Genomic DNA, 112,520 nt, shown 5'->3' on the forward strand with positions numbered 1-112,520 from the left:
GCCGAACGGGCCGGGGCGGATCGCCGCCTCGGTCAAGGTCTGCCCGCCGCTGGCATAGCGCCGTTTTTCTGCATGCAGCACGCCCACCGGCGCATCGTCCTTGAACACCTGCAGGTTGGCGCGGTCGGAGACGTAATTGGGCCCGCGCAGTTCTTCCACGGTGTCGAAGTGCAGCGCGTAGCGGCCGATTTGCACCTGCTGGCCCGGCGCCAGCGCGACTTCGCGTTGCAGGCTTAGCGACTCCACCAGCAAGGCACCGGCAAGAAACACCGCAACGCCAAGATGCGCCAGCACCATGCCCAGCATTTCGGCAGTGAACTTGCGCCCCTTGGCCGCGCGGCGGGTCCACAGAAAGCGCGCCGTGCCAAGCATCACCCACGCCGCGCCGGCCACGCCGATGGCGGCTTTGAGCTGGCCTTGCGGCGCCATAAACCAGGCCAGCACGCCTGCGGCAAGCGCCAGGCCTGCCCACGGTGCCAGCATCGCCAGCGGCCGCGATGCCTGCTCGCGCTGCCAGCGGGTGAGCGGGCCGAACGGCAGCAACGCCACCAGGGGGGCCATCAACACCACAAACAAGGTGCCGAAGTAGGGCGGGCCCACCGACAGCTTGCCCAGGCCCAGCGCATCGGCCAGCAACGGATACAGCGTGCCCAGCAGCACCATCGCGCAGGCGCAGGTGAGCAGCAGGTTGTTCAACAGCAGCAAGGTTTCGCGCGAGCTGCCGGCAAACGCGCGGCTCGGGTCGTTGCTGGCGGACATGCCCGGCGCGCGCAGAACGTACAGCAGCAATGCGCCACCGACCACGATCAGCAGAAACACCAGGATGAACAGCCCGCGCGACGGGTCGGCAGCGAACGAATGCACGCTGGTCAGCACGCCCGAGCGCACCAGAAAGGTCCCCAGCAGCGACAACGCAAACGCCGCAATCGCCAGCAGCAAGGTCCAGCTGGCAAAGCTGCCGCGTTTTTCGGTGACCGCTTGCGAATGCAGCAACGCGGTGCCGACCAGCCACGGCATGAAACTGGCGTTCTCCACCGGGTCCCAGAACCACCAACCGCCCCAGCCGAGTTCGTAATACGCCCACCAGCTGCCCAGTGCGATGCCCACGGTGAGCATCGACCACGCCACATTCGTCCACGGCCGCGTCCAGCGCAGCCAACGCGCATCCATGCGGCCTTCCAGCAGCGCGGCGATGGCGAAGGCGAACGGCACCGCAAAGCCGACGTAGCCGCAGTACAGCATCGGCGGATGGATGATCAGCCCCGGGTCCTGCAGCAAGGGATTGAGGTCGGCGCCTTCCAGCGGCACCGGCAGCAGCCGCGCGAACGGATTGGAGGTGAACAACAAAAACGCCAGGAAGCCGATGCTGATCAGTGCCATCACCCCCAGCACGCGTGCGATCACCTGCGCCGGCAACTGCCGCGACCACAGCGCCACCGCGCCGGTCCACAGCGCCAGCACCAGCGTCCACAGCAGCAGCGAGCCTTCGTGCGCGCCCCACACCGCCGAGTAGCGGTAGATCACCGGCAACAGGCTGTTGGAATTTTCGGCGACATAGCGCACCGAAAAGTCCTGCACCAAGAACGCATGCGTCAGCAGCGCGAAGGCCGCGGCGATCAGGCCCAGCTGCACCAATGCTGCCGGGCGCGCCACCGCCATCCAGCTGCTGCGCCCGCGTTGCGCGCCAGCCAGCGGCAATGCGGCCTGCACCAGCGCGACCAGCAGGGCCAGGACCAGCAGAAAGGTGCCGAGCTCAGGAAGCATGGGGAACTCGGGATTGGGAGCAGAGACGCATAGACCGCTGCCGCGAACCGGCAATCAAGAAGCGGAGCAGGCCTGACACAGGGGCGTTACCGGAACAGGTGTTTCCTGTCGTGGTGTCATGTTCGTTGTTGGAACACGCAGCTCCTGTCGCGGTGCCAGGTTGCTTGGTCTGCGCGGCCGCGCGGCGGCGTGCTGCCTGGCGGAACTTAAGCGACAGCATCAAAGACGGGTAAGCCGTCAACGCGGCACGATCCGCGCCGATGTCAGGGCTCTCACTTATCTGCGCTTGCCGGTGACCCGGTCTGCCGCCACTGCTTCCTACCGTCACTGCGTCACCTTGCCTGGGGCCACCTGGTGCTTGCGATGCGCGCTGCCCATCTTGTCGGCCACTTCCTTCGGCATATAGGTTTCATCGTGCTTGGCCAGCACGTCTTCGGCCACGAACACGCCTTGCTGCATACGACCGGTGGCGACCACGGCCTGACCCTCGCGGAACAGGTCCGGCAAGATGCGGTCATAACGCACCGCCAGCTGCGCATCGCCGTCGGTGACGCGGAACTGCGCTTCCAGCGAACCGGAGGCACGTTTGAACGAGCCTTTTTCGACCATGCCGCCGAGCCGGAACCTGGCGTGGTCGCCGGCATCGCCGCGCAATACCTCCGACGGCGTGTACAGATACGCCACGTTGCGCTGCAAGGCCATCGCCACCAGCGTGGTCGCCAGCCCGGCGGCCAGCACCAGCGCCAGCACCAGCCACAGCCGGCGGCGACGTTGCGGGTTCATCGGGTCAGCTCCGCATCGCTGGGCACCGTGCGTTTGCGCTCACGCAGGCGGCGCGCCTGCGCGATCTTTAAGGCACGACGCACCTGCCAGCGGCCGGCGATCAGGTCCCACAGCAGCACAAGTACAAACACCGCGTAGGCGGCGATCATGTAAGGCAGATAGCTCATGCCGCGCCCTCGGCATCGCGCACGATCCAGGCCTTGCCGGCCTCGCGGCGCAGGTTGTCGGCGCGCGCGCGGGTCAGCAGCGACCCGGCGAACCAGAACTTGGTGCCGATCACCATCAACCACAGCGGCAGCAGCATGCTGGCATCGATCGTCGAAGGGCCAAGCAGACGAATGCTCTGACCCTGATGCAGCGAGTTCCACCACACCACCGAATAGCGGATCACCGGCAGCAGCGCCACACCGACGATCGCCAGCAACGCGGCCGCACGTGCCGCCTGGCGACGGTCGTCGATGGCGTGATACAGGCCGATCACACCCAGATACAAGAACAGCAGAATCAGTTCGGTGGTCAGGCGCGGGTCCCAGTCCCACCAGGCGCCCCACATCGGCTTGCCCCAGATGCTGCCGGTGAGCAACGTGATCACGGTGAATGCCGCGCCGATCGGGGCGCATGCCATCGCCAGGATCTCGCACACCTTGATGCGCCAGATCAGCGCGATCGCCGCATACACCGCCATCAGCCCGAACACGAACAAGCTCATCCACGCGCTCGGCACATGGATGTAGAGAATGCGGAAGCTGTCGCCTTGCTGGTAGTCGGCCGGCACCGCAAACAGCGCCTGCCACATGCCTGCGCCCAGCAGCAATGCCGCCAGCGCGTAGCACCACGGCGCCCAGCGCGCGGTAAATCGGTCGAAGATCGGAGGTGAGGCGACTTGGTGGAACCAGCGGACGACGACGTTCATGCGATGGCGATGGCTCTTGGCGTGGCGATGGCTTTTTGCATGGAGACAGCTTTCGGTACGACACCGCCGAACGACTTACGGTGTCCCATCAATGGCGCATCTGCAACATCGATCAGCTGAGCGAAATCCGGATCGCCGCCGCTGCCGCCAACGGTGCCAGCACAATGCCGATCACCAATCCGGCGCCCAACAACAACAACGCACCCACCGCATCCTGTCCTTGCCCGCTGGCCGCAACGCTGCCGGCGCCGAACACCAGCACCGGCACATACAGCGGCAACGCCAGCAACGCCACGAGAATACCAGAGCGTTTCATCGTCACCGTCAGTGCCGCAACCACTGCGCCGAGCAGACTCAATAACGGTGTGCCCAATGCCAACGATGCCAGCAGCACCGGCAATTGGTCATGCGGCAGGTGCAGCAATTCGCCCAGCAACGGCGTTACTGCGATCAACGGCAAGGCGCTGGTCGCCCAATGCAGCAGCACGCGCACGGCGATCAACCACGCTAACGGCACCGGTGCCAGCAACCATTGCTCCATCGAACCGTCTTCTACGTCGCTGCGGAACAGCGCGTCCAGCGACAGCAGGCCGGCCAGCAGCACCGACAGCCACAGCACCGCCGGCGCCGCCTGCGCCAGCAGGTCCGGGCGGCCACCCAGGCCCAGCGCAAACAACACCACGATCAGCAGCGCGAACAAGGCCGGCTGCAGCGCGTCGCTGCGACGGCGCCACAGCAATTGCAGATCGCGACGCAGCAGCGCGCGCGCGGCCTGCAGCAAGGATGGTTGTGGCGACGGCGGCGTGCTCATGCTGCGGCCTCCAGGGTGAGCATTCGGGTGCGCACCGGCGGGGCCGCATAGGCGCCATGCGTGGTGACCAGCGCCGCGCCGCCACCGCGCAGATGCGCGGAGATCATCCGGTTGACCAAGGTGATGCCGTCCAGATCGAGGTTGGCGTAGGGCTCGTCCAGCAGCCACAACGGCGCAGGCGACAACCATAGCCGCGCCAGTGCCAGCCGTTTGCGTTGCCCGGCCGACAACTGCCGCACCAGGGCATCTTCGTAGCCGGCCAGTCCCACGATGGCCAACGCGCTGCCGGGCATCTGCTTGGCCCGCCGGCCATGCAGGCCACACAGAAAGTGCAGGTTTTCCAGGGTGCTCAGATCGGCTTTCAGGCCGGGCAGGTGTCCCAGGTAGGCCATGAAGCGACTGCGGTCGCTGCGCCGGGCGGTCTTGCCGTCGATCTGGATTTCGCCGTGCTCCACATGCAGCAGGCCGGCCAGCACCCGCAGCAAGGTGGTCTTGCCGGCGCCGTTGTCGCCCTGCACCAGCAGGGCTTCGCCGGCATCGACATGGAAATCCAGCGGGCCGAAGACCGGCTCCTCATTGCGGCTGAAGGCCAGCGCGCGCGCCGCCAGTAGCGGGGGCGCAGTGTGCAGCGGTTCGATCATCGGCGCAGCGGGCTCCCGTCGCAGGACGGCATGGGGAAGGGCGGGACAGGGCGCGCATTGTAGCGACGATGGCCGCGGCACGGGCGCACCGCAGCGGCGCGATGTGTCCGGGAACGCTGTTTTGCGGTGAGCCTGGCGCAACCGCGCGGCCGCTTTGCGTACACTCGCGGTCCCCCGTTTCTTGTTCCGGACAGGCACGATGCCCCTCACGACCAAGCTGCCCAAGGTGGGCACCACCATCTTCACCGTCATGTCGCAGCTGGCGGCCGAACACGGCGCGGTCAACCTGGGACAGGGCTTTCCCGATTTCCCGGTGCCGCAGCGCCTGGTCGATGAGCTGGCAGCGGCCATGCGCGCCGGCCACAACCAGTACCCGCCGATGACCGGTGTTGCGTCACTGCGGCAAGCCATCGCCGGCAAGGCGCAGCGCTGCTACGGCGCACAGGTCGACGCTGACACCGAAATCACCGTCACCAGCGGCGCCACCGAGGCGATCTTCAATGCCATTCACGCCGTGGTGCGGGCCGGTGAAGAAGTCATCGTGCTGGACCCGGCCTACGACTGCTATGAGCCGGCGATCGATCTGGCTGGAGCGCGCGCGGTGCATGTGGCGCTGCACCCGCAGACCTTTGCGGTCGATTGGCAGGCGCTGCTCGCGGCGATCACGCCGAAGACGCGACTGCTGATGATCAACTCGCCGCACAACCCGTCCGGCGCGATGCTCTCGGCCGAGGACACGCAGACGCTGACCGAACTGCTGCGCGGCACCGAAATCTTCTTGCTGTCCGACGAAGTCTACGAGCACATCGTGTTCGATGGCCGCCGCCACGAATCGGTGTTGCGCTGGCCGGAACTGCGCGAGCGCGCGTTCGTGATTTCCAGTTTCGGCAAGACCTACCACTGCACCGGCTGGAAGATCGGCTATGCCATCGCACCGCCGGCGCTCACCGCCGAATTCCGCAAGGTGCATCAGTACAACACCTTCACCAGCTTCGGCCCGGCGCAGCACGCGTTCGCCGCGATGATCCGCGATGAGCCCGAGCACGACGAGCAGCTTGGCGCGTTCTATCAAGCCAAGCGCGACCGCTTCCGCGAACAGCTGTTGACCACGCGCCTGATACCGCTGCCGGTGCCCGGCGGCTATTTCCAGCTGGTGGACTACTCGGCCATCAGCGATCTGCCCGATACCGAATTTGTGAAGTGGCTGACGATCGAAAAGGGCGTGGCCGCGATTCCGCTCTCGCCGTTCTACGAACAGGTACCGGCCGGTCAGCGACTGGCACGACTGTGCTTTGCCAAGAACGACGCGACATTGGATGCGGCGATCGAACGTTTGCAGAAGCTCTGAGGGCCGGGAATGGGGAATCGTAAGAGCGTTACTGGACGCCTTCTCGATTCCTGCCGGCCCGGGAGAGGGAATCGTGAGCGCGTCGCGGGTGTCCTTCTCGCCCCTCCGACGTTGTCACCCACATAGCGCACAGACACCACCACACCCGCTCTACCCATTCTCGATTCCCGACTCCCCATTCCCGAGCCACCTATGCACGACCTGCGCATCTCCCTGATCCAAGGCGATACCCGTTGGCATGATCCGGCCGGCAATCGCGATTATTACGCTGCATTGCTGCAGCCATTGGCAGGGCAGACCGATCTGGTGATCCTGCCGGAGACCTTCACCAGCGGGTTCTCCAACGAGGCCATCGACAAGGCCGAAGGCATGGATGGGCCGACCGTGGAGTGGGTGCGTGCTCAGTCGGCGCGGCTGGGTGCTGCGGTCACCGGGAGCGTGCAATTACGCACGCCCGAAGGCGTGTTCAACCGGCTGCTGTGGGCCACACCGGATGGGGCGCTGCAGTATTACGACAAGCGTCATCTGTTCCGCTTCGGCAACGAGCATCTGCGCTACGCGGCCGGGCGCGATCGCCTGTGCGTGGACTGGAAGGGTTGGCGGATCAATCCGCAGGTGTGCTACGACCTGCGCTTTCCGGTGTTCTGCCGCAACCGCTTCGATGTCGAGCGGCCGGGCCAGCTGGATTTCGATCTGCAATTGTTCGTCGCCAACTGGCCGTCTGCGCGCGCGTATGCATGGAAGACGCTGCTGCGCGCACGCGCGATCGAAAACCTGTGCTTTGTGGCAGCGGTCAACCGCGTCGGTGTGGATGGCAATCAGCTGCATTACGCCGGCGACAGCGCAGTGATCGATTTCCTCGGCCAGCCGCAGGTGGAAATCCGCGAGCAGCCGCAGGTGGTCACCACCACCCTCAGTGCCGCCGCACTCGCCGAGCACCGCGCCCGCTTCCCGGCAATGCTGGATGCGGATACGTTTGTGATCAGGGATTAGAGATTAGGGATTGATGCAAGCAGCCAAGGCACAGCCGTCCGCTCGCCTGCCGTTGCCAATCCCCAATCCCGACTCCCCAATCCCGGCTACTCAGCCAGCCGGATTTCGTAAAGCTGCGGCCAACGCTTGCCGGTGACGAATAGCCGATCGTGTTCGGCGTCGTAGGCGATGCCGTTGAGCACATCGTTGCTGGGGTCGGTCAAGGTGTCGGCATCCGGAACCAGCGCCTTCAAGTCGATCCAGCCGATCACCTTGCCGCTGGCCGGGTCGATCCGTGCGATGCGGGTGGTGAGCCAGACATTGGCCCACAACTCGCCCTTGACCCATTCCAGTTCGTTGAGATTGTCCAACGGCTTGCCACCGGCGGTGACCTTGATGGTGCCGGTCTGCTGCAGCGTTTGCGGGTCCAGCCGGCGGATGCGGGCAGTGCCATCGCTCATGTACAGGTTGCGGTTGTCGCTGGTCAGCGCCCAGCCTTCGCCGGCGTACGCGAAGTGCGAGCGCGGTGTCAGCGTGGCCAGGTCGTAGACGAAGCCCCGTTGGTTACGCCAGGTCAACTGAATCAGCCGGTCGCCCCAGGCCACGATGCCTTCGCCGTAGTAGGGCGTTGGCGTATCGGCCTGCTGCAGCACGCGGCCGGTTTCCAGCTCGACCTTGCGCACGCTGGAGTGGCCCAGCTCGCCGGTGCTCTCGTACAGATGCCCGTTGAGATAGAACAGGCCTTCGGTAAAGGCGGCGGTGTCGTGCGGATAACGATTGACGACGGTATAGCCCCGGGTCGGAATCGTCTCGCCGCAATGCGCGAGCGACGGCAGCAACAGGGCGGCGAAGAGCAGTCTGTGGGCGATGCGTGACATGCGCGGATGATCCCACGGCGCGGCCGCTTCTGCAGCGCCGTTCCTTGCGAGGCCCCGAGATAATCATTCGCTGAACGCGCGTTGGAGAGGTGCCGCCACCTTGTCGCGGCTGCCACATCGGCGCTGCTAGTCTCCGGCCACGTCCACCACCGGCAACGCACACATGATCAAGTCACTGTCTCTTTTTGCACTGCTTGGCGCGGCAACGCTGGCGCCGCAGGCACAAGCCGCCGGCAACATCGATTGCCAGCTGAAGTTCAACCTGTCCGGCTGGTCGGTGTTCTACAAGACCGCCAGCGGCACCGGCACCATTACCTGCGATAACGGGGCTGTCATTCCTGTCAAGATTTCCAGCAAGGGCGGCGGTCTGACGGTGGGCAAGTCCAAGATCACCGGTGGCCGCGGCTCATTCTCCGGTGCCTACAGTCTGAATGACCTGTTCGGCACCTATGCCTCTGCCGAAGCGCATGCGGGCGTGGTCAAGTCCAGCACCGCGCAGGTGGTCACCAAGGGCGATATCTCGCTCGCGCTCGCCGGTACTGGCGAAGGCGTCGACCTGGGCGTTGCGGTCGGCAACTTCGTGATCGAACGCCGCAAGTAATACGTGGGAGTTCTGGCAGCAGGTAGCGACGCCGCATGCGGTTTGCATGGTTGCGTTGCCGCCGATGTCAGCTGCGGGCAGCGGTTGGCCAATGAGATCGACCAGGTTGCACCGACCCATCTATCGAAGCGGCAACCACGTCGACCCCAATAAAAAACGGCCCCTCGCGGGGCCGTTTTTTTTAGTGCATGCAGCGAGGATCAGCGGCCGCGATTGCCGCCGCCAGGTGGACGACGGTTGCCACCACCGGGCGGACGACCGCCCGGGCCACGCGGTGCGCCACCGGGACCACCCGGTCCGCGAGCGCCGCCACCCGGACCGCCGGGGCCGCGATTGCCGGCCGCAGGTCCGCGGTTACCGCCCGGGCCCGCCGGACGGCCGCCGCTCGGGCGGCTGGCAGGACGCGCGGCGCCATACGGGCTGGAACCCGGATTGGCATGATCGGACGGGAAGCTCGGCGCATTGCCCGGGTGACCATAGGGATGCTTGCGCTGCCCCTGGCCTTGACCCTGCGATTGACCTTGTCCACCGCCGCCAGCAGCGCCACGGCCCTGACCCTGACCGCCGGCACCAGGACGCGCGCCGCCCGGACCCTTCTTGGCGTAGGGGCGGGCCTGGCCGGTGCCAGGACCGCTGGGGCCGGCGTTGCGGTGGCCGCTCGGGCCGGTGCTCACGCCATCGGGCACATACCAGCTACGGAACGCGGCCGGGTTGCCATCCGGCAGTGCGCGGTCGCCCTTGCCGGGTGCGCGCGGCTTGAACGGGCGCTGCTGCGACTGCCGCGCGGCTGCTTCACCGCTGACGGTGAGACCACCCTTGAAACCGCCGGGCTTGCCGCGACCGCGGCCGCCGCGATCGTCACGCGGGTTGTCGAAACGGCGCAGCTCGCGGCCTTCATCGGCGCCGGAGGTCTGCCCATTGACGTAGGCATTGCTGCGGCCATCGCGCGAGACGTGCACGGTCGATTTGGCAGCGCGACGCTGGCCGATCACCGGCTGCAGGGTCAGTGCCGACGGCGCGCCTTCTTCCAGCTTGAGCTCGGCGCGCAGGGCGTCGACCTTTTCCTGCACCACTTCCACCGACTGCCCACGCAGCAGTTCGCGCGGCAGCGAGATCTTGCCGTAGCGGCTGCGCTTGAGGCGACTGACCTGGCAGCCCTGCGATTCCCACAGACGGCGCACTTCACGGTTGCGGCCTTCCTTGACCACCACGCGGAACCAGTCGTGCGAATCGGTGCCGCCGATACGGTCGATCTCGTCAAACTTGGCGCCGCCGTCTTCCAGCAGCACACCGCGCGACAGGCGCTCGATGATGGCGTCGGAGACGTTTTCTTCGCCTTCCGGGGCACGCACGCGGACCACGTATTCGCGTTCGACCTCGTAGGAGGGGTGCATCATCGCGTTGGCCAACTCACCGTCGGTGGTCAGCAGCAGCAGGCCGGTGGTGTTGATGTCCAGGCGGCCGATGGCGATCCAGCGCGAGCCCTTCAATGCCGGCAGCGACTCGAACACGGTCGGGCGGCCTTCGGGATCTTCGCGCGTGGTCACTTCGCCTTCGGGCTTGTTATAGATCAGCACGCGCGAGGGCTCGGTCAGCGCGCTGGCCACGAAACTGCGGCCGTCCAGCTCGATCTTGTCGCCGCTGCGCACCGACATGCCGGTCTGCGCGACGGCGCCATTGACCTTGATCAGGCCATCGGCAATGCGCTGCTCGAGCGCGCGGCGCGAGCCCAGGCCGGCCTGGGCCAGCACCTTGTGCAGGCGCTCTTCCAGCTTCGGCGCTTCGGGCGCGCTGTCGCGCTTGAGGGAAAGCTTGTTCAACGACAGCTTGCGGGGGGTGTCACTCATGTGTCTGGCTCCGGCCGACGCGTTGTGGGTCGGCCTCTGGGTCGGAATCGGCTTCGTCAACAGCCACGGTCGTCGTCGCGACGGCGTTGTCTTCGTCTTCGTTCACTGCATCCGCGCGCGTGCCCGGCGCGGTGTCGGGGTCGCCCTCGCGGGCGCTGTCTGGGTCTGGCGTGTGTTGCGTGTGCTGCGCCGAGGAGGCCTCGGGGTGGTGCGGTGTGTCGTCGCTCGGCGCGTCGGCGGTGTCGTCTGCCGTGCCGGCGTCGGCTGCTTCTGTATCGGCGTCGTCGTCGGCGCTGGATGTCTGGTCGTCGTCGGTGCTGTCGCTGCCGACATCGCCATCAACATCGGTGCCGGCATCGATGTCGTTATCTGTTTCGATCGAACGATGCGAATCCACTGCAACGTCCGAGTCGCTTTCGCTGTCGGTCGGCGCACTAGCGCTTGCGTCAACGGCGGTTTCGGCTTCCGCATCGGACGCAGTGGCAAGCGCCGTCTCCGTCTCCGACGCATCCGATGCATGCTCAGCGGCAGCGGCATCGGTGTTGCCACCATCCGCGTCGGACGCCCCTGCATCGGCCTGGCCTTGCGCCGCATCCATCGCTGCTGAGGCCGGCACCACGCCATCCAGCTGACCATCGCGGTCCAGCGGCAGCTGCGGTTCCAGCTCGGCAATGTCCTTCAACTCAGACAATGGCGGCAGCTCGTCCAATCGCTTGAGCCCGAAGTAATCCAGAAAGCCCTTGGTGGTGCCGAACAGGGCCGGCTTGCCGGGCACGTCGCGGTGGCCGACCACGCGGATCCACTCGCGTTCTTCCAGGGCCTGGATGATGTTGCTGCTGACCGCCACCCCGCGCACCTGTTCGATCTCGCCACGCGTGATCGGCTGGCGGTAGGCGATCAGCGCTAAGGTTTCCAGGGTGGCGCGGGTGTACTTGGTGCGGCGCTCGGTCCATAGACGGGCGACCCAGCCGTGCACATCGGCCTTGACCTGGAAACGGAAACCCGAGGCCACCTCGACCAGCTCCACGCCGCGCTCGGCGCAGCCCTCGCGCAGCAGTTCCAGCGCGCGCTCGACGCTGCCGGGCGGTGCCGGCTCTTCTTCCGGAAACAGGCCCTGCAGCTGCGCCAGCGTCAGCGGCTGGCTGCTTGCCAACAGGGCGGCTTCGATAATGCGGGTGATCAGCGCTTGATCCATTCGGTGATCGGCTTCAGATAGGTTCGTTGGCAGCGTCGCTGTCATCGAATTCGCTGGAGAATTGCAACGGCGCATTGGTGTTGCCCAACGCCAGCGACTTCACGTAGATCGGCGCCAGCGGCGCCTCCTGCACGATGTCCAGCAACTGCTCCTTGGCCAATTCGAGCAGCGCCAGGAAGGTGACCAGCACGCCGAGCTTGCCTTCTTCGGCAGTGAACAGCGATTCGAAGCGGTAGAACTTGCCGTCGTCCAGGCGGCTCAGCACATCGCCCATGCGCTGGCGCACACTCAGCGCCTCGCGCTTGATCGCATGGCCGGTAAACAGCTCGGCGCGCTTGAGCACGTCGTACAGCGCCATCAGCATTTCTTTCAGCTCCACCGGCGGCGGCAGCTTGACCGGTGCACGCTCGGGCAGATGCGCCTGCACCGGCGCGCTGTCGCGGCCCATGCGGGGCAGGGTGTCCAGGTCTTCGGCGGCCTGCTTGAAGCGCTCGTATTCCTGCAGACGGCGCACCAGCTCTGCGCGCGGGTCGTCCTCTTCGCCTTCCTGGCTGGGTGGGCGCGGCAACAGCATGCGCGACTTGATCTCGGCCAGGATCGCGGCCATCACCAGATATTCGGCCGCCAGTTCGAAACGCAGTTCCTGCATCACATTGATGTAGTCCACGTATTGCCGGGTGATCTCGGCGACCGGGATATCCAGGATGTCCAGGTTCTGACGGCGGATCAGGTAGAGCAGCAAATCCAGCGGACCTTCGAACGCATCCAGAATCACTTCCAGCGCATCCGGCGGGATATACAGATCCTGCGGGATCTGCAGTACCGGTTGCCCATGCACGACCGCCAGCGGCATTTCCTGCTGCTGTGGGTGAGCGCTTGCGGCTGGCGGAGTCGCGGCGTGCGCGAGTTCGGAATTCATCAGGTCGACATCGGGTCTTACGGTCGCCGGCCGCGGTCTGAGCCGCGCCTGCAGGGCTTTGCCTTGAGTTATTGCGATCAATGTCGTGCCTGTTTCGGCACGATCCCACAAATTCACATACGCCGATCCACATACCATCAGGCGCCGCGTGGCATGCGGCGACGGAACAGCGAGGAGGTCGTCTACGCGAGCCGGCGGTGGGCAGCGAATCGGTCGTCGAATGAGGCGTGGGGCCTGGGCCGACGGGCCGCTGCGTCCGGTTGCGTGTGCAGTAAGCGTCAAGGGTAATGCGTGCGCGGGGGCGGTGTCCAGCGCTGACGCGGCTAGAATCCCTGCGACGATCTTCAAGTTCTGGATGAGGTGGCATGTGTGGTACGTAATCGAAGGGTATGACGGGGTCGACGCGCTGGCCGCGCGTCAGCAGGCGCGACCGGCGCATCTGGCGCGTCTGCAGGCGCTGGCCGCGGCGGGGCGGTTGCTGGTAGCGGGCCCGTGCCCGGCCATCGATGCGGAAGATCCGGGTCCGGCCGGTTTCAGCGGCAGCGTGGTGATCGCCGAGTTCGATGCGTTGGAAGACGCGCGCGCCTGGGCCAATGCCGATCCCTATGTGGCTGCGGGCGTCTACGTGCGCACGGAGGTCCGGCCGTTCCGCCGGGTACTGCCATGAGTACTCCCATGAGCCGGGTCGAGCGGATTCGCCAGGCATTGCAATCGGCGTTGGCACCTACCGAGCTGGAGGTGGTGGACGACAGCCACCGTCATGCCGGCCACGCTGGCGCGCGCGATGGGCGCGGACATTTCAATGTGCGTGTGGTCAGCGCGGTGTTCGCCGGCAAGCCGCCACTGGCCCGTCACCGTGCGGTCTACGCGGCGGTTGGAGAGATGATGCAGACCGACATCCATGCCTTGTCGATCGAGGCGATCGCGCCGGGCGAGGCGGGGTAAAGCGAACCCGCTGGACCAAACCACCGTCGCAGGAGCGCACCCGGGTGCGACGGGCATTGTCGATAACGCCCGCCGCGCCCGGGTGCGCTCCTACGTCGGTAGGGCCTGCGTGCCCACCGATGCAGCAACCCAACCAGCCCAAACGTGATCGACGTTCTGCTTCGTTTGTGGACACGTGGGTGCCGATTTGTTGCGTCGCAGCACATTTATTCACACCTCCATCACTTGCAGGCGCTTGATCTGTAAGCGTTTTCACAGGTGTGAAGATAGGGGTTTACGCCCGCTTATGAAAACGCTTACAGTCCGCGCCAGTTTTGGGAAGTCGGTCGCGGAGGGCGACACGAATGGCCAAGGGTGCGGTCACCATCAAAGATGTCGCTCGGGAAGCACAGGTCTCTGTCGCTACCGTGTCGCGTGCGCTCAACGGGCACGACAACGTTGCCGGGCCGGTGCGCCGGCAGGTCATGGAAGTGGCCGAGCGGCTGCGTTACAGCCCGCATGCGGCAGCCCGCAGCCTGAGCAGCCGGCGGTCCCATACCCTGGGCGTGGTGCTGCCCGATCTGTATGGCGAATTCTTTTCCGAGTTGATCCGCGGCATCGACGGCGCGGCGCGCGCTGCCGGCCAGCACTTGCTGGTGTCCAGCTATCACGGCGACCCGGAAGCCCAGGGCAGGGCGCTGCGGTCGATGCGTGGACGCGTCGATGGCTTGCTGGTGCTCTCTCCCTACGCCGAGCAGCCGGGCTTTCTCACCGATAACCTGCCGCCGTCGCTGCCGACGGTGCTGATCAATGCGCATCTGCCCGGCGCCGGTTATCCGGTGCTGAGCATCGATGACCATGCCGGCGCCATGGCCATGACCGAGCATCTACTGCGCGCCGGCCACCGGCGCATCGCTTTCATCGGCGGGCCCGCGCTCAATTTCGATGCGCGCGAACGCCTGCGCGGTTTCCGCGACGCGATTGCCGGGTTCGGCGACCAGGCGCAGGGCATGGAATATGCCGGCGACTTCGATGAAGCCTCCGGCCATCGCGCCGGACTGGCGATGCTGGCCGCCGGCACCTTGCCCGATGCGGTATTTGCCGCCAACGACATGACCGCGCTCGGTTGCCTGTACGCGTTTGCGCAGGCCGATGTGTCGGTACCCGGCGATGTGGCATTGGCCGGATTCGACGACATCCCGCTGGCACGCTTCGTCCATCCGGCGCTGACCACGATGCGGGTCAGCATTGCGCGCCTGGGCGAGCAGGCGATGACCCGATTGATGCGGCTGGTGGAACTGCCCGGCCATGACGACGGTATCCGCCAACTGCTCACGCCCGAGCTGGTGATACGCGCTTCCTGCGGTGCCCGCGAGCCCGGCCCCTGACTTTCGCGGACGTTCTGTCCGCTCCCGCTGCTCCCCCGCAGCGGTCGTTCCTGCTGGTTTGCAACACCACAACAACAATTTGTACCGATCCCTGGAGGGACCAATGCGCCACCACCACCCCCATTCCGCACGCCCGGCGCGCAAGCTGCTCAGCTGTGCCCTGGCCAGCTGCCTGCTCCTGGGCGCCGCGCCTGCATTTGCGCAGAGCACTGCCGCGACCATCCGCGGCCAGGTCACCGTCGACTCGGCGCCTGCGGCGCAGGCCCAGGTGACCGCGACCAATCTCGCAACCGGCCTGACCCGTAGCGTGCAGGTCAACAATGGCGGTTACTCGGTCGGCGGTTTGCCGCCGGGCTCGTACCGCATCGACGTCACCGCCAATGGTCAGACCAGCTCGCAGAACGTGACCGTGCAGGTCGGCCAGACGGCAACCTTGAACCTGGGCGTTGGCGGCGAGCAGGCCACGGCCGAAGGTGGTAACGCCACCACGCTGGACGCGGTGCAGGTCAAGGCACCGCCGGTACTGGTGGAGACGCGCACCTCCGAAAACGCCACCTACATTTCCAACGTCCAGATCCAGAACCTGCCGCGTGCCACGCGCAACTTCCTGGAACTGGCCGATACCGTGCCGAACGTGCAGTTCACCCGCGACGCCAATGGCACCACCAAGGTGCGCTCGGGCGCCACCTCGGCCGAAGGCACCAACGTTTACATCGACGGCGTGAGCCAGAAGAACTACGTGCTGACCGGTGGCGTCAGCGGCCAGGATTCCAGCCGCGGCAACCCGTTTCCGCAGTCGGCGATCGGCGAGTACAAGGTCATCACCTCCAACTACAAGGCCGAGTTCGATCAGGTCAGCGGCGCGGCCATCGTGGCTTCGTCCAAGTCCGGCACCAACGATTTCCACGGCAGCTTCTTCTGGGACACCAGCAATGACGGCTGGCGCGAAGAAAGCCCGCTGGAGAAGAAGGCCGGCGTGCGCGACGACTTTGAAGAAACCCAGTACGGCGCCACCTTCAGCGGCCCGATCCTCAAGGACAAGGCGCATTTCTTCATCGCCTATGAAGCCAAGGAATACACCACCCCCAACGTGGTGATCCCCGGCTCGATCTATTCCGACCGCATCGACCAGTTGCCGGCGCAGCTGCAGCCGCTGGTGGCCACCTACAGCACCCCGTTCAAGGAAGACCTGTACTTCGGCAAGATCGACTGGACCATCGGCGACAACAACCTGTTCGAGCTGACCGGCAAGTACCGCAAGGAAGACGAGCTCAACGACGTCGGCCGCACCTCGACCTACGAGCACGGCAGCATCAATGGCCAGGAAGAAAAGCGCGCCAACCTGCGCTGGCAGTACAGCGGCGCCAACTTCCTCAACGAAGCCAATCTGAGCTACGAGAGCGCGTTCTGGAACCAGGCGCCGCTCAACAATGGCAGCGGCTACGTGCTGAGTTATGCGCCGGTTCGCGGCATCGAAGACGAAGTGCTGTCAGCCGGTGCCGGCGGTAGCTTCCAGCGCAAAGGCCAGAAGGGCTGGACCTTCCAGGACGATCTGACCTTGAACAGCCTGGAATGGCACGGCGCGCACACCGTCAAGATGGGCGTGAAGTTCAAGAGCATCGATCTGGATTCGACCCAGTTCAACCCGGCCAATCCGCAGTACTACTACAACATCCTCACCGATGTCGAAACGCCGTACCGCGTGCGCTTCGGCGCGCCGTTGACCGAAGGTGGCGGCTCGGTGGTGTCCAAGAACAAGCAGTACGGCATCTACCTGCAGGACGACTGGGAGGTCAACGAGCACTGGACCCTCAACCTGGGCGTGCGCTACGACTACGAAGAAACCCCGGCGTTCCTGGACTTCGTCACGCCGTCCGATGTGGTCGGTGCGTTGCAGAACTGGCCGAACCTGCAGAACGCCAACTACAACATCAACAACTTCATCAGCACCGGCAACAACCGCAAGGCGTTCAAGAATGCCTGGCAGCCGCGTCTGGGTGCCTCCTACGACCTGTTCGGCGACCAGGCCCACGTGATCTACGGCGGTGCCGGCCGTGCCTACGACCGCAACATCTTCGATTACCTGGCACTGGAGCAGCTCAACAACTCCTTCAAGTCGTACAGCTATTACTTCACCAGCGCCAACAACCCGGCCTGCCTGGGCGACCCGTGCACGGCATGGAATCCGTCCTTTGCGACTCAGGAAGGGCTCGATGCACTGGCGGCGACCAGCGCTGGCGGCGGTGGGCGTGAAATCTATCTGATCGACAACAACATCAAGACCCCGTACTCCGATCAATTCAGCATCGGCATGCGCAACATGGTGCCGTTATGGGGCCAGGACTGGTTCACCGATGTGACCCTGAGCCGCATCGAGAGCCACGACGGCTTTGCGTTCGTGCGCGGCAACCGTCTGCCTGATGGGTCGTTCTTCCAGCCGGGCACCACCTCGGGCGCGCCCACCGACGGACCGGATGGCTATAGCGCTATCGTGCTCGGCACCAATGGTGTGGAAACCCGCAACAACCAGCTCGCGTTGCAGATCGAAAAGCCCTTCGACGAAGAATCCGGTTGGGGCCTGACCGTGGCCTACACCTATTCCGACGCCAAGGAAAACCGTCAGTTCGGCGAGCACTACGCGCTGGACCGCGAGCGCGTCGAAGACTATGGCTGGCGTGAAGCCGGCGGTATTGCGAAGAACCGCCTGGTGGTCACCGGCATCTACGAGTTGCCCTATGAGGTCAAGCTGTCCGGCAAGCTGTCGCTGGCCAGCCAGACCGCGCGCTACGGCCAGAATTGCCTTGCCGGCAACGACCAGTGCGACATCATCCAGTTCAAGCCGGATGGCACGTTGGGCTACAAGGAGTTCAGCATTGCCGCCAACAAAGAATGGGATACCGGTGCAGGTGTCAAATTCAACGTGCGTGCGGATATCCTCAACGTGTTCAATTGGGTGAACTACGCCAACTTTAACGGCGATACCGGGACACTGTCGGACTTGAATACGGCTTACGGCACACCGACCGGTGTGCTGGCGTCGCCGATGCGTACCTTCCGTCTGGCCTTCGGCCTGAACTGGTGAGGTGCTCGACCGCCCTGGCATGAGGCCAGGGCGGTCGAACTCGGCGCTTGGATAGGGTAGGTTGGCGTGCGAGATGTAATCGATTACACAAGTGGGGGGCGGATGGACAGGGGCAACACGTCGCGTTGGTTGACGATTCCACTCTTGCTGGGCGCGCTGGTGCTGGCGTCCTGCAAACAGGCCGAGGAGCCGAAGGTGGTCGAACAGAAGGCACCGGTGAAAGTGATATTGATCGAGGCGCAGTTGCCTCCCAAGCCGGTCAAGCCACCGCTGCCGCCGCTGTTTTCGGACATCGAACGCCGCACCTTCCAGTTTTTCTGGGATACCACCAATGAACTCAACGGATTGTCTCCGGACCGGTTTCCGTCGCGTCCGTTTGCCAGCATCGCCTCGGTCGGGTTTGCGCTGACCGCGTATCCGATCGGCATCGAGAACGGCTGGGTCAGTCGCAATCAGGCGATCGATCGCACCCTGACCACACTGAAATTCTTCCGCGATGCGCCGATGGGGCCGCAGCGGACCGGTAGGGCCGGCTACAAGGGCTTCTACTATCATTTTCTGGATATGCAGCAGGGCAACCGTTACGACAGCTGGGTCGAGCTGTCGAGCGTGGACACCGCGTTGCTGATGATGGGCGTGTTGTTTACCCAGTCGTATTACGACGGCGACGACCCGCGCGAGAAAGAAATCCGCCAGATCGCCGACACGCTGTACAAGCGCGTGGACTGGCGCTGGCTGCAGCAGCGTGCGCCGCTGATCTCGATGGGCTGGTTCCCGGAGAGCGGCTTCATCGATCACGACTGGATGGGCTACAACGAGGCGATGATGCTGTACATCCTCGCGCTCGGCTCGCCCACCCACGGCGTCGATCCGGAGGCGTGGACCAGCTGGACACGCACCTACAACAACGACTGGGGCGTCTACCAGGGCCAGGAATACCTGTCCTTCGGCCCGCTGTTCGGCCACCAATACAGCCATGTCTGGATCGACTTCCGCGATATCCAGGACCAGTACATGCGCGAACGCGGCATCGACTACTTCCTCAATAGTCGCCGCGCCACCCTGGCGCAGCGCGACTACGCCATCGACAACCCGATGAAGTGGAAGGACTACGGCGAAAACGTCTGGGGCCTGACCGCCGGCGACGGCCCGCAGAACACCAGCCAGGAATACCGCGGCGAGCAGCGCCAGTTCCGCCACTACTCCTCGCGCGGCGCCGGCCTGCGCGAGAACTTCGACGACGGCACCATCGCACCAACTGCGGCTATCTCCTCGATCGTGTTCGCCCCGGAAGTGGTGATCCCGGCTACCGAAGAGATGCACAAGCGCTACGGCGACTTCCTTTATTCCAGCTATGGTTTTCTGGATTCGTTCAACCCCAGCTTCAACTACGACATCCCGCTCAAGACCGGGCGCATGGTGCCGGACCGCGGCTGGGTGGCTAGCGATTACATCGCCATCGATCAGGGCCCGATCCTGGCGATGATCTCCAACTACCAGAACGAATTCGTCTGGACGGTGATGAAAAAGAACGCCTACATCCGCGCCGGTCTGGAACGCGCCGGATTCACCGGTGGCTGGCTCACGCCCGAGGGTGAGCCGCAGCCGCTGCCGCAGAAGGACGAGCAAAAGGCCGCTGCACGCTCGCTGGGCATGGCCGAGTCGCGTGCCGCTGCCGCCCAGGCCCAGCAAGATCCCTCGCAACGCCAAAAACCCGAGTAATCCGTGCGCCTTTTGAAACTGTTGATGTTGGCCGCCGCCCTGTGTGCAGGTGCGGCGGGATGCAACCGCTCCGATCCCGCCAAGACCACCGTGCGCTTCTGGGCCATGGGCAAGGAGGCCGAAGTGGTGGCCGAGCTGGTGGCCGACTTCGAGAAGCAGAACCCGGACATCCAGGTCGATGTGCAGAACATCCCGATGACCGCGGCGCACGAAAAACTGCTCACCGCCTTCGCGGCCGACGGCTTGCCGGACGTGTGCCAGCTCGGCAACACCTGGCTGCCGGAATTTGCGTTGCTGGACACGCTTGAACCGATGCAACCCTACGTGGCGCGCTCGAAGATCGTCGACCCGGTGGACTACTTCCCCGGCGTGTGGGACACCAACGTGGTCGATAACACCTTGTACGGGGTGCCGTGGTATGTGGACACGCGGCTGCTGTTCTACCGCAAGGATCTGCTGCGCGAGGCCGGTTACAGCGAAATGCCAAAGACCTGGGCCGAGATGGAACAGGTGATGGCCGCGATCAAGCGCAAGGTCGGCCCCGACCGTTACGCCATCCTGATGCCGCTCAACGAGTTCGAGCAGCAGCTCTCGTTCGCGCTGCAGCAGGACGACCGTCTGCTGCGCGACCACGACAATTACGGCAACTTTCGCGGCGAAGGGTTCCGCAAGGCGCTGGCGTTCTACGACGGCATGTACCAGAAAGGCTGGGCGCCGAAGGTGTCGGAAACCCAGGTTTCCAACGTCTGGTACGAATTCTTCAACGGCTACTACGCGTTCTATCTGTCCGGGCCCTGGAACGTGCGCGAGTTCAAGCTGCGCCAGCCGCCGGGCATGGAAGGCAAGTGGGGGACCGCCGCATTACCCGGGCCTAATGGTTTGGGCGCGGGCATCGCTGGCGGTTCCAGCCTGGTGATCTTCAAATCGTCCCAGCACAAGGACGCGGCCTGGAAGCTGATCGAATACCTGTCCCAGCCCACGGTGCAGGCGCGCTTCCACGCCATCATCGGCGACCTGCCGCCCCGGCGCAGTACCTGGAAACTGCCGTCGCTGGCCAACGACGAACTGGCGCATGCCTTCGGCGACCAGCTGGAACGGGTCAAGGCCACGCCCAAGGTGCTGGAGTGGGAGCGCATCGTGCAGGAAATGCGCCTGGTGACCGAGCGCGTGGTGCGTGGCGGTCAATCGCACGAGGCGGCCGTGCAGGAACTGGATAAACGCGTGGACGACATCCTGGCCAAGCGCCGCTGGATCTTTGAACAGGAAGGCGGGCATGTTGGGCCGGCCGGCACGTCGGGTGCGCCCGCTACCCGGCCCACGCCGGGCGCAGCAGCGGCTGCAGCCAGCGGCAAGGGAGCGGCACGATGATGAAGCGCAATTCCGTCGCCGGCTGGGTGTTCGCCGCGCCGTCGATCATGGTGCTGGGCATGTTCTTCGGCGTGCCGGTGTTCGCCGCGCTGGTGCTCAGCGTCACCGACTTCGACCTGTACGCGCTAGCCGACAGCAGCCACCTGCGCTTCGTCGGCCTGGGCAATTACATCGAGCTGCTGCAGACGCCGCTGTTCTGGAAGTCGTTGTGGAACACCACCTACTTCGTGCTGCTGGGCGTGCCGATGTCGATCGGCGTGTCGCTCGGCGCAGCGTTGCTGCTCAATGCCAAGGCCTCGCGCTTCAAGGCGGTGTTCCGCACCGCACTGTTCGCCCCGGTAGTGACCACGCTGGTGGCGGTGGCGGTGATCTGGCGCTACCTGTTCCATATCAAATATGGCCTGGTGAACTTCGGGTTGAGCCATCTGGGCATCGCCCCGATCGACTGGCTGGGCGATCCGCGCTGGGCGATGCCCACCATCATGCTGTTCGCGGTGTGGAAGAACTTCGGCTACAACATGGTGATCTTCCTGGCTGGCTTGCAGGCGATTCCGCAGGACCTGTATGAGGCCGCGCGCATCGATGGCGCCTCGCGCTGGAAGCAGTTCCTGCATATCACCTTGCCGATGCTCGGCCCGGTGCTGATGGTGGTCGGGGTGATCACCATCTCCGGCTACTTCCAGCTGTTTGCCGAACCGTACGTGATGACCCGCGGCGACCCACTGCAGAGCACCGTCAGCGTGCTGTATTTCATGTTCGAAGAAGGCTTCAAATGGTGGAACCTCGGCCGCGCGTCGGCAGTGGCGTTCCTGTTGTTCCTGATCATCCTGGCGGTGACCACCGTGATGCTGCGCTTCGGCCGCAAGAGGGACCTGATATGAGTCGTGATGTCGGCGAGTCGCGCTGGAACGCCGTCCTGATCAATGGCGGCTTGCTGGTGCTGGCCTTGATCAGCCTGGCGCCGTTGCTGTGGATGCTGTCGGTGTCGTTCATGCCCACCGGCGAGGCCAGCCGGTTCCCGCCGCCGATGCTGCCGTCGGCGTTCACCCTGGCCAACTACCACGAGCTGTTCGCGCGCACCGGCATGGCGCGTAACTTCGCCAACAGCCTGCTGGTATCCGGGCTGATCACGCTGGGCTCGTTGCTGATCAACACCATGGCCGGCTATGCCTTCGCCAAGCTGCAGTTCGTCGGCCGCGAGCGCATCTTCAAGATCCTGATGGCCGCGCTGGTGATTCCCGCGCAGGTGGCGATGCTGCCGCTATTTCTGTTGATGAAGCAGCTGCATCTGGTCAACAACATCGGCGGAGTGGTGGTGCCGGCGCTGGCCACGGTGTTCGGTATTTTTCTGGTGCGCCAGTACGCACGCAGCATTCCCGATGAGTTGATCGAAGCCGCACGCATCGATGGCGCCAGCGAGATGCGGATCTTCTTCCAGATCGTGCTGCCGATGCTCAAGCCGGTGCTGGTCACCTTGACCATCTTCACCTTCATGGGCTCATGGAACGACTTCATGTGGCCGCTGATCGTGCTCACCGATCAGGAGCAATACACCTTGCCGGTGGCGCTGGCGGCGCTGTCGCGCGAGCACATCATGGACGTGGAACTGATGATGGCCGGCGCAGTGGTGACGGTGATTCCGGTGCTGCTATTGTTCCTGGCGCTGCAGCGTTACTACATTCAAGGTCTTCTGCTGGGGAGTGTGAAGGGGTGAAGCCGATGATCCGGGCAGTGCTTGCCATGGCCGCTGTTGCCAGTGGTGCGGGTGTGGCGCAGGCGCAGGAGCGCGTGCTCGACGGCTTCAACGACATCGGCGCCTGGCGCCTGGTGGTGTCCAACCAGGTCAGCGGTTCGCTGCGCCCGGTGGCGACGCCCTCCGGTGGGCATGCGCTGTGCCTGGATTACAACTTCAACGGCGTCTCCGGCTACGTGGGCATCCGCCGCGCGCTGCCGCTCGAATACCCCGAGAACTACCGCATCGGGTTTTCGCTACGCGGCGAATCGCCGTCCAACGATCTGCAGCTCAAGCTGATCGATGCCAGCGGCGACAACGTGTGGTGGGTCAACCGGCCGGGCTTCAATTTCCCGAAGAACTGGACCACCTTCAACTACCGCAAGCGCAACATCGAAAAGGCCTGGGGTCCGGGTACGGACAAGCAGCTGCGCAGCAGCGCGGATGTCGAGTTCACCATCTACAACAAGGTCGGTGGCAAGGGCTCGGTGTGCTTCGACCGCCTGACGCTCACCCCATTGCCGCCGGAAGACACCTCGCCGCTCAAGGCCGAGGCCATCACCGACACTGCGCCGGCGTTGGAGCAACGTCTGGCCGATGGCAAGCCCGACACCTTCTGGCTCAGCGGCGCGGTCAAGCAACAGACCGTCACGCTGGATCTGGGCAAGGTGCGCGAATTCGGTGGCGCGGTGGTGCAGTGGGTTCCCGGCCTGCAGGCTTCGCAATACGCGGTGCGTGCATCGGCCGATGGCCGCAGCTGGCGTGATCTGCGCACGGTCACCGCCGGTGCCGGCGGCACCGACTGGCTGGCGTTGCCCGATACCGAAGCACGCTATCTGCGTTTCGATCTGAAGGACGGCCCAAACTGGCGCTACGGCATCAAAGAGGTGCAGTTGCAGCCGCTGGCGTTTGCGGCAACGCCCAACGACTTCATCAAATCGCTGGCCGGCCAGTTGCCGCGTGGCAGCTATCCGCGCGGGTTTTCCGGCGAGCAGCCGTATTGGACCATCCTCGGTCTGGACGGCGGCACCGAGCAGGGCCTGATCGGCGAAGACGGTGCGGTGGAAGTGGGCAAGGGCGGTTTCAGCATCGAGCCGTTCGTGGTCACCGGTGGCAAGGTGCTGCACTGGTCCGACGTCAGCAGCGAGCAGAGCCTGCAGGACGATTACCTGCCGATTCCCAGCGTCGACTGGCACCACGACCTGATGAATCTGCGTGTCACCGCGTTTGTGCAGGGCACACCGGATCAGGCGCAACTGGTCGCGCGTTATCAGCTGCACAACACCGGCAAGGAGTCACGTGAGTTCACCCTGGCCCTGGCGGTGCGTCCGTTCCAGGTCAACCCGCCGTCGCAGTTCCTCAACACCCTGGGCGGCGTCAGCCGGATCGAGCAACTGGCGGTGGATGGCGCGCAGGTGAGCGTCAATGGCAAGCCGCGCGTCTTCGCCGCGCAACGGCCCGATGCCAGCTTCGCCAGCGCCTTCGACAGCGGTATGGATGTCACCCATCTCACCGCCGCCACGCCGCCTACGATCACCCAGGTCAAGGACGAAACCGGCCTGGCGTCGGGCGTGCTGCTGTATCGCTGGAAGCTGGAACCCGGCCAGAAGCGCGAAGTGGCGCTGGTGATCCCGCAGACCGGCGCGGCGCAACTGCCCGCCGGCTTCGATGCCGACGCCGCGCAGCAGCAGGTGGCCCAGCAGTGGCGCGGCAAGCTCGATCGTGTGCGCATCAGCGTGCCGGCCGAAGGCAAGCCGGTGGTCGATACGTTGCGCACGGCGCTGGCGCACATGCTGATTTCGCGCATCGGCCCACGCCTGCAGCCGGGAACGCGCTCCTATTCGCGCAGCTGGATCCGCGATGGCGCAATGATTTCCGAAGGCCTGCTGCGGCTCGGCCGCGAAGACGTGGTGCGCGACTACGTGGATTGGTTTGCGCCGTATCAATTTGCCGACGGCATGGTGCCGTGCTGCGTGGACGACCGCGGCAGCGACCCGGTGCCTGAAAACGACAGTCACGGCGAACTGATCTACAACGTCGCCGAGTACTACCGCTACACCGGCGACAGGCCGTTCCTGGAAAAGATGTGGCCGCACGTGACCGGCGCCTTCGACTACATGGAAAAACTGCGCGCCAGCGAGCGCACCGAAGACAACTTCATGCGTAACCCGGCGTTCTACGGAATGATGCCGGTGTCGATCAGCCACGAAGGCTATTCGGCCAAACCGGTGCATTCGTACTGGGACAACTTCTGGGCGCTGCGCGGCTACAAGGACGCCACGATGCTGGCCGGCGTGCTGGACAAGCCGGAGGAGGTCACCCGTTTCAGCGCTGCACGTGACGAATTCAGCGGCGACCTGATCGCCTCGCTGGGTGCGGCGGTGCGCGAGCACAAGCTCGATTTCCTGCCCGGTTCGGCCGAACTCGGCGATTTCGACGCGACCTCCACCACCATCGCGCTGACACCGGGCGGCGAGCAGCAGCGCCTGCCGCAGGAGCTGCTGACCAATACCTTCGAACGCTATTGGAAAGAGTTCTCCGATCGCCGCGACGGCAAGCGCGAGTGGAAGGACTACACCCCGTACGAATGGCGCAACGTCGCCGCGTTCGTGCGGCTGGGCTGGCGCGAGCGTGCTTGGGATGCCACCGCATTCTTCTTCAAGGATCGCGCGCCGCAGCCCTGGAATCAGTGGGCCGAGGTGGTCTCGCGCACGCCGCGTACACCGTTCTTCGTCGGCGATCTGCCGCACGCCTGGGTCGCATCGGACTTTGTGCGTTCGGTGCTGGACATGTTCGCCTACACCCGCGAGTCCGACCAAAGCATCGTGATCGCCGCTGGCACGCCGACCCGCTGGTTCGAAGGCAAGGGCATCGGCATTGCCGAATTGCGCACGCCGTATGGCCGCCTCAACTACACGCTGCAGCGCACCGAAAAACAGCTATCGCTGCAACTGCAACCCGGCCTGTTGCTGCCGCCGGGCGGCGTGGTGTTTGTCTGGCCGTATCAGGGCGAACCCGGCAAGGCGAGCGTCAACGGCGAAACGGTGGAGTGGCAGAACGGTGAGCTGCGTATCCAGCAGATGCCGGCCACCGTGCAGATCGATGTGCCCAGCGCGGTGCGGCGGGCCGAGCGCGCCACGCAATGACGGCGATGCCTTGGCCGGTACGGGCAGGGCAACACTGGCGCCGCGCTGGCCGGTGTGCAGCCGTTGTCGCACTGGCGCTGTGCTGCGCGCACGTGCAGGCAGGCCAGCCTGGTCAGGCTGGGCCGTTACGTGCTGCAGCGCAGTCCAGGCAGGACGGCGCTGCAGCGGTCAATGACCCGGCAGGGCAGGCAACCCCAGCTCCGTCTGCCCGCGGCCTGACCCTGGTTACGCTCAACCTGCATCATGACCGAGAAGACTGGCCGGCCCGCCGCGCCTATATCGCCAAGGAGCTCAAGCAACTGGCACCGGATGTCATTGCGTTGCAGGAGGTCATCGAGCGCCGCGGTAGCGTGGAAAACCAATCCGCTTGGTTGGCGCGCAAGCTGGGCTACGAGGTGATCTTCGCCTCGGTGGATCCTCCCGGTGCCGCCAAGCGCTATGGCAATGCGTTACTGAGCCGGCGCAAGGTGCTGGCGCGCCATGAGCGCCTGCTGCAACCGCTGGACGACTACCGCGTTGCGGCGCATCTGCAGGTGGATATCGATGGCCAGCCGGTCAATGTCTACGTGACCCACCTCAACGAACGCGCCGATGCGCGCGGCACCACAACGCGCACGCGCCAGGTCGGCGACCTGCTGGAGTTCATTGCCTCCACCAGCGCGCAGGCACCGGTGGTGATCGCCGGCGATTTCAACATCGCCGCCGACGCGCTGGATCTGGAGGCGCTACGCAAAGGTTATGGCGACAGCTATGGCAGCGTGCACCGCAACAGCGATGCCACGGTCAGTACCTTGAATTTGCATGTCTTCGACACGCCGGCGCGCATCGACCACGTGTTCTTCCAGCAGAACCGCCTGCTCGCCCGCGAAGCCCGGATTCTGTTCGACACCCCATATGCCGAAGGGCGCTGGGCATCGGATCACTATGGCGTGTGGGTGCGTTTGCAACTCGCACCGGATCAGTCAGCCGCTCCGTAACGCCAACCACGTAGGAGCGCATCCGGGCGCGACGTGTTTTACCGATAACGCCTATCGCGCCCAGGTGCGCTCCTACGAAGCGACTGTAACCGTATCTCGGCGACTGCCTCTCAATCACCCATGCAGGCGATTGAAGATCTGCACGCCTGCCAGCCACACTCCGGCCATGCTGCCGAAGTTGGTCAACAGAAACGTCAGCACCACGCGCGACACGCGATTGCGATACCAACCGCGCAGGGTCTGCGCATCGTCGCGCAGCGACAGGAAATCGCCATAGGCCGGCTTGCGCATATGCACTTCGACCAGCGCGGCGAAGGCACCGGTCGGTACGCTCAGGCGGAACGGTTTGAACGGGGCGACCACTGCAGCGGTCAGGATGCTCAACGGGTGGCTGCCGGCCAGCAGGCAGCCCAGTGCGGCCAGCCCGCCGGTGTACATCGCCCACTGCAGCAACAGGTCGGCGCCCATGCTCAGGCCGCCGCGCCAGAACCCGATGCCGATCCCGGTAATGATCACTGCCAGGATGCCCAGCGTGATCCAGGGAACGCGCTTGCGCTGCTGCACATATTCCAGCGACTCGCGCAGCGGGCCGGGCGCATCGGTGTCCTGTTCGAGGTGCCACGCAAGCCCGGCCAGATGTCCGGCGCCGACGACCGCCAGAACTTCCTGCTGCCCGGCACCGGCTTCTTCGCGCAAGCGCGTGGCCATGTAGCGATCGCGCTCGGCTATCACCGTGTCGTAGAGCTCGGGGCTCTCGCTGGCGAAATCGCCGAAGCTCGCCTCCAGCATGTCGCCTTGCTTGAGCTTTTCGATCTCCTCTTCGCCCACCTCGTCGGCGGCGAACAGGCCGCTGAGCAGACCGCCGGCAAGTTTCATCTTGCCGAAGAATCCCAGCCGCCCGGAAGCACGCTTGAAGGTCAGCCCGACTTCGCGGTCGATCAGATAGACCGGCAGTCCCTGCGCACGCGCCAGATTCACCGCTTCTTTCAACTCCGCGCCCGGCTCGATGCCCAACTGCTTGGCCAGGCGGCGCTGGTAGGCTGCCAGTGCCAGATTGGCGGCGAACAAGGCCACGCGCCCCTTGCGGATCACCTGCACCAGATCCAGACGGGCGAGGGCATCGGGGTCGCTGAGCGCCTGCAGCCGCTGCGCGTCCAGTTCTACCGCCACCGCGTCGTAGCGGCCGCTGCCGATCGCCCGCTGCACCGCGGCGACGCTGGCCAGCGAGACATGGGCAGTTCCCAGCAAGGTGTAGCGCACGCCATCGCGTTCGACGATGCGGTGCGGCTGGCCGGACAGCGCATCGTCCAGAACGTGGGTGGTCTGCTCAGTCATGGGGTCATTCATCAGAGGGAGGGGCGGTGTTACCGGAGCCGAGTTGGCGCTGCATCTGCACGCCGTCCAACCAGCGACCCTGCTTGCGGCCGATACCGGTGAAGACTCCGACCGTGCGAAATCCAAAACGTTCATGCAGCCGCAGCGATGCCTGGTTGCTGGCATCGCCGATCACCGCAATCATTTGCCGATCACCGCGCTGCTCGCAGCGCGCGATCAGCTCGCCCAACAGGGCCTTGCCGATCCCGCGGCCCTGCATGTCGGCGGCAAGATAGATCGAATTCTCCACCGTCCAGCGGTAGCCCGCACGTGCGCGATAGGCACTGGCATAGGCATAGCCGGCGACAGCGCCGGCATGTTCTGCCACCAGATACGGGTAGCCGGCATCCACGATCGCGCGCATGCGGGCGTGCATGTCCGCGCTCGACGGCGCGCTGTATTCGTAGGTATTGAACCCGGCGATCTGCTCCGCATAAATCGCGGTGATCGCCGGGATGTCCGTATCGCGGACTGCACGCAGCTCGACGGCCATGCGATCAGTCGATGTAACGCTTGAGCAGGTCGCCGTACGCATCGATGCGACGGTCGCGCAGGAACGGCCAGATGCGCCGCACATGTTCGCTGCGCTGCAGGTCGACATCGCAGATCAGCACGGTCGGCTCCTGGCCGGCTTCGGCGATGAACTCGCCCTGCGGCCCCAGTACATGGCTGTTGCCCCAGAACTGGATGCCGGACGCGCCCAGCGGCGAGGGTTCATGCCCGACGCGGTTGCACGACAGCACCGGCACGCCATTGGCGACCGCATGCCCACGATGGCTCAGGATCCACGCATCGCGCTGACGCTCCTGCTCGGGTTGCTGATCGTCCGGGTCCCAGCCGATCGCGGTGGGGTAGAGCAGCAGTTCCGCACCGGCCAAGGCCATCAAGCGTGCCGCTTCCGGGTACCACTGATCCCAGCACACCAGCACGCCCAGGCGGCCCACCGAGGTATCGATCGGCGTAAAGCCCAGATCGCCCGGCGTGAAATAGAACTTCTCGTAGAAGCCCGGGTCGTCGGGGATGTGCATCTTGCGGTACTTGCCGAGCAGGCGGCCGTCCTTTTCGAACACCACCGCAGTGTTGTGATACAGGCCGGCGGCGCGGCGCTCGAACAACGAGGCGACCAGCACCACACCATGTTGCTTGGCCAGCGCACTCAGGCGCTCGGTGCTCGGGCCGGGGATCGGCTCGGCCAGATCGAATTCGTCCACCGACTCGTGCTGACAGAAATACGCGCCGTTATGCAGCTCCTGCAGCAGCACCAACTTGGCGCCCTGTGCGGCGGCTTCGGCCACGCGCGATTCGATGATGGCCAGATTGGCCTCGGCGTCGCCGTGGTTGCGCTCTTGAATCAGCGCGACGGAAAGAAGGTGACGGGACATGGCATCTCATCCTGCAAAGGTGCGCACTAAGGTAGCGCGCCATGGCATAACACCGGCCTGCCGGCCGGAACAAGAAACGACGCGCCACGTACGTAGTCGCGTCGAACGCACTGGTCAGGCGGCGAGCAGGCCGGCCGGCAACTGCATGGTCAGGCAATGCAGGCTGCCGTTCTGCCAGATCAACGCACGGCAGGGCACCGGCACGATTTCGTGCTGCGGAAACGCTTCGGCCAGCACCGCCTGCGCGGTCGCATCGGCCGGATCGCCATACGCCGGCATCAGCACCGCGCCATTGACGATCAGGAAGTTGGCATACGACGCAGCCAGGCGACGGCCCTGATCCAGGATCGGCTCGGCCCACGGCAGCACGAACAAACGGTACGGCTGCCCGTCGGCGGTGCGCAGCGCGGCCAGCTCGTTGCCCATCGCCTGCAGTTCGGCGTAATGCGAATCGCCGGGCACATCGCAGCCCTGGTAGACGATCGCGTGCGGGCCGGCAAAGCGCGCCAGCGTGTCGATATGCGCGTCGGTGTCGTCGCCTTCGAGGTAGCCATGGTCCAGCCACAGCACGCGATCCTGCGACAGCCACGCAGCAAGATCGCTGCTCAGCGACTCGCGCGTGCGCTGCGGATGCCGTTCGTGCAGGCAGGTCCAGGTCGTCAGCAGCGTGCCGGCACCATCGGTTTCGATCGCACCGCCTTCCAGCGCAAAATCCACCGTCTGCACCGGGGCGGGCAAGAAGATCTGCGCCGCATCCAGCGAACTCACCAATTGGTCGTCCAGGCTGGCCTCGAACTTGCCGCCCCACCCGGTGAAGCGGAAATCCATCAGGCGGAAACCGTCATCCTGGCGCAGCGTGATCGGACCGGAATCGCGCAACCAGGTGTCGTTGTAGGCGGCGATCACAAAGCGCACGCGCGTCATGTCCACGCGCGCCGAACGCAGCCGCGCTTCGGCATAGATCTGCAGATCGTCATCGGCGACGCAGACGACCACCGGCTCGAAGCGGGAGATCGCGGTAATCAGCGCGATGTAGGTCTCTTCCACATCGGCCAGGCGCTCGGCCCAATCGGTGCCGGCATGCGGCCACGCAAGCAACACGGCGGATTGAGGTTCCCATTCGGCGGGAAAACGAAGACGGTCGGTCATGCGAGGCAATACTCATCTTGGTGTCCGGGCAGTGGCCCGGACGTTTATCGATACCCCGCACCCGAGTGCAGGCTCTTGCGATCCTGGCGCACGTTGCCGCGCCAGGCTTGATGCAGATTCGCAGCAACGCATGCCCGAGTGCTAATGGACCAGATACATGGTGCTGCGATGCGTTGGGCCAGACGTGCAGCGAACGATGTCTGCACGCGCTGGCCGGGGTGATGTCGCGTCTTACTGGATCGGCGGTTTCGGCCCGATCTCGTTGGCATCGGCCTGATTGGCCACCACGTCGATCACCTTGCTCTTTTCGAAGTACACGGTGAATGCCGGATACACCCAGCGGTGGATGGTCGGCCACTGGCGCTTCTGGCCACCGCGCGGGTCGAGCTTCTCCTGCGGCGCACCGTAGCGGCCTTCGACCTGACTCATGCTGTCGCCACGCAAGGGCAGGGCGGCGGCGGGTTTTTGCTGCGCACGATCGACCAACAGCGTTTCGGCCGATGCGGCGGCACTGATCCCCATCAGCGCGATTGTCAGCACGATCGGCGGCATCACAAACAAACGGTTGCGCATGTCATCTACTCCCCAGTGGACAAGATTCGGATGGTGATTACAGCAAAAAACCAGGACAAACGTTGGCGCGATGCTTGCCACTCGGGCGGTGACGTCGACGCGTGGCAGTAGATGCCTTGCTCAGCACGCCAAGGATGGAGCCGCATCAAGCGTCGGCCAAGAAAAAACCGCCCGAAGGCGGCTTTCTCGGGTCTTGCACGCGCCGCGAAGGCTCAGCGCTGACGCGCCTTGAAACGCGGGTTCGACTTGCAGATCACGAAGACCTTGCCGCGGCGGCGGACCACCTTGCAGTCGCGGTGACGGGTCTTCGCAGACTTCAGGGAGGACAGGACTTTCATGGCACACCTCGGCGTAAACGGTTGGATTCGATGGAAGAGTGCGCGCGATCGAGGCTGCACCCGCAATTAAGCCGGCAATTCTAACCGGCTTTTCGTCGTGCTTTCAAGTGGTTGCATCCGAATCGCTGCGAGCGGCGCTACACTAGTGCCTGATGACCTACCGGAAACCTGAATGACCGACCTTTCGCCCGTCCTCACCATCGATGGCCCCTCCGGCGCCGGCAAGGGCACAGTGAGCCGCATCGTGGCTGCCCGGCTGGGCTGGCACTACCTCGATTCGGGCGCACTGTATCGCGCGGTGGGTGTGGCGGCGAGCTGGGCCGATCTGGACGTGTCCGACCCGGCTGCGCTGGTGCGTTGCACCTTCGATACCAAGGTCGAGTTCGACGACGCGGGCGAAGCGGGCTTGCGGGTCCTGGTCAACGGCGTGGATGCGACCGGCGAATTGCGTCTGGAGACCACTGGCGCCCTGGCCTCGGCGATTGCGGCGATTCCCGAGGTACGCGGTGCCCTCAAGGAACGCCAACGCGCATTCAGGCGCGCACCCGGCCTGGTCGCCGATGGGCGCGACATGGGCACGGTGATCTTCCCGGATGCCGCATTTAAGGTTTTCCTGACCGCCAGTGCCGAAGAACGTGCGGGCCGTCGTCATAAACAGTTGATGGAAAAGGGTGTTTCGGTTATCTTTGACGACCTGCTGCGCGAGATCATGGCCCGAGATGCCAGGGATGCCCAGCGGGTGGTGGCGCCATTACGGCCGGCCGAAGACGCCGTGCTCATCGATACCAGCGGAATAGGGATCGAGGATGTCGTCCAGCGTGTGGTCGGGATGTTAGCTGTCCACACGTCGTCGTAAGCGTTCCGCAAGCGGGCATGTCCCGCCGACCGTAAGGCGTTCCACAGCTCCGTCGCGCATCCTGTGTGGCGGTTCTACTACTTCTAAACCGACTCGTTGTTGGGGTCGACCAACAGGCTGGGCGGTCCGTATCTGTCGCAACCCGACGATCAACGCCCGTGTGTTCAACTGAGTAAAATCCAAATGACAGAATCTTTTGCTGAACTGTTCGAAGCCAGTCAAGCCAATCTGGCCAAGCTGAAGCCGGGCTCGATCGTCACCGGTACCGTCGTGGAAGTGCGCGGCGATGTGGTGGTGATCAACGCAGGCCTGAAGTCCGAAGGCATCGTGCCGATCGAGCAGTTCCGTAACGACGCTGGCGAGATCGATGTGGGCGTGGGCGACCAGGTCAAGGTTGCGCTGGACTCCATCGAAAACGGCTTCGGCGAGACCGTGTTGTCGCGCGAGAAAGCCAAGCGCGCGATGGTGTGGGACGAGCTGGAAGAAGCGTTGGAAAAGAACGAAACCATCACCGGCCGCATCAGCGGTAAGGTCAAGGGTGGTTTCACCGTGGACATCAAGGATGTTCGCGCGTTCCTGCCTGGTTCGCTGGTGGATGTGCGCCCTGTGCGCGACCCGGCCTACCTGGAAGGCAAGGAGCTTGAGTTCAAGCTGATCAAGCTGGATCGCAAGCGCAACAACGTCGTGGTGTCGCGTCGTGCAGTGGTCGAGAGCGAGCACTCGGAAGAGCGCGAGCAGCTGATGGACAAGCTGCAGGAAGGCGCGATCCTGAAGGGTGTCGTCAAGAACCTGACCGATTACGGCGCATTCGTGGACCTGGGCGGTATCGACGGCCTGCTGCACATCACCGACATGGCCTGGAAGCGCGTGCGCCATCCGTCCGAAGTCGTGAACGTCGGCGACGAGCTGGACGTGCGCGTGCTGAAGTTCGATCGCGAGCGTAACCGCGTCAGCCTCGGCCTGAAGCAGCTGGGCGAAGATCCGTGGGACAACATCGCGCGTCGTTACCCGGCCAACAGCCGCGTGTTCGGCAAGGTCTCCAACGTCACCGATTACGGCGCATTTGTCGAAATCGAGCCGGGCGTCGAAGGTCTGGTGCACGTCTCCGAGATGGATTGGACCAACAAGAACGTCAACCCGTCCAAGGTTGTGCAGGTTGGTGACGAAGTCGAAGTGATGGTGCTGGATGTGGACGAGGAGCGTCGCCGCATCTCGTTGGGCATGAAGCAGGTTGCCGCCAATCCGTGGGAAACCTTCGCTGCGACTCACAAGAAGAACGACAAGGTGTCCGGTCAGATCAAGTCGATCACCGACTTCGGCATCTTCATCGGTCTGGACGGCGGCATCGACGGTCTGGTGCACCTGTCCGACATCAGCTGGAACACCACCGGCGAAGATGTCGTGCGCAACTACAAGAAGGGCGACACGCTGGAAGCCGTCGTGCTGGCAGTGGACCCGGAGCGCGAGCGCATCAGCCTGGGCGTCAAGCAGCTGGAGCAGGACCCGTTCGGTCAGTACATGGCGTCCAACCCGAAGGGTACGAAGGTCGAAGGCGTTGTGCGTGAAGTGGATGCCAAGGGCGCCACGATCGACCTCGCCGACGGTATCGAAGGCTACGTTGCTGCACGCGACATCGCCAACGAACGCGTCGACGACGCGACTCAGCACCTGAAGGTCGGCGACAAGATCGAAGCTAAGTTTGTGGGCATGGACCGTAAGGGCCGCACCCTGCAGCTGTCGATCAAGGCCAAAGACGATGCCGAAATGCGCGAGACGCTGGAGGAATATCAGTCCTCCGCTGCGTCGGGCGGCATGACTCAGCTGGGCGCGCTGCTGCGTGCACAGTTGAACAGCAACAAGTCCGAGTAAGCGCGTAGCGCTCTCGCGAGCGTGATGGATCGGCCCGGGCTTGCCCGGGCCGATTCCGATGTGTCAGTCGAAAAAAGCAAGTTCCCATGACCAAGTCCGAATTGATTGAAATCCTGGCGCGACGCCAAGCGCATCTGAAGTCGGACGACGTGGATCTGGCGGTGAAGTCACTGCTGGAAATGATGGGGCAGGCGCTCTCCGATGGTGATCGGATCGAAATCCGCGGGTTTGGCAGTTTTTCGCTGCATTACCGTCCGCCACGTCTGGGGCGCAATCCCAAGACCGGCGAATCGGTTGCGCTGCCGGGCAAGCATGTTCCGCATTTCAAGCCGGGCAAGGAATTGCGTGAGCGTGTCAGCTCCGTGGTCCCGGTCGATCTGGCCGATTCCGCAGACTGAGGCGGCTCTACCGCTGCGTTTATGTCGGCTCGGTTAAGCTAGGCGCCTTCCCGACGGAGTCGCGCGATGAAGGTGTTTCGCTTGCTGGTGATGCTGGCTTTCTTGTTGGTCGGCCTGGTTATCGGTGCGGTCAATTCCCAGAACATCACTCTCGATTTCCTGTTTTCTAGTGTGCACACGAGTTCCGGGGTGGCGATCATCGTCGCGCTGCTGGTCGGTGTGTTGATCGGTGCCGGCATGGTGCTGGTCAGTGTGGTCATTCCTCTCTATTCCAAGCTGCGCCAGGCCAACAAGGCTGTTGCGGTCAGCCGCGCCGACGCCAGGCCCATCCCGCCTGCCGCAGTCGAGCCGCGCCCTCTCGATGGACTCTAAGCACGTATGGACTTCCTGACCGAGTGGTTCTGGTTTTTCCTGTTTTTACCGCTGGCGGCGCTCAGTGGCTGGATCGTCGGCCGCCGTGGGGGGCAGCGTCATGGCGACACTCAGGTCAGCCGACTGTCCAGCACCTATTTTCGTGGTCTGAACTATCTGCTCAACGAGCAGCCGGACAAGGCGATCGAGCTGTTTTTGCATATTGCCGAGCTGGATAAGGAAACCTTCGAGACGCAGGTCGCACTGGGTCACCTGTTTCGCCGCCGCGGGGAGGTCGATCGCGCCATCCGCCTGCATCAGGGCCTGGTGCAGCGCGCCGACCTGACCGATCAACAGCGGGTCCAGGCCTTGCTGGCGCTGGGCGAGGACTACATGAAGTCCGGTCTGCTGGATCGCGCCGAAACGGTCTTTACCGAGCTTGCGCAGCTGGATCAACGCGCGCCGCAGGCGCTGCGTCACCTGATCGGCATCTATCAGGCCGAGCGCGATTGGGAAAAGGCGATCGACAACGCCACCCGCTACGAAGAAGTCACCGGCGAGCCGATGGGCAAGCTGATCTCGCAGTTCGAATGCGAGCTGGCCGATCGATATCGCGGACTGGGCAAGGTCGACGAAGCCTTGCAGGCGATCGCGCGTGCGTATCAGGCCGACGGCACGTCGGTCCGCGCCGGCATTCTGGAGGGGCGCATCGAAGCCGAGCGCGGCCATAACGAGGCCGCCGTGCGTGCCTTCGAGCGCGCCGCACGGCACGACCCGGAGTATCTGCCGGAAATCATTCCTGCCCTGATGGCCGCCTATCGGAGCGTCGGCGACATTGCCGGCGCACGTAATTTCCTGTCGGAGATGACCGAGCACTACCGCGGTATCGCACCGGTGCTGGCGCTGACCCAGTTGATGGAGGCGCAGGATGGGGTTGCGCCCGCGCTGGCTTATCTCGGTCGTCAGCTCAAGGACCGGCCATCGGTGCGCGGCGAGTCGGCGTTGATCGACCTGACGCTTGCCGAAGGCAGCGACCCGGTTGGCACCTTGAACGATCTCAAGCACATCACCGACCAGCTATTGGTGCGTAACCCCAGCTACCGTTGCACTCGTTGTGGGTTCGGCGCAAAAACCCACCATTGGCAATGCCCGAGCTGCAAGGAGTGGGGCACCGTCAAACCGCTGTTGAACTACGCGGTGGTGTAAGGCGTGTTTCTGTCTGTTCGGCACACGGCGTTTAGAGCGACTGCCAAAACGACTAAGCAGTCGCCAGGCGAGCGCGGCCGGTGCCCGGAATCAGCATGTACCACTCGTGCACTCGGGTTCCTGCGCGCCGTCCACATTCGTCTGTCAGCCGCCTGCGAGGTCTTGTTAGCCGCTGTTGGTTTGATCGACTCGCGCATCGCGCGCCGTCGTAGCTTGCGTCGGCGCCAATCATGTGCCGTGGCAATCCGCTGGCTGGCAGCTGCGCAGATGTCACCTGCACCACTGCGCCGTGTGCTGCCCGATGCCTCCGATCTGGGTCGGGTCCGCTTGCAGCTTTGGCCATTTCTTCTGCGCGGTTCTCTTATGCGTGATTCGAAAAAGCGCACGTCATATGCCCGTGGTCCTGAGAGCGGTGATACGCGCTGATGCCTCAGATCTGGCTCTGGTGCGCCTTGCACGTAATCGTTGCGGCGCTTGGAACGTGGCTGCTGCGACGGTATGCGTTGCATCGTCGCCTGCTCGATGAACCCGGCGAGCGGCGTAGCCACGTGGTTGCCACTCCGCGTGGTGGCGGCATGGCGATCGTTGCCGCGATCCTGCTGGGTTGCGCTGCGGCCAGCCTGCTGTGGCCAGCGGCACGCATGGTGGTCGGCTGGTTCGCGGTCGGGTTGTTCCTGGTGGCCGGCGTCGGTTGGTGGGACGACCATCGGCCGTTGTCGGCCAGGCTGCGGTTTGCGATCCATCTGGCCGCATCCGTATCGCTTGGATTGCTGGTCACGTACTGCACGGGCAATGCATGGGATGGCGTGCTCAGCGCCGTCGCGTCGGTGGTGCTGATCAATGTGTGGAACTTCATGGACGGCATCAACGGACTAGCCGCCAGCCAGGCCGCGCTGGCCGCACTGGCATTTGCGGCGGTGGCTCCGGCAGCCTGGTCGCTGGCTGGTCTGGCGGTAGCGGCAGCATGTCTGGGGTTTCTTCCGTTCAACTTCCCGCGTGCGCGCATCTTCCTCGGCGACGGTGGCAGCGGTGCGCTGGGGTATGTTCTGGCCGCGTTGCTTGCGCTGAACGTCGCAGGCGGGCAGGTCAGCTGGTGGATCGGTTGGTTGCCGCTGACTGCCTTCCTTGTGGACGCCGGCTTCACGCTACTGTCTCGCATGCTCGCCGGGCAGCGCTGGTGGGAGCCGCACGCGCAACACGTGTATCAACGCCTGGCGCGCCGGCTTGGAACGCATGTTCCGGTAACCGCTGTTTATTTCGCTTTCAGCGTCGCTGCCGTCTGCTTGTATGTGTTACTTCGTCATGATGTGTTTGGTCAGCAAGTCTGGGCAGCCGTGGTGTGGGGCCTGGGCGCTAGTGCCAGTTGGTATTTTCTGCGCGATGGATTGCGCAATTCCTGAGTAATGGATTCTTATGATTTCCTGGCGTGACCGTTTGACCAAGGCGCTGCCGCAAGTTGCAGTGGTAGTACACGACCTTCTGATGGTCTGGGTGTGCTGGCAACTGTTGCATGCGGGTCGCTACTCGATGCTGCGCGAAGCACCGGACCTTCCTCTTTGGGATTGGCGCACCGCCGTGGTCCTGGTGGCACAGGGGCTGGTGTTCTGGAAGATGGGTTTGTACCGCGGGCTTTGGCGCTTTGCATCGGTGCCTGACCTCTGGAACATCTTCAAGTCGAGCTTCCTCGGCTTGGTGGCGATCGTGCTGGCGTTGTCGTACGACCGCCTGGACGGCGTGCCGCTCTCGGTACTGGTGGTCTATCCGTTCGCGCTGTCGGCGCTGCTCGGGACGCCGCGTCTGCTGTATCGCGCCTGGAAGGATTATCAAATCGCACATTCCGGGGATGCGGCGCAACGCGTGCTGATCCTGGGCGCCGGACGCGCTGCTGAAGGTCTGGTGCGCGATCTTCGCCGCACCGGTACCTTCGTGCCGGTCGGCTTTCTGGACGATGCCAACAACCTGCACGGCGCCAAGATCCAGGGCCTTAACGTGCTGGGCAATCTGGATCAGGCCGCTTCGATTGCCAAGGAAACCGCCGCCAAGCTGCTGGTGATCGCGATTCCCTCGCTCGATGCCTCCGGCATGCAGCGGGTGGTGGCGATCTGCGAGAGCACCGGCCTGCCGTTCCGGATGGTGCCCAAGCTGATCAATGTGCTGGAAGGCCGTTCGCTGCCGGGCGAATTGAAGGAGGTTGCCATCGAGGACCTGCTCAATCGCAAGCCAGTGACGCCGGACTGGCGATTGATCCGCGACTGGCTGACCAACAAGACCGTGATGGTGACCGGTGCCGGCGGTTCGATCGGTTCGGAAGTCTGCCGCCAGTGTGCGCGTCACGGTGCGCGTCGCATCGTGCTGCTGGAAATCGATGAGTTGGCGTTGCTGACCATCGATTCGGATCTGCGTCGCTTGTTCCCGGATATCGAAGTGGTGCGGGTGCTTGGCGATTGCGGCGACCCGGCCGTGGTGGCGCATGCATTGAGCACCGCCGCCCCGGATGCGGTGTTCCATGCCGCCGCGTACAAGCAGGTGCCGTTGCTGGAAGAACAGCTGCGCGAGGCCGTACGCAACAATGTGCTGGCGACCGAGAACGTGGCGCGCGCCTGTCAGCGCGCACGCATCGAAACCTTCGTGTTTATTTCTACCGACAAGGCGGTCGAGCCGGTCAACGTTCTAGGCGCAAGCAAGCGCTACGCGGAGATGATCTGCCAGAGTCTTGATGCGCGCGATGCGCCAACGCGCTTCATCACCGTGCGCTTCGGCAACGTGCTGGATTCGGCTGGCAGCGTGGTGCCGTTGTTTCGCGAGCAAATCCGCCAGGGTGGCCCGGTTACGGTGACGCACCCGGACGTGACGCGCTACTTCATGACCATTCCCGAGGCGTGCCAATTGGTGATCCAGGCAGCTGCCTCGGCGTCGCATGGCGCGATCTATACGCTGGACATGGGCGAACCGGTGCCGATCCGTCTGCTTGCCGAGCAGATGATCCGTCTTGCCGGCAAGCAGCCGGGCAAGGATGTGGCGATTCTCTACACCGGATTACGTCCTGGCGAAAAACTGCATGAAACGCTGTTCTATTCCGACGAAGACTATCGCCCCACCGCGCATCCCAAGATTCTGGAAGCCGGCGTGCGCGAGTTCTCGCACGAGCAGGTGTTGCAGCTGGTGACGCGTTTGCGCGAGGCGGTTAATCGCTATGACATCAAGGCAATGGAGACTGTGCTGGGCAGCCTGATGCCGGATTTTGCGGCTGCTCGACGGAAAGTCGACGCGCGATCTGATACGGTCGTTCCATTCCCCGCACGTGAGGTCAGAAGACTGTAATGAGCCAGCGTATTCGCAAGGCCGTATTCCCCGTCGCAGGTCTTGGGACCCGCTTTCTTCCGGCCACCAAGACGGTGCCGAAGGAAATGCTGCCAATCATCGACAAACCATTGATCCAGTACGCTGTCGACGAGGCCATCCAGGCCGGTTGCGATACGCTGATCTTTGTCACCAATCGGTACAAGCATTCGATCGCCGACTACTTCGACAAGGCCTACGAGCTGGAGCAGAAGCTCGAGCGTGCAGGCAAGCTGGAGCAGCTGGAACTGGTACGTCATGCGTTGCCGGAGGGCGTTCGCGCCATTTTTGTGACGCAGGCCGAGGCGCTGGGTCTGGGCCATGCGGTGTTGTGTGCGAAGGCAGTGGTCGGCGATGAGCCGTTCGCCGTGTTGCTGGCGGACGATCTGATGTGGAACCGCGGCGATGCCGCGCTGACCCAGATGGCCGATGTGGCCGAAGCATCCGGCGGCAGCGTCATCGCCGTGGAAGATGTGCCGCACGACAAGACTGCCAGCTACGGCATTGTCTCCACCGATACATTCGACGGCCGCAAGGGCCGCATCAATGCGATCGTCGAAAAGCCCAAGCCGGAAGTGGCGCCGAGCAACCTGGCCGTGGTCGGCCGCTATGTGCTCAGCCCGAAGATTTTTGAGTTGCTGGAAGCGACCGGTGCAGGCGCCGGCGGCGAGATCCAGCTGACCGATGCGATTGCCGAGCTGTTGAAGAAAGAGCAGGTCGATGCATTCCGTTTCGAGGGCCGTCGTTTCGATTGCGGCGCGCACATCGGCTTGATCGAAGCGACCGTGCACTTTGCGCTCCAGCACGAGAAGCACGGTGAACCGGCGAAGGAAATTCTGCGTAACGCATTGGCCCAGGCCGACGCGCGCGACTGATCGCTTAGCCACTGTTTCATCGCGAACGACGCCATCCGGCGTCGTTTGTCGTTTATGAGTCCCGATCAAAGTGCGAGGGTTCTGTGGAAACGATGGCGCCTAAGCTGCTCAGCGCAACAAGCAAGCAGATGCAAGGCGTCGCTGCGCGCGTGTCGTTAGAATCCGGGTATGAGCCAGCCTGCGCATTCCAGTGAACTGATCAACGTGGTGGCTCTGCTGGGCGCTGCGGTGGTTGCTATCCCATTGTTTCGACGGCTGGGCCTGGGCTCGGTGCTCGGCTACCTGGCAGCGGGGCTGGCGATCGGGCCATTCGGACTGGGCCTGTTCGACGACCCGCAGGCAATCCTGCATATCGCCGAATTGGGCGTGGTGATGTTCCTGTTCGTGATCGGCCTGGAGATGCGGCCTTCGCATCTGTGGAGCCTGCGCAAGGAAATCTTTGGCCTGGGCACCGTGCAGATCTGCGTGTGCGCACTGGTGCTGACCGGGATCGGCATGTTGCTGGGCTTTGCGCCACCGGTGGCCTTCGTGGCTGCGTCCGGTTTTGTGCTGACCTCGACCGCGGTGGTGATGCAGTTGCTGGCCGAACGCGGCGATGTGGCTTTGCCCTCGGGGCAGAAGATCGTCGCGATCCTGTTGTTCGAAGATCTGCTGATCGTCCCGTTGCTGGCGATCGTGGCCTGGATGGGTTCCAGTGGCGATCCGCAGGCCGCGTCGCAGCGCTGGCATGACGTCGGGATCGGCCTGGCCTGCATCGTCGGCCTGCTGGTGGCCGGGCGCTGGTTGCTCAATCCTCTTTTCCGGATTCTTGCCGCGTCCAAGGCGCGCGAAGTGATGACGGCGGCAGCGCTGTTGGTCGTGTTGGGCGCAGCACTGCTGATGCAGGTGGGCGGGCTATCGATGGCGATGGGGGCGTTCCTGGCCGGGGTGCTGCTGTCCGAATCCACCTTCCGGCATCAGATCGAAGCCGATATCGAGCCGTTCCGCGGCATCTTGCTGGGCTTGTTCTTCCTGGGCGTGGGCATGAGCCTGGACCTGCGCGTGGTTGCGGCCGACTGGCGGCTCATCCTTGTCGGCGTGTTGGCGCTGATGGTGGGCAAAGCGGTCTGTATCTATGCGGTGGCGCGGGTGATGCGCAGCGATCATCGTCAGGCACTGGACCGTGGTGTGCTGATGGCGCAGGGCGGCGAGTTCGCCTTCGTGCTGTTTGCGGCGGCCGCGGCATCGGGCGTGATCGAGGCGCAGGTCAATGCCACCCTCACCGCCATCGTGGTGCTGTCGATGGCGCTGACGCCGTTGTTTGTGCTGTTGCAGCGACGATTGACCCCGCCGGTGGCGATATCGCTGGACGGTGTTGAAGCCGCCAACGGTCAGACCGGCAGCGTGCTGGTGATCGGCTTCGGACGCTTCGGCCAAGTGGCCAGCCAATCGCTGCTGGCGCGCGACGTGGACGTGACCATCATCGATAACGACATCGAGATGATCCAGAGCGCTGAAGAGTTCGGTTTCAAGATCTATTACGGCGACGGGACCCGGCTGGACGTGTTGCATGCTTCCGGTGCGCATACTGCGCAGGCGATCGCGGTGTGCATCGACAATCGCGAGGCAGCCAACCGCATCGTCGAGCTGGCGACGCGCGAGTTCCCGCATGCGCGCCTGCTGGTGCGCTCGTTCGATCGTGAGCATTCGCTGCAGCTGATCGCCGCCGGTGTGGATTACCAGATTCGCGAAACCTTCGAGTCGGCGGTGACCTTCGGCCAGATGGCGCTGGTCGAGTTGGGCGTGGACGAGGATGAGGCCGGCATGATTGGCCGCGAGATCCGCCGCCGCGATGCGGAGCGGCTGGAGCTGGAAATCGCTGCGGGGAATGTGCGTGCCGGGGCAGGGTTGATGTTCGGCAACATCACGCCGACGGTGCCCAAGCCCACGCCGTTTACGCCGCCGCGCCGGGAGAGCCGGTCGCTTAACCGCGATGCGTTGGCGCAAGCCGGTGAAGAGGCTGCGGCAGAGACCAAGAACGGCTGACAACACGTCGTGATCGTCAGGTGGGCGAGGGGGCTGCGCAGGAACCCAATGTGCGGGTGCGTGCAGCTGGCTTGCGGCAGTGCAGTCTTTTAGCTCCTGTTGCCGTCAGCTGGGTGCTCAGGTCGCGTCGTCGAGCGCGCGATGCCCTCACCGCTTGCGGGACACGCTGTGAATCCATCCATGGACGCTCCGTGGCGGCATCCATGCCGCCACAGGGTCCCGCAAGCGGCGAGGGCACTGCGCCAGGACGCTGGTCGGTGACCAGGTAAACAGCTGGCCGTACTGCACTGCACTTGGCGATGAGAGGTCTGTAAGTAAACGGCGGAGCTCGTGCCTTGCTTGCAACCGTGTACACCGACCCTCTCCACTGGCCGTTGTCCGCCTGCCGACGCGGGACCTTATGCGGCCTGGATGCCGCATAGCCAGGACGTTGGTCGGTGACCAAGTGAACAGCTGGCCGTACTGCACTTCACTTTCGTTGCGAAGTCGCTCGGTATTGCGACGCTGCGGTTTGCGTGGCGGACGCGGTGGCCTTCGCGCGCGTAGCGGATCGCCAGCGCCAGGTTCTGCGCCATCGGCTTGCGCCCGAAGCGCTCATGCAGCGCGAACCAGCCATCCACTGCGCCCGGTACCGACACCGGCAGCGGCCCGGTCGGCGGAATGTCTTTCAGCCCGCGCCGCTGATAAAAGGTCAGCAACTAAACGGCGGGACTGGTGCCTTGCTTGCAACCATGCACACCGACCCTCTCGACTGGCCGTTGTCCGCCTACCGCCGCGGGACCTTATGCGGCATGGATGCCGCATAAGAGCCCCCATGGACGGATTCACGGCGTGTCCCGCGGCGGTAGGCGGGCAAGGGCCCTGCAGTCGGCTCGCAGATCATGTGCTCTGCAATGGGTTTACCCATTGCGCCCAACTCTCTCAAGCAGCCAAAGTTTCTGGGTCTTGAGGCCATCAACAAGACATCGCTAGCAAGAAGCAGTCCGGTGGAACGGTGCACTCAATACCAGCGTGGACTCCTGCCACAGCCGTGAACCGCATCGAGGAGCAGCGATTGCCCGCCGAATGGCCACGCAGATGTCAGCTAGGCAAAGTGGACGCACAGCAATCGCAACAGCCGCGCGTCCTGACCAACAATCAGCCGTGTTTGCGCTGGGCCGCAGCGAATGCTTCGAGTTGTTCGGGAGTCGCGTCTTTCTGATGTTGCTGCTTCCACTGCGCGAACGGCATGCCGTAGACCGCTTCGCGTGCCTGGTCCTTGCTCATCGGCTGGCCTTGCGCCTCGGCCGCTTCGCGGTACCAGTCGCCCAGGCAGTTGCGGCAGAAGCCGGCCAGGATCATCAGGTCGATGTTCTGCACATCGGTGCGCTCCTGATTGAGATGCTGCAGCAGGCGGCGGAATGCGGCTGCTTCGATGGCGGTGGTGGTCGAATCGGTGGGCGGGGTGGTGTCGGTCATGACGGAATCGGGGACAATAGACGGCCTTCGACTCTACACCTCACGCCCCATGACCGCTTCCGCGCCAGCTGCCTCCGCTCCGGCCCGCCTTCTCGATGGTCGCCGCATTGCCGAGGATCTGCTCGACGGGCTGAAGTTGCGCGTTGATGCGCGCGTGGCCGCGGGCAAGGCGCGGCCCGGGTTGGCGGTGGTGCTGGTCGGCGGCGACCCGGCATCCTCGGTGTATGTGCGCAACAAGCGACGCGCGGCGGAAAAAGTGGGCATCGAAGCGTTCGATTACGACTTGCCGCACGGCACCAGTGAGGCCGAGTTGGCGGCGTTGATCGATGAGCTCAACACCGATCCCAAGATCCACGGCATCTTGATCCAGCTGCCGTTGCCGGGGATTCCCGATGCCAACCGGCTGATCCAGCGCATCGATCCGCGCAAGGATGTGGATGGCTTCCATCCGCAGAATGTGGGGCATCTGGCACTGCGCGAATTCGGCCTGCGCCCGTGCACGCCGCGCGGCATCGTGACCTTGCTCGGGCATACCGATCAACCGGTGCGCGGGCGCAACGCCACGATTGTGGGTGTGAGCAATCACGTCGGCCGGCCGATGGGGTTGGAACTGTTGATCGCCGGTTGCACAGTCACCAGTTGCCACAAGTTCACCCCGGCCGATGTGCTGGAGGCCAGCGTGCGCAATGCCGACATCCTGGTGGTGGCGGTGGGCCGCCCCGGGCTGATTCCCGGCGAATGGGTCAAGCCAGGCGCAGTGGTGATCGATGTGGGCATCAACCGGCTGGAAGACGGGCGCCTGGTGGGCGATGTCGGCTTCGATGCCGCCGTACAGCGCGCAGCCTGGATCACGCCGGTGCCGGGCGGGGTGGGGCCGATGACCGTGGCCACGCTGATGCAGAACACCCTGGAAGCGGCCGACGCCGCTGGTTGAGCGATCGGTGTAACGCAGCATTGCGGCTGCGTGGTGTCTTCGTGAAGGCTTTCAGGGTAAAATGCCGCGCTTCCCCAAACTCGGGTCCGCCGATGCTCCGCATCCAGGCTGAAGCTCTCACCTACGACGACGTCTCGCTCGTCCCCGCTCATTCGATCGTCCTGCCCAAGGATGTCAGCCTGGAAACCCGGCTGACCCGCGATCTGCGTCTGAAGTTGCCGATTCTGTCGGCCGCGATGGACACGGTGACCGAGCACCGCCTGGCGGTGGCCATGGCGCAGCTGGGCGGCATCGGCATCATCCACAAGAACCTGACCCCTGCCCAGCAGGCGGCCGAAGTGGCCAAGGTCAAGAAGTTCGAGTCCGGCGTGATCACCGAGCCGTTTACGGTGAGCCCGGACACCACGATCGGCGAAGTGATTGCGCTGACGCGTGCACGCAACATCTCCGGCGTGCCGGTGGTGGACGGCAGCGAACTGGTCGGCATCGTCACCAGTCGTGACATGCGTTTCGAAAAGAAGCTCGACGATCCGGTCCGCCACATCATGACCAAGAAGGATCGCCTGATCACCGTGCGCGAAGGCGCCAGCGATGAGGAAGTGCTCGAGCTGCTGCATCGCAACCGCATCGAAAAGATCCTGGTGGTTAACGACAGCTTCGAGCTGCGCGGCCTGATCACGGTCAAGGACATCCAGAAGAAGACCGACAACCCCAACGCCGCCAAGGATTCGTCCACGCGGCTGTTGGTCGGTGCGGCAGTCGGTGTGGGCGGCGATACCGAACAGCGTATCGAGTTGCTGGCGGCTGCCGGCGTTGACGTGGTCATCGTCGATACTGCGCACGGCCATTCGCAAGGCGTGATCGACCGTGTGGCCTGGGTCAAGAAGACTTATCCGCACCTGCAGGTGATCGGCGGCAACATCGTCACCGGCGATGCAGCGCTGGCGCTGATGGATGCCGGCGCCGATGCGGTCAAGGTTGGCGTAGGTCCGGGTTCGATCTGCACCACGCGCGTGGTTGCAGGTGTGGGCGTGCCGCAGATCACCGCGGTGGACATGGTCGCCGAAGCCTTGCAGGACCGCATTCCTTTGATCGCCGACGGCGGCATCCGCTATTCCGGCGACATTGGCAAGGCGCTGGTGGCGGGTGCGTCCACGGTGATGGTCGGCGGTCTGCTGGCCGGCACCGAAGAAGCGCCTGGCGAAGTCGAGTTGTTCCAGGGCCGCAGCTACAAGAGCTACCGCGGCATGGGCAGCCTGGGCGCGATGGAGAAGGGGTCCAAGGACCGCTATTTCCAGGATTCCAGCGACGCCGACAAGCTGGTGCCGGAAGGTATCGAAGGCCGTGTGCCGTATCGCGGCTCGGTCGGCGGCATCATTCATCAGCTCATCGGTGGCCTGCGCGCGACCATGGGCTATGTGGGCTGCGCCACGATCGAAGAGATGCGCACCAAGCCGAAGTTCGTCAAGATCACCGGCGCCGGCCAGCGTGAGAGCCACGTCCACGACGTGCAGATCACCAAGGAACCGCCGAACTATCGGGCGGGGTAATTCGAATGTGGAAGGCATCGCTCGCCTATCTTGCGGTCATCTCGGCAATGACCGTGGTGGCGCTGGGATTGCTGGCGGTGTCTTCAGTGTTGTATCGCTGGACGTTCTTCGCGTTGATGTATCTGTTGGTGGCATCGGCCCCGGTGCTGTTGGCATTTGGCGCCACCGTACACCTGCAGCGCGTGGTGGTGCGCGTCGCGTCGGCAACACTGCTGGCCAGTGCGCTCTACGGCTTGCTCTACCTGCTGATGGGAACGCTTTTGTTGTGGCCGGGAGTGCTCTGCGCTCCGCTGCTTATTCTTTTCCTGGAGTGGCGCCGAGCGCGCCGCCTTCGCCCTGCGAGTAACGATGTCCAGCCTGCATAACGACAAGATCCTCATCCTCGATTTCGGCGCGCAGTACACGCAGTTGATCGCGCGGCGCATCCGCGAAATCGGCGTGTACTGCGAGATCTGGGCCTGGGATCATGATCCGTCCGAGATTGCCGGGTTTGGGGCCAAGGGCATCATTCTGTCTGGTGGCCCGGAATCGACCACCTTGCCGGGTGCGCCGGTGGCGCCGCAGGAAGTGTTCGACAGCGGCTTGCCGGTGTTCGGTATCTGCTACGGCATGCAGACGTTGGCTGCGCAGCTGGGCGGCGCCACCGAAGCTGCCGACCAACGCGAATTCGGCCATGCCGAGGTGGATGTCGTCGCGGCCGATGCACTGTTTTCCGGCTTGACCGACCATGCCGGTGCCTCGCGCTTGAACGTGTGGATGAGCCACGGCGATCACGTGTCGCAGGTGCCGCCGGGCTTCACCATTACTGCCGTGACCGACCGCATTCCGGTGGCCGCCATGTCCAACGAGGACAAGCGCTGGTACGGCGTGCAGTTCCATCCGGAAGTGACGCACACGCTGCAGGGCCAGACCTTGCTGCGCCGCTTTGTGGTCGATGTCTGCGGCTGCCAGACCCTGTGGACGGCGGCCAACATCATCGACGACCAGATTGCGCGCGTGCGCGAACAGGTGGGCGATGACGAAGTGATTCTCGGCTTGTCCGGCGGTGTGGATTCGTCGGTGGTCGCGGCGCTGTTGCATAAGGCGATCGGCGACAAGCTGACCTGCGTGTTCGTCGATACCGGCCTGCTGCGTTGGCAGGAAGGCGACCAGGTGATGGCGATGTTTGCTGAACACATGGGCGTCAAGGTGATTCGCGTCAATGCGGCGGACCGCTATTTCGCCAAGCTCGAAGGCGTGAGCGACCCGGAAGCCAAGCGCAAGATCATCGGCAACCTGTTCGTGGATATCTTCGACGAAGAGTCCAACAAACTGGCCAATGCCAAGTGGTTGGCGCAGGGCACGATCTATCCGGACGTGATCGAGTCGGCCGGTAGCAAGACCGGCAAGGCGCACGTGATCAAGAGCCACCACAATGTGGGCGGCCTGCCGGAACACATGAAGCTTGGCCTGGTCGAACCGCTGCGCGAACTGTTCAAGGACGAAGTGCGTCGCCTCGGCGTCGAACTCGGCCTGCCGCGCAGCATGGTCTATCGCCATCCGTTCCCGGGCCCGGGCCTGGGCGTGCGCATCCTGGGCGAAGTGAAGCGCGAATACGCCGAACTGTTGGCCAAGGCCGATGCGATCTTCATCGACGAGCTGCGCAAGGCCGATCTGTACGACAAGACCAGCCAGGCATTTGCGGTGTTTTTGCCGGTGAAATCTGTCGGCGTGGTAGGCGATGCGCGTGCGTACGAATGGGTGATCGCACTGCGCGCGGTGGAGACCATCGACTTCATGACCGCGCATTGGGCGCACCTGCCGTACGACTTCCTTGGCACGGTGAGCAACCGCATCATCAACGAACTGCGCGGCGTCTCGCGCGTGGTCTACGACATCTCCGGCAAGCCGCCGGCGACGATCGAGTGGGAGTGAGTGGACCTCCGGTACTGCCGGGCACCCACTAGCAATAAATGTCTTGAAGCCCGCTTAACTGCGGGCTTTTTGCTTTTTGAGTCTGGCAATTTTGGGCAGCCTTGTGCATTGCCAAGCAAGGGTTTTGTGGCATGGGACGAGGCATTGAAGGCGAAAGCCCGTGACAAGGCCCGTAGTAAGGGAGCTGACACTTCCGCACCAACAAAAAAGCCGCGCAGTGCGCGGCTTGATGCTGTAGCACGCTGAAGATGACCTTCAACGCACCTTTGCTAATGCCGTACGTGCGTCGGCCATGAACTTCTGCGCTTCCTGCGGTGTGGCCAGGTTGGCGCCGAGCTGGCTGAGCACCTGCTCGATATCGCTGGACGCGTCCCAGGCTTCGTCGCAGAGCATGCCGGCGATGGGGCCGAGGTAGTTCAGCGCGACTTTTTCCAAGGCATCGCGTACGCGATCGTCCGGCGCGCCGGCACTGGCGTTGCCTGACGGCGCGGGTGCTGGCGCGGCGGCTGCGACCGGTGAAGCCGCCACCGGCGCGGGTGCCACGGCGGCGCGCGCCGGGGCAGGTGCGCCGCCCAGATCCTGTTCGAAGCCGCCCATCAACCACTGGCGCGAGTCTTCGCTCAGCAACGACGGCTTGCCCATGCCGGCACCGGGGTCCACCTGGAAGCGGGCCTTCGCGGCACCGACCATGGTGAGGCGTTGCACCGCCTCATCATTGCGCAGCATGCGAAAGACCACTTCTTCGATCTGTCCGGCGTTGAGGCGGACGATGCAGGAATGGTTTTCTTCGGTGACGACAAACAGAAAGCCGGACGCCTTCTTCAATGCCAACGCCCTGAGCTCGCGCAGGACATCGATCAGCGGACGGAATTCATTGGACATGGCGTCTTCCTTGCATCATCTGGTACGAAATCGGGTGAAGCGGCTCAGCGTTTGCTGAGGCGCTCCATGGCCAACCGGACACTGTTGGACAGGCGGGAGATGGCGCGCGCCAGGGTACCAATTTCATCCTTGAGGTTGACCTCTTCGATGGTGTGGTTCCACTTGCCCAGGCTCAGTTCTTCGGCCACGGTGGTCAGATGCTGGATGGGGCGCAACACGCGGCTCCAGATCAGCGCCCACTGCAGGCCAAGCAACAGTGCGCAAACCAACAGGCCGATGCCGGCGATCCACAGCGACTGACGCACGATCACGCCATTGACGTCGCTCTTGGGATACGCCGAGACCAGGGTGAAGCCCCAATCCGGCACTTCCTGCTTGGTCACGACCCAGTCGTCCGGGCTTTCCTTGACGATGCGCTCGATGGTGGCGGTGTCGGTGGTGGCACCGGTGGTGGACTGAAAGCGCAGTTTGTTCTTGCTGTCGAACACGGCGATGAAGCCGGAATCGAGCACGCGACGGCTGCTGACCACGTTTTCCAGGGCCTGGGTGTCGGCCTTGTAGCCGACGTACCAGGCGCCGATGACGCGCTTGTCGTTGCCGGCAAAGATCGGCTCGTAGCCGGTGACGTACGGGTTGCCGAGGATGTCGACCACGCCGTAGAAGCTTTCGCCGTTACGCAGCTTGGCCGCGGCCTGGCCATTGGGATCGAGCACGGTGCCGATGGCGCGGCTGCCGTCTTCCTTCTTGACGTTGGTGGAGATACGCACGAACTCATCGCCGGTGCGCGAGAACAGCGTCGCGGTGCCTTCGTGGATCGCGGTGACGTCGTCCAGCATGGTGAAGGAGTTCGCCTGCGGGCGCTGGCCCAGCAGCAGGTCGCTGGCGCTGCGGTCGGCGACGCGAATGTCGCTGCCCATGCTCGGAGCGCCCTGCGCATTGGCTTCCTTGCGCAGCTGGCGCATCGAGGAATTGACGCGGTCGAGCATCATCGAGCGGGTGACCGCGAACAAGGTCTGCAAGGACACCGACTGGCGCTCGATCGCGTCGCCGGCTTCGAACTTGACCCGGTTCGCTTCGGTAATGGCCAGAATGACCGTGAGTGCCACCACCACAACCAGCACCAAGGCCAGCACCGGCAACAGCAGGCGCACCCGCAAAGAGTGACGAAGCATCGCAATTCCCCTGAACGCGTTTAAATGATTGAATCGAGTGCCGCCGCAGCGCAGTGCAGCGGTCGGACCTAGCCGTTATCGGCTGCCAGACAAGATGCTGAAGCGGCCCCCATGCCGCTTGGCGGTGCATAAGATAGCTCAAGCCGATCGATTTGAGAGTGCGCGTCGATCGCGTCGTGCGCCTTGCGTTCAAGAATGGTGGACTGGGTTGCAATGTGGCTGCTGGTGGGTGCGGTGGGCGGTTTGGGGTGGCTGTCCTTGGGGCAATCGACCACAGACGCGTCTTTGCAGGACCCGGTTGCCGCTGTTACCGAGCCGCGGCAGCCGGAGGACGCGCAGTTTGCAGAGCAACCACCCGGATGTGCCATCCGCTTGGCCATGGGCATGGCCAGCGGCCAGCCACTCAGGTTTCCAGCGACAGGATCCCGCGGCGCAAGGCAACGGTGACCGCATGAGTGCGATCGCGCACGCCGAGCTTGGCCAGGATGTTCTTCATGTGTGCCTTGACCGTCTCTTCGGAAATGCTCAAGGCGTTGCCGATCTGTTTGTTGGAACATCCGGTCGCGACCAGACTCAGCACTTCGGTCTCGCGGGCGGAGAGGGCATCGTCGAGCACGTGGGCGGCGATGTTTTCGGCCACCGACGCCGGAACATGCCGGCGCTGGCCTCGCCGCACGTCGCGGATGGTGTCGACCAGCTCGCGGCGCAGTGCGCTCTTGAGCAGGTAGCCGCAGGCGCCGGCCTGCAATGCGCGCACCGCACGCACATCGCCGGTATAGGTGGTCAGCACGATGACCTTGGCGGCGGGGTCGACGCGGCGGATACGCTGGATGGCTTCGACGCCATCCACGCGCGGCATCTGCAGATCCATCAGCACCACGTCCGGACGCAGGCTGGCGTAGCAGGCCACTGCCTGCTCGCCGTCTTCGGCTTCGCCGACCACGCGCATGTCGTGTTCGGCGGTCAGCATGGCGCTGAGACCGTCGCGCAGCAGCGGATGATCGTCTACCACCAGTACGTCGGTCGGTTTGATCATCTCAGCCATTGGAGCTCTCCGTGGATTGTGCAGGTCGAAATGGCCACCACCAGCGCGGTGGCGTTGCATAGGCGGTACGGGCGGGAAGCATGATCTGGATTTCGGTGCCGCTGCCCGGACGCGACCACAACTGCATCTTGGCGCCGATGCGTTGCGCGCGTTCCTGCATGCCGGTCAGCCCCCAGTGCCCGGTGCGCGTTTGGCCATGCAGCACGTCCGGGTCCAGGCCGCAGCCATCGTCGCGGATGCGCAGCACGAAGTCACGTGAACCGTAACGCAGTTCCAGCGTGATCTGCGCGGCGTCGGCGTGGCGATCGGCATTGGCCAATGCTTCGCGGCCAAGCTGGAACAGTTCGTCGGCCACCATCGGGCGCAGCGCCACCGGGCGACCCTCCACCGAGACCTGCAGCTCGGCCGCAGGCGGGGGCATGGTGGCATCGCGCGAGCGCTGCAATGCGGCGGCCAGATCCTGGCGCAGCGAATAACTGTCGCGCAGCCCGTTGACGCGGTCGCGGCCTTCGATAAGTGCGTTCTCGGCCAGATCGACTGCCTGCTCCAGTTCCAGCCGGCGCGGGTCGTTGCCGGGCAACGAGCGACTGGCGGCATGCAGCCGCAGGATCAGCCCCTGGGTGCCTTGTAACAAGGTGTCGTGCAACTCGCGGGCGATGCGTTCGCGTTCGCGGTAACGCTCTTCCAGCCGCGCGCGCAGGCGTCCGGCAACGTGCCGGGTGCGCATGCGCCAGCTGATCGCAAGCGTCAGCAGCAAGGCCAGCGCGACGCACACCTTGAACTGCCAGGTCTGCACGAAGGCCGCCTCGATCACGAAGTCCAGCGTGTCTCCGCGCTCGTTCCACACGCCATCGTTGTTGGCGGCGGCAATGCGGAAGCGGTAACGGCCGGGCGTGAGGTTTGTATAGAACGCCTCGTTACGATTGCCGGCGTCCTGCCACTGCGCGTCCACGCCTTCCAGCCGGTAGCGAAAGCGCACGCGCTCGGGGCGGGTGAGGCTGACTGCGTCGTAGCCGATGCGCAGGCGGTGGGTCCATTGGGGCAGCCGCAGTCCATCCGTGCGCGGATAGGGGCGGTCGTTGGCAACCACTTCGGTGATGAAGACCTCCGGCGCGGTGGGGTTGCGGTAGGTCTGTTCGGGGTCCAGCCAGGCCAGGCCCTGATTGGTGGTGAACCACAGCAGGCCGTCGTCGGCAGCGATGGCCGTGGGGACCGGCGTGGCCTGCTGGGCGACACCGGGTAGCCCGTCCATGATGTCGTACAGGCGCAGGACCGGGCTGACCACGCCCGATTGCACGCTGCTCAGCAGCGCGCGTTGACTGATCTGCACAACGCCGCGGTTGCCGTTCAACCACAAGGTGCCGTGGCGGTCCTGCACGATGCCGGTGATGCCTTGCAGGAGCGGATTGGTCTGATCGGGCACCTGCCGGAAACGGCCATCGGCGCCCAGCGCTGCCAGCCCGGTTTCGCCGGCGACCAGGGTGAGCGAGGGGCGTTGCCAGATGGCGGTGATCGGCCCCACCGACAGGCCATCTTCGGCGCTGTAGTGCGTCAACTGCCTGCTCCGCAGCAAGCGCACATCGCCCTTGATGGTGCCCACCCAGATGCCGCCATCCTGCGTGTTGGCGAGCACCGTGCACGGGGTGTCCTGCAGATTGGCCAGTGGCTGCCAGGCGCTGCCATCGAATGCGTAGGGGCCGCTCGCATCGGGGCAGACCCAGGGATGGTTGCGGCTGTCGACGACGAAGGCGCGGATGGCGCCGGTCGTCAGGCCGAGCGGCAGCGTTACGGGCTGCGCGCGGCCGGCCTGCAGACGCAGCAGGGCGTGCTCGCCAAGCACCCAGCCGTTGGTGGTCGCTGGCACATCCAGGATGTGGGTGGACGCACCATGCTGCAGGCCTGCGACGCGATCGCGGCTCAACGCCAGCAGCCGGCCATCGCGCAGGCTGGCCAGGAGCGGGCGTGCAGACGTGTCGGGTGAGGGATTGAAGGTCGCCACGGCCATTGCCTGGCCCGGCAGCAACGGCGCCAGCGGCAGCAACGCGCGATGCCGGAAGCGGTTGAGGCCAAGATTGGTGCCGGCCCACAAATTGCCTTCGCGGTCTTCGAGCAACGGGCCGGCGGTGGCCGAGGTCAGCCCCTGCACCGGTCCGAAGCGCTCCAGCACCGGCGTGGGCGAAGTGGGCAAGGCAATCCGGAACAGACCATGCGCCGCGTAGTCGCTGCCCCACAGCGCGCCATCGCGCATGAAGCGGATGCGCCGCGCGAATAACCCGGGAAATTGCGGCCGGGCACGCGCCGCTGCGGGCAACACATTGCCCTGCGCATCGGTCAACGCAAACACACCGCGGTACGGGTCTGCGACCCAGATCGCACCGTCCGGGCTCTCGGCCATGGTGACGTAGACACCCACCTGCTGACCGCTGGGTTCGAACCGCTTGCCGCCAGACCGCAACGACAGAATCTGCGTACCGTCGCTGACCCATAGCGTGCCGCGCACATCGCGCAGCAACCAATGCGCGCGTTCGGCGGTGTACCCCCAGTCGGCACCGGCACGCTGCCAACGCTGGCCATCGAACCAGCACAAACCGCCATCGATGGCCGCCCACCAGCGTCCACTGCCATCGTGCTCGATGCGGAACACCATGCCGTCGGGCACGTCCTTGCCCGGGCGGAAGTGCGTGAGGTGACCGTCCGCGAGACGATCGATGCCGGCGTTGAAGTAGCCGATCCAGGCAGTGTCGTCCGGCGCCAGCGCCAGCGCGGTCATGTTGTGCGACGCGTAGGCCTCGCCATCCGGCGGTGCCTGCCGCGCGAAGTGGTCGCCATCGAACTGAAACAGACCGAAGCCGGTCGCCAACCACAACGGCCCGGCGTCGGCTTGCTGGATATCCCAGATGTCGGCCGGTGCGCCGCGTTCGGTGCTCCAGGCGGTGTGGTGGAATTGCAGCAGCCCCGCACGGGTGGCGGCGATGCCTTCGGCGCGCACGGGCGGGCATGCCCACCAGCAACTGCACATCACAACGATCACCGCCGCGCACAGGCGAAACAGCAGGGGGGATCGGATGACGGGCTCATGCGGCATCGCAGCATTGTCGGGCGAGATCGGGGGAAGCACCACCACCTCTTTCGGGGGGGGGGACGTGGGAAAGCAAATCGGGTAAGGCTGGAGTACGCAAGGACTGGCGCATCGCGTCGGGCGCGTGCCGTCGCGACGCAGTGTGCGCTGCGTGGCGTCCCTAATGTTGGTGGCAGCATTCGATCGGCGCAGGAACGTTGCTTGTGTAGGGCGTGGTGTTGCGCGGTGGGGTTCGCTTGGCCCGCTGCGGTGTCGATGCCGACCTGGACACTGCAACGCACACAGCAGAAGGGATGCGCGCTATCGCTTGCTGTGTTGGCGTGCACGCGTGGTGCATGTCGCATCGATGCAGGCGTGAGGTCCGGTGCCAGGTTGTCGCAGCGGCATGTGACTCACCCTAAAGAGTGAGCGATCCGCCTCACCATCAGGGGTGGGGCGATACGGATGTTCGCCGCACCATGGCGACATTCCCCGCCGGAGACGCCACATGGCAAGTCTGATTGCCGCTGGTCGCCCCGATCTGCAGGCAGGCAATGTGCGAGTACTGCATGCCCCACGCGCACGTGCTGTTGCAAGAGCGCTGCAGTACATCGACACACATCTGTATGAGCCCATCGGCGTGACGCAACTGGCCGGCGCCGCCTGCATGAGCCGTTTCCATTTCGCACGCGTGTTTCGCGACGCGATTGGCGCCAGCCCGATGGAGTATCTGCGGCGGCGTCGGCTCGAACGCGCACAGGCGATGCTGCGCGAAGGCCGCCACACCATCAGCCAGATCGCCACTGATCTGTGCTTCTTCGATCAAAGCCATTTCGTGCGCAGCTTCCGCAACGCCACAGGGTGCACGCCGGCACGCTTTGCCGCCCAAGTGGCGAACGTTACCTGCACCGCGACACCCGCACCGCGTGCACATCGGCACAACGCTCATTCCTCTTCAACACCCATGGAGCATCACGCATGACCACTGCCACTGCCGTCCCCGGTAAATCCCTGTTGTCGCCCGCCGATCACGCGCTGATCCTGATCGACCATCAATCGCAGATGGCGTTCGCCACGCACACCATCGACATCTCGGCGCTGCGCAACAACGTGTCGTTGATTGCCAAGGGTGCCAAAGGCTTCAAGGTGCCGGTGATTCTGACCACCGTTGCAGAAAAGTCGTTCTCCGGTCCGCTGTTTCCCGAGTTGCCGGAGATCTTTGCCGGCGAGCCGGTGTTCGACCGCACCAGCATGAATGCCTGGGAAGACCAGGGCGTGATCGATCGCATCAACGCCATCGGCAAGCAGCGTCTGGTGATTGCCGGGCTGTGGACCAGCGTGTGCATCGTCGGCCCGACGCTGTCGGCGATCGAGCAGGGGTTTGAGGTGTACGTCATCACCGACGCCTGCGGCGATGTCAGCGACGAAGCGCACGAGCGTGCAGTGACACGCATGGTGCAGGCCGGCGCCGCGCCCATCACCAGCGTGCAGTACCTGCTGGAATTGCAGCGCGATTGGGCGCGTAGCGACACCTACGACCTCACCACCGGCATCGCACGTGCGCATGCAGGCGGCTACGGCATCGGCATTCAATACGCCAAGACCATGTTCGGCGCGCAGGAAGGCGGGCATTGAACGCATCGGCACCACGCGGCAATGCCGGCCTTGCGTCGGCGTTGTTGATGCTGCGCATTGTCGGCGGCGGCTTCCTGTTGCCGCATGGCCTGGGCAAGTTGCTGGGATGGTTCGGTGGTCCGGGGCTGCCCGGTTTTGCCGCTGAATTGCAGCAATTCGGCTTTCCGTCTGCAGCGCCGTTGCCGTTGCTGCTGGCCTTGGTGCAGACGCTTTCCGGATTGGCGGTGTTGCTGGGTCTATGGACGCGTGCCAGTGCCGCGCTGGCAGCGGTGTTCATCGCTACCACCGTGGTGGTGGCCGTGCCCAAGGGCTGGTTCTGGATGCACGGTGGCATGGAGTACCCGCTGATGTGGTTGCTGGTGTTACTGGCCCTGGTCGCTGCCGGCGGTGGCGCGTGGTCGCTGGATGGGCTGCGCAAGCGTGGTGCCGCATGAGCAGCGCACCCAATGATCACGATGCCGGGCGGCGCCTGTGGATGCAGGGCGCTGCGGCCGGTCTTGCGTTGGGCGCCTTGCCCGGCGCTTCGTCTGCTTCAAGGAAATCTCCGATGGTCGATCTTGTCGTTCGCAATGCGCGCATTACCACGCTGGATCCTCGTCAGCCCAGCGCCACTGCCATTGCAATGGCCGATGGGCGCATCGTGGCGGTGGGCGACGACGCGCAGATCATGGCGCTGGCAAACGGCGCCCGCAGCATCGACGCACAAGGCCGACGCCTGCTGCCCGGACTCAATGACAGCCACACCCATCTGATCCGCGGCGGACTCAACTACAACCTGGAACTGCGCTGGGATGGCGTCCGTTCGCTTGCCGATGCCATGGCGATGTTGAAGGCGCAGGTCGACCGCACGCCAGCGCCGCAATGGGTGCGGGTGGTCGGTGGCTTCACCGCGCATCAGTTCGTCGAAAAGCGCCTGCCGACCCTGGACGAAATCAACGCCATCGCACCGGATACGCCGGTGTTTTTGCTGCATCTCTACGACCGTGCCTTGCTCAACCGCGCGGCCTTGCGCGCCTGCGGCTACGACAAGGCTACTCCCGATCCGCCAGGCGGGCGCATCGAGCGCGACAAGTTGGGCAATCCCACCGGCTTGCTGCTGGCCAAACCCAATGCCCTGATTCTCTACGCCAGCCTGGCCAAGGGCCCGCGCCTGCCGCTGGAGTACCAGGCCAATTCCACGCGTCATTTCATGCGCGAACTCAACCGGCTGGGCATCACTTCGGTGATCGATGCCGGCGGTGGTTTCCAGAATTATCCGGAGGACTACCAGGTCATCGAGCAGCTACATGCGGCCGACCAATTGAGCGTGCGCATTGCCTATAACCTGTTCACCCAGAACAAGGGCAAGGAAGTCGACGACTTCCGCGGCTGGACCGAGATGCTGCCGGTACGCAAGGGCGACGATCTGCTGCGGCACAACGGCGCCGGCGAAATGCTGGTGTTTTCCGCAGCGGATTTCGAGCAGTTCAGCGAGCCGCGCCCGGAGCTGCCGCCGGAGCTGGAGCCCGAGCTGGAGCAGGTGGTGCGGCTGCTGGTCGAAAAACGCTGGCCGTTCCGTATCCATGCCACCTATGACGAAAGCATCGAACGCATTCTCGATGTCTACGAAAAGGTCAACGCCGACATTCCATTCGATGGCCTGCATTGGTTCATCGATCACGCCGAGACCATCACGCCGCGCAATATCGATCGCATTCGTGCATTGAACGGCGGCATCGCCGTGCAACATCGCATGGCGTATCAGGGCGAAGCGTTTGTCGAACGCTACGGCGTGCAGGCTGCGCGGCACACACCGCCGGTACGTCGCATGCTGGCCGCCGGCGTGCCGGTGGGCGCCGGCACCGATGCGACGCGTGTGGCCAGTTACAACCCGTGGGTGGCGTTGTCGTGGTTGGTCACCGGACGCACGGTGGGCGGCCTGGCCCTGTACGGCGAAGAGAACCTGCTCGACCGTGAGCAGGCGTTGCGGCTGTGGACGCAGGGCAGCGCATGGTTCTCTGGCGACGAGAGCAACAAGGGCACGCTGGCGGCGGGGCAGCTGGCCGATTTCATCGTGCTGTCGGATGACTACTTCCGTGTGGATGATGCCGCCATTGCCGACATCACCAGCGTGCTGACTGTGTTGGGTGGGCGCGTGGTGCATGGCGATGGCGACTTTGCCGCGCTGGCGCCGACCTTGCCGCCGGCCATGCCGGACTGGTCGCCGGTCAATCGGTTCGGTGGCTATCACGTGGGCGGTGCGGTCAGCGGCCTTGCCAGTGCCGCGCATGTGCACACGCACGGCCACGGGTGTCGCGCGCACGGGCCGCATGGACATGCAGCGCAGCATGCTGCGCCCAGCGATGATCTGCGCGGCTTCTGGGGCGCATTGGGTTGCGCGTGTTTCGCGTTCTGAAATCGGCACTGTCTCGATGCGCCTGCCGGCGCCTCTCATACCGTCACCTTGTTTGTTTCACCCCGTCAACTGGAGCCTTGCCGCGATGACTTCTTCTGCCGCACCCGCCGATGGCGGTGCCTGGGCGCCGCTGCGCGAGCCGATCTTTCGTGCGTTATGGCTGGCCATTTTAGGCAGCAACATCGGCACCTGGATCAACGATGTCGCCGCGTCCTGGGTGATGGCCGAACAGACCGGCTCGCCGTTGATGGTGGCGGCCGTGCAATCGGCCACCACCTTGCCGGTGGTGTTGTTCGCGCTGGTGGCCGGCACGCTGGCCGACATCGTCGACCGCCGTCGCTACCTGATGCTCACCCAGGGCTGGATGTTGCTGGTGGCCGGCGTCTTGGCTTTGCTGTCGCATCTGCAGTTGCTTACCCCGTGGGTGTTGGTGGCATTGACCTTTGCGATGGGCATGGGCGCAGCGATGGCAATGCCCGCGCAGGCGGCGATCGTGTCGGAGCTGGTGCCGCGGCCGATGCTGGCCTCTGCGGTGGCGCTCAATTCGATCGGCATGAACATCGCCCGCTCGATTGGCCCGGCGGTGGGCGGCCTGATCGTGGCGCAATTCGGTCCGCCTTGGGCATTTCTGCTCAATGGCGTGACCTTCGGATTGATGCTGGTGGTGTTGTGGCGTTGGCGCCGCGACGCGCATGCCTCTGCATTGCCACCGGAGAGCTTCGGCGCGGGCTTGCGTGCCGGTCTGCGCTATGCCGCGCGCGCCGGGCGCCTGCAGGCGGTACTGATCAAGGCCGCTGGGTTCTTCCTGTTCGCCAGTGCGTTGACCGCATTGCTGCCTTTGGTGGTGCGTCGCGACATGCAGTTGGGTGCCGGCAGTTATGGCGTGTTGTTGGGCTGTATCGGCATCGGTGCGATCAGTGGCGCCTTGCTGCTGCCACGCCTGCGTGCGCGTTACGACCGTGACCTGCTGGTGTTTGTGGCCACCCTGGTGTGTGCAGCATCGTTGCTGGGGCTGGCGTTGTCGCGTCAGATCGGTGTGCTGTGCGTGGTGATGGTGGTCAACGGCCTGGCGTGGATCACGGTGCTGTCGTCCTTGCAGATCGCCGCGCAAACGGCGGTGCCTGCCTGGGTGCGCGCACGTGCATTGTCGCTGTACATCGTGGTGTTTTCTGCGGGTATGGCGTCGGGTTCGCTGGTCTGGGGCGCGCTGGCACAGCGCACCTCGATCGCGACCGCCCTGCAGATCGCTGCCGCTGGTGCGGTGATCGCGGCGTTGCTGGTCAAGCGTGCGCGCATTGCCGGCACCGAGCAGCTGGACCTTGCCCCCGGCGGGCATTGGCCTGCACCGGCGCAATCGGATGCGGTCGAACACGATCGCGGCCCGGTGCTGGTGACGGTCGAGTACCGCATCGCCGCCGACGCACGCGTCACCTTTTTGCAGTTGATGACGCAGCTGGGCAACGCACGGCGTCGTGATGGCGCGGTGGTCTGGGGCATTGCCGAAGACGCCGCCACGCCCGGCGTGCAACTGGAATATTTCATCGTCGCTTCGTGGCTGGAACATCTGCGCCAGCACGAGCGCGTCACCGGCGACGACCGCCAGTTGCAGGAGCAGATCCGCGCACTGCATCAAGGCGAACGCGCACCCGTGGTCCGTCACTTCGTCGGCGGCGGCGGTGTTGCGTTACCGCCGCATGCGCATTCGGATATCTGAGCACTTCCACGCGACACGCATAATCGGCCTGGCACTGACACGGCCAGTGATTTGGGCTGCGAGCGGCGGGAATTCCGTCGCCCGCAGCCATCGCGTTTGTGGGCACCTTGCTGGTGCTGGCAATGAACTGGGATTACGCATTGCTGGAGCATTTTCTGGCCAAGCGGACTACGTGCAATCTCATTCCGTGCAGCGGCCCCATTTGCAGCAAGGTCGGGTAGGGCAGAGCGATGCAAAAGTCTTGCACTGGTCGGCGTATCGCTTGCGCTGCTGATCAGCATTGGATGCCGATTGCTTGACCTATAGTTGCCGGCACTGCCACGCCGGACCGGCGCGTTGCTGGTGGTTGCGATGATTGGCGGTTTCATTCTGTCCAGCTGGGTGTTGCGCCAAATCGTGACTTGCGCGTCCACGCATAAGCGTGGTCGGTTGACCTTTGTTGCGCTCACGGTGGGAAGGTGACGCGTTGCCACCTCGCTTGCTGGCTCGGCATCTTTTCGAGCGCAGCACAGGTCCTCGGCTCGCCTGTGATCCATCCACCATGCGCGGTGTTGCCATGCACTCCCTAAAGAATAGCAACAGGCCTATCGACACAAACGCGGCTGCCCTCATCACCACGCATCCATGCGTACCAAAACAAAAGGCCGACTCTCCCGAGCCGGCCTTTGTCTTAAGCATTGAAGCAAGAATCAGCTCTTGGCGAAGGCCAGCAGATCCTTGTTGAACTGATCGGCGTGGGTGATGGTCAACCCGTGCGGTGCGCCGGCGTAGATCTTCAGTTCGGCGTTCTTGATGATCTTGGCCGACAACTTGCCTGACGCATCGATCGGCACGATCTGGTCGTCGTCGCCATGCACCACCAGCGCCGGCACATCGATCTTCTTCAGGTCGGCGGTGTAATCGACCTCGGAAAATTCCTTGATGCAGTCGTACTGACCCTTGTGTCCGCCCAGCATGCCCTGCAGCCAGAACGAATCGCGCATGCCTTGGGTGACCTTGTTGCCATCACGGTTGGCACCGAAGAACGGCGTGGTCAGGTCCTGATAGAACTGCGAGCGGTCCTTGGCAACGCCGTCGCGGATACCGTCGAACACGCTCATCGGAAGGCCACCGGGATTGGTCGGACTCTTGACCATCTGCGGCGGCACCGCGCCGACCAACACCACCTTGGCCACGCGCTTGCTGCCATGGCGGCCAACGTAGTGCGCCACTTCGCCACCGCCGGTGGAATGGCCGACCAGGATCGCGTCCTTCAGGTCCAGCGCGTCGATCACGGCGGCCAGATCGTCGGCGTAGGTGTCCATATCGTTACCGTCCCAGGTCTGCGACGAGCGGCCATGGCTGCGGCGGTCGTGCGCGATCACGCGATACCCGTGCTGACCCATGAACAGCATCTGCGGGTCCCAGGCATCGGCGCTGAGCGGCCAGCCATGTGCAAAGACGACCGGCTGGCCCTTGCCCCAATCCTTGTAGAAAATGTTGGCGCCGTCGGGGCGTTTGACGAAATTGGACATCGAGTTGACTCCGTGAGTGGACGAGTGGGGCGGGGTGGCAGCGGGGGCGCGTGCGGGAGCTGCGGCGGTGGCGAACGCGGGCAACGACAACGCTGCCACGGCGACTGTGCCGGTGATGAGAAAGCTGCGGCGTCCGGCGTCGGCCGGATGCGCCTCGAACGGATCCATGGAACCTCCTGTGGGCGAGGGGCATGCAGCCCGGCGGTCGCTCGATGCGGTGCGCATCATGCTGGCGCGTGGCCGCGCCGCGCAGCGCGAGGCAGGCCACGGGCGTGCCGGTGCATGCGAGCAGTAGACCGCCTGCGTCGCAGTGCAGATTGCATCTGCGTGCGCTCTATAAAAGTTATCGGCAACGCTGCGGATCAGATTGTTTGTTGTAGCCGATCCAACGTTGTGGATCGGCCCGCACTACAAGCGCAATCTTGGCGAATCGCGGCGCTGCGCGACGCGTCCGCGTGCATCGATATCGGGCTCTGCAACGCACGATGACACCCCAGCGCATCGACGCCCGGCTCTGCAACGTGCGACAGGCCTGCATCCCATCCAGCGGGCGTGTTGCGCCCGAAGCTCAATGCAGCGCGGTGTCCCACAGCAGCTTGCCGTTCAATACAACGATCACCGCCGCAATCACCCAGGCTGTACGCACCAACCAGGCCGGCGCCACCAGCGCGCCCATCAATGTTCGGTCCGAGACAAAGCGCACCAACGGGATCACCGCAAACGGCAATTGCATCGACAGCACCACCTGGCTCAGCACCAACAGCCGCGCGGTGCCGGCCTCGCCATATAACCAGGTCACCACGACGACGGGCACGATGGCGATGCCGCGGGTGAGCAAGCGGCGCAGCCACGGCGGCAAGCGCAATTGCAGGAAGCCTTCCATCACGATCTGCCCGGCCAACGTCGCGGTGACCGTCGAGTTGACGCCCGAAGCAAGCAGGGCGGCCGCAAACAAGGTCGAGGCCAACCCCACGCCGAGCATCGGCGCGAGCAAGGCATGCGCCTGTTCGATTTCCTGTACATCGGTGCGGCCCTGCGCATGAAACACCGCAGCAGCCAGGATCAGGATCGAGGCGTTGATAAACAACGCGAACATCAGCGCCACCGTGCTGTCGGTGACGGCCCAGCGCAGTGCCGAGCGGCGTCCCGCGTCATCGCGCGGGTAGGCGCGCGTCTGCACGATCGACGAATGCAGATACAGGTTATGCGGCATCACCGTGGCGCCGATGATGCCGATGGCCAGATACAGCGCCTGCGGGTCGGTGACCACTTGCGCACGCGGAATGAAGCCGCCCAGCACTGCGGCGATCGGCGGTGCCGCCAAGGCGATCTGGATACCGAAGCAGACGAAGATGATTAGCAGCAACGCCATCACAAATGCTTCCAGCGCCCGGAAGCCGCGATTCATCAGCAACAGCACCAGCACCACATCGATCGCGGTGATGATCGCGCCCACGGTGAGCGGAATGCCGAACAACAACTTCAATGCGATCGCGGTGCCGATCACTTCGGCAAGATCGCAGGCGATGATCGCCAGCTCGCACAGTCCCCACAGCGCCAGGTTCACGCCACGTGGGTAGCGCGCACGGCAGGCCTGCGCCAGATCCAGCCCGGTGGCGATACCCAGCCGCGCCGACAGACTCTGCAACACGATCGCCATGACGTTGGACAGCAGGATCACCGACAGCAGCAGATAGCCGAACTGCGAGCCGCCGGCCAGATCGGTGGCCCAGTTGCCCGGATCCATGTAGCCCACCGACACCATGTAGCCCGGGCCCAAAAAGGCCAGCAGCCGGAACCACCAATGGCCGTTCTTGGGCACAGCAACGCTGGCGTGATGATCGCCAAGCCCACCGTTGGTAGAGGCGGGCGAACGTGCGGAGGCAACGGTGTCGACGGACATGCAGGGCGGCGGGTTGGGGGCGTCGGATGGATGATATAGCAAGTGCTATGCTATTGAGCATTGGCAAACTCAATCGTATTGATCGGCTGCGTGCTTCACACTACGCACCCCGGCACCTATGCCGGATGCGACGACGAGGATGCGGGTGGGCAAGAGCGAAAAGCTGGAGGCGGCCACGCCGTCCCTGATCGATGCGCAGGTGCATATGGAGAGCTTCCGCCAGGTGCGCGAAGCGCGCCGCGCCGAGCTGGTTGAGGACTATGTGGAGCTGATCTCCGATCTACTGGTCGATGGCGGCGAGGCGCGGCAGGTCGATATCGCAGCGCGCCTGGGCGTGGCTCAGCCCACCGTGGCCAAGATGCTCAAGCGCCTGGTCCGCGACGGCTGGGTCGTGCAGCGCCCGTACCGCGGTGTGTTCCTGACCCCGGCCGGGGAGGCGTTGGCGGCTTCCAGCCGGCAGCGGCATCAGATCGTCGAGCGCTTCCTGCTCGCACTCGGCATCGACGAAGCCACCGCGCGTCGCGATGCGGAAGGCATCGAACACCATGTCAGCGAGGCGACCGTTGCCGCATTCGCCGCGTTTCTCGACCGCCAGGGCGGCAAGGCGAAGTGAGTGTGCCGGCCGCGATGTCGATCGATTCACCGCAGGCGGTCATCGATACGCAGTGGATGCAGCATGCGTTGCGTCTGGCCGAGCGTGCCGAGCGCGACTATGACGAAATCCCGGTTGGTGCGGTGTTGATCGATGCCGATGGCAACGTATTGGGCGAGGGCTGGAACTACAACATCGCCAGTCACGATCCCAGCGCACATGCCGAGATCATGGCCATGCGCGAAGGCGGATGCCGTCTGGCCAATCACCGCCTGATCGGTTGCACCCTGTACGTCACCCTGGAGCCGTGCGCGATGTGTGCCATGGCCATGATCCACGCGCGCATCGCGCGCGTGGTGTTCGCCGCCAGCGACCCCAAGACCGGCGCCTGCGGCAGTGTCTTCGACCTGTTGGCCGACCCGCGTCATAACCATCGCGTGCAGGTGTCAGGCGGCGTGTTGGCGGCAGAGTCAAGCCTGCGGCTGACCAATTATTTTCGCGCCAAGCGTGGCAAGCCGCCGCTCGTACCCTGAGCGGCATGGCCGCGGTATGATGCGCGCCCTTTCAGTACCCCGGCCGGCAACGGCCTCCACAGGACGGTGATATGGCAGACAACGTTGCGGGCAACGACCGACTGATCTGGATCGATCTGGAAATGACCGGCCTGGATACCGATCGCGATTCGATCATCGAGATCGCCACCATCGTGACCGATGCGCAGTTGAACGTGCTGGCCGAAGGACCGGAACTGGCCATCGCCCATCCGCTGGCAACGCTGGAAGCGATGGATGAGTGGAACCGCAACCAGCACCGTCGTTCGGGCCTGTGGCAGCGTGTGCTCGACAGCCAGGTCACCCACGCACAGGCCGAAGCGCAGACGGTAGCCTTTTTGGGCGAATGGATCCGCGCCGGCGCCTCGCCGATGTGCGGCAACTCGATCTGCCAGGATCGCCGCTTCCTGCACCGCCAGATGTCGCGCCTGGAACGTTATTTCCACTACCGCAACCTCGACGTGTCCACCATCAAGGAACTGGCGCGCCGCTGGGCACCGACGGTGGCCAACGGATTTGCCAAGAACTCGGCACACACCGCGCTTAGCGATGTGCGCGATTCCATCGACGAACTGCGCCACTATCGGCAGTTCATGGGTGCGCTCGGCGGTGATACCGAGGCTGGCACGCAGGGCTGATCTGGCCGATGGGCGGCATGCGTTTTGGCAGGCTGCGCGTCGAGCGCGCCAACGCCAGGGCAACCGGTCGCAATCGCAGTAAAATCGCAGCAGCCAGTGACAAACATAAAAGGCCGCATCTTTCGATGCGGCCTTTTGCTTTTTACAGATGACGCAGACGTTCAGCGCGCCAACGGCGGGCCCTTGGTCAGGTCGCCATCGTCGGCGATGCCCTTGTGCAACAGATCCGAGATCGGCTTGCCATCGGCATCGTGGTGATACACATGCAGGTCGCGCTGCGGGTACGGAATGTTGAGCCCGTTTTCCAGCAGCTGGTTGCGGATCTGCTCCAGCGTGCTGCTCTTGGCCGCACCAAAATTGCCATTGGTGGCGTAAGCAAACAGCATCAGATCGACCGTGCTCTCGCCCAGGTTGGTCACCTGCACGAACGGTGCGGGTGAATCCAGGACGTTCGGATTGTCCTTGGCGATCTGCAGCAACAACTGCTGCGCTTTTTTCAGATCATCTTGATAACCCACGCCCACTGTCACTTCCAGGCGGCGGTTGGGCAGGGTGCTGTAGTTGATGATGGGCGCCGTGGTGATGGTGCTGTTGGGCAGGGTGATCATGCGCTCGTCGAAGGTCCGCAGACGGGTCTGGAAGATCCGGATCTCATCGACAATGCCTTCCTGGCCCGCGATCGCCACATGGTCGCCATCGCGCATCGGCCGCAGCACGATCAGCATGACGCCGGCGGCGATGTTGGACAGCGAGTCCTTCAACGCCAGACCGACTGCCAGGCCCGCCGCACCGAGCACCGCAATCAACGAGGTCGGCGGTACGCCGATCTGGCTCAACGCGCTGACGAACACCAACACCAGCAGCAATGCATACATCACATTGCGCAGGAAGTTGGTCAACGTGATTTCGATACGTGCACGGGTCAATGCACGATGCAGCCACTGGCTGAGCTGCTTGGCCAACCACATGCCGACCACCACGATCAGCAGCGCCACCCCCCAGTTCAACGCGTATTGCGCCCACGGGATCTTTGCCCAGTTGAACGCCGGCTCTGCAGTTGCCGTCGCCGCCGGTTTGGCAGCAGCTGCTCCCGCAGCTGCCGCCATCACTGCACCCAACAGTCCCATCAGCTCTCGCTCTTGAGCTTGGCCAGACGCAGCCAGGTATCGACCACGGTGTCAGGATTCAACGACACCGACTCGATGCCTTCCTGCATCAACCACTCGGACAGTTCCGGGTGATCCGACGGCCCCTGGCCGCAGATGCCCACGTACTTGCCCTTGGCGCGCGCCGACTTGATCGCCATCGACAGCAGCTTCTTGACCGCCGGGTTCCGCTCATCGAACAGATGCGCCACGATCGACGAATCGCGGTCCAGGCCCAAGGTCAGCTGGGTCAGGTCGTTGGAGCCGATCGAGAAGCCGTCGAAGATCTCCAGGAATTCATCGGCCAGCAGCGCGTTGGACGGCAGCTCGCACATCATGATGATCTTCAGCCCGTTCTCGCCCTGCTTGAGTCCGTTCTGCTCCAGCACTTCGATCACCTTGCGGCCTTCTTCCAGCGTCCGCACGAACGGGATCATCACCCAGAGATTGTCCAGGCCCATCTCGTTGCGCACCTTCAACACCGCCTTGCACTCCAGCGAGAACGCCTTGGTAAAGGACGGGTCGACATACCGGCTGGCGCCGCGGAAGCCGATCATCGGGTTCTCTTCGTGCGGCTCGTAACGCGAGCCGCCGATCAGGTTGGCGTACTCGTTGGACTTGAAGTCCGACAACCGCACGATCACCGTGTGCGGCGCCACCGAGGCGGTCAGCGTGGCAATGCCTTCGGCCAGACGGTTGATGTAGAAGCTCACCGGATCGCCGTAGCCAGCAATCTTGGCGTCGATCTTCTTGCGGACGTCGGCGTCCTGCTTGTCGTATTCCAGCAGCGCGTTCGGATGGATGCCGATGTGCGCGGCGATGATCATCTCCAGGCGCGCCAGGCCGATGCCGGCATTGGGCAGCTGGCCGAAGTCGAAGGCGCGCTCCGGGTTTGCCACGTTCATCATGATCTTGAGCGGGGCCGGCGGCATGTTGCCCAGGTCGGTGGTGGTGCGCTCGAACGGCAGCAGGCCGTCGTAGATGAAGCCGGTATCGCCTTCGGCGCAGCTGACCGTCACTTCCTGACCGTCGCTGATCATATCGGTGGCGTTGCCCGAGCCGACCACGGCCGGCACCCCGAGTTCGCGCGCGATGATCGCCGCATGGCAGGTACGTCCGCCACGGTTGGTGACGATCGCCGATGCACGCTTCATCACCGGCTCCCAATCGGGGTCGGTCATGTCAGCGATCAACACGTCGCCCGCCTGCACGCGGTTCATGTCTTCCAGCGAGCGCACCACGCGCGCGACGCCGCTACCGATCTTGGCGCCGACCGCGCGACCTTCGACCAGAATCTTGGCGCCCTTGGCGTCCAGCGAGAACCGCTCGATCTGGGTGGCGTGGCTGCGCGACTTCACCGTTTCCGGGCGCGCCTGCACGATGAACAGCTTGCCGCTCACGCCGTCCTTGGCCCACTCGATGTCCATCGGGCGGCCGTAATGCTTTTCGATCACCAGCGCCTGCTTGGAAAGCTCCTGCACATCTTCGTCGCTGATCGAGAAGGTGTTGCGCAGTTCCACCGGGGTGTCTTCGGTACGCACGCGCTCGCCGGGCACATCCGAATACACCATGCGGATCGCCTTGCTGCCGAGCGAGCGACGCAGGATCGCCGGCTTGCCTGCCGTGAGCGTGGGCTTGTAGACGTAGAACTCGTCGGGATTGACCGCGCCCTGCACGACCATTTCGCCCAGGCCGAAGCTGGACGTGACGAACACCACATCGCGGAAGCCGGACTCGGTGTCCAGCGTGAACAACACGCCGGCCGCGCCGACGCCCGAGCGCACCATCAGCTGCACGCCGGCCGACAGGAACACGTCTTCGTGCTTGAAGCCATGGTGCACGCGGTACGCAATCGCGCGGTCGTTGTAGAGGCTGGCGAACACTTCCTTGACCTTGTGCACGACATCGTCGGCGCCGGTCACGTTGAGGAAGGTTTCCTGCTGGCCTGCGAAGGAGGCGTCCGGGAGATCTTCCGCCGTTGCAGAAGAGCGCACTGCTACGGCGACTTCGCCGCCGCCGTTTTCTGCGCACAGCTGTTCGTAGGCGGTGCGGATGTCGCGGTCCAGTTCCGGCTGCAGCGGCGCATCGATCACCCAGCCGCGAATTTCCTTGCCGGCCACAGTGAGCGCGGTAACGTCTTCGACGTCCAGCGTTGCAAGCTTGTCGAAAATCCGCTTGGACAAATCGTTATGCGCGATGAAGTCCTTGAACGCTTCTGAAGTGGTCGCATATCCACCCGGAACCGAAACGCCCAACCCGGCCAAGTTGCCGATCATCTCGCCGAGCGAGGAATTTTTACCGCCTACGCGGGCCAGATCGGCCAGGCGTAGCTCATGCAACCACAGGATGTTCTCGTTCAAGCGCGATGCTCCGTAAGGCCATCGCCCGAGCGGGCTGAATGGCCGCGACCGTAGGAAGAAGCCGCTATGATGCAGTGCACAGCGGAACCTGCACAAGCATGAACCCGTAAGTTTTGGACACTAGTTCAAAGAGGTGGTCTTGATGTCAACAATCCGGCCGGTGTTTTACGTCTCCGATGGAACCGGTATCACCGCTGAAACGATTGGGCATAGCCTGCTCACCCAGTTCAGCGGGTTCAACTTCGTCACCGACCGCATGTCGTTCATTGATGATGCAGAAAAAGCGCGCGATGCCGCGATGCGGGTGCGCGCTGCCGGCGAGCGTTACCAGGTGCGCCCGGTGGTGGTCAATTCATGCGTCGATCCACAGCTGAGCATGATCCTGGCCGAAAGCGGTGCCTTGATGCTGGATGTGTTCGCGCCCTTCATCGAACCGCTGGAGCGCGAGCTCAACGCGCCGCGCCACTCGCGCGTGGGCCGCGCGCACGGCATGGTCGATTTCGACACCTATCACCGCCGCATCAATGCGATGAACTTCGCGCTGAGTCACGACGACGGCATTGCGCTCAACTATGACGAGGCCGACGTGATCCTGGTGGCGGTGTCGCGCGCGGGCAAGACGCCCACCTGCATCTACCTGGCCTTGCATTACGGCATCCGCGCCGCCAACTATCCGTTGACCGAAGAAGATCTGGAAAGCGAACGACTGCCGCCGCGGTTGCGTAATTACCGCAACAAGTTGTTCGGCCTGACCATCGACCCGGAACGGTTGCAGCAGATTCGTCAGGAGCGTCGCGCCAACTCGCGCTACAGCGCGGCAGAAACCTGCCGACGCGAAGTCGCAACCGCCGAGCGCATGTTCCAGTTGGAGCGCATTCCCACGCTGAGCACCACCAACACCTCGATCGAAGAAATCTCCAGCAAGGTGTTGTCGACCCTGGGACTGCAGCGCGAGATGTTTTGAGGCCGGGATTGGTAGGGCGGGATGCGGGATCGGGCAATCAAGCGGTGCGTCCACAGTCCGGGGGCTGCCGCGACGCGGCTGACGGCGTGCTGGCAGCCCAAGAAAAATCAAGCGGGCGGGGCAGGGCTCCGCCAAGGTAGGCCTGCCATTGGGCCCTCGTCAATGCTGCCCGTGCGGCAGCGCAGCGTGTAGGATCGGTGCATGGCCCAAGCATTGAGCAAACTCGAGATCATCCCCCGTCTGAGCCGGTTCGGTTGGCTGATGGGGTTGTACGCAGAAAACTTCCAGCATCTCACCCGGCTGTTCGCGCCGGCCGATCTGGCGCCTGGCTCGTATGTGTCGTCGATCGGCGATGGGCTGAACCTGCGGCTGGACGTGATCGAATGCCATCGCTACACCGTCGAACTGCGCCTGACCTACGACCTGTGCGACCCGGTGACCGGTGAGCCGGATCCGTCTGCGTATGTGCGTCTGTACCGCGATGCGCGTCAGGCCGAGACCACGCATTGTTATGTGGGCCGTCGCTGGCAGGACGTGATGGGGATGTTCCCGCCGCCGGCCGAGCTGATCAGTCACCGCATGCGCATGAACACCTTCCTGGGCAAGTGGCTGGAGTACCTGGCCGAACGCGGCCATGGGGTTGCCACCTTGCGGCTGGACACCGACTACGTTGCGCCGCCGCGGCCCAGCTCGCAGGTGGTTGTCGGTTAAGTGCAGTAGGCAGATGGCGCGTGCGCATCGTTAGCGAGCGCTACTGTTAGCCGGAAATGGCCAGTGACTGGCATGCGGGTGGACTTTGCCGATGCTTTGGCGCACGTTCACCGGAGTCGTTCAAGGCACGACCGCATAGCGCCCAATCACCGCTCGCCGCCACGCTAGACGCATGTCATCGGTCATACTGATGCGCTTCGTTGCAGATCGCGCGCCATGCCCTATACCCCGATTGTCGCCACGCTTGGCTATCTGTTGTCGCCCGACGGCACGCAGGTGCTGATGATCCACCGCAATGCCCGTCCCGGCGATCAACACCTGGGCAAGTACAACGGGCTCGGTGGCAAGGTGGAGCCGGACGAAGACGTGCTGGCCTGCATGCGCCGCGAGATTCGCGAAGAAGCCGGCGTCGCATGCGGCGACATGCAATTGCGCGGCACCATCAGCTGGCCCGGGTTCGGCAAGCAGGGTGAGGACTGGCTGGGCTTCGTGTTCCTGATCCGCAGCTTCGATGGCACACCGCACACCTCCAACCCCGAGGGCACGCTGGAATGGGTGCCTCTCGCGCAGATGGATCAGGTACCGATGTGGGAGGGCGACCGCAACTTCCTGCCGCTGGTGTTCGATGGCGACCCGCGCCCCTTCCATGGGGTGATGCCGTATCGCGACGGGCGCATGCAATCGTGGAGCTATTCACGGGTCTGAGCGGCTGGCGTGCGGGTCGCGCCGGCGCCGCGCTCCGTGCCGCTGGCATGCCACGTCGTACCTGCAGAGCTCACCCGTGCCGTCGGCCATCTTCGCACTCAGTCAAGCCGGGATCACCTGCACACTTTTCCACATCCCCTGTGGATGGACGCTGCGCAACTCTGTGGACAAGTGTGCAGGCCCCTTGCGGCGCAATGCGCTTGCGCCGGTTGGTCAAAATTTCGCCAGTGCGATTATTGGGCGGTCCAGCCACCATCGATGGCGATGGATTGCCCGGTGATGTTGCGTGCCGCATGCGACATCAGGAACGCCACCGTGCCGGCCAGCTCGTCGTACTCGATGAAGGCGCCCTTGGGCATCGGCTTGAGCATCACATCGCGGACCACCGCCTCTTCGGCAATGCCGCGCGTGCGCGCCTGGTCGGCGATCTGGCGCTCCACCAATGGCGTGCGCACATAGCTGGGGCACAGCGTGTTGACGGTGATGTCGCAGTCGGCAGTTTCCAGTGCGATCACCTTGGCCAGGCCGACCAGGCCATGTTTGGCGGCCACATACGCGCTCTTGTAGGGGCTGGCGACCAGCGAGTGGATGCTGCCGATATTGACGATGCGCCCGTAGCCTGCCGCGCGCATGCCCGGCAGCACTGCACGGCTGAGTCGCGCTGCGCCGGTCAGCATGACTTCGACCAGCAGCGCCCAGCGCTGCATCGGGAAATCTTCCAGCGCGGCGACCTGCTGCAGGCCGGCATTGTTCACCAGCACCTGCGGCGGCTGCGAGGCGCCGGCCAGCGCGTGCGCGATGCTGTCGTCGTCGGTGACATCCAGCACCAGTGCTTCGGCCGAGCCGCCAGCGTCGCGCACGCGCTGGGCCGTGTGCTCGGCGGCGGCCGCGTCCATGTCGCTGACCAGGAGATGGTGGCCGTCGCTTGCCAGATGGGTGGCGATGCCGGCGCCAATGCCGCTGCCCGCGCCGGTGATCAGGATGCTGCGCATCGGGTGTCCTTCACTGTAGTGCGCAGCCGGGAGCGGCCACGCTGATCGCCAGCCTAGCGGAGGACGGGCAAACGGTCGCCTGCATGGCGCGCGCGCGTTACCCTTTGCGCCTCGCTCTGATCAGGTTCCGCATGAAACGCCATTTTTCGATGCTGCGCGATTTCCAACTTGCGGACTGGTTCACGCTGGCCAATGCTTTCTGCGGCACCGGGGCAGTATTCGCAGCGATGCGGTTCCTGCAGGAAGGACACAGTGGGGACCTGTTGCTGGGTATGGCGCTGATCCCGTTGGCGTTCGTGTTCGATGCGCTGGACGGTCACGTCGCCCGTTGGCGCAAGGCGTCTTCCACCCTGGGCCGCGAGCTGGATTCGCTGGCCGACGTAATCTCGTTCGGCGTGGCGCCGGCGGCGTTGGGTTATGCCTGCGGCATGCGTGGCGGCTGGGACTGGCTGGTCCTGAGCTATTTCGTTTGCTGCGGCGTGAGCCGGCTGGCGCGGTACAACGTGACGGCCGAAGAGATCGCCGGCGAGGCCGACAAGGTGCCGTACTTCGAAGGCACCCCGATTCCGACCAGCCTGGTGCTGGTGATCCTGCTCGCGGTCGCCGCCAGCAGCGGGCATATCGGCGACACCCTGTGGTGGGGTCAGTTGCAGCTGGGGCCGTGGCAGTTCCACCCGCTGGTGCTGCTGTTTGCCGTCTCCGGCTCGCTGATGATCAGCAAGACGTTGCGGATCCCCAAGCCCTGAGCGGCACGCCTGGTCACACGCGGTAGGATGGCTCGGTGGATCGTCACAGGAGGGAATGATGGCAAGCAGCGGTTCGGACAACGGCAACGTCGAGGACAAGGCACGCCAGTATTGGGCGGCCTGGGGAGACGCCATGCGCCACGGCCAGTCTGGCTCCGCTGCGCAGCCACCGCCGGCGTCCGGCGGCGATGCCCCGCAGGACTGGAGAAAGGCAGTGGACTGGTGGTCGCAGCTGCTGCCGACCCAGGCCGCGCCGCAGGCGCAGGAAGCCATCGACCGCTTCCGCACCCAGGCTGGCGGCTGGTTCGGCACCATGCAGCAGGTGGCCGGTCAGTTCGCCGGACGCGACACTTCCGCCAACGAAGTCTCCGATGCCTGGCGCCGCGCCGTGCAGGGGCAGGGCGAGCAACTGATGCAGTGGACGCTGGGCTCGCTGCGCGGCGGCAGCCCCGGCGGCTTCGACCCGTGGCTGCAGCAGGCGGCGCAGGCGCTGGGCAAATGGCGCGAAGAAAACGCGCCGTGGTTGGACATGCCGGCCTTCGGCTTGAACCGCAATCATCAGGCGCGCCTGCAGAAACTGGCGCGCGCGCAACAGGATTATCAGGCGCAATCGCAGGCCTACGGCGAGCAACTCAAGGCAGCGATCGAGCAGGCCTTCACCCGTTTCACCACCAAACTGAGCGAGCACGAAAGCAGCGGTAGCCAGCTGACCAGCGCGCGCGCCTTGTTCGATCTGTGGATCGAGGCGGCCGAAGAGTCCTATGCCGATGTGGCGTTGTCGGATCGGTTTCGCGAGGTGTATGGCGGGTTCGCCAACGCGCACATGCGCTTGCGCGCGGCGTTGCAGGAGGAGGTCGAACAGCTCAGCGAACGTTTCGGGATGCCGACGCGTTCGGAGATGGATGCCGCGCATCGCCGTATCGCAGAACTGGAGCGCGCGGTGCGCCGGATGCTGCGCACCGCCGCCGGTACCAGCACCAAGGCGGCTGGCAAGCCGGCCGAAGACACCACCGCTGATCCGCAGACCTCGTCTCCGCCCAAACGTGCAGCGCCGCCCAACGCCGCCGCTGCGCGCAAGCCGGCCGCGGCAACCGGTGCGGTAAAAAAGACCGCGGCCAAAAAATCTGCGCCCAAGAAGACCGCACCTGCAACACCTGCGGTTAAAAAGACCGCCACAGCGAAAGCCGCATCGAAACCGTCGTCCGGCAAGACGTCCGGCAGCAAGCCGGTCGCACGCACCCCTCGTGGAGCCAAGGCATGAAAGGGCCGTTGGGATTCAGTGCCGAAGACCTGATGCAGGAAACCCTGTCGCTGCAACGCAAGCTGCGCGAAGGCCTGAAACTGTTGCCCGGTGTGGAAGACGTCGACTACGGCGTCACCGAACGCGAAGAAATCTGGCGCGACGGCAAGGTGGTGCTGTATCGCTTTGTCGGCGAGCAGGCGCCGGTGGCCAAGACGCCGCTGTTGATCGTGTATGCGTTGGTCAATCGTCCGTACATGGTGGACCTGCAGGCCGATCGATCGCTGGTCAAGGGCCTGCTGAGTCACGGCCAGGATGTCTACGTGCTGGACTGGGGCTACCCGGACCGCTCCGAGCGCTATCTCACGCTCGAAGACTATCTGCTGCGCTACATCGATGGCGCGGTGGATCACCTGCGTGCGCAATCGGGGCTGGACGCGGTGGACGTGCTCGGCATCTGCCAGGGCGGCACCTTTTCGTTGTGCTACGCCGCGCTGCAACGGCACAAGGTGCGCAACTTGATCACCATGGTCACGCCGGTGGATTTCCACACCCCCGACAACATGCTGTCCAACTGGGCGCGCATGGTCGATGTGGATCTGTTCGTGGACACCATGGGCAACGTGCCGGCGGATCTGATGAACGCCAGTTACCTGATGCTCAAGCCGTTCCGGCTTAATTTGCAGAAATACGTTGGCCTGCTCGACATTCTCGACGACAAGCAGGCGCTGGAAGACTTCTTGCGCATGGAAAAGTGGATCTTCGATTCGCCGGATCTGGCGGGCGAGGCGTTCCGCGAATTCGTGACCTTGTTCTACCAACGCAATGGGCTGGTCACCGGCCAGGTGAGCATCGGCGGGCAGGCGGTGGATCTGCAGGACGTCGATATGCCGGTGCTCAATATCTATGCCGAACACGATCATCTGGTGCCACCGGATGCCTCGCGCGCCTTACGTGGGCTGGTGGGCAGCAAGGATTACAGCGAGCTGAGTTTTCGCGGCGGACATATCGGGATCTACGTGTCCGGACGTGCCCAGCGCGAGGTGCCGGTGGCGATCCATCGCTGGCTGCAGGAGCGCGACCGCGTCGCCTGATGTGTCGCGTGCAAGTACGCAGACTGCGTGCGACCGCCTACCGCCGCCCATCACGGCCTGCTGTCGCCCGGCTTTTTAGAATGCTTGCTACGTTTGAAGGAGCGTTTTCATGGTCACCACTGCACTGTCCCGTTCTCTCAATGACCGCATGATCGCCGGTGTTGTCGGCGGGATTGCGCGCCGCTTCGGATGGAGCTCCACCTTGCTGCGCGTTCTGTTCGTGATCGTCTCGATCGCCTCGGCCGCGTTTCCCGGCATCCTGGTCTATCTGATCCTGTGGCTGCTGATCCCCGCGCAGGCCGATTGAGGCCGTTGCGGCGCGCGCCATCGGCTGTGTTGGCGCTTGGCGCGTTGTGGACGCTGCCCAACACCGCGCTTGGCCTGTTGATCGGCGCCATTGGCAGTTGTTTTGGCGCCCGCCCGCGCTGGTCCCGTCATGAGCTCGCGTTTGTCTTTCATGCCTGGCCCTGGGGGCCGGGCGGGGCGATGACCTTGGGTAATGTGATCCTGCTCAAGGGCGCATCGCTGGATCTGCAATGCAGCACCTATGCACACGCGGCCGGCCGTTGCGAGCATCCGCCGGTGCGTCTGGGCGATCACGAGCGCGCACATGTGTATCAATACATGTTGCTCGGGCCGCTGTTCCTGCCGGTGTATCTGATGTGCGGCGGCATCCATGTGCGCAACCCGCTGGAGCGGGCGGCCGATGCGTATGCGATGCATGGGCATGGCTGGTGGCCGTGGTGGCCATCGACCTGGAGCGGCTAACCACGTTCCTGCGCTCACTGCGGGGCTGACGCATCCGGTGCTCGGTGTACGCGTACACCCCGTTTGTGATGGCGCAGTCCACGCCGGCCTGAAGACTGTTCGCTATGCTTTGTCAGCCGCGCCTAGTGGCAGCAGCGCCTGCTCGGCGACTGCATCGCAAGAAGGCAATCGCCCTCAATCCAGTCGCGAGAACCCGAACAGGTCCGACAGCGGGTGCGGCTTACCTTCCAATTGCGCACGCAGCAGCCCGGCACCGATCGCGCTATAGGTGATGCCGTTGCCGCCGTAGGCCATTGCAAACAAGACGCGCGGGCCTTGCTCGGCATGCGCGCCGAAGAACGGCAGGCCGTCGGCGGTTTCGGCAAACGTGCCGCCCCACGAAAACACCGGGCGCAGATGTACGTCCGGCATGGTCTTGCCGATCTTCTTCAGCAGCGTCTTCAATTTGCTTTCCACGCGCGCATCGCGGCGCGCCGGGATATCCACGTTGTCGTCCTCACCACCGGCCACCACACGGCCATCGGGTGTGCTGCGTAGATACAAATACGGGCGTGCGGTCTCCCACATCATGGTGTGCTTGAGCGCACCGATCTCGCTGTCGTGCAGCGGGTCGGTCACGAACGCATAGCTGCTGCGGTTACGTGCCACACGCTGCGACAGCCACTGCTGGTTGCCATAGCCTGCGGCCATGATCACGTGCTTGGCGCGCACGACGACGCCTTCGCGAGTACGTAATTCCACGAGCTGATCGTGCGGGACAATGGTCGCGATCGTGGTGCGATCGAAGATGCGTCCGCCGTACTGCTCGCATTCGGCGAATAGGCGATAGCACAGCCGATACGGGTCGACGCTGGCGGCCAGGCGGCTGAGGATGGCGCCGTCGGAGCGCACGCCGTAGTCGTGCCAGAGCGGCTCGCGGTCGATCCATTCCACCGGTAGCTGATGGATCTGGCGTGCGTCGAGCTCGCGCCGCAGGTCTTTCAGATCGCGCGCACGGCTGGCGTAGTAGAGGCTGTCCTGGCGGGTGAAGTCGCAGCCACCCAGGCTGTCGCACAGGTCCTGCAGGTCGACGATGGCCTGCGCACAGGCGCCGTAAGCGAGCGCGGCTGCCGGCATGCCGTGTTGTTTGGCCAGGTCGATCATTGGCGTATCGATTTCGTATTGCAGCAGTGCAGTGCTGGCGGAGGTACTGCCCCAGCCGATCTCGCGTTGTTCGACCACCACCACCTCATGGCCATTGCGCAGCAATTCGTGCGCGATCAGCGCGGCAGTCACGCCGCCGCCCACGATGACGACCTCGGCCTGGGTGTCTTGCTCCAGGCGTGGATAGGCGCGCATCAATCCATTACGGATCGACCAGAACGGGTAGCCACTTTTGAGGTCCATGCGATGTCGTGAGAAAGCGGGTGGACCGAGATTGGACGACCAAGCAGGGTGAAGCACTCGTGAGGTGCGTCAGGTCTTGAGGCCGTCACCAAACCGCAAACAGCCGGCGTTAACGTGCGTGGAAAGCTCCTCACGACGCGCTCGTTATGCTCGCGCCTCCAACGCAACAACAGCAGCAAAAGGGTGTGGTATGTCGATTGTCCTGTACGTCGGTGGCAGCAAAGATGGCGACAAGGGCGTTGTGCCTTACGGGTTCAGCAAGTCGCGGGCAATGACCGACGCCGGCCCGGAGATCTATGTGGAACGCATGGTGCCGCTGAAGAACGTCGGCAAGATCCGTGTCATGGCCCTGGAATCCATGCACGAAAGCATTCTGGTCGAGCGCGCCGCCACCCATTACGCGCACCGCGCCAGCTGAGCGCGGCGGCATAGGTTTACGGCGGCGCTGTCAACGGGTTTCCGTCGCGCGCCCACACTGCGAAAATGCTTTTTTTTCAGTGAAGCGGTTTATTCCGCGCCGCCATGCACGATAGCCAGCTTGCCCAGCAGATCGCTCGCACCATCGCCGACGAGATCGGCGCCCAACCAGCCCAGGCGCGCGCCGCCATCGCGCTTCTCGACGAAGGCGCCAGCGTGCCGTTCATCGCCCGCTACCGAAAAGAGGTGACTGGCGGCCTGGACGATACCCAGCTGCGTAACCTGGAAACGCGCCTGACCTATCTTCGCGAGTTGGAAGACCGCCGCGCGGCGATCCTGTCCAGCATTGGCGAGCAGGGCAAACTCAGCGACGAACTGCGCAACGAGATCGCCGCTGCCGACACCAAGTCGCGGCTGGAAGATCTGTATCTGCCTTACAAGCCCAAGCGCCGCACGCGTGCGCAGATCGCGCGCGAAGCTGGGCTGGAGCCATTGGCCGATAGCTTGCTGGCCGACCCGACGCAGGCGCCGGAGGTGGCTGCCGCCGCCTTCATCGACGCCGAGAAGGGTGTTGCCGACATCAAGGCCGCGCTGGAAGGCGCCCGCGCCATCCTGATGGAGCGCTGGGGCGAAGATGCCGCGCTGGTGGGCGAATTGCGTAGCTGGCTCAACGATAACGGCGTGATCCGCGCACGCGTCGCCGAGGGCAAGGAAGAGGCCGGTGCCAAGTACCGCGATTACTTCGACCATGCCGAAGCGCTGGTGAAAATTCCGTCGCACCGGTTGCTGGCGCTGTTCCGCGCGCGCCGCGAAGAATTTCTGTATCTCGATCTCGACCCAGGCAGCGATGCCGAAGCCGGGCATCAGTACGCCGAAGGCCGCGTGGCGCGCAGTGCCGGTATTTCCAACCAGGGCCGCCCGGCCGACCGCTGGTTGCTGGACGCGTGCCGGCTGACCTGGCGCGCCAAGTTGCACATGCACCTGCTGCTGGACCTGTTCAACCAGGCCCGCGAGAAGGCCGAGGCCGAAGCGATTGCGGTGTTCGGCGACAATCTCAAAGACCTGATGCTGGCCGCGCCAGCCGGCCCGCGCGTGGTGCTGGGGCTGGACCCGGGCATCCGCACCGGTTGCAAGATCGCCGTGGTCGATGCCACCGGTAAGTTGGTGGCCACCGAGACGATCTACCCGCACGAACCCAAGCGGCAATGGGACCAGTCGCTGCAGACGATCAAAAAATTGTGCATGCAGCACAACGTGGAGTTGATCGCGATCGGCAACGGCACCGCCAGCCGCGAAACCGACAAGCTGGCCGGTGAGGCGATCGCGCTGTGCGGGGCGACCAAGTTGCAGAAGGTCGTGGTCAGCGAAGCGGGGGCGTCGGTGTACTCGGCGTCCGAGTTTGCCGCCAAGGAATTTCCGGAGCTGGATGTCTCGCTACGCGGCGCGGTGTCGATCGCACGGCGGTTGCAGGACCCGCTGGCCGAGTTGGTCAAGATCGAGCCCAAGGCAATCGGCGTGGGCCAGTACCAGCACGACGTGGATCAGTACCGCCTGGCCAAAGCACTGGAGGCGCGCGTGGAGGACTGCGTCAACGCAGTCGGCGTCTACGTCAACACCGCCTCGGCCGCGCTGCTGTCGCGCGTGTCGGGCCTGTCCGGCACGGTCGCGGAAAACATCGTGCGCCATCGCGACGACAATGGTCCGTTCAAGCGCCGCAAGGATCTGCTCAAGGTGCCGCGCCTGGGCGACAAGACCTTCGAACAATGCGCCGGTTTTTTGCGCATTGCCGATGGCGACGAGCCGCTGGATGTGTCGGCCGTGCACCCGGAAGCCTATCCGGTGGTCGAGCGCATCGTGGCCAACACCGGCAAGCCGATCAAGGCGTTGCTGGGCGATGGCAGTTTCCTGCGCGGCTTGAAGCCGGAGCTGTTCACCGATGCGCAGTTCGGTGTGCCCACCGTGCGCGACATCCTGAAAGAGATGGAAAAACCCGGCCGCGACCCGCGCCCGGAGTTCAAGGCTGCGCAATTTGCCGACGGCATCGAGGACATCAAGCACCTCAAGCCGGGCATGGTGCTGGAAGGCGTGGTCAGCAACGTGGCCGCGTTCGGCGCCTTCGTCGATATCGGCGTGCATCAGGATGGGTTGGTGCACATCTCCGCGTTGTCGGACACCTTCGTCAAGGATCCGCGCGATGTGGTCAAGGCCGGCGATATCGTCAAGGTCAAGGTGCTGGAAGTGGACGTGCCGCGTAAGCGCATCGCACTGACCTGCCGCCTGTCCGACACGCCGCCGGCGGCAGATGGCACTGCGCAGTCGCGCGATGCACGCGGCAATGGCGGGCCGGGGCAGGGCCGTCGCGACGGCGGCGGACGTGGGCCGGCACCCGGCAACAGCAAGCCGCGGACCGCTGCACCACCGGCCGATAACGCACTGGCCGCGGCGTTCGCGCGCGCCAAGCGCAGCTGAGTCATGCTGCCTGGCGCGGCGATTGTGTCTGATTGATTGGTAGCAACGTTGCAGATCAGTTGTAGAGCGACTGCTTTGCAACGTTACAGAGCACGGCTGTTGCCCGCCCACCATCGCGGGACACGCCGCAAGCACGTCCTTGTCGGCTCTTATGCGGCATCCATGCCGCATAAGGTCCCGCGATGGTCGGTGGGCAATGACCAGTCGAAATGGTCGGTGTGCATGTTTTCAACAACGCAGCCGACTCACAGGTTGGTGCGGTGTCCTCGTCGCTTGCAGGACCCTGTGGCGGCATGGATGCCGCCACAGGGTCCTGCATGGATGGATTCACCGCGTGTCCCGCAATCGGCGAGGGCACCGCGCCCTCGACGACCTGAGCTTTTGACTGCATCTCACAAGCGACGCGACGACTCCAATCCCGTTGTGCGGATGCAGTCTGGAATGCAGTCGGGCGGCAATTGAAGCGTGCCGGGGTGTCAGACGGTGCGCGCCTGCAAGAAATTCTGCATTCGCGATCGGGGCGTTGGGATTCTTCCTGCTCCTTGCCTGCATTGCTTTTATCAGCCGCTGTCGGGCGATCTCACGCCGCTCCCGGCACCGCGCGCATCGGCACCACCAAGCGTTCGATCAGATCGACCAGCCCGGGCGGCTCCACCGGCTTGCCCATATGCGCATCGAAGCCGGCCGCCACGGCACGATCGCGGTCCTCTTCGTGCACGTAGGCAGTGAGCGCGATTGCCGGGATATGCCGTGGCAGATCGACGCGACCGGTGCGCACGGTGCGGATCAGATCGTAGCCATCGCGCAGCGGCATCGCGATATCGCTGACCAGCACATCGAACGCCGCAGTAGCCAGATAGTGCTCGGCTGCATCCACCGAGCCGGCCGCCTGCACCTGCGCGCCGGCAAGCATCAGGAACTGCATCACCGCTTCGCGCGAATCCTGATCGTCGTCGACCAATAGCACACGCACGCCGTCCAGCCGCCCATTGCAATCGGCCGGAAGTCGCCCAGGTTGGCTCGAATCCTCCGATGACGGGCGCAGACCACTGACCCCGTGCTGGAACGGCAGCACGATGGTAAACACCGCACCCTGGCCTTCGCCGGCGCTGGAGGCCCCAAGGCTGCCGCCATGCAGATCCACCAGCTGACGCGAGATCGACAAGCCCAGCCCCAGCCCGCCAACACGCCGCGTGGTGCCGGCATCTGCCTGCCGAAACCGATCGAAGACGTGGGGCAGGAACTCCGGCGCGATGCCGATCCCGCTGTCCTGCACGCACAGCCGCAGACGTCCTTCCTCAACGTCCAATCCCACCCGTACGCTGCCGCCCGGCGCGCTGAACTTGAGCGCATTGCTGAGCAGGTTGGTGAGCACCTGCTGCAAGCGCCCGGCATCGCCGAAAAACCACAATTCGCTGCCGGCCGGCGCGTCCAGTTCCAGGGCGATCTCGCGCGCCAGCGCGGCCGGCTGCATCAGCTCCAGCGTGCTGCGCGCCAGCCCGGCAATGTCGAAATGTTCGGCCTGCAGACGAATCTTGCCGGACAGGATCGCGCTCATATCCAGCAGGTCGTCGATGATCTGCGTCTGCGCACGCGCACTGCGCTCGATGATGACCAGGCCTTTACCCAGATTCTCCGGCGCGAAGGTCTGCGCTTGCATCAGTCGCGACCAGCCCAGGATCGCATTGAGCGGCGTGCGCAATTCGTGGCTGAGCGTGGCCAAAAATTCGTCCTTGACCCGGCTGGCGTGTTCGGCCTGACCGCGCGCAGTGGTTTCCGCCTGCAGCGACAACGTGAGCTTGGCATCCACGCGCGTCCGCTCGATCACGATACCGGCCAGGTGGGATGCAGAGCGCGCCATCGCTTGTTCGCGCAGCGAGGGCAGATACGGGCGGTCGTAGTAGATGTTGAGCGTGCCCAGCACCTGGCCGTCGCTGGACAAGATCGGCGTCACGCAACACGCCGCGATTCCGAGCAGCGCCGAAACGGCATGATGAGGGCCGAAGCTTGGATCGGCCTGGAGATCGGCACAGATGACCTGCCGGCCAAGATGTGCGGCGCGCGAACAAGGCGGCCCATCCGGACCGATCGGCGCCGGCTCGAAGTTGCCGTGATACGCAAGCGGGAAGTGCGGCGCCGAGCCGAAGCTCAAGGTATGCCGCACCTCGTCCAGCACCATCACCGAGCAATACAGCCCAATCTCACCGCGCGCCTCCACGCTCAATGCGATCGCATCCAGCACCACCGGCAACGGCGCACCGGTGGTGATCAGGCTCAGGATTGCGCGGTCGGACGCGGTGGCATCTTCGATGTGCTTGCGTTCAGAGATATCGGTGAGCGAGCCGATATGCCCGAGAAAACGTCCATCGCTGGCGAAATGCGGCGAGGCGTTATCGATACACCAACGGTACTGGCCGTCGTGGCGACGCACCCGGTACTCGGCTAAAAATTCGCCGCGCCGTTCCAGCGCCTGTTCGAAGGCCAACCGCACGCGGCCGGCATCGTCCGGATGCATCACATCCCACCAGCCCTGATCCAGCGCCTGATCTTCGGCTTGTCCGGTGAAGTCGTACCAGCGTGGGTTCCAGTACACGCAATCGCCTTGCGCGTCGGACATCCAGATCATTGCAGGGACCGTCTCGCACAGCGCACGGAAACGGATTTCGCTCTCACGCAAGCGGTGCTCGAAGGTGCGGCGATCATGGATGTCGGTATATGTGCCGATCCACTCGCTGATGCAGCCGTCGTCGCCGCGGACGGGCAGGGCGCGTGCCAGATGCCAACGCGGCTGGCCGTCGTGGCGCAGCAATTCGCATTCTATCTCGTAAGCGCGCTCGTCCAGCAATGCATCCTGCCATGCCTGCACGGACAGCTGCAGACCATCGGCGGTATGGGCCCGATGCCACGCAGCGCCTTCGTTGTTGCCCGGATCCAGCCCGGTGTATTCGTACCAGCGTTGATTGAAGTAGTGCAGCTGGCCATCGGGACCGGCGATGAAGATGATCTGCGGCAAGGTGTCGGCAAGCCGGCGCAGACGTGCTTCGCTGGCGGCCAGTTGTTGCTGCGCCTTGGCCCGCTGCATCGACTCCCAGCAGCGCGCTGCCACCAGCCGCACCAGCTCGATCTCGGTCGATAACCAGCGCCGTGGTGCGCGTTGGTGCACGCCGATTGCCGCGACCAGCCGGCCATGTTTATGCAGCGGTATCGCCAACGACGCGCGCAGGCCGGAGTGGCGGTACTGCTCGGCCACATAGTCCGGCGCACCCGGTGCCATCGCATCGGTGGTGAACCAGGGCCGGTTGGCCAGCAGTGCATCGCGCAGGCCTTGGGCCACTTCCATCGGGAAGTCGCCTTGCAGGCTCGGCATGTCCTGCACATGGTCGCTGATCACATGCATGATGCTGCCATCTTCGGCCGCCAGTCCGAACGCACAGCGATTGGCCTGCAGGTGTTCGCCGAGCAAGCGCACGCTGGTGTCGATGACGTGTCTCGGGTCGGAGACATGCTGCAAGGCGTCTTCGAGCATCAGCAGAAAACTGTCGCGAGTCTCGATGCGTCGCTGCGCAGTCACATCGAACCCGTGCACCAGAATCGCATCGACGCGACCATCGCTGTCGCGCATCGGCTGGTACAGAAAGTCGACGAAGGTTTCGTCCAGCGTGCTGCCGGGTGTGCGCTGCAGATAGGCGGTCATCGATTCGCCGATGAACGGCTGGCCGCTACGACGGACTTCGTCGAGCAGGCCGAGATAGCCTTGATCGGCGATCTCCGGCATCGCCTCCAGCAAGGGACGGCCCAGCAGGGGACGCTCGCCGACAAGATCGTGGAAGCGTTGGTTGACGCTCTCGATGATGTAGTCGGGCCCACGCAGCACGGCCATGAAGGCCGGCGACTGGTCGAGCGCGGGCGGCGCCGCAAGCGACATGGCGTCGCTACGCTGTTCGCGCGCACCACGTGCGTGCACAGTAGCTACATACAACGCGCCCACCTGCCTGCCGGCGTCCAGGATCGGACTGCACGACCAGGTCGACAGATCCATTGCAGTAAGCGCATCGCCCGGCAGACCGCCAGCCAGGTCGGCGCGCGTCAGCTCGGCAACCGGCTGGCCGAACGCAGCAGGGTGTCTTTCGCCCAATGACGCGATGCAGGCGTCGTTGTAGATGCAGCATGCGTGCTCGCCCCAGACCAATAGCATCGGGTGTTGTGCGTGCAGGCACACCGACAGCGCGGTACGCAGCGCCTGACTGGCGCAGAGCAGCGGGTCGGCGACGCATGTGGACGCCAGTACCAATGCTGCAGTTTCGCTCGTCTCCGGCAACAGGCCGGCAAACGGCGACACGGCACTTTCCATCCAGCAACCACCTGCAGATCTTGGATGCTTGATTCTAGTGACAAGCGCTCAGGTGGCAACCAAACCGCCGACAACCGGTCAGGTGGCGAGCCATGGCATCAGCTGCTGGCACCGCTCATCTGCCGGGCACGCGACAAGGCGCCGACCAATTCTTCGGAGAGATAAGGCTTGGTCAGAATGACGCCGCGTTCGAAGCCGGTGGGAATGCTGCCGCTGGCAACGCCGGTGGCCAGCACAAAGGGAATGCCGCGCTGCGAGAGCAGACGGGCAACCGGCTCGCTGGTCTGACCATTGCCCAGGCGATAGTCCAGCACGGCGATATCCGGCGCATCGGCCTGGATCAACTGCAGGGCATCCTGCACCTCGCCGACAGGGCCGACCACAGCCGCACCCGCGTGGACGAGCTGCAACTCGAGCAGCATGGCATTCATGTCATCGTTTTCGACCACGAGTACCCGAACTCCACGCAGCACCGACATTGCTTACTCCTTCACTTAAGTCGGCCAGTATATCGAGGCTGGTCGACCACGGTGTTGCCGACGCCGCTTGCAGCTGAATTCGTCAGGAGCATCCTGACACTGTTCGTTTCATTCGCAAGCCGCTATACTGCGCGGCCACGCCGAAGTGGCGGAATCGGTAGACGCAGCGGACTCAAAATCCGCCGCCCTTAAAAGCGTGTGGGTTCGAGTCCCACCTTCGGCACCAAGATGTTGCGGTAACAGCGAAAGCCCTTCCGGCGCAATCCGGAGGGCTTTTTGCTATGTGTTGTTGTGCTGCGGCAGTGCTACGGATTGGCGCCAGCGCGACGTCCGATGCGCGTGATCGCGGGGCGTTTGCGCGCAGCAGGCGTCGTGCGCTTGTTCGCAGGTCATCGCGCTGCATGTCGTCGGTTTCGCGCATCGTGCGATCGCCTTGGCCATGCTTGGCTAAAGATGCGTTTGTTCCCTACGCAACTGCGGTCTCGGTTGGCGTTGCAGGCACGCAACCATCACGCCCGGTCGGTACCGTGGAGATCTCCTTCAAACAGGTAGCCACCATGGATTTTGATGCTTCGCAGCAGTTGCGCATTCTTCGCGACATCCGCGACACCAAGCCGGTGTCCGACGAGGAAGCAAATTGGGCGGTGCGTGCAGGGTATGCCGCGCAAGCCGAAGACGGCGACATCGATCTGACCCACGAGGGTCGCAAGGCGCTGGACGAAGGACAGGTCTGATCTTGTGATGCAGGTGTTGTGTGGCGATGCGTGTGTGTCTGTGACAGCTCGATCGACATCGCACCCTCATGGCCGGGCGCGCCACACGCGGGTTGCATTTGCGTGGTAATCCAACGCTTGCAGAGAGCGAATACTTCGCTTCAACCGGGCGGTATTCGGCATCACTGCTGAGTACTGCAAACATGCATAAAGAAAAGCCCCGGCAGAGCCGGGGCTTTTGGATGATTGGCGTCCCCACGGGGATTCGAACCCCGGTGTCCACCGTGAAAGGGTGGTGTCCTAGGCCTCTAGACGATGGGGACGCGTATCAAAACCTCGTTGTCCATTCCAGACGGCCTAATGTCTGAAGTGGTGGAGCCAGGCGGGATCGAACCGCCGACCTCCTGCATGCCATGCAGGCGCTCTCCCAGCTGAGCTATGGCCCCGCGTTGCTGCGAGCCGGCAATCATAGCGACTGAAGACGGCTTTGGGAAGCGGTCTGTGCAAAAAAGATCTCCGGTGCTTCGGCGCGTCGATCTGGATTGCGTGATCAGCACGAAGGTGTGCATGCAGCCAATCAATACGTCTCGTCTTGCGAGTGACCTTGCGATCAATCCGATGGACTGGATGGTTCGTCGTCGTTGCGGAATAGGCAATTGTTGCGGACGTCGTCTCGCATTAGCGCATGGACCGCAGCATCGACGCGCTGCCTTCAATCATCAGCATCGTGATGAGAGACAGCATCCAGCGCCAGCATTCGCATCCGACGGCGCAGTCGACGCTAGCGACCAATGCTCCACGTCCATGGTGTGCGCGGCGTTCGTTGCGCGACCGCACGTGACACTCGATGCCGCACTTGGGTCGCCGCTGACCATGCGGACGCGTGATCGACGCGACTGCTTGTGCATGACGTCTGCGCCACGCTCGCGCAGGCCGGTTCCAGTGAGCCCTCGCTCGGCACGTCGCCGTACATTCGAGGCGTGCGCAACGCAACGACGCTCGAATTTTTTGACACATCCAGGGTGGCAGCGAGGCTGCTACCGATACACGGCGCAAGCGCTCATCACTGCAAAAAACAGGCAAAAAAAAGCCCCGGCAGAGCCAGGGCTTTTGGATGATTGGCGTCCCCACGGGGATTCGAACCCCGGTGTCCACCGTGAAAGGGTGGTGTCCTAGGCCTCTAGACGATGGGGACGCAGATCAAAACCTGAGTTGTCATTTCAGACGGCCTAATGTCTGAGATGGTGGAGCCAGGCGGGATCGAACCGCCGACCTCCTGCATGCCATGCAGGCGCTCTCCCAGCTGAGCTATGGCCCCACGAAACTGAGAACGAAATGATAGCGACCCGTTAATGTTCGCGCAAGCGCTTTTTCATTCCGATTGAGACAGCGCGTGCGCTCGGCAGCGCTGCCTGAAACTCACTTGACGCCGTGCAGATCGCGCAGCTGCGTCGGCCGGGCGCCGAAATATGCGGCGAGGTCGGCGATGTCCTGATCGCTCAATGCAGTGGCTTGCGCGGTCATCAGCGGGTGCTGGCGGTCGCCACTGCGATAGGCCTGCAGCGCGTGCGCAAGATAGTCGCCGTACTGGCCGCCGAGCTTGGGATAGCTGGGGTCGATCGGCGCATTGCCATCGGCACCGTGGCAATCCACGCAGCTCTGGCCGGTGGCCTTGCCTTTGGTATGCGCAAGTTTGTCGCCAGCCTCGGCGCGACCGGTGGGCAAGCCGGCAGAGGAGCCAGAGCCGTGCTCGCCGCTGGCATGGCCGGCATCGCCGGCGGAGTGATCGGTGGATTCGACCTGGGATTGAGAGCAGGCCGCCATCATCAGGGCAGCGACCAGGACGATGGCTAGACGCGGAGCGTGCAGGGCGTTCGGCATGTGGGCGCTTATTTGAGGGTGGACAGGAAGGCGGAGATGTCGGCGATGTCCTGCTCGGAGAAACTCTGCGCCTGCGCCTGCATGGTCGGGTGTTTGCGCTTGCCCTGGCGGTATTCGGTCAGCGCCTGGGTCAGATACTGACTGGACTGGCCGCCGATCTTGGGCACGCGGTAACTGGGATAGGCGTTCTTGTAGCCGGTCAAGCCGTGGCAGCCCTGGCAGGTATACGCCAGCAGGCGGCCATTGGAGGGATTGCCGGTCGGCGCTGCGGGCGCTGCGGGCGCGGCGGCAGCAGGTGCGGCGGCGGCAGGCGCCGGCGTGGCCGGTACTGCTGGCGTGACTGACGGTGTCGCTGATGCGCCCCCAAACGGCAGGAAGACGACCAGAGCGAGACAAGCGGCGAGCGGCTGCGGGCGCATGGTTTCGTATCCGGAAGACTGATTGAGCGTCCGCACGGTGGGGGCGTGACGGAACCGGACCGAGTATGCCTGCGAATTGGCGTGGAGCAAACGGGGTGAATACGCGAAGTTGAACAGACCATGACCTTTGGCGCATTGGCGACATGCATGTTCGGGTGGTTTACTTGCCTACAACACCTGTTAACGCATCCACTAGGACACGACGATGTCGCCACTCTCCTTCTTGCCCGGCCGCAGCGGAATCTGCGCCGCCGCAGTATTGATCTCCACCAGTCTGTTGTTGGGCGGCTGCAAGACCGGCGATGGGGAAGCCAAGGCCACTGAAGAAAAAAAGGCCGTCGATACCGTGCCGGTGGAAATCGCCAAGGCGGCGCGTCGCGCGGTGGCTGCCAGCTATACCGGTACCGCAGCACTGGAGCCGCGTGCGGAAGCGCAGGTGGTCGCCAAGACCTCCGGCGTGGCATTGGCGGTGATGGTGGAAGAGGGCCAGAAAGTGTCGGCCGGCCAGGCGCTGGTGCGACTGGATCCGGATCGCGCGCATCTGGCCGTTGCGCAAAGCGAAGCGCAGCTACGCAAGCTGGAAAACAGCTACCGCCGCGCCACGCAATTGGTCGGTCAGCAGCTGGTGAGCGCAGCCGATGTGGATCAGCTCAAGTTCGATGTGGAAAACAGCCGCGCGCAGCACCGGCTGGCATCGCTGGAGCTGTCCTACACCACGGTGCAGGCGCCGATTTCCGGGGTGATCGCCTCGCGTTCGATCAAGACCGGCAACTTCGTGCAGATCAACACGCCGATCTTCCGCATCGTCGACGACTCGCAGCTGGAAGCCACGCTCAACGTGCCCGAGCGCGAACTGGCGACGTTGAAATCGGGCCAGCCGGTGACCTTGCTGGCCGATGCGCTGCCGGGCCAGCAGTTCGTGGGCAAGGTGGATCGCATTGCGCCGGTGGTGGATTCGGGCAGCGGCACGTTCCGTGTGGTGTGCGCCTTCGGCAAGGGCGCCGAGTCGCTGCAGCCGGGCATGTTCGGGCGCATCCGTATCGATTACGACCAGCGCAAGGATGCATTGGTGATTCCGCGTCTGGCGCTGCTCGATGATGGTGAACCTGCGGTGTTTGTGGTGCGCAATGGCAAGGCCAGCCGGGTCCCTGTGAAACTTGGTTACGCCGAAGGCCCGTGGCTGGAAGTGCGTCAGGGTTTGAAGGAAGGCGATCAGGTGGTGACCGCTGGCAAGGTGGCACTGCGCGATGGCACGGCCGTGCAGGTGATTGGTCAGCCAGAACGCAAACCGGTTGCTGCTGCGATACCGGCGGCCGGCGACAAGACCGGCAGCGATGAGACGCGCTCATGAGCGATCACGGCAACGCGCACGGACCCGTGCACGACCCGCACGCGCCTCTGCATGGAGGCGGCGGTGGATTGGTGGCCTTCGCCACGCGGCGACGGGTGACCATCGCCATGATCACCGTAACCATGCTGTTGTTCGGCCTGATCGCGCTGCGTAGCCTCAAGGTCAATCTGCTCCCCGATCTGAGCTACCCCACGCTCACCGTGCGCACCGAATACACCGGCGCGGCGCCGGCGGAAATCGAGACGCTGGTGACCGAACCGGTGGAAGAAGCCGTCGGCGTGGTCAAGAACCTGCGCAAGCTCAAGTCGATCTCGCGCACCGGGCAGAGCGATGTGGTGCTGGAATTCGCCTGGGGCACCAACATGGACCAGGCCGGCCTGGAAGTGCGCGACAAGATGGAAGCGCTGTCGCTGCCGCTGGAAACCAAGCCGCCGGTGCTGCTGCGCTTCAATCCATCCACCGAACCGATCATGCGGCTGGCGTTGTCGCCCAAACAGGCCCCGGCGTCGGACACCGATGCGATCCGTCAGCTCACCGGTCTTCGCCGCTATGCCGACGAAGACCTGAAAAAGAAGCTCGAACCGGTGGCCGGTGTGGCCGCGGTCAAGGTCGGCGGCGGGCTGGAAGACGAGATCCAGGTCGATATCGATCAGCAGAAACTGGCGCAGCTCAATCTGCCCATCGACAACGTGATCACCCGTCTCAAGGAGGAGAACGTCAACATCTCCGGCGGCCGGCTGGAAGAAGGCTCGCAGCGGTATCTGGTGCGCACGGTGAACCAGTTTGTGGATCTGGACGAGATCCGCAACATGCTGGTCACCACGCAGAGCAGCAGTAGCAGCGCCGCCGATGCAGCGATGCAGCAGATGTATGCGATTGCCGCGTCCACCGGCTCGCAGGCGGCGCTGGCGGCAGCGGCGGAAGTGCAGAGCACGTCGTCGGCGTCCAGCAGCAGCATCGCCGGCGGCATGCCGGTGCGGCTGAAAGATGTGGCCGACGTGCGCCAAGGCTACAAGGAGCGCGAGGCGATCATCCGTCTGGGCGGCAAGGAAGCGGTGGAGCTGGCGATCTACAAGGAAGGCGATGCCAACACCGTGTCCACGGCAGCCGCGCTGCGCGCGCGACTGGAGCAACTCAAGGCAACCGTGCCGGGCGATGTGCAGATCACCACCATCGAAGACCAGTCGCACTTCATCGAACACGCGATCAGCGATGTCAAAAAAGATGCGGTGATCGGCGGTGTGCTGGCGATCCTGATCATCTTCCTGTTCCTGCGCGACGGCTGGAGCACGTTCGTGATCAGCCTGTCGTTGCCGGTGTCGATCATCACCACGTTCTTCTTCATGGGCCAGCTTGGCTTGAGCCTCAACGTGATGTCGCTGGGCGGGCTGGCACTGGCCACCGGCCTGGTGGTGGACGATTCGATCGTGGTGCTGGAGAGCATCGCCAAGGCGCGCGAGCGTGGCTTGAGCGTGCTGGATGCGGCTATTGCCGGTACCCGCGAAGTGAGCATGGCGGTGATGGCCTCCACGTTGACCACCATTGCGGTGTTCCTGCCGCTGGTGTTCGTGGAAGGCATTGCCGGGCAGTTGTTCCGCGATCAGGCGCTGACGGTGGCGATCGCCATTGCGATCTCGTTGGTGGTGTCGATGACGCTGATTCCGATGCTGAGCTCACTGAAGGGTGCGCCACCGATGGCATTTCCGGATGAGCCGGACCACCCGGATTGGACGCCCGAACAGCGCTGGCTCAAGCCAGTGGCTGCCGGCCGTCGCGGGGCGGGGGCCAGCGTGCGCTATGCGTTCTTCGGCGGGGCGTGGGCGGTGGTCAAATTGTGGCGCGGTATCGCACGGGTGGTGTCGCCGGTGATGCGTAAGGCCAGCGACATTGCCATGGCGCCGTACGGCCGTGCCGAGCGTGGCTATCTGGCGATGTTGCCGGCAGCGTTGCGTCGGCCCGGTCTGGTACTGGGATTGGCAGCGGCCGCGTTTGTCGGCACCGTGTTGTTGGTGCCAATGCTGGGGGCGGACCTGATACCGCAGCTGGCGCAGGATCGTTTCGAGATGACCGTGAAGCTGCCGTCCGGCACGCCGCTTGCGCAGACCGATGCACTGGTTCGCGAGCTGCAACTCGCGCACGACAAAGACCCCGGTATCGCGTCGTTGTATGGCGTGAGCGGCAGCGGCACGCGGCTGGATGCCAACCCCACCGAAAGCGGGGAGAACATCGGCAAGCTCACCGTGGTGATGGCCGGCGGCGGCAGCCCCGAAGTGGAAGCGGCGGCGACCGAGCGTCTGCGCAGCAGCATGGTCGGGCACCCCGGTGCGCAGGTGGATTTCGCACGGCCGGCGCTGTTTAGTTTCTCGACTCCGCTGGAAGTGGAATTGCGCGGTCAGGATCTGGGCGAGCTGGAGCGGGCCGGGCAAAAACTGGCCGCGATGCTGCGCGCCAACGGCCACTATGCCGACGTCAAATCGACGGTGGAAGAGGGCTTTCCGGAGATCCAGATCCGCTTCGATCAAGAGCGTGCCGGTGCACTGGGCTTGACCACGCGGCAGATCGCCGATGTCATCGTCAAGAAGGTGCGTGGCGATGTGGCCACGCGTTACAGCTTTCGCGACCGCAAGATCGATGTGCTGGTGCGTGCGCAGCACAGCGACCGCGCCAGCGTGGATGCGATCCGCCAGCTGATCGTCAATCCGGGCAGCAGTCGTCCCGTGCGTCTGGCCGCCGTGGCCGAGGTGCTGGCGACGACCGGCCCGAGCGAGATCCATCGCGCCGACCAGACCCGCGTGGCGATCGTGTCGGCCAGCCTGAAGGACATCGATCTGGGCGGTGCGGTGCGCGAAGTGGAAACGCTGGTGCGCAAGGATCCGTTGGCCGCCGGCGTCGGCATGCATATCGGCGGGCAGGGCGAGGAGCTGGCGCAGTCGGTCAAGTCGTTGTTGTTTGCGTTCGGGCTGGCGATCTTTCTGGTCTATCTGGTGATGGCGTCGCAGTTCGAATCGCTGCTGCACCCGTTCGTCATCCTGTTCACCATCCCGCTGGCGATGGTGGGCGCGGTGCTGGCGCTGCTGATGACCGGCAAGCCGGTCTCGGTGGTGGTGTTCATCGGCTTGATCCTGCTGGTGGGCCTGGTGACCAAGAACGCGATCATCCTGATCGACAAGGTCAATCAGTTGCGCGAAGAAGGCGTGCCCAAGCGTGAGGCCTTGATCGAAGGCGCACGCTCGCGCTTGCGGCCGATCGTCATGACCACGCTATGCACCTTGTTCGGCTTCCTGCCGCTGGCGGTGGCGATGGGCGAGGGCGCGGAAGTGCGCGCACCGATGGCGATCACCGTGATTGGCGGCCTGCTGGTGTCCACGCTGCTGACCCTGCTGGTGATTCCGGTGGTGTACGACTTGCTGGATCGCCGTGCGGACGCGTACTACCTGGAGCGCGGCCGGCGCATGGCGCGTCAGCAGGCGCAGACGCGTGAAAACACCGACGGACTGGAGGCGTTATGAGCGTTGCGGCCTTCAGCATTCGTCGCCCCGTCACCACCATCATGTGCTTTGTGTCGTTGGTGGTGGTGGGCTTGATCGCCGCCTTCCGATTGCCGTTGGAGGCATTGCCGGACATCTCGGCACCGTTTTTGTTCGTGCAATTGCCGTACACCGGCTCCACGCCGGACGAGGTGGAGCGCAATCTGGTGCGGCCAGCCGAAGAAGCCTTGGCCACGATGACCGGCATCAAGCGCATGCGCTCCACCGCCACTGCCGATGGCGCCAACATCTTTATCGAGTTCTCCGATTGGGACCGCGATATCGCCATCGCGGCATCGGATGCGCGCGAGCGGCTGGATGCGATTCGCGACGAATTTCCCGATGATCTGCAGCGTTTCCATATCTTCAAATGGTCCAGCAGCGACGAGCCGGTGCTCAAGGTGCGCCTGGCCAGCCAGACCGATCTGACCGGCGCGTACGACATGCTCGACCGCGAGTTCAAGCGGCGCATCGAACGCATTCCCGGCGTGGCGAAGGTCGAAATTTCCGGCGCCCCACCCAACGAGGTGGAGATCGCCATCGCACCGGATCGCCTCACCGCGCACGACCTTAGCCTCAACGACCTGAGCGAGCGGCTGGGCAAGCTCAATTTCTCGGTGTCCGCCGGGCAGATCGACGACAACGGACAGCGCATCCGGGTACAGCCGATCGGCGAGTTGCGCGACCTGCAGGAACTGCGTGATCTGGTCCTCAACGCCAAGGGTTTGCGTCTGGGCGATATCGCCGAGGTACGCCTCAAGCCCACGCGCATGAACTACGGGCGGCGGCTGGATGGGCGCCCGGCGATCGGTCTGGATGTCTTCAAGGAGCGCAGCGCCAATCTGGTGGAAGTGTCCAAGGCCGCGCTGAAAGAGGTGGAAGATATTCGCGCCGAGCCCGCGATGCGCGACGTACAGATCAAGGTCATCGACAACCAGGGCAAGGCCGTGACCTCGTCGCTGGCCGAACTCGCCGAAGCCGGGGCGGTGGGCCTGTTGTTGTCGATCACCGTGCTGTTCTTTTTTCTGCGGCATTGGCCATCGACCTTGATGGTGACGCTGGCGATCCCGATCTGCTTTGCGATCACGTTGGGCTTCATGTATTTCGTCGGCGTCACGCTCAACATCCTGACGATGATGGGTTTGCTGCTCGCGGTGGGCATGCTGGTGGACAACGCCGTGGTGGTGGTGGAAAGCATCTACCAGGAGCGCGAGCGCATGCCCGGGCAGCCGCAGCTGGCGGCATTGCTGGGCACCCGAAGCGTGGCGATTGCGCTGAGCGCAGGTACGTTGTGCCATTGCATCGTGTTCGTGCCAAATCTGTTCGGCGAAACCAACAACATCTCTATCTTCATGGCGCAGATCGCGATCACCATTTCGGTGTCGTTGTTGGCGTCGTGGCTGGTGGCGATCAGCCTGATCCCGATGCTGTCGGCGCGCATGAAGACGCCGCCGATGGTGACCTCCGATCATGGCGTGATCGCCAGGCTGCAACAGCGCTATGCGCGGGTGCTTGCATGGACGCTGGCCCATCGCGGCTGGAGCGTGGCCGGGATCATCCTGGTGAGCGCCATCAGCCTTGTGCCGATGAAACTGACCAAGGTCGACATGTTCGGCGGCGATGGCGGCAACGAGGCCTTCATCCAATATCAGTGGAAGGGCTCGTACACGCATGAGCAGCTGGGCGAAGAGGTCGGGCGAGTCGAGAATTACCTGGAAGCCAATCGCGAGAAGTACCACATCACCCAGGTCTATTCGTGGTTCAGCGAGGTGGAAGGCAGCAGCACGACGGTGACCTTCGATGCGAGCAAGGTTAAAGACCTGCCGCCATTGCTGGAGCAGATCCGTAAGGCGTTGCCGCGGTCTGCGCGTGCCGACTACAGCATCGGCAATCAGGGCGATGGTGATAGCGGCAACCAGGGCGTGCAGGTGCAATTGGTTGGCGACTCCACCGAGGCGCTCAAGTCGCTGGCCGATGAGGTGGTGCCGCTGCTGGCGCAACGCAAGGAGTTGCGCGACGTGCATGTGGATACCGGCGATCGCACCAGCGAGCTGGCGATCCGCGTCGATCGCGAGCGTGCTGCCGCATTCGGTTTCAGTGCGGAGCAGGTGGCCAGTTTCGTGGGGCTGGCACTGCGCGGTACGCCGCTGCGCGAGTTCCGTCGTGGCGACAATGAAGTGCCGGTGTGGGTGCGTTTTGCCGGCGCCGAGCAAAGCAAGCCGGAAGATCTGGCCGGCTTCAGTGTACGCACCAAGGATGGCCGCAGCGTGCCGCTGCTGAGTCTGGTCGATGTGCAGATCCGCCCGGCGGCCACCCAGATCGGGCGCACCAATCGCCAGACCACGTTGACCATCAAGGCCAATCTGGCCGAAAAAATCACCGTGCCCGAAGCACGCGCGGCGATGGAAAAGCCGCTCAAGGCAATGAATTTTCCTGCCGGTTACAGCTACACCTTCGATGGCGGCAACTATCAGAACGACGGCGAAGCGATGGGCCAGATGCTGTTCAACCTGGTGATCGCGTTGGTGATGATTTATGTGGTGATGGCGGCGGTGTTCGAATCGCTGCTGTTCCCGGCCGCGATCATGAGCGGCGTGCTGTTTTCGATCTTCGGTGTGTTCTGGCTGTTCTGGATCACCGGCACCTCGTTCGGCATCATGTCCTTCATCGGCATCCTGGTGCTGATGGGCGTGGTGGTGAACAACGGCATCGTGATGATCGAGCACATCAACAATTTGCGCCGACGCGGCATGGGCCGGACGCAGGCGCTGGTCGAGGGCTCACGCGAGCGGTTGCGGCCGATCATGATGACGATGGGCACCGCGATCCTGGCGATGGTGCCGATCTCGCTGACCAGCACCACGATGTTCAGCGACGGCCCGCCGTACTTCCCGATGGCCCGCGCCATCGCCGGCGGCCTGGCGTTTTCCACCGTGGTGAGCCTGCTGTTCCTGCCGACGATCTACGCCATTCTCGACGACATGAGCAACGGCGCAGCAGCGCTGGTACGACGTGCGCGGGGTGTGCCGAAGACGACGCAGGCGAGAGCCTCGCTGGAGTCTTGAACGACCAATGATCCGTCTCAAAGCCCCTCTCCCGCCGGGAGAGGGGGTGGGGTGAGGGTACGGTTTTCCGGGTACTGCCAAGTGCGCGGCTGTTGGTTACTGGCTTCGGTGAGGGGCGACAGCGCGGCCGGGGATCGGCTACTCGGCTCGGTCAGACATCCTGTCTGACTCGCCGCCGCGACACATCCTTGTGCCGCTCTCCGCCAATCCCCGGCCACGCTGCCGCCTCGGCGAGTCACCGCAACGCCTTAGTCAAGGCAAGCGAATTCTCCTTCCTGTTTTCCATGACCTGCGCGATTTTTGATGGCAGCAGCAGATCAGGGATCTGCTGGGGTGTCGTGGTGCGCGGAAAACGCCACCGTTACGTAGTGCTAGAGCCTTGAACGTCATGAGCCGCCTGAAGCACCTCTCCCGCCGGGAGAGGGGTTGGGGTGAGGGTACGGTTTCTCAGACTACAACCAGGCCCTCGCCTGCGAGTCGATGGCTTCGGTAAGCGGCGTCAGCGCTGCCGGGGACTGGCTCTTCGGCTCGGTCAGACATCCTGTCTGACTCGCCGCCGCGGCACATCCTTGCGCCGCTCTCCGCCAATCCCCGACCACGCTGCCGCCTCGGCGAGTCGCCATCATGATCTTGATCAGGTAAAGCAATTTTTCAAAGCTTGGCGGGGGAGCGTGCCCGACAGTAATCGCTGCTCCACGTTCCGCCAACACAGGAACATTCGAAGAGTGGTCTGCGGGCGCCGGGGCAGGACCTTACACGAAAAGAATGTCGTGTAAGAGCCCCCATGGATGGGTTCACTGCGTGTCCTGCCCCGGTGCCCGCGGGCCGCTCCACGCACAAGAGAAATGCGCCAGCAAATCAGGCTTTCCTCAGCCAACCAGCTTTTGTCACCCAATCAGCTTTCCACCGCAGCCCGGCTTTGCAACTCTCTGGATGCGGCGCTCAGACATCAGCCCGCACGCACCTGCCGAACGATCGCCGCGGCCTTGGCCGAGCTTTCCTTGACCTTGTCCCATTGGCCCTGGGCCAACCAGTCCTTGGGGACCATCCATGAGCCGCCGATGCACAGCACGTTCGGCTGCGACAGAAACTCTGCTGCGTTAGCTTCGCTGATGCCGCCGGTGGGACAGAGCTTGAGCTCGGACAGCGGGCCGGCGAGGCCCTTGAGCATTTGCAGGCCGCCGACGGCAGTGGCCGGGAACAGTTTGCACACGCGAAAGCCCAGGCCCATCAGGGTCAGCAATTCGGTAGGGGTGGCTGCGCCGGGAACGGCCGGGATCGGCGCATCGGCCAGCAGGCGCGCGAGCGGAGCAGGCGTGCCCGGCGTCACCAGGAAATCCGCGCCGGCATCCACCGACTGACGCAACTGCAGTTCGCTCAGCACGGTGCCGGCGCCGATCACGATATTGGGCAATTCGCGCTTGAGCATGGCCAGCGCTTCGATCGCGATCGGTGTGCGCAGAGTCAGCTCGATCGCGGGCAACCCGCCTTCGAGCAGCGCATCGGCCACGCGGCGCGCCTGGTCCAGCGTATCGACAGTGACAACAGGCAGGATGCCGGCGTCGCGCAGCAGTTGTTCGGCGGTGTTCTGGGTCTGGGCAATCGTCATTGCAACTCCATTAGACGGCGACCGCCGGGGCGATCGCTGAGAGGGAAGGGGATCAGGCGTCCTTGGACTCGTGCGGCGCGGCGGCTGCGGCAGCATCTGCGCCGAGTTCGTACTCGGCGTCGTAGCTCCACAGTGCACCGTCCGGATGGGTCGGGCCGCAGGAAATCGAGATCGCGCCCTGGTCGGCCGGGCCGACGACCTGGCGGTTGATCGCAAACAGGTTGCGGCCCAGGTCGTTGCCGGCCACGGCGGTATTGGGCGCCACTTCGCGCGATGCCCATTCTTCGGCCGAGACCAGCACTTCCAGCGTGCCGGCTTCGCCGTCCAGACGCACCATGTCGCCTTCGCGGACGCGCCCGATCGGGCCGCCACGCGCGGCTTCCGGCGTCATATGGATCGCGGCGGGGAACTTGCCCGAGGCACCCGACAAACGGCCGTCAGTGACCAACGCCACGCGGCGGCCCTGGTTCTGCAGCAGGCCGAGCAGCGGTGCCATCGAATGCAGCTCCGGCATGCCGTTGGCACGCGGGCCCTGGTAACGCAGCACCACCACGAAGTCGTGCGGCAGCACGCCGGCGGCATGCAGCTTGTTGAGCACCTGCGGCGTGTCGATCACCACCGCAGGCGCTTCGATCTTGCGGTGCTGCGGCTTGACCGCCGACAGCTTGATCAGCGAGCGGCCCAGGTTGCCGCGCAGCAGGCGCAGGCCGCCTTGCGCTTCGAACGCATCGCTGACCGGGCGCGCCACGCTGTCATCGGCGGTGGTCGCGGTGCCTGGTACGTACACGACCTTGCCGTCCTGCAACCGCGGCTCGTTGGCGTAGGCACGCATGCCGCCTTCGACCACGGTGGGCAGATCGTCATGCATGTAGCCGGCGTCCATCAGCTCGCGGAAGACGAACGCGGTGCCGCCTGCGGCCTGGAAGCGATTCACGTCGGCTTCGCCGTTTGGATAGATGCGGGTCAGCAACGGCACGGTCTGCGAGATCAGGTCCATGTCGTCCCAGGTCAACACGATGCCGGCCGCACGCGCCACGGCGATCCAGTGGATGGTGTGGTTGGTCGAGCCGCCCGTGGCCATCAGCGTAACCACCGCATTGACGATGGCGCGTTCGTCGATCAAGCGGCCGAACGGACGGAAGTCATCACCCAGTGCAGAGATCGCCAAGGCGCGTGCGGTGCCCTCACGGGTCAGTGCATCGCGCAGCGGCAATTCCGGGTTGACGAACGAGGCGCCGGGCAATTGCACGCCCATCGCTTCGAGCAACACCTGGTTGGAATTGGCGGTGCCGTAAAAGGTGCAGGTGCCAGGAGAGTGATACGACGACGCCTCGGCTTCCAGCAGCTCGGCGCGGGTGGCTTCGCCGGCGGCATAGCGCTCGCGCACTTCGGCTTTTTGCTTGTTCGGGATGCCCGGCGTCATCGGGCCGGCCGGCATGAATAGCGCAGGCAGATGGCCGAAGGCCAGCGCGCCGATCAACAGACCCGGCACGATCTTGTCGCACACACCGAGGTACACCACGCTGTCGAACATGTCGTGGCTGAGGCCGATCGCCGCAGCTTGCGCGATGTTGTCGCGCGAAAACAGCGACAGTTCCATGCCGGCGCGGCCCTGGGTCACGCCGTCGCACATCGCCGGCACGCCACCGGCCACCTGCGCGGTGGCGCCGAGCGCACGCGCGGCATCGCGAATCAGCTGCGGGTAATGCTCGAACGGCTGGTGTGCCGACAGCATGTCGTTGTAGGCGGTGATGATGCCCAGGTTAGGCGTGGCCGCACCGCGCAGACGCGATTTGTCGGTCGGTTCGGACGCCGCAAAGCCGTGCGCAAGGTTGCCGCAGCTCAGACGGCTACGGAACGGACCCTCACGCAGGGCGGCATCGAGGCCGGCCAGATACGCCGCGCGCGACGGCGCGCTGCGCTTGCGGATACGGTCGGTGACAGCTTGGATGTTCGGATGCAGGCTCATTGGCTACCGGCTATGAGAAACGGGGGGGAAGAAGGCACGCTGTTGTGTAGTTTAAATACCCGCACCTGGATGTGCGGGCTGGTGCGAGGCACTCGCATTGAAGCGGCGGTTGCGAGCGACGCACGTTGCATTGGCTGTTGCGAAGCACTCACAGCGCATCCGCTTTCGCGAAGGGCTCGCAGCATCCGCCAGCACTCAACCGCACCAATGCACCCGCAAACGCGGACCGGGCTGTTGGAGCGCGACACGAATCGGGTACTCGCTGATGTCCTCGCCAGCCAGTGCGGCTTGCAGCACATCGAGCTTTTGCTTGCCGCGCAGCAGCAGCAGGCGGGTGGGAATCGCGGCAAGGCCGGTCGGCGTCAGCGTGATCCGCAGCGGCCACTGGTTCGCACCCGGGCAACCGGTCGCATCCAGTGATGCATACGGCTGCGGGCTGGCCAGCGCCTTGGACAGATCGGTCGAACCGGGGAACAACGATGCGGTATGTCCGTCGCCGCCCATTCCCAGCACCGCCAGACAGGCCGGCTCGGCATGGGTGGCCTGCAGGTTGGCGGTGTGCACGCACTCGGGCAATTGCTTGCCGGGACGCACCAACGGGATGAAGGTCGCAGCCGGCGCATGGGTCAGGAAGCTATGATTGACCAGCCACGCGTTGCTGTCCTGATCCTGCGGCGAGAGCCAGCGCTCATCGACCAGGCCCACCTCCACCCGCGACCAGTCCAGCGGACGGTGCGCCAGCGATTCGTAGATCGGCGCCGGCGTGGTGCCGCCGGAGAGCAGCATGCGTGCCTGCCCGCGGCGCGAAATTTCCTGTTCCAGCAGATCGGCCATTTCGCCGGCGACCGCTTCGGTCCATTCGGCGGGATCTTCGTAGCGCACCAGGGTGATGCGCGGGTTGTCCTGCAGGTTCATCGCTGCTCCCCCGGATGCTGACGCTGTGCATCCACCGCATACGCTGCGGCGCCCAACAGGCCGGCATGCGGATGCATGACTGCCAGCGAAGGCACGCGCGACATGATCGCGGAGAACCGGCCCTTGTGTTCGAAGCGCTGGCGGAAACCGGAGTGCTGCAGCGACTCCAGCACCTTGGGCACCAACCCGCCGGTGAGGAACACGCCATCCCATGCACCCTGCATCAGCACCATGTCGCCAGCGATCGCACCGAAGATGGCGCAGAACAGGTCGATGGTGCGCGCCGAGCGCGGGTCGCCGGCCGCCGCACGCGCGGTGATGTCCTTGGGTTCCAGCGGGCCCGGGTCGATGCCGGCAATCTCGCTCAATGCGCGATGGATGTTGACCAGGCCGGGGCCGCAGATCAGCCGTTCGTTGGAGACCCGGCCGAACTGCTCGGAGAGGATTTCCAGCACACGGATTTCTTCCGGCGTTCCCGGCGGAAAGCTGACGTGGCCGCCTTCGGTTTCCAGTGGAAAACAGCGCCCGTTACGGATGATCAGCCCACCCACGCCGAGGCCGGTGCCGGGACCGATCACGCCGTAGTTACGCGGTTGATCGATCGGCGCCGGCTGCCAGCTGGCACCGCCCACCTGCACCACATCCTGCGGACGCAGCAGGCTGATTGCCATGGCTTGCGCGGCGAAGTCGTTGATCAGGTGCAGGGTGCTGAAGCCCAGCATGGCAGCGGTGCGCGACCGCGAGATCACCCACGGATGATTGGTGATGCGCGCTTCGTCGCCATCGACGCGGCCGGCCACGGCGAACACGCCCTGGGTGGCCTGCACGCCGATCTGGTCGAGGTAGTACCGCGCGGCTTCGCCGAGCGAAGCGAACTCCACCACCGCGAACTCGCGCGAGGTGTCATCCAGCAACGGGACCGATGCATCGACATCGGCCAGCGCGAACCGCGCGTTGGTTCCGCCGATATCGGCAACCAGCACCGGTTTGGAAGGAGCGGTCATGCGGTGTTTCCCTGTGCGTCGGTGGCAGGAGGCAGGAACGGTGCGGCAGTGTCCGGGCCCCAGCTACCGGCGGGGTAGGGCTGCAGCGGCAAGGCTGCGTCTTTCCAGGCATCGCTGACGCTGTCGATCCAGGACCAGGCAGCCTTGACCTCGTCGTCGCGAACGAACAGTGCCGGGTTGCCGTTGAAGGCATCCACAAACAGCCGCTCGTAAGCGATGCGACGGTGCAGGCCGGTCGGCACCGACAATTCCAGTTCCAGCGGTTGCAGCTCGATCGCGCCCCATTCCGGGCCGGCCAGGCTGCTCATCAGGCCGAGCTCGATGTTTTCCTGCGGCTGCAGCTGGAAGGTCAGACGGTTGGGCACCGCGTTCTGGCGATCCGGGCGCTCGAACAACCAATGCGTCACCGGCTTGAGCGTGACCACGATGCGGGTGGAACGCTCGGCCAGCCGCTTGCCGGTGCACAGATGGAACGGCACGCCGGCCCAGCGCCAGTTGTCGATATGCGCGGTGACCGCGACGAAGGTTTCCACGTCGCTGCCTTCCGGCGGGTGGTAGGCCTGCGCCGGCTGGCCGTTGATGGTGCCCGCGGTGTAGCGGCCGCGCACGCTGTCGTGTGCGGCGTGTTCGGCGGTCATCGGGCGCAGCGCACGCAGCACCTTGACCTTCTCGTCGCGGATGCGGTCGGCTTCCAGCGAGGCCGGCGGCTCCATCGCCACCAGACACAGCAGCTGCAGGATATGGCTCTGCACCATGTCGCGCAGTGCGCCGGAGCGGGCGTAATACGCATCGCGTCCGTCCACGCCCTCGCTTTCGGCGACCAGGATCTGCACCGATTCGATGTAGGTCCGGTTCCAGACTGCTTCGAGCAGCGTATTGCCGAAGCGCAGCGCGATCAGGTTCTGCACCGCCGCCTTGCCCAGGTAATGGTCCAGGCGGAACACGCGGTCTTCGTCGATCAGCGCGCCGATCGACTGCAGGATCTCGCGAGCGCTATCGGAGTCGTGGCCGATCGGCTTTTCCAGCATCAACCGGTGCGGTGCAGCCAGCGCACCGCCCAGGGCCAGGCCCTGGCAGGTGCTGATGTACAGCCCCGGCGGGATCGCCAGGTAGCTCACGATCTGGCGGCTGGCCAGCTCGCGGACTGCATCGGCCACCGATTCGGCATTGCGCAGGTCCACTGAGCGGTAATCCACCCGCTGCAGCAGCGTCTGGATCTGCTCCGGGGTGGCAATCGGCAGCGCTTCGGTCAGGCGTGGCCGTAACACTTCACGGAAAGCCTCGGTATCGTGCGGCGACAATGCCAGCGCACGGATACGGAAGTCCTCCGGCAGCAGGCCGTCGACGAACAGGCGCAGCAGGGACGGAAAGAGATAGCGCTGGGCGAGATCGCCGGTAGCGCCGAACAGGATCAGGGTGTTGTGCATGGACCGAGTTTCAGATTCTGGAGACATCGTTATCAGCAGTTTCGCGAAAAGGCGCCGGACAGCCGGCGGTCGGTACGTCTGTTCCTGAGCGACACTTGCGTGCGCGCAGCGGGGGATGGACGGCGACGCCCAATCCCCGATTGTTGCAGCAACTGGTGGTCAGCGGTTAGCGCCTGGGCGGCATACCTGCACCTGCGTGGCGGAATGCCCGCTCGCGCAATGCAGGTAACGTCGCCGGAAACGGCGGCGTGGGTCGGTAGCGGCATGGTCCCTCCCGAGATCGATGTTGCCATGTGAAAACGATTACATGTCAGAATAAACCAATGCATTCGTTTGCAGGAGATTTCCTCGCAAACGGGTCTGTCGTCATTGCCATCGGGAGGGCCGAGGGCAGGGCGCATACAAACGTTGAGGCCGAACGATGGCGAAAGTGCAGTTGGAAGGTGTCCGCAAGGTCTATGAGAACGGCCAGGTGGCGGTGCAGGGCGCAAGCTTCGAGGTGGCCGATGGCGAGCTGATGGTGCTGGTCGGGCCGTCCGGCTGCGGCAAGTCGACGCTGTTGCGCATGATCGCCGGGCTTGAGGACATCAGCGCGGGCACGCTCAAGATCGGCGAACGCGTCGTCAACGACGTGGCGCCGAAGGACCGCGACATCGCCATGGTGTTCCAGAGCTATGCGCTCTACCCGCACATGACCGTGGCGGAAAATCTGGCCTTCGGGCTCAAGCTGCGTGGTCACCCGAAGCAGGTCATCGCCGAGCGCGTCAATAACGCCGCTGAACTGCTGGGCCTGACCCCGATGCTCGACAAGTTGCCCAAGGCGATGTCCGGCGGCCAGCGTCAGCGTGTGGCGCTCGGGCGGGCGATGGTGCGCGAATCGTCGGTGTTCCTGCTCGACGAACCGCTGTCCAATCTGGATGCCAAGTTGCGCCACAGCGTGCGCACCGAGATCGCGCAGCTGCATCGCAAGCTCGGCACCACCATGATCTACGTCACCCACGATCAGGTCGAAGCAATGACCCTCGGTCAGCGCATCGTGGTGCTCAAGGACGGCGTGATTCAGCAGATCGACAGCCCGATGGCGCTGTACGACCGTCCGGCCAACCTGTTTGTTGCCGGTTTCCTGGGCAGCCCGGCGATGAACATGCTGCAGGGACGGCTGGATGAGCAGGATGGCCTGCATCTCGTCATGGCCGACGGCTGGCGGGTGCCGCTGGGCGCCGCGCAGGTCGATCGCCGCTGGTTCGGTCAGGACGTGATCGTCGGCGTGCGCCCCGAGCATCTGCAGCCGTCCAGCGATGCGCAGTTGGGCTTCGATGCGCAGGTAGAGGTCATCGAGCCGGTCGGCAACGAGATCTTCCTCAACCTCGATCGCGGCGGGCAGCCGCTGGTGATCCGCGTCGCGCCGCAGGCGCTGCCAGTGGTCGGGCAGCCTCTCCGCCTGGCATTGCGCAGCGATGCCCTGCATTTCTTCGACCCGGCAACCGGGCAGCGGCTGGAGCCGGCTTAACGCTCCAGCCCGGACAAGATGGCAAGCGGGCGCGCGGGGTGCGCGCCGGCTTGCAGGGTGGTGCTGGCGTCCACGGTCAATTCCAGTGGCAACACCGCAAGCGCCAGATCGCCGGCAACGCTGACCACCGTGCCAATGGCTGCACCGTCCAGTTCGACGCTATCGCCCTCCTGGGCGGCGCCTTCAGTCTCCAACAGCTGCAACGCACGCTTGGCCTTGCCCAGAAAATGCGTGCGCGCAACGATCTCCTGACCCGGGTAGCAGCCCTTCTTGACGCTGAAAGCCTGCAGGCGGTCCAGTGCCAGTTGCTGCGGCGTCCATTGTTCGCGCTGCGCATCCGGCAGCCGAACCAGACCTAGTTGCAGATCCGCGCGGTGCCATTGCGCGTCGATGCTGGGCAATTCGATAGGCGCGGCCAATGCGTCGTCGCTGAAAAGCAAGAGCGTGCGTGGCAGGGCGGCGACGCCCATATCCAGCGCGATACGCAGCGTTCCGATCTCGGCATGTGCGCCTTGCGCATGCTCTGGCGCCGCGAAACCGCCATACGCAAGCAGCGCGGCCGCGTTGATTTTCAGCTTGCGCCGGAACACGAAACGGCCGAGTTGCGCGGCGATTTCGGCCGCGTTGCCGTCCGGCAACACCATCAGCAACTGCGCGTCGTCCTCACGCAGGAGTGCGAAGATGGCGATCACGCGCCCCTTCGCCGTCAACCACGCATTCCATTGCCACTGCCCGATCGCCAGCGCCTGGACGTCATTGGCGAATTGGGCATGCGCGAACGACACTGCATCCGTCCCGACCAGTCGGACGTATTGCATATCGTGCAGGGAGCCAAAACCCTGTGGAATAAGATTCAGGTTGTCAGCCATGGAGGGGGAGGACTAAAATCGCAACGTTGTGAGACCACTATGATAGGCCATCCAACCCCCACCCCAGCGCTGGATTCCGAGACGCAGCCTTCCCCTCAGGAGCAGATTCCCGAGAAGAAGCCACTGCCGAAGGAGATTGGTGGACGCGACGGCCCCGAGCCAACGCGCTACGGCGACTGGGAAAAAAATGGACGCTGCATCGATTTTTGAGCAGCTTTTAGCCACAGCGGCCTAGTGCCGCCCAGCCGAGAAAACGAGCCCAGCGAATGGCGATCCGCGAACGTCCCACTTCTCCACATCTGCAGGTCTACCGCTGGCAGATCCAGATGGCAACCTCGATCCTGCATCGAGCTACCGGCGTCATCCTTTCCGGGGGCGCGCTGGTCATCGCCGTCTCGCTGCTCTTGCTGATGCTAGGTGAGGAACACTGGAACTGCCTGACCCAGCATCTGGGCGCCTGGTACGGCCAGGTGTTCCTGTTCGCTTGGTCATGGGCTTTTACCTATCACCTGGCCAACGGCATCCGTCACATCGTCCAGGACTTCGGTCGCGGCTTCAGCATTCCCGCCTTTATCCGCAGCAGCTGGACATCGGTGATCGCCAGCCTGGTGCTGACCGCTGCGATCTGGGCGTATGTCCTGACTGGAGCTTCCGCATGAGCCGCTATCGCACCCCGTTGAAAAATGTGCGTGGTCTGGGCGCGGCCAAGACTGGTACCGAACATTTCGTGATGCAGCGCCTGACCGCGACAGCGCTGGTCGTGCTGGCGATCTGGTTCGTGGCATTCGTGCTGAGCCTGCTCGGTTCCGACTACACGACTGCGGTCGCTGCGGTGTCCAAGCCGTGGAACGCGGTGTTGCTGGTCGGGTTCCTGGTGGCGATGTTCTGGCATGCGCAGCTTGGCCTGCAGGTCGTGCTCGAGGACTACATCCACAACTCGTTGCTGGCGCTGGCGTTGCAGACGACGGTGAAGTTCATCGCCGTGCTTGGCGCGATCGTCAGCATTTTCGCAGTGGCGCGCATCGCGCTGGGCGGTGCCTGAGTCATCGGGCACACAGAACAGGAATCCAGATTAGATGTCCGCTTACAAGATCACTGAACACAAGTACGACATGGTCGTGGTGGGTGCCGGCGGCGCCGGCCTGCGTGCCACGTTCGGCTTGGCCCAGAAAGGCCTGCAGACGGTCTGCCTGACCAAGGTCTTCCCGACCCGGTCGCACACCGTGGCGGCGCAGGGCGGTATTTCCGCCGCGCTTGGCAACATGGGCGAAGACGATTGGCGCTACCACTTCTACGACACCATCAAGGGCTCCGATTGGCTGGGCGACCAGGACGCAATCGAGTACATGTGTCGCGAAGCGATTCCGGCCATCATCGAGCTGGAACACTACGGCGTGCCGTTCTCGCGTACCGAAGAGGGCAAGATCTATCAGCGCCCGTTCGGCGGCATGACCACCAAGTACGGCGAAGGCCCGTCGGCGCAGCGCACCTGCGCGGCAGCCGACCGTACCGGCCACGCCATGCTGCATACCCTGTATCAGCAGTCGCTCGCCCACAACGCGCGTTTCATGATCGAGTACTTCGCACTCGACCTGATCTTCGACGAAGAGGGTGTCTGCCGCGGCGTGCTGGCGCTTGACATGGCCGAAGGTTCGTTGCATCTGTTCCGCGCCCACGGCGTGGTGCTGGCCACCGGCGGCTATGGCCGTGCCTACTTCAGTGCCACCTCCGCTCACACCTGCACCGGTGACGGCGGCGGCCTGGTGATGCGTGCCGGCCTGCCAGTGCAGGACATGGAGTTTGTGCAGTTCCATCCCACCGGCATTTACGGTGCGGGCTGCCTGATCACCGAAGGCGTGCGCGGCGAAGGCGGAATTTTGCGCAACAGCAACGGCGAGCGCTTCATGGAGCGCTATGCACCGCATTACAAGGATCTGGCTTCGCGCGACGTGGTGTCGCGCTCGATGACCGTGGAAATCCGCGAAGGCCGCGGCGTCGGCGAGCACAAGGATCACATCCTGCTCGACCTGACCCACCTCGGCCCGGAAGTTATCAACGAAAAGCTGCCCGGCATCGCCGAAAGCGCCCACATTTTTGCCGGTGTGGACGTGACCAAGCAGCCGATCCCGGTACTGCCGACCGTGCACTACAACATGGGCGGCATTCCGACCAATTTCTACGGCGAAGTCGTGCGCAAGCAGGGCGATGACCCGGATGCGGTGGTGCCCGGCCTGTACGCGATCGGCGAAGCCGCCTGCGTGTCGGTGCACGGTGCCAACCGTCTGGGTTCAAACTCGTTGCTGGATCTGGTGGTGTTCGGCCGTGCGGTGGCAAACCGCTGCGCCGAGACGGTCAAGCCCAACCAGCCGCATAAGACGTTGCCGTCCGATGCTTGCGACAAGGCGCTGGGCCTGCTGGACAAGTTGCGCTATGCCAACGGCTCCACGCCGACCTCGGTGATCCGCGACAACATGCAGCGCACCATGCAATCCGACGCTGCGGTGTTCCGCACCAGCAAGACGTTGAAAGAAGGCGTGGACAAGATGGCCGAGATTTTCGCCACCTTCGAAGACGTCAAGGTGTCCGACCGCTCGCTGGTGTGGAACTCGGATCTGATCGAGACCTATGAATTGAACAACCTGCTGCTCAATGCAGTGGCGACGATCAATTCGGCCGAGCAGCGCAAGGAAAGCCGCGGCGCGCATTCGCATGAAGACTTCCCGGACCGCGACGACGTCAACTGGCAGAAGCACACGCTGGTCACCGTCGACGACAAGGGCAAGTGCGAGTTCGAATATCGCCCGGTGCACATGTACACGCTGAGTCAGGACGTGGATGTCGTCCCGCCGAAGCCGCGCGTTTACTGATCGATGCGCATGCAACGCGCCTTTGCTGCATTGAAGCCAGCCGCCGGGTTGTCCTGGCGTGGCGGTAATTATTTGCAGCGGTCGGGGCGTTTCATCACGCAGGGGCAGCGCCGACAATACGCCGGTCGTTGCACCGCCGCTTCGGTGGCGGCATCCATCGTTTTTACCTTCATGCGCACGGTGCGGCTGTCGTTCGCACCGCGCATCGCCTGAGCCAACGAGAGCAGCTATGGCAGAGTTCACCCTCCCCAAGAATTCAAAGATCGGCAAGGGTAAGCATTACCCTGCGCAGGGCGCAAAGAACACGCGCACCTTCAAGGTCTACCGCTGGGATCCGGATGGCGACGCCAACCCGCGCACCGACAGCTACGAGATCGATCTCGACAAGTGCGGCCCGATGGTGTTGGACGCACTGATCAAGATCAAGAACGAGATCGACCCGACCCTCACCTTCCGTCGTTCGTGCCGCGAGGGCATCTGCGGCTCGTGTGCGATGAACATCGACGGCACCAATACGTTGGCCTGCACCAAGGCGATCGATGCCTGCGGCAAGGCCGAAGTGCCGATCTACCCGCTGCCGCATATGGATGTGATCAAGGATCTGGTCCCGGACCTGACCCACTTCTACGCGCAGTACGCGTCGATCAAGCCGTGGATCCGCACTCAGACGCCAGCGCCGCCGGATCGCGAACGCCTGCAATCGCCGGAAGACCGCAAGAAGCTCGACGGCTTGTACGAGTGCATCCTGTGCGCATGCTGCTCGACCAGCTGCCCGAGCTACTGGTGGAATGGCGAGCGTTACCTGGGCCCGGCGATCTTGCTGCAGGCGTACCGCTGGATCGTCGACTCGCGCGATGAAGACACCGGCGCACGTCTGGACGATCTGGAAGACCCGTTCAAGTTGTATCGCTGCCATACCATCATGAACTGCGCACGGACCTGCCCGAAGGGCTTGAATCCTGCGCTGGCGATCGCCGAGATCAAGAAGTTGATGATGGCGCGTCGCGCCTGATCGCAAGGCACAGAGGTCTCGCGTAGCGGGATGTGGTTCGCAGCGGCACCGGCCCGATGGTCAGGTGCCGCTGTCGTTTTCGCTCCCGCCGCAGGGCAGGGAGGAGAGAGAGATGGACGAAGAAACCTTGTTGAAAAAGCTGCGCTGGCGTTGCCGGCGTGGCATGCGCGAGCTGGATCAGCTGTTCGGGCGCTATCTGGATCAGCGCTGGGCGCAGGCTTCCGAGTCAGAGCGCGCGGTTTTCCTACAGTTGCTGGATTGCGAAGACGATAAGTTGTGGCGCTGGTTCATGGGTTACGAGGCTTGCCCGGATGTCGCCAACGCCGCACTCATCGCCGATATTCGCGCCTTGCCGGCTTGAATGGCGGCCCTCGCGCGGGCTTGTTTGCGCACTGAGCCTGCTCGCCGTGCTGGCACTGTGCGCCGTCTGGCGTAGCGGTGTGCCGGCTTGGTCGGCTGTCATGTTGTCCATCGGCGTACCGGCATCGGTTGCTAGGTCGCTGTGGCTGCTGTTGCGTTCGCCACTGCGGCAACTGGTTGTGCCTTGGAGCGAGAGCCCCGCCAGCATTGACGGCACCCAGGTGCAGAACCTGCAGGTTGCCTGGCGCGGGCCGATTGCGGTGGTGTCATGGACCCGGCTGGATGCGCGCCGCGAGCGCCTGCATTTCTGGCCGGATACCTTGCCGGCGCCGCAACGACGTGAACTGCGTCTGGCCGCCCAGGCACACGCGATTTCGTCCGGGCGTCCGCAAGTGTCACCATAGCGTCCCTTTTCTGGTTGAACCGCATGTTCAAACCTATCCCGGTTGCCATCGGCTTGCGCTACCTGCGTGCCAAGCGGCGCAATGGCTTCATCTCGTTTATCTCGATGGCATCGATCCTGGGCATCGCCCTGGGCGTCACCGTGCTGATCACCACGTTGGCGGTGATGAGCGGTTTTCAGAAGGAAATCCGCGACCGCCTGTTGCAGATGGCCGCGCACGCCACCGTCAGCGCCGAAGGTGCGCCGATGCGCGACTGGCAGCATGCGGTCGAGGTCGCCATGGCCGACCCGCGCGTTGCCGGCGCCGCACCGTATATCGAAACCGAATCGTTGCTGCAGGGCCCGCGCAAGCAGCCGGCCATCGTGCGTGGCATCGTTCCGGCCGAAGAGAACAAGGTGTCGGTGCTGGCCAAGAAGATGCAGCAGGGCTCGGTCGATAGCCTGACCCCGGGTTCCTACAACATCGTCATCGGCAAGGAGCTGGCGCTGTGGTTGGGCGTGGATGTGGGCGACAGCATCGTTGTCTTGCTCAGCGACACGCAGGCCACGCCGCTCGGCGCGATGCCGCGGCTCAAACGCTTCACCGTCAGCGGGATTTTCGAAGCCGGCTACAACGAGATCGATCGCGGCCTTGCCGTGGTCAACATGCAGGATCTGGGGCGGGTCTTGCGCATGGATGGCGTCACCGGCGTGCGGCTGCGCCTGCACGACATGGATCAGGCCTGGAACGTCGCGCGCGATCTGGCGCTGAAGTTGCACGGCCCGTACAGGGTGAGTGACTGGACCCAGGAAAACGCCAATCTCTATCACTCGTTGAAGATGGAAAAGACCGTGATGGGCATCCTGCTGTCGCTGATCGTGGCGATGGGTGCGTTCAATCTGGTGTCGTCGCAAGTGATGCTGGTCACCGACAAGCAGGCCGACATCGCGATCCTGCGGACGCTGGGCTTGTCGCCTGGCGGAGTGATGCAGGTGTTCATGGTGCAGGGCTCGTTGATCGGCTTTATGGGCACGATCATGGGGGTGATCGGCGGCATCGTGCTGACGCTCAATCTGGAGCGCATCCTCGGCCTGATCGAGGCAATCTTCAGCGTCAAACTGCTGCCCGAAGATGTGTACTACATCACCGGCCTGCCCACCGACATGCAAACCCAGGATGTGGTGGTGATCACCTTGGTGGCCTTGGTGATGAGTTTCCTGGCGACCTTGTACCCGGCATGGCGCGCCTCGCGTACCCAGCCGGCGGAGGCGTTGCGTTATGAATGAGATCCTGGAATCGCGCGTGCAGAAGTCAACTCCAGCAGATGTGGTGATCCGTGCCGAGGCGCTGGCCAAGACCTACGCCGAAGGCAAGATGCGCACGCCGGTATTCGATGGTCTGGACCTGTCGGTGGCGACCGGTGAGACGGTGGCGATCGTCGGCGCGTCCGGCGCGGGCAAGAGTACGTTGCTGCATCTGCTCGGCGGGCTGGATATTCCGACGTCGGGCGAGGTGTATGTCGCTGGCAGGCGCATGTCGGCGCTGTCTGATGGCGAGCGCGGCAGGCTGCGTAACCAGGCGCTGGGCTTCGTGTACCAGTTCCATCATCTGCTGCCGGAATTCACCGCGCTGGAAAACGTGATGATGCCGGTGCTGCTCTCAGGCAAGGAGGTGGCGGTGGCGCGCGGGCAGGCTCTGCAGTTGCTGGAATCGGTCGGGCTCGGCCATCGCATCGAGCACAAGCCCAGCGAGCTGTCCGGCGGCGAGCGGCAGCGCTGTGCGGTGGCGCGTGCGCTGGTGAACAAGCCGGGATGCGTGCTGGGCGACGAGCCCACCGGCAATCTCGACGACAAGACCGCCGGCACCGTGTTCGAGCTGATGTTGGAACTCAACCGCGCGCAGCGCACCAGCCTGGTGTTGGTCACCCACGACCGCAGCCTGGCGCGTCGTCTGGATCGTGTACTGGAGCTGCATCAAGGCAAGCTGCGCGAGCTGGCACCCTCGGCAGTGTGAGTGCTTGCGATGCGACCGGGTTGCCGGTCGTGTAGCGCAACAAAGTGGACGTAGCTCTTGCGATATGTCACTGCGTGCAGGATGCGCAGTGCGTTCGT

At 64.2% G+C, this 112,520-nt stretch carries 98 protein-coding genes, 5 tRNA genes, 1 other RNA gene and 4 pseudogenes (1 of these 108 only partly in view); 64 read left to right on the plus strand and 44 right to left on the minus strand.

Features of this window, described 5'->3' with window-relative positions; translation table 11 throughout:
- From ABQZ00_RS07975 to ccmA, 6 genes are all read right to left on the minus strand, one after another.
- A protein-coding gene (locus ABQZ00_RS07975) for a heme lyase CcmF/NrfE family subunit (protein ID WP_323537151.1) crosses the window boundary here: on the minus strand, positions 1-1,764 show its 5' portion. It extends 174 nt beyond the left edge of the window; the window shows 1,764 of its 1,938 coding nt (coding positions 1-1,764); its start codon is at positions 1,762-1,764; its stop codon lies beyond the left edge, outside the window.
- Positions 1,765-2,088: 324 nt separating this feature from the next.
- Positions 2,089-2,547: a cytochrome c maturation protein CcmE gene (gene ccmE / locus ABQZ00_RS07980; RefSeq protein ID WP_055852120.1), complete on the minus strand. Its 459-nt coding sequence runs from the start codon at positions 2,545-2,547 to the stop codon at positions 2,089-2,091.
- Entirely contained in the window at positions 2,544-2,714 is a 171-nt protein-coding gene (locus tag ABQZ00_RS07985; RefSeq protein WP_323537150.1) for a heme exporter protein CcmD, read from the minus strand. Before ABQZ00_RS07985 ends, ccmE begins: the two co-directional genes overlap by 4 nt.
- Positions 2,711-3,460 carry a heme ABC transporter permease CcmC gene (gene ccmC, locus ABQZ00_RS07990; RefSeq protein ID WP_055852126.1) on the minus strand — a complete coding sequence of 250 codons (750 nt, stop codon included), beginning with the start codon at positions 3,458-3,460 and terminating at the stop codon, positions 2,711-2,713. Before ccmC ends, ABQZ00_RS07985 begins: the two co-directional genes overlap by 4 nt.
- 112 nt (positions 3,461-3,572) lie before the next feature.
- A complete protein-coding gene (ccmB, locus tag ABQZ00_RS07995) occupies positions 3,573-4,271 on the minus strand; it encodes a heme exporter protein CcmB (protein ID WP_055852130.1) in 699 nt (232 codons plus the stop codon).
- On the minus strand, positions 4,268-4,912 hold the full coding sequence (gene ccmA, locus ABQZ00_RS08000; protein WP_055852134.1) for a heme ABC exporter ATP-binding protein CcmA: 645 nt from the start codon (positions 4,910-4,912) through the stop codon (positions 4,268-4,270). Before ccmA ends, ccmB begins: the two co-directional genes overlap by 4 nt.
- 199 nt (positions 4,913-5,111) lie before the next feature.
- On the opposite strand from ccmA, the gene ABQZ00_RS08005 reads away from it, so the two are divergent.
- Together ABQZ00_RS08005 and ABQZ00_RS08010 are read left to right on the plus strand one after the other, a co-directional pair.
- Positions 5,112-6,260 carry a pyridoxal phosphate-dependent aminotransferase gene (locus tag ABQZ00_RS08005; protein WP_323537149.1) on the plus strand — a complete coding sequence of 383 codons (1,149 nt, stop codon included), beginning with the start codon at positions 5,112-5,114 and terminating at the stop codon, positions 6,258-6,260.
- A 192-nt stretch (positions 6,261-6,452) separates the two neighbouring features.
- Positions 6,453-7,253, plus strand: coding sequence for an amidohydrolase (locus ABQZ00_RS08010; RefSeq protein WP_055852142.1), 801 nt, complete (start codon positions 6,453-6,455; stop codon positions 7,251-7,253).
- 86 nt (positions 7,254-7,339) lie between these two features.
- Here the strand turns inward: ABQZ00_RS08010 and ABQZ00_RS08015 are convergent, their stop codons facing one another.
- On the minus strand, positions 7,340-8,110 hold the full coding sequence (locus ABQZ00_RS08015; protein ID WP_323517607.1) for a glutaminyl-peptide cyclotransferase: 771 nt from the start codon (positions 8,108-8,110) through the stop codon (positions 7,340-7,342).
- A gap of 163 nt (positions 8,111-8,273) precedes the next feature.
- Here ABQZ00_RS08015 and ABQZ00_RS08020 point away from each other — a divergent pair, with 163 nt between their 5' ends.
- Positions 8,274-8,711 carry a hypothetical protein gene (locus ABQZ00_RS08020; RefSeq protein WP_055852149.1) on the plus strand — a complete coding sequence of 146 codons (438 nt, stop codon included), beginning with the start codon at positions 8,274-8,276 and terminating at the stop codon, positions 8,709-8,711.
- Positions 8,712-8,911: 200 nt separating this feature from the next.
- On the opposite strand, the gene ABQZ00_RS08025 is transcribed toward ABQZ00_RS08020, so the two are convergent.
- Genes ABQZ00_RS08025 through ABQZ00_RS08035 form a run of 3 tightly spaced genes read right to left on the minus strand, consistent with a single transcriptional unit; the run spans position 8,912 to position 12,672 of the window.
- A complete protein-coding gene (locus tag ABQZ00_RS08025; protein ID WP_323537148.1) occupies positions 8,912-10,558 on the minus strand; it encodes a pseudouridine synthase in 1,647 nt (548 codons plus the stop codon).
- Complete coding sequence (gene scpB, locus ABQZ00_RS08030; protein ID WP_323537147.1) at positions 10,551-11,828, minus strand: SMC-Scp complex subunit ScpB; 1,278 nt, start codon at positions 11,826-11,828, stop codon at positions 10,551-10,553. The genes ABQZ00_RS08025 and scpB overlap by 8 nt, the downstream gene beginning before the upstream one ends.
- A complete protein-coding gene (locus tag ABQZ00_RS08035; RefSeq protein ID WP_323537146.1) occupies positions 11,767-12,672 on the minus strand; it encodes a segregation and condensation protein A in 906 nt (301 codons plus the stop codon). The genes scpB and ABQZ00_RS08035 overlap by 62 nt, the downstream gene beginning before the upstream one ends.
- A gap of 367 nt (positions 12,673-13,039) precedes the next feature.
- On the opposite strand from ABQZ00_RS08035, the gene ABQZ00_RS08040 reads away from it, so the two are divergent.
- The 10 genes from ABQZ00_RS08040 (at position 13,040) to ABQZ00_RS08085 (ending at position 27,011) form a co-directional block, all read left to right on the plus strand.
- Positions 13,040-13,339, plus strand: a complete 300-nt coding sequence (locus tag ABQZ00_RS08040; protein ID WP_323537145.1) for a YciI family protein — start codon at positions 13,040-13,042, stop codon at positions 13,337-13,339.
- 8 nt (positions 13,340-13,347) lie between these two features.
- On the plus strand, positions 13,348-13,617 hold the full coding sequence (locus tag ABQZ00_RS08045; RefSeq protein ID WP_115513133.1) for a BolA family protein: 270 nt from the start codon (positions 13,348-13,350) through the stop codon (positions 13,615-13,617).
- Positions 13,618-13,961: 344 nt separating this feature from the next.
- The gene (locus tag ABQZ00_RS08050) at positions 13,962-14,984 is read left to right on the plus strand and encodes a LacI family DNA-binding transcriptional regulator (protein WP_323537144.1); all 1,023 of its coding nucleotides are present in this window, start codon (positions 13,962-13,964) and stop codon (positions 14,982-14,984) included.
- 103 nt (positions 14,985-15,087) lie between these two features.
- The gene (locus tag ABQZ00_RS08055) at positions 15,088-18,066 is read left to right on the plus strand and encodes a TonB-dependent receptor (RefSeq protein WP_115553890.1); all 2,979 of its coding nucleotides are present in this window, start codon (positions 15,088-15,090) and stop codon (positions 18,064-18,066) included.
- Between the two features lie 102 nt (positions 18,067-18,168).
- On the plus strand, positions 18,169-19,788 hold the full coding sequence (locus ABQZ00_RS08060; protein WP_115559005.1) for a glucoamylase family protein: 1,620 nt from the start codon (positions 18,169-18,171) through the stop codon (positions 19,786-19,788).
- Between the two features lie 3 nt (positions 19,789-19,791).
- Positions 19,792-21,156, plus strand: coding sequence for a sugar ABC transporter substrate-binding protein (locus ABQZ00_RS08065; protein ID WP_323537143.1), 1,365 nt, complete (start codon positions 19,792-19,794; stop codon positions 21,154-21,156).
- Positions 21,153-22,037, plus strand: coding sequence for a carbohydrate ABC transporter permease (locus ABQZ00_RS08070; RefSeq protein WP_115513129.1), 885 nt, complete (start codon positions 21,153-21,155; stop codon positions 22,035-22,037). The genes ABQZ00_RS08065 and ABQZ00_RS08070 overlap by 4 nt, the downstream gene beginning before the upstream one ends.
- Complete coding sequence (locus ABQZ00_RS08075; protein ID WP_005992271.1) at positions 22,034-22,870, plus strand: carbohydrate ABC transporter permease; 837 nt, start codon at positions 22,034-22,036, stop codon at positions 22,868-22,870. The genes ABQZ00_RS08070 and ABQZ00_RS08075 overlap by 4 nt, the downstream gene beginning before the upstream one ends.
- A gap of 26 nt (positions 22,871-22,896) precedes the next feature.
- Positions 22,897-26,034, plus strand: coding sequence for a discoidin domain-containing protein (locus ABQZ00_RS08080; RefSeq protein WP_323537142.1), 3,138 nt, complete (start codon positions 22,897-22,899; stop codon positions 26,032-26,034).
- 5 nt (positions 26,035-26,039) lie between these two features.
- Positions 26,040-27,011, plus strand: coding sequence for an endonuclease/exonuclease/phosphatase family protein (locus ABQZ00_RS08085; RefSeq protein WP_323537432.1), 972 nt, complete (start codon positions 26,040-26,042; stop codon positions 27,009-27,011).
- 114 nt (positions 27,012-27,125) lie between these two features.
- Here the strand turns inward: ABQZ00_RS08085 and ABQZ00_RS08090 are convergent, their stop codons facing one another.
- The 6 genes from ABQZ00_RS08090 to ykgO all read right to left on the minus strand — a co-directional run bounded on the left by ABQZ00_RS08090 (position 27,126) and on the right by ykgO (position 31,827).
- A complete protein-coding gene (locus ABQZ00_RS08090) occupies positions 27,126-28,358 on the minus strand; it encodes a TraB/GumN family protein (protein WP_503064251.1) in 1,233 nt (410 codons plus the stop codon).
- Positions 28,351-28,878, minus strand: coding sequence for a GNAT family N-acetyltransferase (locus tag ABQZ00_RS08095; RefSeq protein WP_228325545.1), 528 nt, complete (start codon positions 28,876-28,878; stop codon positions 28,351-28,353). Before ABQZ00_RS08095 ends, ABQZ00_RS08090 begins: the two co-directional genes overlap by 8 nt.
- Positions 28,879-28,882: 4 nt before the next feature.
- The gene (locus ABQZ00_RS08100; protein WP_323522706.1) at positions 28,883-29,767 is read right to left on the minus strand and encodes a carbon-nitrogen hydrolase; all 885 of its coding nucleotides are present in this window, start codon (positions 29,765-29,767) and stop codon (positions 28,883-28,885) included.
- A 114-nt stretch (positions 29,768-29,881) separates the two neighbouring features.
- On the minus strand, positions 29,882-30,916 hold the full coding sequence (locus ABQZ00_RS08105; RefSeq protein WP_323537140.1) for an agmatine deiminase family protein: 1,035 nt from the start codon (positions 30,914-30,916) through the stop codon (positions 29,882-29,884).
- 231 nt (positions 30,917-31,147) lie between these two features.
- Entirely contained in the window at positions 31,148-31,489 is a 342-nt protein-coding gene (locus ABQZ00_RS08110) for a hypothetical protein (RefSeq protein WP_055852198.1), read from the minus strand.
- 212 nt (positions 31,490-31,701) lie between these two features.
- Positions 31,702-31,827 (minus strand): type B 50S ribosomal protein L36, encoded by a 126-nt coding sequence (gene ykgO, locus ABQZ00_RS08115; RefSeq protein WP_005913193.1) that lies wholly within the window; start codon positions 31,825-31,827, stop codon positions 31,702-31,704.
- A gap of 172 nt (positions 31,828-31,999) precedes the next feature.
- On the opposite strand from ykgO, the gene cmk reads away from it, so the two are divergent.
- The 10 genes from cmk to ABQZ00_RS08165 all read left to right on the plus strand — a co-directional run bounded on the left by cmk (position 32,000) and on the right by ABQZ00_RS08165 (position 42,746).
- Complete coding sequence (gene cmk / locus ABQZ00_RS08120) at positions 32,000-32,683, plus strand: (d)CMP kinase (RefSeq protein ID WP_115513122.1); 684 nt, start codon at positions 32,000-32,002, stop codon at positions 32,681-32,683.
- A gap of 183 nt (positions 32,684-32,866) precedes the next feature.
- Positions 32,867-34,552: a 30S ribosomal protein S1 gene (gene rpsA, locus ABQZ00_RS08125; protein ID WP_055852209.1), complete on the plus strand. Its 1,686-nt coding sequence runs from the start codon at positions 32,867-32,869 to the stop codon at positions 34,550-34,552.
- Between the two features lie 86 nt (positions 34,553-34,638).
- Complete coding sequence (locus ABQZ00_RS08130; RefSeq protein WP_055852212.1) at positions 34,639-34,950, plus strand: integration host factor subunit beta; 312 nt, start codon at positions 34,639-34,641, stop codon at positions 34,948-34,950.
- Between the two features lie 66 nt (positions 34,951-35,016).
- A complete protein-coding gene (locus ABQZ00_RS08135; RefSeq protein ID WP_323537139.1) occupies positions 35,017-35,322 on the plus strand; it encodes a lipopolysaccharide assembly protein LapA domain-containing protein in 306 nt (101 codons plus the stop codon).
- 6 nt (positions 35,323-35,328) lie between these two features.
- Positions 35,329-36,507, plus strand: a complete 1,179-nt coding sequence (gene lapB, locus ABQZ00_RS08140) for a lipopolysaccharide assembly protein LapB (RefSeq protein ID WP_055852219.1) — start codon at positions 35,329-35,331, stop codon at positions 36,505-36,507.
- 95 nt (positions 36,508-36,602) lie between these two features.
- A non-coding RNA gene (locus ABQZ00_RS08145) (sX9 sRNA) lies at positions 36,603-36,678 on the plus strand.
- Positions 36,679-36,932: 254 nt separating this feature from the next.
- A complete protein-coding gene (locus tag ABQZ00_RS08150; RefSeq protein ID WP_055852222.1) occupies positions 36,933-37,907 on the plus strand; it encodes an MraY family glycosyltransferase in 975 nt (324 codons plus the stop codon).
- 13 nt (positions 37,908-37,920) lie between these two features.
- Positions 37,921-39,828 (plus strand): polysaccharide biosynthesis protein, encoded by a 1,908-nt coding sequence (locus ABQZ00_RS08155; RefSeq protein ID WP_323537138.1) that lies wholly within the window; start codon positions 37,921-37,923, stop codon positions 39,826-39,828.
- Positions 39,828-40,721, plus strand: coding sequence for a UTP--glucose-1-phosphate uridylyltransferase GalU (gene galU, locus ABQZ00_RS08160; protein WP_115527879.1), 894 nt, complete (start codon positions 39,828-39,830; stop codon positions 40,719-40,721). The genes ABQZ00_RS08155 and galU overlap by 1 nt, the downstream gene beginning before the upstream one ends.
- Before the next feature lie 168 nt (positions 40,722-40,889).
- On the plus strand, positions 40,890-42,746 hold the full coding sequence (locus ABQZ00_RS08165; protein ID WP_323537137.1) for a monovalent cation:proton antiporter-2 (CPA2) family protein: 1,857 nt from the start codon (positions 40,890-40,892) through the stop codon (positions 42,744-42,746).
- A 403-nt stretch (positions 42,747-43,149) separates the two neighbouring features.
- Here the strand turns inward: ABQZ00_RS08165 and ABQZ00_RS23815 are convergent.
- The 3 genes and pseudogenes from ABQZ00_RS23815 to ABQZ00_RS08175 form a co-directional block, all read right to left on the minus strand.
- A pseudogene (locus ABQZ00_RS23815) lies at positions 43,150-43,274 on the minus strand (threonine dehydratase); the annotation flags it as partial.
- Positions 43,268-43,441: pseudogene (locus ABQZ00_RS23820) on the minus strand (gamma-glutamyltransferase); the annotation flags it as partial. The pseudogenes ABQZ00_RS23820 and ABQZ00_RS23815, both read right to left, overlap by 7 nt.
- Positions 43,442-43,883: 442 nt before the next feature.
- Positions 43,884-44,204, minus strand: coding sequence for a DUF1244 domain-containing protein (locus ABQZ00_RS08175; protein WP_115527877.1), 321 nt, complete (start codon positions 44,202-44,204; stop codon positions 43,884-43,886).
- A 49-nt stretch (positions 44,205-44,253) separates the two neighbouring features.
- Between ABQZ00_RS08175 and folD the strand changes: the two genes are divergently transcribed.
- From folD to guaA, 4 genes are all read left to right on the plus strand, one after another.
- Entirely contained in the window at positions 44,254-45,138 is an 885-nt protein-coding gene (gene folD / locus ABQZ00_RS08180; RefSeq protein WP_055852245.1) for a bifunctional methylenetetrahydrofolate dehydrogenase/methenyltetrahydrofolate cyclohydrolase FolD, read from the plus strand.
- Positions 45,139-45,230: 92 nt separating this feature from the next.
- Positions 45,231-46,688 carry an IMP dehydrogenase gene (gene guaB / locus ABQZ00_RS08185; protein ID WP_311238204.1) on the plus strand — a complete coding sequence of 486 codons (1,458 nt, stop codon included), beginning with the start codon at positions 45,231-45,233 and terminating at the stop codon, positions 46,686-46,688.
- Between the two features lie 5 nt (positions 46,689-46,693).
- Positions 46,694-47,053 (plus strand): hypothetical protein, encoded by a 360-nt coding sequence (locus tag ABQZ00_RS08190; protein WP_055852253.1) that lies wholly within the window; start codon positions 46,694-46,696, stop codon positions 47,051-47,053.
- Positions 47,037-48,602, plus strand: coding sequence for a glutamine-hydrolyzing GMP synthase (gene guaA, locus ABQZ00_RS08195; protein WP_323522717.1), 1,566 nt, complete (start codon positions 47,037-47,039; stop codon positions 48,600-48,602). The genes ABQZ00_RS08190 and guaA overlap by 17 nt, the downstream gene beginning before the upstream one ends.
- Positions 48,603-48,857: 255 nt before the next feature.
- Here the strand turns inward: guaA and ABQZ00_RS08200 are convergent, their stop codons facing one another.
- From ABQZ00_RS08200 to ABQZ00_RS08215, 4 genes are all read right to left on the minus strand, one after another.
- On the minus strand, positions 48,858-49,484 hold the full coding sequence (locus tag ABQZ00_RS08200) for a DUF8082 domain-containing protein (RefSeq protein WP_323537136.1): 627 nt from the start codon (positions 49,482-49,484) through the stop codon (positions 48,858-48,860).
- Positions 49,485-49,528: 44 nt separating this feature from the next.
- Positions 49,529-50,656, minus strand: coding sequence for a Cache 3/Cache 2 fusion domain-containing protein (locus ABQZ00_RS08205; RefSeq protein ID WP_323517587.1), 1,128 nt, complete (start codon positions 50,654-50,656; stop codon positions 49,529-49,531).
- Between the two features lie 403 nt (positions 50,657-51,059).
- A complete protein-coding gene (locus ABQZ00_RS08210; RefSeq protein WP_323537135.1) occupies positions 51,060-51,701 on the minus strand; it encodes a response regulator in 642 nt (213 codons plus the stop codon).
- Positions 51,694-54,786 (minus strand): sensor histidine kinase, encoded by a 3,093-nt coding sequence (locus ABQZ00_RS08215; RefSeq protein WP_323537431.1) that lies wholly within the window; start codon positions 54,784-54,786, stop codon positions 51,694-51,696. Before ABQZ00_RS08215 ends, ABQZ00_RS08210 begins: the two co-directional genes overlap by 8 nt.
- A 481-nt stretch (positions 54,787-55,267) precedes the next feature.
- Between ABQZ00_RS08215 and ABQZ00_RS08220 the strand changes: the two genes are divergently transcribed.
- The 6 genes and pseudogenes from ABQZ00_RS08220 to ABQZ00_RS08250 all read left to right on the plus strand — a co-directional run.
- On the plus strand, positions 55,268-55,741 hold the full coding sequence (locus tag ABQZ00_RS08220; protein WP_503064252.1) for a helix-turn-helix transcriptional regulator: 474 nt from the start codon (positions 55,268-55,270) through the stop codon (positions 55,739-55,741).
- A complete protein-coding gene (locus ABQZ00_RS08225; RefSeq protein WP_115513111.1) occupies positions 55,738-56,394 on the plus strand; it encodes a hydrolase in 657 nt (218 codons plus the stop codon). The genes ABQZ00_RS08220 and ABQZ00_RS08225 overlap by 4 nt, the downstream gene beginning before the upstream one ends.
- Entirely contained in the window at positions 56,391-56,828 is a 438-nt protein-coding gene (locus ABQZ00_RS08230; RefSeq protein ID WP_323537134.1) for a DoxX family protein, read from the plus strand. The genes ABQZ00_RS08225 and ABQZ00_RS08230 overlap by 4 nt, the downstream gene beginning before the upstream one ends.
- A 113-nt stretch (positions 56,829-56,941) precedes the next feature.
- Positions 56,942-58,789 carry an amidohydrolase gene (locus tag ABQZ00_RS08235; protein ID WP_193552620.1) on the plus strand — a complete coding sequence of 616 codons (1,848 nt, stop codon included), beginning with the start codon at positions 56,942-56,944 and terminating at the stop codon, positions 58,787-58,789.
- Between the two features lie 85 nt (positions 58,790-58,874).
- Entirely contained in the window at positions 58,875-60,503 is a 1,629-nt protein-coding gene (locus ABQZ00_RS08240; protein WP_115527872.1) for an MFS transporter, read from the plus strand.
- A gap of 246 nt (positions 60,504-60,749) precedes the next feature.
- Positions 60,750-60,893 (plus strand): annotated as a pseudogene (locus tag ABQZ00_RS08250) (xapx domain-containing protein); the annotation flags it as partial.
- Positions 60,894-61,192: 299 nt separating this feature from the next.
- Here ABQZ00_RS08250 and ABQZ00_RS08255 read toward each other — a convergent pair.
- Positions 61,193-62,017: an alpha/beta fold hydrolase gene (locus ABQZ00_RS08255; protein ID WP_055854567.1), complete on the minus strand. Its 825-nt coding sequence runs from the start codon at positions 62,015-62,017 to the stop codon at positions 61,193-61,195.
- A gap of 166 nt (positions 62,018-62,183) precedes the next feature.
- On the opposite strand from ABQZ00_RS08255, the gene ABQZ00_RS08260 reads away from it, so the two are divergent.
- On the plus strand, positions 62,184-62,312 hold the full coding sequence (locus ABQZ00_RS08260) for a hypothetical protein (protein ID WP_323537133.1): 129 nt from the start codon (positions 62,184-62,186) through the stop codon (positions 62,310-62,312).
- Between the two features lie 273 nt (positions 62,313-62,585).
- Here the strand turns inward: ABQZ00_RS08260 and ABQZ00_RS08265 are convergent, their stop codons facing one another.
- On the minus strand, positions 62,586-63,920 hold the full coding sequence (locus ABQZ00_RS08265) for an Nramp family divalent metal transporter (protein WP_323537132.1): 1,335 nt from the start codon (positions 63,918-63,920) through the stop codon (positions 62,586-62,588).
- 145 nt (positions 63,921-64,065) lie between these two features.
- Here ABQZ00_RS08265 and mntR point away from each other — a divergent pair, with 145 nt between their 5' ends.
- The 3 genes from mntR to orn all read left to right on the plus strand — a co-directional run bounded on the left by mntR (position 64,066) and on the right by orn (position 65,701).
- Positions 64,066-64,533, plus strand: coding sequence for a manganese-binding transcriptional regulator MntR (gene mntR / locus ABQZ00_RS08270; RefSeq protein WP_055854570.1), 468 nt, complete (start codon positions 64,066-64,068; stop codon positions 64,531-64,533).
- Positions 64,534-64,547: 14 nt separating this feature from the next.
- Positions 64,548-65,045 (plus strand): tRNA adenosine(34) deaminase TadA, encoded by a 498-nt coding sequence (gene tadA, locus ABQZ00_RS08275; protein WP_323537131.1) that lies wholly within the window; start codon positions 64,548-64,550, stop codon positions 65,043-65,045.
- A gap of 71 nt (positions 65,046-65,116) precedes the next feature.
- Positions 65,117-65,701 carry an oligoribonuclease gene (gene orn / locus ABQZ00_RS08280; RefSeq protein WP_055854059.1) on the plus strand — a complete coding sequence of 195 codons (585 nt, stop codon included), beginning with the start codon at positions 65,117-65,119 and terminating at the stop codon, positions 65,699-65,701.
- A 161-nt stretch (positions 65,702-65,862) separates the two neighbouring features.
- On the opposite strand, the gene ABQZ00_RS08285 is transcribed toward orn, so the two are convergent.
- Positions 65,863-66,828, minus strand: coding sequence for a mechanosensitive ion channel family protein (locus ABQZ00_RS08285; protein WP_115562171.1), 966 nt, complete (start codon positions 66,826-66,828; stop codon positions 65,863-65,865).
- On the minus strand, positions 66,828-69,206 hold the full coding sequence (gene ppsA, locus ABQZ00_RS08290) for a phosphoenolpyruvate synthase (protein WP_323537130.1): 2,379 nt from the start codon (positions 69,204-69,206) through the stop codon (positions 66,828-66,830). The genes ABQZ00_RS08285 and ppsA overlap by 1 nt, the downstream gene beginning before the upstream one ends.
- A 142-nt stretch (positions 69,207-69,348) precedes the next feature.
- Here ppsA and ppsR point away from each other — a divergent pair, with 142 nt between their 5' ends.
- The 3 genes from ppsR (at position 69,349) to ABQZ00_RS08305 (ending at position 71,586) form a co-directional block, all read left to right on the plus strand.
- Positions 69,349-70,170: a posphoenolpyruvate synthetase regulatory kinase/phosphorylase PpsR gene (gene ppsR / locus ABQZ00_RS08295; RefSeq protein ID WP_323537129.1), complete on the plus strand. Its 822-nt coding sequence runs from the start codon at positions 69,349-69,351 to the stop codon at positions 70,168-70,170.
- A 201-nt stretch (positions 70,171-70,371) separates the two neighbouring features.
- Entirely contained in the window at positions 70,372-70,881 is a 510-nt protein-coding gene (locus ABQZ00_RS08300; protein WP_115513103.1) for a DUF1249 domain-containing protein, read from the plus strand.
- A 216-nt stretch (positions 70,882-71,097) separates the two neighbouring features.
- Positions 71,098-71,586, plus strand: coding sequence for an NUDIX hydrolase (locus ABQZ00_RS08305; protein WP_115513102.1), 489 nt, complete (start codon positions 71,098-71,100; stop codon positions 71,584-71,586).
- Between the two features lie 233 nt (positions 71,587-71,819).
- Here ABQZ00_RS08305 and ABQZ00_RS08310 read toward each other — a convergent pair whose 3' ends face one another.
- Positions 71,820-72,578 carry a 3-hydroxybutyrate dehydrogenase gene (locus tag ABQZ00_RS08310; RefSeq protein ID WP_323537128.1) on the minus strand — a complete coding sequence of 253 codons (759 nt, stop codon included), beginning with the start codon at positions 72,576-72,578 and terminating at the stop codon, positions 71,820-71,822.
- An 83-nt stretch (positions 72,579-72,661) separates the two neighbouring features.
- On the opposite strand from ABQZ00_RS08310, the gene ABQZ00_RS08315 reads away from it, so the two are divergent.
- From ABQZ00_RS08315 to ABQZ00_RS08335, 5 genes are all read left to right on the plus strand, one after another.
- A complete protein-coding gene (locus ABQZ00_RS08315) occupies positions 72,662-73,324 on the plus strand; it encodes a CDP-alcohol phosphatidyltransferase family protein (protein ID WP_323537127.1) in 663 nt (220 codons plus the stop codon).
- Positions 73,325-73,379: 55 nt separating this feature from the next.
- Entirely contained in the window at positions 73,380-74,585 is a 1,206-nt protein-coding gene (gene phaE / locus ABQZ00_RS08320) for a class III poly(R)-hydroxyalkanoic acid synthase subunit PhaE (RefSeq protein WP_323537126.1), read from the plus strand.
- A complete protein-coding gene (locus tag ABQZ00_RS08325; RefSeq protein WP_323537125.1) occupies positions 74,582-75,658 on the plus strand; it encodes a class III poly(R)-hydroxyalkanoic acid synthase subunit PhaC in 1,077 nt (358 codons plus the stop codon). The genes phaE and ABQZ00_RS08325 overlap by 4 nt, the downstream gene beginning before the upstream one ends.
- 109 nt (positions 75,659-75,767) lie before the next feature.
- Entirely contained in the window at positions 75,768-75,965 is a 198-nt protein-coding gene (locus ABQZ00_RS08330; RefSeq protein WP_323537124.1) for a PspC domain-containing protein, read from the plus strand.
- Between the two features lie 5 nt (positions 75,966-75,970).
- The gene (locus tag ABQZ00_RS08335; RefSeq protein WP_193552594.1) at positions 75,971-76,426 is read left to right on the plus strand and encodes a hypothetical protein; all 456 of its coding nucleotides are present in this window, start codon (positions 75,971-75,973) and stop codon (positions 76,424-76,426) included.
- Between the two features lie 174 nt (positions 76,427-76,600).
- On the opposite strand, the gene ABQZ00_RS08340 is transcribed toward ABQZ00_RS08335, so the two are convergent.
- Positions 76,601-77,812: an NAD(P)/FAD-dependent oxidoreductase gene (locus tag ABQZ00_RS08340; protein WP_323537123.1), complete on the minus strand. Its 1,212-nt coding sequence runs from the start codon at positions 77,810-77,812 to the stop codon at positions 76,601-76,603.
- Between the two features lie 190 nt (positions 77,813-78,002).
- On the opposite strand from ABQZ00_RS08340, the gene ABQZ00_RS08345 reads away from it, so the two are divergent.
- Together ABQZ00_RS08345 and ABQZ00_RS08350 are read left to right on the plus strand one after the other, a co-directional pair.
- Positions 78,003-78,230: a hypothetical protein gene (locus tag ABQZ00_RS08345; protein WP_055854106.1), complete on the plus strand. Its 228-nt coding sequence runs from the start codon at positions 78,003-78,005 to the stop codon at positions 78,228-78,230.
- 104 nt (positions 78,231-78,334) lie between these two features.
- Complete coding sequence (locus ABQZ00_RS08350; RefSeq protein WP_323537122.1) at positions 78,335-80,698, plus strand: Tex family protein; 2,364 nt, start codon at positions 78,335-78,337, stop codon at positions 80,696-80,698.
- A 580-nt stretch (positions 80,699-81,278) separates the two neighbouring features.
- On the opposite strand, the gene ABQZ00_RS08355 is transcribed toward ABQZ00_RS08350, so the two are convergent.
- The 3 genes and pseudogenes from ABQZ00_RS08355 to ABQZ00_RS08360 form a co-directional block, all read right to left on the minus strand.
- Positions 81,279-84,623 (minus strand): PAS domain S-box protein, encoded by a 3,345-nt coding sequence (locus ABQZ00_RS08355; protein WP_503064270.1) that lies wholly within the window; start codon positions 84,621-84,623, stop codon positions 81,279-81,281.
- Positions 84,624-85,049 (minus strand): annotated as a pseudogene (locus ABQZ00_RS23825) (histidine kinase); the annotation flags it as partial.
- A 98-nt stretch (positions 85,050-85,147) separates the two neighbouring features.
- A complete protein-coding gene (locus tag ABQZ00_RS08360) occupies positions 85,148-85,528 on the minus strand; it encodes a response regulator (RefSeq protein ID WP_161963056.1) in 381 nt (126 codons plus the stop codon).
- Positions 85,529-85,667: 139 nt separating this feature from the next.
- Between ABQZ00_RS08360 and ABQZ00_RS08365 the strand changes: the two genes are divergently transcribed.
- Positions 85,668-85,754: transfer RNA gene (locus tag ABQZ00_RS08365), tRNA-Leu, on the plus strand.
- Positions 85,755-86,085: 331 nt separating this feature from the next.
- Positions 86,086-86,262 carry a hypothetical protein gene (locus ABQZ00_RS08370; RefSeq protein ID WP_323537120.1) on the plus strand — a complete coding sequence of 59 codons (177 nt, stop codon included), beginning with the start codon at positions 86,086-86,088 and terminating at the stop codon, positions 86,260-86,262.
- A gap of 226 nt (positions 86,263-86,488) precedes the next feature.
- Here ABQZ00_RS08370 and ABQZ00_RS08375 read toward each other — a convergent pair.
- Positions 86,489-86,564, minus strand: a tRNA-Glu gene (locus ABQZ00_RS08375).
- 47 nt (positions 86,565-86,611) lie between these two features.
- Positions 86,612-86,687 (minus strand) — tRNA-Ala (locus ABQZ00_RS08380).
- Between the two features lie 239 nt (positions 86,688-86,926).
- Here ABQZ00_RS08380 and ABQZ00_RS08385 point away from each other — a divergent pair.
- Positions 86,927-87,082: a hypothetical protein gene (locus ABQZ00_RS08385; RefSeq protein WP_323537119.1), complete on the plus strand. Its 156-nt coding sequence runs from the start codon at positions 86,927-86,929 to the stop codon at positions 87,080-87,082.
- Between the two features lie 278 nt (positions 87,083-87,360).
- On the opposite strand, the gene ABQZ00_RS08390 is transcribed toward ABQZ00_RS08385, so the two are convergent.
- The 4 genes from ABQZ00_RS08390 to ABQZ00_RS08405 all read right to left on the minus strand — a co-directional run bounded on the left by ABQZ00_RS08390 (position 87,361) and on the right by ABQZ00_RS08405 (position 88,541).
- Positions 87,361-87,436: transfer RNA gene (locus tag ABQZ00_RS08390), tRNA-Glu, on the minus strand.
- 47 nt (positions 87,437-87,483) lie between these two features.
- A tRNA-Ala gene (locus tag ABQZ00_RS08395) sits at positions 87,484-87,559 on the minus strand.
- A gap of 101 nt (positions 87,560-87,660) precedes the next feature.
- The gene (locus ABQZ00_RS08400; RefSeq protein WP_055854122.1) at positions 87,661-88,122 is read right to left on the minus strand and encodes a c-type cytochrome; all 462 of its coding nucleotides are present in this window, start codon (positions 88,120-88,122) and stop codon (positions 87,661-87,663) included.
- Positions 88,123-88,130: 8 nt separating this feature from the next.
- The gene (locus tag ABQZ00_RS08405) at positions 88,131-88,541 is read right to left on the minus strand and encodes a c-type cytochrome (protein WP_323537118.1); all 411 of its coding nucleotides are present in this window, start codon (positions 88,539-88,541) and stop codon (positions 88,131-88,133) included.
- Positions 88,542-88,746: 205 nt separating this feature from the next.
- Between ABQZ00_RS08405 and ABQZ00_RS08410 the strand changes: the two genes are divergently transcribed.
- From ABQZ00_RS08410 to ABQZ00_RS08420, 3 genes are read left to right on the plus strand one after another with little or no spacing between them, the layout of a single operon-like run.
- Positions 88,747-89,892, plus strand: coding sequence for an efflux RND transporter periplasmic adaptor subunit (locus tag ABQZ00_RS08410; RefSeq protein WP_161963054.1), 1,146 nt, complete (start codon positions 88,747-88,749; stop codon positions 89,890-89,892).
- Complete coding sequence (locus ABQZ00_RS08415) at positions 89,889-93,401, plus strand: efflux RND transporter permease subunit (RefSeq protein ID WP_323537117.1); 3,513 nt, start codon at positions 89,889-89,891, stop codon at positions 93,399-93,401. Before ABQZ00_RS08410 ends, ABQZ00_RS08415 begins: the two co-directional genes overlap by 4 nt.
- Positions 93,398-96,484, plus strand: a complete 3,087-nt coding sequence (locus tag ABQZ00_RS08420; protein ID WP_323537116.1) for an efflux RND transporter permease subunit — start codon at positions 93,398-93,400, stop codon at positions 96,482-96,484. The genes ABQZ00_RS08415 and ABQZ00_RS08420 overlap by 4 nt, the downstream gene beginning before the upstream one ends.
- 949 nt (positions 96,485-97,433) lie before the next feature.
- Here the strand turns inward: ABQZ00_RS08420 and ABQZ00_RS08425 are convergent.
- The 5 genes from ABQZ00_RS08425 to zwf all read right to left on the minus strand — a co-directional run bounded on the left by ABQZ00_RS08425 (position 97,434) and on the right by zwf (position 103,408).
- A complete protein-coding gene (locus ABQZ00_RS08425) occupies positions 97,434-98,093 on the minus strand; it encodes a bifunctional 4-hydroxy-2-oxoglutarate aldolase/2-dehydro-3-deoxy-phosphogluconate aldolase (protein WP_039815810.1) in 660 nt (219 codons plus the stop codon).
- A 52-nt stretch (positions 98,094-98,145) separates the two neighbouring features.
- On the minus strand, positions 98,146-100,062 hold the full coding sequence (edd, locus tag ABQZ00_RS08430) for a phosphogluconate dehydratase (protein WP_323537115.1): 1,917 nt from the start codon (positions 100,060-100,062) through the stop codon (positions 98,146-98,148).
- A 195-nt stretch (positions 100,063-100,257) separates the two neighbouring features.
- On the minus strand, positions 100,258-100,977 hold the full coding sequence (gene pgl / locus ABQZ00_RS08435) for a 6-phosphogluconolactonase (RefSeq protein ID WP_323537114.1): 720 nt from the start codon (positions 100,975-100,977) through the stop codon (positions 100,258-100,260).
- A complete protein-coding gene (glk, locus tag ABQZ00_RS08440) occupies positions 100,974-101,981 on the minus strand; it encodes a glucokinase (RefSeq protein ID WP_323537113.1) in 1,008 nt (335 codons plus the stop codon). The genes pgl and glk overlap by 4 nt, the downstream gene beginning before the upstream one ends.
- Positions 101,978-103,408 carry a glucose-6-phosphate dehydrogenase gene (gene zwf / locus ABQZ00_RS08445; protein WP_115513087.1) on the minus strand — a complete coding sequence of 477 codons (1,431 nt, stop codon included), beginning with the start codon at positions 103,406-103,408 and terminating at the stop codon, positions 101,978-101,980. The genes glk and zwf overlap by 4 nt, the downstream gene beginning before the upstream one ends.
- A 421-nt stretch (positions 103,409-103,829) precedes the next feature.
- Here zwf and ABQZ00_RS08450 point away from each other — a divergent pair, with 421 nt between their 5' ends.
- Positions 103,830-104,918: an ABC transporter ATP-binding protein gene (locus tag ABQZ00_RS08450; protein ID WP_115527856.1), complete on the plus strand. Its 1,089-nt coding sequence runs from the start codon at positions 103,830-103,832 to the stop codon at positions 104,916-104,918.
- On the opposite strand, the gene ygfZ is transcribed toward ABQZ00_RS08450, so the two are convergent.
- A complete protein-coding gene (gene ygfZ, locus ABQZ00_RS08455) occupies positions 104,915-105,787 on the minus strand; it encodes a CAF17-like 4Fe-4S cluster assembly/insertion protein YgfZ (protein ID WP_323537112.1) in 873 nt (290 codons plus the stop codon). The two genes, ABQZ00_RS08450 and ygfZ, sit on opposite strands and share 4 nt — an antisense overlap.
- Between ygfZ and ABQZ00_RS08460 the strand changes: the two genes are divergently transcribed.
- From ABQZ00_RS08460 to lolD, 10 genes are all read left to right on the plus strand, one after another.
- Positions 105,689-105,997 carry a DUF1674 domain-containing protein gene (locus tag ABQZ00_RS08460; RefSeq protein ID WP_236699318.1) on the plus strand — a complete coding sequence of 103 codons (309 nt, stop codon included), beginning with the start codon at positions 105,689-105,691 and terminating at the stop codon, positions 105,995-105,997. The genes ygfZ and ABQZ00_RS08460 overlap by 99 nt on opposite strands.
- A 56-nt stretch (positions 105,998-106,053) precedes the next feature.
- Entirely contained in the window at positions 106,054-106,446 is a 393-nt protein-coding gene (gene sdhC / locus ABQZ00_RS08465; RefSeq protein WP_323537111.1) for a succinate dehydrogenase, cytochrome b556 subunit, read from the plus strand.
- Positions 106,443-106,829 carry a succinate dehydrogenase, hydrophobic membrane anchor protein gene (gene sdhD, locus ABQZ00_RS08470; protein WP_115513083.1) on the plus strand — a complete coding sequence of 129 codons (387 nt, stop codon included), beginning with the start codon at positions 106,443-106,445 and terminating at the stop codon, positions 106,827-106,829. The genes sdhC and sdhD overlap by 4 nt, the downstream gene beginning before the upstream one ends.
- 34 nt (positions 106,830-106,863) lie before the next feature.
- A complete protein-coding gene (gene sdhA, locus ABQZ00_RS08475; RefSeq protein WP_055854164.1) occupies positions 106,864-108,654 on the plus strand; it encodes a succinate dehydrogenase flavoprotein subunit in 1,791 nt (596 codons plus the stop codon).
- Between the two features lie 9 nt (positions 108,655-108,663).
- Positions 108,664-108,867 (plus strand): hypothetical protein, encoded by a 204-nt coding sequence (locus ABQZ00_RS08480; RefSeq protein WP_323537110.1) that lies wholly within the window; start codon positions 108,664-108,666, stop codon positions 108,865-108,867.
- Between the two features lie 16 nt (positions 108,868-108,883).
- Positions 108,884-109,666 carry a succinate dehydrogenase iron-sulfur subunit gene (locus tag ABQZ00_RS08485; RefSeq protein WP_055854167.1) on the plus strand — a complete coding sequence of 261 codons (783 nt, stop codon included), beginning with the start codon at positions 108,884-108,886 and terminating at the stop codon, positions 109,664-109,666.
- A gap of 112 nt (positions 109,667-109,778) precedes the next feature.
- Entirely contained in the window at positions 109,779-110,027 is a 249-nt protein-coding gene (locus tag ABQZ00_RS08490; RefSeq protein WP_055854170.1) for an FAD assembly factor SdhE, read from the plus strand.
- Positions 109,978-110,430 carry a hypothetical protein gene (locus ABQZ00_RS08495; RefSeq protein ID WP_323537109.1) on the plus strand — a complete coding sequence of 151 codons (453 nt, stop codon included), beginning with the start codon at positions 109,978-109,980 and terminating at the stop codon, positions 110,428-110,430. The genes ABQZ00_RS08490 and ABQZ00_RS08495 overlap by 50 nt, the downstream gene beginning before the upstream one ends.
- A gap of 23 nt (positions 110,431-110,453) precedes the next feature.
- Complete coding sequence (locus ABQZ00_RS08500; RefSeq protein ID WP_055854177.1) at positions 110,454-111,695, plus strand: lipoprotein-releasing ABC transporter permease subunit; 1,242 nt, start codon at positions 110,454-110,456, stop codon at positions 111,693-111,695.
- On the plus strand, positions 111,688-112,422 hold the full coding sequence (gene lolD / locus ABQZ00_RS08505) for a lipoprotein-releasing ABC transporter ATP-binding protein LolD (protein ID WP_161961624.1): 735 nt from the start codon (positions 111,688-111,690) through the stop codon (positions 112,420-112,422). The genes ABQZ00_RS08500 and lolD overlap by 8 nt, the downstream gene beginning before the upstream one ends.
- The last annotated feature ends 98 nt before the right edge of the window (positions 112,423-112,520 follow it).

Origin of the sequence: Xanthomonas sp. WHRI 10204, assembly GCF_040202875.1 — a bacterium.
In the GTDB taxonomy this organism is placed as follows: Bacteria; Pseudomonadota; Gammaproteobacteria; order Xanthomonadales; family Xanthomonadaceae; genus Xanthomonas.

Bases quoted from the DNA above. Each gene is read 5' to 3' on its own strand.
- ccmE (WP_055852120.1), bottom strand. From the start codon at position 2,547: ATGAACCCGCAACGTCGCCGCCGGCTGTGGCTGGTGCTGGCGCTGGTG.
- ABQZ00_RS07985 (WP_323537150.1), bottom strand. From the start codon at position 2,714: ATGAGCTATCTGCCTTACATGATCGCCGCCTACGCGGTGTTTGTACTT.
- ccmC (WP_055852126.1), bottom strand. From the start codon at position 3,460: ATGAACGTCGTCGTCCGCTGGTTCCACCAAGTCGCCTCACCTCCGATC.
- ccmB (WP_055852130.1), bottom strand. From the start codon at position 4,271: ATGAGCACGCCGCCGTCGCCACAACCATCCTTGCTGCAGGCCGCGCGC.
- ccmA (WP_055852134.1), bottom strand. From the start codon at position 4,912: ATGATCGAACCGCTGCACACTGCGCCCCCGCTACTGGCGGCGCGCGCG.
- ABQZ00_RS08005 (WP_323537149.1), top strand. From the start codon at position 5,112: ATGCCCCTCACGACCAAGCTGCCCAAGGTGGGCACCACCATCTTCACC.
- ABQZ00_RS08010 (WP_055852142.1), top strand. From the start codon at position 6,453: ATGCACGACCTGCGCATCTCCCTGATCCAAGGCGATACCCGTTGGCAT.
- ABQZ00_RS08015 (WP_323517607.1), bottom strand. From the start codon at position 8,110: ATGTCACGCATCGCCCACAGACTGCTCTTCGCCGCCCTGTTGCTGCCG.
- ABQZ00_RS08020 (WP_055852149.1), top strand. From the start codon at position 8,274: ATGATCAAGTCACTGTCTCTTTTTGCACTGCTTGGCGCGGCAACGCTG.
- ABQZ00_RS08025 (WP_323537148.1), bottom strand. From the start codon at position 10,558: ATGAGTGACACCCCCCGCAAGCTGTCGTTGAACAAGCTTTCCCTCAAG.
- scpB (WP_323537147.1), bottom strand. From the start codon at position 11,828: ATGCGCCGTTGCAATTCTCCAGCGAATTCGATGACAGCGACGCTGCCA.
- ABQZ00_RS08035 (WP_323537146.1), bottom strand. From the start codon at position 12,672: ATGAATTCCGAACTCGCGCACGCCGCGACTCCGCCAGCCGCAAGCGCT.
- ABQZ00_RS08045 (WP_115513133.1), top strand. From the start codon at position 13,348: ATGAGCCGGGTCGAGCGGATTCGCCAGGCATTGCAATCGGCGTTGGCA.
- ABQZ00_RS08050 (WP_323537144.1), top strand. From the start codon at position 13,962: ATGGCCAAGGGTGCGGTCACCATCAAAGATGTCGCTCGGGAAGCACAG.
- ABQZ00_RS08055 (WP_115553890.1), top strand. From the start codon at position 15,088: ATGCGCCACCACCACCCCCATTCCGCACGCCCGGCGCGCAAGCTGCTC.
- ABQZ00_RS08060 (WP_115559005.1), top strand. From the start codon at position 18,169: ATGGACAGGGGCAACACGTCGCGTTGGTTGACGATTCCACTCTTGCTG.
- ABQZ00_RS08070 (WP_115513129.1), top strand. From the start codon at position 21,153: ATGATGAAGCGCAATTCCGTCGCCGGCTGGGTGTTCGCCGCGCCGTCG.
- ABQZ00_RS08075 (WP_005992271.1), top strand. From the start codon at position 22,034: ATGAGTCGTGATGTCGGCGAGTCGCGCTGGAACGCCGTCCTGATCAAT.
- ABQZ00_RS08080 (WP_323537142.1), top strand. From the start codon at position 22,897: ATGGCCGCTGTTGCCAGTGGTGCGGGTGTGGCGCAGGCGCAGGAGCGC.
- ABQZ00_RS08085 (WP_323537432.1), top strand. From the start codon at position 26,040: ATGCCTTGGCCGGTACGGGCAGGGCAACACTGGCGCCGCGCTGGCCGG.
- ABQZ00_RS08090 (WP_503064251.1), bottom strand. From the start codon at position 28,358: ATGAATGACCCCATGACTGAGCAGACCACCCACGTTCTGGACGATGCG.
- ABQZ00_RS08095 (WP_228325545.1), bottom strand. From the start codon at position 28,878: ATGGCCGTCGAGCTGCGTGCAGTCCGCGATACGGACATCCCGGCGATC.
- ABQZ00_RS08100 (WP_323522706.1), bottom strand. From the start codon at position 29,767: ATGTCCCGTCACCTTCTTTCCGTCGCGCTGATTCAAGAGCGCAACCAC.
- ABQZ00_RS08105 (WP_323537140.1), bottom strand. From the start codon at position 30,916: ATGACCGACCGTCTTCGTTTTCCCGCCGAATGGGAACCTCAATCCGCC.
- ABQZ00_RS08110 (WP_055852198.1), bottom strand. From the start codon at position 31,489: ATGCGCAACCGTTTGTTTGTGATGCCGCCGATCGTGCTGACAATCGCG.
- ykgO (WP_005913193.1), bottom strand. From the start codon at position 31,827: ATGAAAGTCCTGTCCTCCCTGAAGTCTGCGAAGACCCGTCACCGCGAC.
- cmk (WP_115513122.1), top strand. From the start codon at position 32,000: ATGACCGACCTTTCGCCCGTCCTCACCATCGATGGCCCCTCCGGCGCC.
- rpsA (WP_055852209.1), top strand. From the start codon at position 32,867: ATGACAGAATCTTTTGCTGAACTGTTCGAAGCCAGTCAAGCCAATCTG.
- ABQZ00_RS08130 (WP_055852212.1), top strand. From the start codon at position 34,639: ATGACCAAGTCCGAATTGATTGAAATCCTGGCGCGACGCCAAGCGCAT.
- ABQZ00_RS08135 (WP_323537139.1), top strand. From the start codon at position 35,017: ATGAAGGTGTTTCGCTTGCTGGTGATGCTGGCTTTCTTGTTGGTCGGC.
- lapB (WP_055852219.1), top strand. From the start codon at position 35,329: ATGGACTTCCTGACCGAGTGGTTCTGGTTTTTCCTGTTTTTACCGCTG.
- ABQZ00_RS08150 (WP_055852222.1), top strand. From the start codon at position 36,933: ATGCCTCAGATCTGGCTCTGGTGCGCCTTGCACGTAATCGTTGCGGCG.
- ABQZ00_RS08155 (WP_323537138.1), top strand. From the start codon at position 37,921: ATGATTTCCTGGCGTGACCGTTTGACCAAGGCGCTGCCGCAAGTTGCA.
- galU (WP_115527879.1), top strand. From the start codon at position 39,828: ATGAGCCAGCGTATTCGCAAGGCCGTATTCCCCGTCGCAGGTCTTGGG.
- ABQZ00_RS08165 (WP_323537137.1), top strand. From the start codon at position 40,890: ATGAGCCAGCCTGCGCATTCCAGTGAACTGATCAACGTGGTGGCTCTG.
- ABQZ00_RS08175 (WP_115527877.1), bottom strand. From the start codon at position 44,204: ATGACCGACACCACCCCGCCCACCGATTCGACCACCACCGCCATCGAA.
- folD (WP_055852245.1), top strand. From the start codon at position 44,254: ATGACCGCTTCCGCGCCAGCTGCCTCCGCTCCGGCCCGCCTTCTCGAT.
- guaB (WP_311238204.1), top strand. From the start codon at position 45,231: ATGCTCCGCATCCAGGCTGAAGCTCTCACCTACGACGACGTCTCGCTC.
- ABQZ00_RS08190 (WP_055852253.1), top strand. From the start codon at position 46,694: ATGTGGAAGGCATCGCTCGCCTATCTTGCGGTCATCTCGGCAATGACC.
- guaA (WP_323522717.1), top strand. From the start codon at position 47,037: ATGTCCAGCCTGCATAACGACAAGATCCTCATCCTCGATTTCGGCGCG.
- ABQZ00_RS08200 (WP_323537136.1), bottom strand. From the start codon at position 49,484: ATGTCCAATGAATTCCGTCCGCTGATCGATGTCCTGCGCGAGCTCAGG.
- ABQZ00_RS08205 (WP_323517587.1), bottom strand. From the start codon at position 50,656: ATGCTTCGTCACTCTTTGCGGGTGCGCCTGCTGTTGCCGGTGCTGGCC.
- ABQZ00_RS08210 (WP_323537135.1), bottom strand. From the start codon at position 51,701: ATGGCTGAGATGATCAAACCGACCGACGTACTGGTGGTAGACGATCAT.
- ABQZ00_RS08215 (WP_323537431.1), bottom strand. From the start codon at position 54,786: ATGCCGCATGAGCCCGTCATCCGATCCCCCCTGCTGTTTCGCCTGTGC.
- ABQZ00_RS08220 (WP_503064252.1), top strand. From the start codon at position 55,268: ATGGCAAGTCTGATTGCCGCTGGTCGCCCCGATCTGCAGGCAGGCAAT.
- ABQZ00_RS08225 (WP_115513111.1), top strand. From the start codon at position 55,738: ATGACCACTGCCACTGCCGTCCCCGGTAAATCCCTGTTGTCGCCCGCC.
- ABQZ00_RS08235 (WP_193552620.1), top strand. From the start codon at position 56,942: ATGGTCGATCTTGTCGTTCGCAATGCGCGCATTACCACGCTGGATCCT.
- ABQZ00_RS08240 (WP_115527872.1), top strand. From the start codon at position 58,875: ATGACTTCTTCTGCCGCACCCGCCGATGGCGGTGCCTGGGCGCCGCTG.
- ABQZ00_RS08255 (WP_055854567.1), bottom strand. From the start codon at position 62,017: ATGTCCAATTTCGTCAAACGCCCCGACGGCGCCAACATTTTCTACAAG.
- ABQZ00_RS08260 (WP_323537133.1), top strand. From the start codon at position 62,184: ATGGAACCTCCTGTGGGCGAGGGGCATGCAGCCCGGCGGTCGCTCGAT.
- ABQZ00_RS08265 (WP_323537132.1), bottom strand. From the start codon at position 63,920: ATGTCCGTCGACACCGTTGCCTCCGCACGTTCGCCCGCCTCTACCAAC.
- tadA (WP_323537131.1), top strand. From the start codon at position 64,548: ATGTCGATCGATTCACCGCAGGCGGTCATCGATACGCAGTGGATGCAG.
- orn (WP_055854059.1), top strand. From the start codon at position 65,117: ATGGCAGACAACGTTGCGGGCAACGACCGACTGATCTGGATCGATCTG.
- ABQZ00_RS08285 (WP_115562171.1), bottom strand. From the start codon at position 66,828: ATGGGACTGTTGGGTGCAGTGATGGCGGCAGCTGCGGGAGCAGCTGCT.
- ppsR (WP_323537129.1), top strand. From the start codon at position 69,349: ATGTCAACAATCCGGCCGGTGTTTTACGTCTCCGATGGAACCGGTATC.
- ABQZ00_RS08300 (WP_115513103.1), top strand. From the start codon at position 70,372: ATGGCCCAAGCATTGAGCAAACTCGAGATCATCCCCCGTCTGAGCCGG.
- ABQZ00_RS08305 (WP_115513102.1), top strand. From the start codon at position 71,098: ATGCCCTATACCCCGATTGTCGCCACGCTTGGCTATCTGTTGTCGCCC.
- ABQZ00_RS08310 (WP_323537128.1), bottom strand. From the start codon at position 72,578: ATGCGCAGCATCCTGATCACCGGCGCGGGCAGCGGCATTGGCGCCGGC.
- ABQZ00_RS08315 (WP_323537127.1), top strand. From the start codon at position 72,662: ATGGCGCGCGCGCGTTACCCTTTGCGCCTCGCTCTGATCAGGTTCCGC.
- phaE (WP_323537126.1), top strand. From the start codon at position 73,380: ATGATGGCAAGCAGCGGTTCGGACAACGGCAACGTCGAGGACAAGGCA.
- ABQZ00_RS08325 (WP_323537125.1), top strand. From the start codon at position 74,582: ATGAAAGGGCCGTTGGGATTCAGTGCCGAAGACCTGATGCAGGAAACC.
- ABQZ00_RS08330 (WP_323537124.1), top strand. From the start codon at position 75,768: ATGGTCACCACTGCACTGTCCCGTTCTCTCAATGACCGCATGATCGCC.
- ABQZ00_RS08340 (WP_323537123.1), bottom strand. From the start codon at position 77,812: ATGGACCTCAAAAGTGGCTACCCGTTCTGGTCGATCCGTAATGGATTG.
- ABQZ00_RS08345 (WP_055854106.1), top strand. From the start codon at position 78,003: ATGTCGATTGTCCTGTACGTCGGTGGCAGCAAAGATGGCGACAAGGGC.
- ABQZ00_RS08350 (WP_323537122.1), top strand. From the start codon at position 78,335: ATGCACGATAGCCAGCTTGCCCAGCAGATCGCTCGCACCATCGCCGAC.
- ABQZ00_RS08355 (WP_503064270.1), bottom strand. From the start codon at position 84,623: ATGTCGCTTGCGGCGCCGCCCGCGCTCGACCAGTCGCCGGCCTTCATG.
- ABQZ00_RS08360 (WP_161963056.1), bottom strand. From the start codon at position 85,528: ATGTCGGTGCTGCGTGGAGTTCGGGTACTCGTGGTCGAAAACGATGAC.
- ABQZ00_RS08370 (WP_323537120.1), top strand. From the start codon at position 86,086: ATGGATTTTGATGCTTCGCAGCAGTTGCGCATTCTTCGCGACATCCGC.
- ABQZ00_RS08385 (WP_323537119.1), top strand. From the start codon at position 86,927: ATGGACCGCAGCATCGACGCGCTGCCTTCAATCATCAGCATCGTGATG.
- ABQZ00_RS08400 (WP_055854122.1), bottom strand. From the start codon at position 88,122: ATGCCGAACGCCCTGCACGCTCCGCGTCTAGCCATCGTCCTGGTCGCT.
- ABQZ00_RS08405 (WP_323537118.1), bottom strand. From the start codon at position 88,541: ATGCGCCCGCAGCCGCTCGCCGCTTGTCTCGCTCTGGTCGTCTTCCTG.
- ABQZ00_RS08410 (WP_161963054.1), top strand. From the start codon at position 88,747: ATGTCGCCACTCTCCTTCTTGCCCGGCCGCAGCGGAATCTGCGCCGCC.
- ABQZ00_RS08415 (WP_323537117.1), top strand. From the start codon at position 89,889: ATGAGCGATCACGGCAACGCGCACGGACCCGTGCACGACCCGCACGCG.
- ABQZ00_RS08420 (WP_323537116.1), top strand. From the start codon at position 93,398: ATGAGCGTTGCGGCCTTCAGCATTCGTCGCCCCGTCACCACCATCATG.
- ABQZ00_RS08425 (WP_039815810.1), bottom strand. From the start codon at position 98,093: ATGACGATTGCCCAGACCCAGAACACCGCCGAACAACTGCTGCGCGAC.
- edd (WP_323537115.1), bottom strand. From the start codon at position 100,062: ATGAGCCTGCATCCGAACATCCAAGCTGTCACCGACCGTATCCGCAAG.
- pgl (WP_323537114.1), bottom strand. From the start codon at position 100,977: ATGAACCTGCAGGACAACCCGCGCATCACCCTGGTGCGCTACGAAGAT.
- glk (WP_323537113.1), bottom strand. From the start codon at position 101,981: ATGACCGCTCCTTCCAAACCGGTGCTGGTTGCCGATATCGGCGGAACC.
- zwf (WP_115513087.1), bottom strand. From the start codon at position 103,408: ATGCACAACACCCTGATCCTGTTCGGCGCTACCGGCGATCTCGCCCAG.
- ABQZ00_RS08450 (WP_115527856.1), top strand. From the start codon at position 103,830: ATGGCGAAAGTGCAGTTGGAAGGTGTCCGCAAGGTCTATGAGAACGGC.
- ABQZ00_RS08460 (WP_236699318.1), top strand. From the start codon at position 105,689: ATGCGCGAACGACACTGCATCCGTCCCGACCAGTCGGACGTATTGCAT.
- ygfZ (WP_323537112.1), bottom strand. From the start codon at position 105,787: ATGGCTGACAACCTGAATCTTATTCCACAGGGTTTTGGCTCCCTGCAC.
- sdhC (WP_323537111.1), top strand. From the start codon at position 106,054: ATGGCGATCCGCGAACGTCCCACTTCTCCACATCTGCAGGTCTACCGC.
- sdhD (WP_115513083.1), top strand. From the start codon at position 106,443: ATGAGCCGCTATCGCACCCCGTTGAAAAATGTGCGTGGTCTGGGCGCG.
- sdhA (WP_055854164.1), top strand. From the start codon at position 106,864: ATGTCCGCTTACAAGATCACTGAACACAAGTACGACATGGTCGTGGTG.
- ABQZ00_RS08480 (WP_323537110.1), top strand. From the start codon at position 108,664: ATGCAACGCGCCTTTGCTGCATTGAAGCCAGCCGCCGGGTTGTCCTGG.
- ABQZ00_RS08485 (WP_055854167.1), top strand. From the start codon at position 108,884: ATGGCAGAGTTCACCCTCCCCAAGAATTCAAAGATCGGCAAGGGTAAG.
- ABQZ00_RS08490 (WP_055854170.1), top strand. From the start codon at position 109,779: ATGGACGAAGAAACCTTGTTGAAAAAGCTGCGCTGGCGTTGCCGGCGT.
- ABQZ00_RS08495 (WP_323537109.1), top strand. From the start codon at position 109,978: ATGTCGCCAACGCCGCACTCATCGCCGATATTCGCGCCTTGCCGGCTT.
- ABQZ00_RS08500 (WP_055854177.1), top strand. From the start codon at position 110,454: ATGTTCAAACCTATCCCGGTTGCCATCGGCTTGCGCTACCTGCGTGCC.
- lolD (WP_161961624.1), top strand. From the start codon at position 111,688: ATGAATGAGATCCTGGAATCGCGCGTGCAGAAGTCAACTCCAGCAGAT.